This window comes from Planosporangium mesophilum, from assembly GCF_016863255.1.
Taxonomy (GTDB): Bacteria; Actinomycetota; Actinomycetes; order Mycobacteriales; family Micromonosporaceae; genus Planosporangium; species Planosporangium mesophilum.
Genome location: NZ_BOON01000002.1, coordinates 1 through 113018, shown reverse-complemented (window position 1 = coordinate 113018; position 113018 = coordinate 1). Strand labels below are relative to the sequence as shown.

Below are 113018 nucleotides of genomic sequence, written 5' to 3'. Positions count from 1 at the left end.
CCTGCGCGAGCTGCGCGGTAAGAAGGCGAAGATCAAGGAGAAGCGCGAGAAGCAGGCGAGCTGACGCGCCGTCGGCGGCCCCCCACAGTGGCGTCGGCCCTCTAGGGTAGCGGCAGTGATGTATCGGGACTCCGACGACTCCTGGGACTCGTCCGAGCGCGCCGACCCATACCCGTCCGAGCGCCCCTCCCGCGGTGACGACCCGCAGGGCAGGGGCCTCGGCGCGCCCCGGTACGAGGCCTCTTCCCGGCGTGAGGGCGATCCGACCTCGTTGGGCGCACGGGCCCGCCGCACGCGCAAGGACATGCCGCTGTGGCAGGAGCTTCCGCTTCTGCTGATCGTCGCGTTCTGCCTGGCCGTGCTCGTGCGCACGTTCCTGGTACAGGCGTTCTTCATCCCGTCGGGCTCGATGGAGGAGCGGCTCCAGGTCGGCGACCGGGTGCTCGTCAACAAGATCGTCTATGACGTGCGCCAGCCCGAGCGCGGGGAGATCGTGGTCTTCCGGGGTACCGACAACTGGGCTCCGGAGAGCCGGGTCGACGCCAACGCCGGGTTCTTCGCCAAGCTCGGGCACACCGTCGGCGATCTGGTCGGGGTCAGCCAGCCCGGGGAGAAGGACTTCATCAAGCGGGTGGTCGGCCTGCCCGGTGACATCGTGGCGTGCTGTGATGCGGGCGGCCGGGTCACGGTCAACGGGTTCCCGCTGGATGAGCCGTACGTGACCGACAACTCGCCGATCGACGCGCCGCCCAGTCCGAAGGAGTGCCGCTCCCGCAGGTTCGGGCCGATCACGGTCGAGCAGGGCCAGATGTTCGTCATGGGCGACCATCGACTGGTCTCGCAGGACTCGCGCTGCCAGGGGCAGGTTCCGATCGAGAACGTGATCGGGCGGGCGTTTACGATTGTCTGGCCCAGCAGGCACTGGTCCGGTCTCGGTGTACCGGCGACGTTCAGCCAGGTGCCCCGGCCGATCGCCGCGGGGTCGGAACACCCGCCACTCCGGCGGGAGCCGACGGGTGGGGTCGCGGAGCTGGTGGTAACTGTGCCAATCCTCGTATCTTCCACCTTTACGGCGCGTTCCCGACGCATCCGGCGCGGGCGAGGACGTAGGCTCCTCGCGTGATTGACGAACAGACCAACCGGAGAACGAATTCGTTCTGGCGCGAGCTTCCGATTCTTGTCGTTGTCGCGTTCGTCGTCGCGCTCCTCGTCCGGGTGTTCGTGCTCCAGACGTTCTACATCCCGTCGGAGTCGATGGAGCACACCCTCGACATCAACGACCGCGTGCTCGTCAACAAGGTCGTTTACAAGTTCCGGGCACCGCACCGGGGCGAGATCGTCGTCTTCAAGTCGCCCACCTCGTGGCGCAGCGACCCGTCCGAGGAAGACTTCATCAAGCGCGTCATCGCGGTGAGCGGCGACCACGTCGTCTGCTGCGACGCCCAGCACCGGCTGATGGTCAACGGGCGGGCACTGGACGAGCCGTACCTGTACCGCGACTCCAACGGCGCTGCCGACCTGCCCAGCGAGGAGCCGTTCGACGTGACGGTGCCCCGGAACCGGTTATGGGTGATGGGCGACCACCGGTCGCACTCCGGTGACTCCCGCGAGCAGTTCCTGCGCACCCGCGACACGAACGCCGCCACCATCCCCGAGGAGTCGGTGGTCGGCCGCGCCTTCGTGGTCTTCTGGCCGGTCTCGCACGCCAAGTGGCTCACCGTTCCGGGCACCTTCGACCGCGTACCCCTGCCGCCCAAGGCGTGAGCCGCAGGCTGGCCGGTGGCGGCCGCTTCATCGGTCGTAGGCTGGGCTTGCCATGAATCGACCCGACGCGACCCTCCGCCGGGCGGCGCGCGTACTGCTGGTCGACGCCTCCTCGCGGGTTCTGATGCTGCGCGGCCACGACCCGGCCCGTCCGGACCAGCGGTACTGGTTCACCGTCGGCGGCGGCCTGGACGACGGCGAGACCCCGGCCCAGGGTGCGGTACGGGAGCTGTTCGAGGAGACCGGCCTGCGGGTGTCCGCCGAGGCACTCGGCCGGCCGGTGTTCCACGAAGCCGTCGAGTTCCCCTTCGACGGCGCGTGGTACCGGCAGGAGCAGGACTTCTTCCTGCTCCGGATCGACTCGTGGGAGGTCGACTTCGCCGGCCACAAAGCGCTCGAGCGGGCCACGGTGGACGCGTACCGCTGGTGGACCGTGGACGAACTGCGCGGCAGCGAGGAGCGGTACTACCCGGCGGCCCTGCCGGACCTGATCGCCCGGCTGCTGCGGGAGGAGACCCCGTGCTGAACCCACCCCGTACCGTGGTGCACCGCGGTGCCGGCCTGTACGCGCTGGAGCGGGCGCTCCAGCGGCGAGGCTTCGCGTACGTCGCGGGCGCCGATGAGGCCGGCCGGGGAGCCTGCGCCGGCCCGCTCGTCGTCGCGGCCGTGATCCTGCCCGCCGGCCGGCGGGGTGAGATCGACGGGTTGACCGACTCGAAGCTGCTCACCCCGGCCGTCAGGGAGCGGATCTACCAGTCGGTCATCGAGCGGGCGGCGGCGTACTCCGTCGTGGTCACGCCGCCGGGGGAGATCGACAGCCGGGGGCTGCACGTGTGCAACCTGGCCGGCATGCGCCGGGCGCTGGCCCAACTGGCGCAGCGACCGGACTACGTGCTCACCGACGGCTTCCCGGTGGACGGGCTGGAGGTTCCGGGCCTCGCCGTGTGGAAGGGTGACCAGGTGGCGGCGTGTGTGGCGGCGGCAAGCGTGGTCGCGAAGGTGACCCGGGACCGGATCATGGTGGAGCTGGATGAAACCTGGCCGGAGTACGGTTTTGCCGTGCATAAGGGATATGTGACATCCGACCACTCGGCCGCGCTTCGGCGACACGGGCCGTGCCGGGTGCACCGCTTCTCGTACACCAACGTGGCAGCGGTGGCGGATGTGGTGGGGCAGCGGAGTACCGTCGGCGTGGCGTCCGGCGTGACCGCACCGGGAACGGTCGTGGTGGGCGACAATGTCGGCATGGAAGGCGGAGTGCGATGAGCGCCGAAGATCTCGAGAAGTACGAGACCGAGATGGAGCTGCAGCTCTATCGGGAGTACCGCGACATCGTCCGCCAGTTCTCGTACGTGGTGGAGACGGAGCGTCGCTTCTACCTCGCCAACCAGGTCGACCTGCACGTGCGCAACTCCGACGGCGAGGTGTACTTCGAGGTCGAGATGCACGACGCCTGGGTCTGGGACATGTACCGCCCGGCCCGCTTCGTCAAGAACGTGCGGGTGATGACGTTCAAGGACGTCAACGTCGAAGAGCTGGAGAAGCCGGACATCTCGCTGCCGGATGGTGGGTTCGCCGGCTGAGGCCGCGCCTGTCCACAGCCACCCTCGCTGTCCACAGCCGCTGAACCGGGTGTGGTGAGCCGCCGGCCGACGGGTCGAGGCTTTCGGCATGTCCGTGACTCTCGGTCGCCGCGTCGCCGTTCTCCTGGCGTTGACCGGCGCTGTTCTCCTGCCGTTGACCGGTGGTGCTCTCGTGCCGGCGGGCGGCGCCGTGGCTCGGCCGGGACCGATCGCGCCCGACCCGCCCCCGGTCGCCACCGCGCGGTTCGGCTGGCCGCTGGGCGGGCCGCCCCCGGTGGCACGCCGGTTCGAGCCGCCACCGCGACCGTGGCTGCCCGGGCACCGGGGCGTCGACCTCGCCGCCGCCCCTGACGTGCCGGTACGCGCGGCCGGCCCCGGCGTCGTTCGGTTCGCGGGCCGGCTGGCCGGTCGGGGAGTCGTGAGCATCGACCACGCCGATGGCCTGCGCACCACGTACGAGCCGATCACGCCGACCGTGGTCGCCGGCCAGTCGGTGCGCGCCGGAGAGCAGATCGGGGTGCTGGAGGCCGGCCACCCGGGCTGCCCGGTCGTCGCCTGCCTGCACTGGGGCCTGCGGCGCGGCGAGGTCTACCTCGATCCACTGGCGCTCGTGGGCCGGGCCCGGGTCAGGCTCCTGCCGACCTTCCCATGATCACGAAGCTCTTTCCCTGTCAGGACACGGACGAAGCTCCGTGATCATGAGGAGGGGGTCGAGGAGAGGGTCATGACAGGGACGCAAGGAAACCAGGCAGCCGCTCGGCGAGCCGCTCGTAGTCCGACGCCTGGTTGTAGACCTGGGCGGACAGCCGGAGCAGCCCCTGGCCCCGGTACGGGTTGACGGCCACCTCGAAGCCCAGCTCGTCCGCGATGCGTCGGCGCAGCGCCGAGGCGGAGGCGAGGTCGGTCGCGAGCCCCGATGGCAGCGGTACCACCCGCATCGCCAGCCCGGGCGCCCCCGCCGGCGGTTCGACCCCGAGCGCGGCGGCGACCACCCGCTGGCCGTACTCGGCGAGCCGGGCATTGTGCTCGCGTACCGCCTCCACGCCCAGCGTGCGCAGCGTGAACAGCGCGGTCGGCGCGGCCAGCCAGGGCGTGTAGTCGAGCGTGCCCTGCGATTCGACCCGGGCCGGGAACCCCGACTCCTGCTCCCAGGAGACCACCAGCGGGCGGATGCGCTCCCGCCACGCGGGCGCCACGGCGAACAGCGCGGTGCCGCGCGGAGCGTACGCCCACTTGTGCAGGTTCCCGACCCAGAAGTCGGCGCCGAGCTCGGACACGGAGACCGGTAACTGCCCGGGTACGTGCGCCGCGTCGACCAGGACGGGTACGCCGGCGGGGCGGAGCGCGGACGTGATCCGGGCGACCGGGAACAGCCGCGCGGTCGGCGAGGCGATCTGGTCGATGATCACCAGCCGGGTACGCCCGGTGACCGCTCCGGTGACGGCGGCGACGACCTCGTCGTCGGTGGGCGCCGGCGGCAGCGGGACCGTACGGTGCACCGCCCCGCTGCGGGCGCAGAGGGCGTCGACGGCGAGCCGCACCGCTCCGTACCCGTGCTCCGTGGTGACGATCTCGTCACCCGTACGCGCGTCGAGCGATCCGAGGACCAGGGCGGTGCCGATCGTGGTGTTGCCGACCAGGGCGCTGCCGTCGGGGTCTGCGCCGAGAAAGCCGGCGAGGTGGCGGCGGGTGTGGGCGATCCTGTCGACCAACCCGACCGCGTAGAAGCGCGGTGGGTCGGCCTCCATCTCGTCGCGCAGCCGCTGCTGGGCCCGCTGGGCGGGGACCGGCACGGCCCCGGACGAGCCGTGGTTGAGGTGGACGACGGCCGGGTCGAGCGAGAAGCACTGCCGGACGTTTTCCCACTCGACGCTGACGCCTTCGATTACCCGACCTGACACGAGGCAACCTTATAGAGTGATCGCCGGGCACCGTCGGATGCCCGCATGTCCTATCGTGGCCCCGGTCGGTTGCGGGTACGTTCACGGCGATAGCTGCGCAACGATTGGCTGGCAGAGTCGAAACAGTTCGGCATCCGGGGTCCACATCGACACCTTCCCGGTGCAGCAGGTGCTGGCGAAGTTCGGCGCGCCGGCGTCGATTCCACTCCTGTGCCGGAGCCGGCCGGCCGCTGACGTCGGTCAGGCGCGCGGGTGAGCCTGCCGGTACGCCGCCCGCAGCCGCTCCACCGACACATGGGTGTAGATCTGGGTGCTGGACAGCGAAGCGTGCCCGAGGATCTCCTGGACGGCCCGCAGATCGGCGCCGCCCTCGACCAGGTGGGTCGCGGCGGAGTGGCGCAGCCCGTGCGGCGAGAGGCGCGGCAACCCGGCGCCGGTGGCGGCGGCCGCCACGATCCGCCGTACCGCGGTGGCGACGAGCCGGCCCCCGCGCGCGCCGAGCAGGAGCGCCGATCCGCTGCGCGACCCGGCCAGGGCCGGCCGCCCGTGCCGCAGGTACGCGTCGAGAGCCTGCTCGGCCGGGGCGCCGTAGGGCACGGCGCGCTCCTTGGCGCCCTTGCCGAAGACGCGGACGACGCGGCGGCCGCGGTCCACGTCGGCCACGTCGAGCCCGCACAGCTCGCCGACCCGGATCCCGGTGGCGTAGAGCAGTTCGAGGACCAGTCGGTCACGCAGGACGAGAGGAGCATCGTCGGGGTCCCGCGTCGGCGTGGTCACGAGCGCCTCGGCCTGGTCGGCGCGCAGCACCCCGGGCAGTTCCCGGTGCGCCTTGGGGCTCGCGAGGCGCTGGCCGGCGTCGGCCGGTGCGAGCCTCTCCCGGTACGCCCAGGTGCAGAAGGTACGTGCGGCGGCCCCGCGCCGGGCGAGGGTGGTACGCGCCGCGCCGGCCGTCCGCAGCCGGGCCAGCCAGCTACGCAGGACGACGAGGTCCACATCGGCGGGTGAGCTGCCACCCATCCGGGCGGCGTGGTCGAGCAGCGACACCACGTCGGAGACGTACGCCCGGACCGTGTGCGCCGACCGGTTGCGTTCACCCGCCAGGTGCTCGGCGAAACGGTCGACGGCCTCCCGCATCGCCTCGGGCAGCCCGGCGTGCGACTCCTCGGTACCGTGGTGCGCTTTCACGCATTGACCGTGGCCGCAGTGGTACCGGCTCGTCAAGGCGCCGCGCCGGCAACGGCAGCCGGCGCCGGAGGCCGGCGCCGCGTTTCGAAACCTCCAGGTGACAGTGCGGTAACTTCCCTTGCACCTTTCCGTAATGCGGGTTTGGATGTTCGCACGATCGACACCGGTCGCCGTGAACGGCCGTTCAGGCTGGTGCACTCCAGACCAGCGTTCGCCGTGGCGGCGCCGTTCCAGCGGCGCGATGGCGCGCCACAGAGGGGAGCTGTGATGCGAGGACGGCACGGGTTAGCGGGGGTGGTCGCCGGTTTCGGTGCCCTGGCCCTCGTCGTCGGGCTTTCCGCGTGTGGCGAGACGAAGACGACCGATACGGCCAAGCCCGGCGCTCTCGAAGGCAAGGGACCCATCACCCTGGCCACCGGTAAGGACACCTCGGGCTACCTGCAGGGCGCGCTCGACAAGTGGAACAGCTCCCACCCCAACGAGCAGGTACGCCTGATCGAGCTGCCGGAGAGCGCCGACCAGCAGCGGCAGCAGATGATCCAGAACGCGCAGACCAAGTCGGACGCGTACACGGTCCTCAACACCGACGTGGTGTGGACCGCCGAGTTCGCCGCCAACGGCTGGATCGAGCAGCTTCCCGAGGACCAGTTCGCCCTCGACAAGATGCTCAAGGGTGCGGTCGAGACCACGAAGTACTTCAACAAGCTGTACGCAGCGCCCTACCTCACCGACGCCGGGATGCTCTACTACCGCAAGGACCTGCTCGACGCCGCCGGGATCACCGCGCCGCCGAAGACCTGGGACGAGCTGAAGTCGGCCTGCCAGAAGGTCGCCCCGCAGGCCGGCGGCGCCGGCTGCTACGGCGGTCAGTTCGAGAAGTACGAGGGTCTCACGTGCAACTTCAGTGAGGCGGTCGCGTCCGCCGGTGCCAACGTGGTGGACGACCAGGGCAAGCCGGCGCTGTCCGACGCGAAGGCGAAGCAGGGGCTCGACTTCCTCGTCAAGAGCTTCCAGGACGGGACGATCCCGAAGGAAGGCATCACGTACAAGGAGGAGGAGGGCCGCCGCGCCTTCCAGGAGGGCAAGCTGATCTTCCACCGCCAGTGGCCGTACCAGTACGCGAAGGCGAACGCCACGGACGGCTCGAGCAAGGTGGCCGGCAAGTTCGCGGTCGCGCCGCTGCCCGGCCTCACCGGCCCGGGTAAGGCGACCCTCGGCGGCCACAACCTGGCGATCAGCAAGTTCGGGAAGAACAAGGGCACCGCGCTGGAGTTCATCAAGTTCCTCACCAGCGAGGCCGAGGAGAAGGTCCACCTGCAGAAGACGTCGGAGGCGCCGGTCTACGCGGCCCTGTACGACGACCCCGAGCTGGTGAAGCAGTTCCCGTACCTGCCGGTCCTCAAGGACGCGGTCGGCAGCGCCGTGCCGCGCCCGCGGATCGTCAAGTACAACGACGCGACCACCGCTATCCAGGACGAGGCGTACGCGGCGCTGACCGGTACCAAGTCCTCCGAGCAGGCCCTCAAGGACCTGCAGACCAAGCTGACCTCGATCGTCGGCAACAAGTAGCGGGCACCGCCGGGCCGGGGCGGCGACGCCCCGGCCCGCACCCCTTCGCAAGGAGGACCATCAGTGACCGCGACCTCGGTGGATGCGCGTACCGTACCGGCGGGTAAGCCGCGCGGGCACGTCACGAACCGTCGGGCCGGCGTCGGCAGGCTCGCCTTCCTCTTGCTTTCGCCCTCGGTGCTCGTACTCGGGCTGGTGATCGGGTACCCGATCGTCTCCGCCCTGCGGATCTCCTTCGTCAAGACGACCGAGGGCATCGACGCGAATACCGGCCTGATCACCCGTACGACCGGTTTCTCCCTGGACAACTACACGAACATCTTCACGGGCGAGACCGGCCGCCTGTTCTGGAACGCCTTCTGGAACACGACGACCTTCACCGTCACCACGGTCGTCATCGAGACCGTCGTCGGCGTCTGCATGGCTCTGATCATGAACCGGGCGTTCCGGGGTCGGGGCCTGGTACGGGCGAGCATCCTGGTGCCGTGGGCCATCCCCACCGCCATCTCGGGGCTTCTCTGGCGCTGGATCTTCACCTCGCAGGGCATCGCCAACGACGTCCTGAACACGCATGTCCTGTGGACCACCGAGGGAATCCAGTCATGGCTGGCCGTGGTCATCGCCGACACCTGGAAGACCGCGCCGTTCATCGGGCTGCTGGTGCTGGCCGGTCTCCAGATCATCCCGGCCGAGGTGTACGAGGCGGCCAAGATAGACGGTGCCGACGCCTGGCGCACCTTCTGGCGGATCACGCTGCCGCTGGTGCAGCCCGCGCTGGTGGTCGCCGTGCTGTTCCGCATGCTCGACGTGCTCCGCATGTTCGACCTGCCGTTCGTGCTCATCGGCAGGGGCAAGATGTCGACCGACACCCTGTCCATCCTCGCGTACAACGAGATGAGCAACCTGCGCTTCGGTCCCGCGGCCGCGTACGCGACGGTGCTGTTCGTCTACGTCGCGATCGTCGCGTACGTCTTCGTCAGGGTTCTCGGCGCCGACATCGTCGGCCGGGGCGTTGGGAGGTCCAAGTGAGCGCGCCTGTAGCGACCGGACGGCGACGCCGGGGAGCCGGCTGGCTGTACTACGTCGGGATCGCGGCGATCGTGGTGTACTGCCTGGCGCCCTTCTACTGGATGGTCGTCTCGGCGCTGCGGCGGCCGGCGGACCAGTTCTCCAACGCACTGCTGCCCGACCCGCCGTCCCTGGACAACCTCGTGGCCGCGTTCTCGCCGGGCAACGGGTTCGGACGCGCGCTGCTCAACAGCGTCATCGTCGCGAGCATCACCACCGTGCTGACCCTGATCCTCGGCATCTCGGCCGCGTACGCGTTGGCCCGGCTGGAGTTCCGGGGCAAGGGCACGATCCTTTCGATCATCATCGCGACGTCGATGTTCCCGGGCATCGCGGTGGTCGTGCCGCTGCTCCAGCTCTTCGTGGACATCAATTGGATCAACACCTATCAGGCGATGGTCCTGCCGAGCATGAGCTTCGCGCTACCGCTCGCGATCTGGCTGCTCACCGCGTTCTTCCGGCAGATGCCCTTCGAACTGGAGGAGGCGGCGCAGATCGACGGCTGCACGCCGGCCGAGGCGTTCCGCAAAGTGATCATGCCGTTGGCCGCCCCGGGCGTGTTCACCACGGCGATCCTGGTCTTCATCGCGGCGTGGAACGAGTTCATCATCGCGGTCAGCGTGGTCAACAAGAACGAGCTCAAGACGGCCAACGTCATCGTTTCCCAGTTCACCGGGCAGTACCAGTTCGACCAGCCGTTCGGTACCCAGATGGCGGCGGGTGTGGTGGTGACGGTCCCGCTGGTCATCGCCGTGCTGCTGTTCCAGCGCAGGATCGTGGAGGGGCTCACCGCCGGCGGCGTGAAGTAGCCGGCGAGACCCGATTGTCCGGGGCAGGTATCCACCTGCCCCGGATCGTCGTACCGACCGGCTCTCAGGCCGCGGTCGGATACGCCAGCATGAGCGCGCTGCGCAGCTGGCCGGCGTCGCGTACCGCCATCGCGTGCCCACCGGGCAGGCGCAGCTCCAGGCCGAAGCCGAGCTGACCGGCCCGTACGGCTGCGGCAGCCAGGACGGCGACGGCGGAGTTGTCGATGGACGGGACCTCGACGAGGTCGACCACCACGGGTCTGGTACCGGCGTCCAGAAGCTCCTGCAGCACGCGGTACAGCTCGGGAGCGACGGCGCCGTTGAGCGTCCAGTCGGTCCACACGAGTGCGGTGCCGTCGAGGCGGACAACGACGAAGGAGTTCATTACCACTGGCCTCCTCGTGGACTGAGGTGACCGGGCTCTACCCGATGGGGACGAGCTGAAAACGTCCAGGCTCTCATCGTTTCCGGTGAAATCCGCGGTCGAGAGCGTCCACACCCGGCGCGCCACACGTGGACAGTCCTCGGTGGACACCCGCTCGGGCTTGTCAACCAAGGTTGACAAAAGTGAGTTGTCAACGTAGGTTGACACCATGAGCGACGTTACGGAACTGGCCGCGGCCGCCGGCGGCGCCGATGCGCGGGTCGGGCTCCGCGCCGTGCTCGCCCTGCGGCGGTTGGCCGACAGTCTCGAGGTGCTGCAGGTCGACAACGCCAGGCGGCAGGGCTGGTCATGGCAGGAGATCGCCGACGCGCTCGGGGTCAGCAAGCAGGCGGTGCACAAGAAGCATGCCGGCCGTCGGCCGGCCGACGGTCCAGGGGAGGCGTGATGTTCGAACGGTTCACCACGGAGGCGCGGCAGTTGGTCGTGCTGGCCCAGCAGGAGGCCCGGGAGTTGAAGCATCCGTCGATCGGCACCGAGCACCTGTTGCTGGCGCTGCTCGACAGCGGTAGCGGCGGCGCGCACGTGATACTCCGCGAGGCGGGTCTGACCCGCGAGCGGGTGGTCGCCGACATCAATCGGTTGGTCCGCCCCGAATCCGTTCCGCTCGGGGACGGCGACGCCGCCGCGCTGGAGGCGATCGGGATCGACCTGGACGCGGTACGGGAAAAGGTGGAGGAGATCTTCGGGCCGGGCGCCTTGCGGCCGCCCCAGCCCGAGCAGCGGCAGGGGTGGCTGCGCCGCAAGGTCGTCGGCGACCACCGGCCCTTCAGCTTCCGCGCGAAGAAGGTGCTGGAGCTGTCGCTCCGGGAGGCGGTGGTGCTCAAGCACAGATTCATCGGGCCGGAGCACATCCTGCTGGGTCTCCTGCGGGAGGGCAGCGGCCTGGCAGCGAAGATCCTCTCCGAGGAGGGACTCGACTTCACGGTGCTGCGCCGGCAGGCCGTCGCGGCGCTCGACAAGGCGGCGTGAGCCTCGGCGCCGGTCGCCGCGGCGCTCGCGGGAGGCGCCGCGGTGACCGGCTAGGGCGGTGTCGGTGCCAGCCGGTACCCGTTGTCGTGCTCGACGACGAACCCGGCGGCGACCAGCGTGGGTAGGGTCCGGCGGGCGTCCCGGCCGCTCACGCCGGCCGCCGCGGCGACCTCCTCGGCGGTACGCGCCTTGCGCGGCAGTACGGCGTCGAGCAGTTGGGCCGCGAGCGGGTCGAGAGTGTCATGTGGACGTTCGGGCCCGCGGGGCGTCGGCGCCAGGTCGTCGCCGATCCGTCCGACCTCCTCGATGACCTCCCCGTGGTCGTTGACCAACCTCGTGCCCTCCTGGCGCAGCTCGGCGTGGCAGCCGACCGACATGGCGCTGGTCACCGGGCCGGGCACCGCCATCGCCGCCCGGCCCAGTGCGCGGGCCCGCCCGAGCGTCTGCCGGGCGCCGCTGCGGCCGGCGGCCTCGACCACCACGGTGCCGCGGGTGGCCGCCGCGATGACGCGGTTGCGGATGAGGAAGCGCATCCGGTGCGGAGCGGAGCCGAACGGCCACTCGCTGACGAGCAGGCCCGATTCGCCGATCCGGTCGAAGAGGTTGGCATGACCGAGCGGGTACGGGCGGTCGAGGCCCGACGCGAGGATCGCGGCGGTGAGGCCGCCGGCGGCGAGCGCGGCACGGTGCGCCGCCGCGTCGATGCCGTACGCGCCACCGGAGACCACGGTCCAGCCGCGCTCGGCGAGCCCGTGCGCCATCTCGGTCGCCACGTACGTGCCGTAGTTGCTGGCGGCCCGGGCGCCGATGACCGCGACCGACCGGTCGAACGCCTCGTCGAGCGCCACGTCACCGCGTACCCACAGGCAGTGGGGAGGATCCGTGTCGCGCTCGACCGCCCGGCCGTCGGCGGCCCGGCTGAGGCGTACCAGGTCGTCGAGTTGGCGCGGCCACTCGTCGTCCTCCGGGGTGACCACCCGGGCGCCGAGCCGGTCGGCGTCGCCCAGCAGCGACCGGGCCAGGACGCGGGCGTCGGTGGCGTCGGTCAGCCGCAGTCGCGCCGCCTCGGCGAGCCGCTCGGACACCGACCCCCGCACCAGCCGGTCCAGCCCTTCGACCGGGCCGACGCGCCGGACCAGCATGCCCAGCTCCCGATTGCCCGGCTCGGTCAGGCAGCCGAGCGCCACCCGGGCCAGCCGTACCTCGTCGGCGTCGGTCACAACAGCGTCCCCCTCCGCAGTTCGAGAGCCTCGGTCACGTCGCCGACGTCGGGCCGGTCCCGACCGTCGAGGTCGGCCACCGACCAGGCGACCTTGACGACCCGGTCGTGGCCGCGGGCCGACAGGCTGCCCCGGTCCAGGGCATCCGCCAGTGGCCGGGTCGCCGACCGGGGCAGCCGCCACCGGCGGTCGCGCAGCGCGGCGCCCGTCACGTCGGCGTTGCAGGTCGCGCGGGCGCCCTTCCACCGGGCTGCGGCCGCGGCCCGGGCCCGCGCCACCCGGTCGGCCACCACCGCCGAGGACTCCCCGGAGCTACGGTCGGCCAGCAGCGCCGACGAGGCGACGGGCATCAGGGTCACCTGGAGGTCGATGCGGTCGAGCAGCGGACCGGACAGCCGGCCCAGGTACCGCCGGCGTACCTGGCGGCTGCACTCGCACGCCTGGTCGCCCTCGGGACGGGCACACGGGCACGGGTTCGCGGCGAGGACGAGCTGGACCCGGGCCGGGTAGTGGGTCTCCCCGCCGGAGCGGCGCAGCCGCACCTCGCCGTCCTCCAGCGGCTGGCGCAGCGCTTCGAGGACCCGGCGACTGAACTCGGGTGCCTCGTCCAGAAACAGAACGCCACGGTGGGCGAGGCTCAGGGATCCCGGCCGGGCGATCCCGGAACCACCGCCGACCAGGGCGGGCATCGTGGCGGTGTGGTGCGGCGCCTGGAACGGCGGCCGTCGGATCAGCGGGCTGCCGGCCGGCAGTACACCGGCGATGGAGTGGACGGCGGTCACTTCGAGTGCCGCGGAGTCGTCGAGTAGCGGCAGGATCGTCGGCAGGCGCTGCGCGAGCATCGTCTTGCCGGCACCGGGCGGGCCGAAGAGCGCCAGGTGGTGACCGCCCGCGGCGGCCAACTCGATCGCGCGCCGGCCGCGCTCCTGACCGAGGACGTCGGCGAGGTCGGGTCCGGTCGGTGGCGGGGCCGCCTGGGCTGCCGGCGGTGAGCGCAGGGGTACGCCGTCGCGGGCGAAGTCGACCAGTTCGCGCAGCGTGCCGGCGGCCCGGACGGTCACGCCGGGTACCAGGCTCGCCTCGGCGGCGTTGGTGACCGGTACGACCACCTGCTCCAGGCCCGACCGTGCGGCCGCCAGCACCGCGGGCAGCACACCGCGGACCGGCCGGACCGTGCCGTCGAGACCGAGCTCACCGAGCAGAACGGCGCGGTGCAGCAGGTCGACCGGTATGACGCCGGCGCCCGCGAGGACCGCCACCGCGACGGCCAGGTCGAAGCCGGAGCCGTGCTTGGGCAGGTGGGCCGGGAGCAGGTTGACGGTGATGCGCCGCTGCGGCCAGGACTCGCCGGAGTTGACCACCGCCGACCGCACCCGGTCGCGCGACTCGACGAGCGCGGCGTCGGGCAGGCCGGACACGACCATGCCGGGCAGGCCGGTGGCCAGGTGCGCCTCCACGACGACGACCTCGCCGGTGACGCCGACCAGCGCGACGGAGCGGACCTTGGCGTACCCCACTAGAACGCTCCCCGGATGTGTTCGACCCGGGCCGCCCCGGCGGGCTGGGGGAGCACGCTGACGACGTCGAAGCGGACCGTGTGCGGGCGAACCCCGGCCTGCGCCAGCCACTGGGCGGCGAGGCGGCGCAGGCGCCGTACCTTCGCGGTGTCGACCGCCTCGGCGGGCGTGCCGAACCGGTCGCCGCGACGGGTCTTGACCTCGCAGAAGACCAGATCCGAGCCGTCGCGCAGGATCAGGTCGATCTCACCGGCCCGGCAGCGCCAGTTGCGGTCGAGCACGACCATGCCCTGTTCCAGCAGGTGCGCGCACGCCACCCGTTCGCCGTACGCGCCGACCGCGTCTTTCGCTTGCGTCATGGCGCAGAGGCTCGTGCCCGGCCGCGGTCACGGGCAAGCGTTCACGATCAGGATGTGGACGGCGAGGGTGGGCTGTGGACGGGGCAACAGCGAGGAAGACGATCTGCTATGGCGCCCTCAGCCGGCGGACAGTTTCCGCAGCCGGGCGACGGCCTCGTCGAGCACCTCGTCCCGCTTGCAGAAGGCGAACCGGATCAGGTGCCGCCCGGCGTCCACGGAGTCGTAGAAGACCTGGGTCGGCACCGCCACCACCCCGCAGCGCTCGGGCAGGGACCGGCAGAACTCCACCCCGTCGGTACCGCCGAGCGGCGTGATGTCAGCGGTCACGAAGTAGGTCCCCGCCGAGTGCAGCACCTCGAAGCCCGCGTCGGCCAACCCCGCGCACAGCCGGTCTCGCTTGCCCCGGAGTGAATCGCGGAAGCCCTCGTAGTAGGAGCGCGGCAGGCCGAGAGCGACCGCGACCGCCGGCTGCTGCGGGCCGGCGTTGACGTACGTGAGGAACTGCTTGACCCGGGTGACCGCGGAGATCAGCGGCGCCGGGCCGCATGCCCAGCCGACCTTCCAGCCCGTACACGAGAAGGTCTTTCCGGCGGAGGAGATCTGCACGGTGCGGTCCCGCATCCCGGGCAGCCCGGCGACCGGGATGTGCGCGCCGTCGAAGACCAGGTGCTCGTACACCTCGTCGGTGACCGCGACCACGTCGTGCTCCACGCACAGCGAGGCGATCAGGGTCAGCTCGTCGGCCGTGAAGACCTTGCCGGTCGGGTTGTGCGGCGAGTTGAGCAGGACCATCCGGGTACGCGGGCCGAAAGCCGCCCGCAGCTCGTCCGGGTCGAATTCGTAATCGCCGGCCGGGCCGGGCCGCAGCGTCACCGGCCGCCGCACGGCGCCGGCGAGGGCGATCGACGCGGCGTACGAGTCGTAGTACGGCTCGAAGCACACCACCTCGTCGTCCGGCTCGCACAGCGCCAGGACCGCCGCCGCGATCGCCTCGGTCGCTCCGGCGGTGACCAGCACCTCACCGTCCGGGTCGTAGTCAAGGTTCCAGAACTCGCGCTGGTGCGTCGCGATCGCCGCCCGCAGCTCCGGGATGCCCGGACCCGGCGGGTACTGGTTGCGGCCGTCGCGGATCGCGCGTACCGCCGCCTCGAGCATCTCCGGCGGGCCGTCCGTGTCGGGGAAGCCCTGGCCGAGATTGACCGAGCCGGTACGGGTGGCGAGAGCGGACATCTCGGCAAATATCGTCGTACCGAAGGGGCGCATGCGGGCGACGAGCGGGTCCATGAGCATGGATAAGAGCCTAGGACGACCTGTGATGTCCGGGCGGCCACTGGCGGCCGGATGTCACCGTCGCCTACGGTTCGCAGTTGTGGATTCTCATCGGAACTATGCGCCGGACGAGCACGACGGACAGGCGCGCCAGCCGGAACGGGGCTACTCGAACCCCGAGTGGGACCGGACGGGCGGGGATCCCCGCTACGCGCCGGTGTCGCCGGCGCCGGTGTCGGGCGGTATGACGTACGGGCACCAGCGCCCGGCGTCCCCCGAGCCGACCCAGGCCTACGACGATTTCCCGTTGCCGCGGGGCGGGTACCCGCGCGAAACGGGCTCGCCGTTCCCGCCGATCGGCGACGCCGCTGGTCGCGGCCGAGATGACGGTGCCGGATCCGCCATGCTCGCCATGCCGGTGGGCCCGCGCTCGGGGCAGCAGCTACCACCGCTGCCTCCGCGTGAGTCGGTGGCATCCACGTCCGGGCCCGTGATCGCGTCGATGCCGCCCGGGTTCTCGCCCGCCCCCGAACAGGCGCCGTTGGCGCAGTTCCCGCCGTCGCCGTCGCCGTCGGTCGGCCAGGCGGGCCAGGCGGGCCAGGTGGGCCAGGCGCAGGGGGCCGGTGCGGCGCCGCACCCGATGCCTGGCGCGATGCGCCCGGCACCCGGGACGGCCCACTCGACGCCCACCTCCGGCGTGCCGTACCTCACGGCCGAGGACCTGCCGCAGTCGGCCGGGCGGCACCCGCAGGCCGGCGATCCTCACCCGGTGTCGGGCAACCCTCACCCGGTGTCGGGCAACCCGTACCCGGTGTCGGGCAACCCGTACCCGGTGTCCGGCGGCCCTGGCCTCGACGGCCCGGCAGAGGAGACGCAGGTGGTGCACCAGACGGAGGCGATCGACCGCTCCGCGCTGCGCCGGCCGGCGGGCGGTCAGGGGCAGGTCCGCGACGGGGTCTACCGGTCACGCCGACCGGGTACCGCGGCCGTCCTCGTCGTGATCACCGTGCTGTTCGAGTTGATGGCGCTGCGTCTGCTGGCCTCGTCCTTCCTGACCTCCAAGGTCCAGGTGGGCGGCTCGATCGCGAGCTTCTTCCTGGTACTCGGGCTGCCCATGTTCAGCGTCGGCCTGTACGGGCTGCTGACCGGCATCGCCTCCGGGCCGGGTGACCCGGCGCGGACGTGGCTGCGTCAGCCGCTGGTGTACCTGCCGATCGCGCTGGCCCTGTTCGTCGTGGCGGGGCTCGCGGCCGCCTGACCCGCCCCGGGGCCCGCTCACCGGGCCGCGATCAACGCGTCAAAGCGGCTGGATGGACGGGCCGGGGCGGGTGGCGCGGGAGCCGCTCGCGCCTCGGCGTACACTCGACGATTGGCGACCACGACCCGTGGTCGACCTCGCGCGCCCTCCTCACCGTCCGGCCGTCCGTTCGGCCCGATCGGTACGAGGTGGCGGCCGTCCTGGTCCCGATGTCCTCGACATCGGGTGAGTTGCGGCCGGCGACCGGGCGCCAGGACGGCGGACCACCCGGTCCGCCGTGACAACCAGGGCAAACAAGGAGCATCACACATGGCCGTCGTGACCATGCGTCAACTGCTGGAGAGCGGTGTCCACTTCGGGCACCAGACCCGCCGGTGGAACCCGAAGATGAAGCGCTTCATCTTCACCGAGCGCAACGGTATCTACATCATCGACCTGCGCCAGACCCTCGACTACATCGAGAAGGCGTACAGCTTCATCCGCACCACGGTCGCCGACGGGGGCAGCATCCTCTTCGTGGGTACCAAGAAGCAGGCGCAGGAGGCGATCGCCGAGCAGGCGGCGCGGGTCGGCATGCCCTACGTCAACCACCGGTGGCTGGGCGGCATGCTCACCAACTTCCAGACGGTCTACAAGCGGCTGCAGCGCATGAAGGAGCTCGAGTCGATCGAGCAGACCGGCCAGGCGCAGGGCTTCACGAAGAAGGAGACCCTGCAGCTGTCCCGCGAGAAGATCAAGCTGACCCGTACCCTCGGCGGCCTGCGTGACATGCAGAGGCCTCCGGCCGCGGTCTGGATCGTCGACACCAAGAAGGAGCACATCGCCGTCGACGAGGCCCGCAAGCTGGGCATCCCGGTGATCGCCGTGCTCGACACCAACTGCGACCCGGACGAGGTCGACTTCCCGATCCCGGGTAACGACGACGCGATCCGCTCGGCCGCGCTACTGACCCGCGTGGTCGCCGACGCCGTCGCCGACGGCCTGATCGCCCGCTCCGGCAAGGGCCGCCGCGGCGACGAGAAGCCCGAGGGCGGTGCGGTCGGCGTCGACGAGCCGTTGGCCGAGTGGGAGCGCGAGCTGCTGCAGGGCTCCGACGCCGCGCCGACCGAGGCTGCCGGCTCCGCCGCCGCGCCGACCGAGGCTGCCGGCTCCGCCGCCGCCGCGCCGGCCGAGGCTGCCGGCTCCGCCGACGCGGCGCCCGCCACGCCCGCCGAGACCACTCAGGCCTGATCGGCCGCTGTCGCGCATCGCCTCCGGGCGGTGCGCGACAGCACCGGGCCCCGACCGCGGAACCACGTCGCGCGAGCGGGGACCGGTGCAGCCGGAGAACCGTCGCCCACACCCACGTCTGAACCGAGAGAGAGTCATGTCCAACTTCACCGCCGCGGACGTCAAGCGGCTCCGCGACCTCACCGGCGCCGGCATGATGGACAGCAAGAAGGCCCTGCAGGAGGCTGAGGGCGACTTCGACAAGGCCGTCGAGATCCTGCGCGTCAAGGGTGCCAAGGACGTCGGCAAGCGGGCCGGCCGTACGGCCGCGCAGGGCCTGGTGGCCCACGCCGGCAAGGCGCTCCTGGAGCTCAACTGCGAGACCGACTTCGTGGCCAAGAACGCCGACTTCGTCGCGCTGGCCGACCGCATCGTCGGCCACATCGACGCGACCCGGCCGGCCGACGTCGAGGCGCTGCTCAACTCGAAGCTGGGCGACGGCCGTACGGTCGCCGAGACGGTCGAGGCCGAGTCCGCCAAGATCGGTGAGAAGCTCGTGGTCAACCGCTTCGCGGTGATCGACGGCCAGATCGCGGTCTACATGCACCGCAAGAGCCCCGACCTGCCGCCGCAGGTCGGCGTCGCGGTCGAGTTCGCCGGCTCCGGCGGTGCCGCCGACGAGGCCCGTGTCGACGACGCCCGCGCCGTCGCGATGCAGATCGCCGCGATGCGGCCGAAGTACCTCAGCCGTGACGAGGTGCCCGCCGACGTGGTCGAGTCCGAGCGGCGCATCGCCGAGCAGACCGCCCGCGAGGAGGGCAAGCCGGAGCAGGCGCTGCCGAAGATCATCGAGGGTCGGGTCAACGCCTTCTTCAAGGACTTCGTTCTGGTCGAGCAGCCGTCGGTCACCGACCAGAAGAAGACCGTACGTCAGATCCTCGACGAAGCGGGTATCACCGTGACGCGGTTCGTTCGCTTCGAGGTGGGCCAGGCCTGACGGCCCGAGAGCCAACACAGCGAGGGGGTCGCCGGTGTCCGTGCAGGACCGCCGCGGCCCCCTCGTCGTCAACACCGCACCGTCGCGTACGCGCCGGTTGTCCGTGGACCCAGCACAATCAACGACACGGAAGGGCTCCCGATGACGAACACCGCCGAGTTGGCCGCACCCGCATACGCCGGGGGTGAGCAATCGCGCGCCCGCCGGGTGGTGCTCAAGCTGTCCGGCGAGGTCTTCGGTGGCGGCGCGGTGGGGGTCGACCCCAACGTCGTCCAGGCGATCGCCGGTCAGATCGCCACGGTGGTACGCAAGGGTGTCCAGGTCGCGGTCGTGGTCGGCGGTGGCAACTTCTTCCGCGGCGCCGAGCTGCAGCGCCACGGCATGGACCGGGCCCGTGCCGACTACATGGGCATGCTCGGCACGGTGATGAACTGCCTTGCGCTCCAGGACTTCCTGGAGAAGGAGGGCATCGACACCCGGGTGCAGTCGGCGATCCACATGGCGCAGGTCGCGGAGCCGTACATCCCCCGCCGCGCGATCCGCCATCTGGAGAAGGGCCGAGTGGTGATTTTCGGCGCCGGTGCCGGCATGCCGTACTTCTCCACCGATACCGTCGCCGCCCAGCGGGCCCTCGAAATTCACGCCGACGCGGTTCTGATGAGCAAGAACGGCGTCGACGGTGTCTACACGGCCGATCCCCGTACCGACCCGACAGCGATCAAGCTCGACACGGTGACGTTCGACGAGGCGCTGCGTCGGGGGCTGCGGGTGGTGGATGCCGCGGCCTTCAGCTTGTGCATGGACAACCGGTTGCCCATGCTCGTGTTCGGAGCCGAGGGTTCGGACACCATCATTCGTGCCGTCATTGGTGAGAGGATCGGGACGCTCATCACGGCGGCGTGAGGCCGACAGGCCCACCGGCCGGCGAGGCGCCCGCAGACTAAGGGAGGCGACGGAGTACGTGATCGACGAGACACTCTTTGAGGCCGAGGAGAAGATGGACCGGGCGATCGTTTTCGCCAAGGAGGAGTTCGCGACGATCCGGACCGGTCGGGCCACTCCGGCGATGTTCGCCAAGATTATGATCGACTACTACGGTGCGCCGACGCCGCTTCCCCAGATGGCCTCGATCGCCGTGCCGGAGCCCCGCATGGCGATCATCAAGCCGTACGACAACTCGCAGCTGCACGCCATGGAGAAGGCGATCCGCGACTCCGATCTCGGTGTGAACCCCAACAACGAGGGAACCCAGATCCGTATCGTGCTGCCGCAGATGACCGAGGAGCGTCGCCGCGACATGATCAAGGTGGCCCGGCACAAGGGCGAAGAGGCGAAGGTCGCCATCCGCAACGTCCGGCGTAAGGCCAAGGAAGAGCTCGAGCGCCTGATGAAGGACGGCGAGACGGGCGAGGACGAGGTGCGCCGGGCGGAGAAGGAGCTCGACGACCTCACCCACAAGTACGTGGCGAACGTCGACGAGGTCGTCAAACACAAGGAAGCCGAGCTACTCGAGGTCTGATGGCTCACCTCGACTCCCCGGGCTGGCCGGATCCGTCCGATCGCGGCCCAGACGATTCTCACCCGGGTCAGCAGCGGGCGCGGCACCTCGATGCCGCGCCCGACGCGTACCCGGGAACGGGGTCGTACGGCGACCGCGGCGCGGAGCCGGACTTCGACCTCGACCTCGGCTTCAACCGTCGGGGTCGGGAGCGCGGCCGGCGCGTCGCCGCCGACGAGCCGTGGTCACGACCGCGTCAGGACCCGCCCGGCTGGTTCGATCGGGACCGCGCCGGGAGCGCGGCGCCGACCGCCGATGACGAGCGGGTGGAGCCGGCCACGGCCGAGGTCCCGCTGGTGGCCGGTGCCAGCGGCGAGTGGGACACCGCTACCGGCGAGTGGGACGCCACCGCCGAATGGGACGCCAACCCACGCGCCGCCGGCGATCGGGACGCCGCCACGTCCACCCCGACGGAGGCGGCCGACCTCGCCGAGGCGTCGCCGGCCCCGCAGCCGACGAAGTCGAACGGCCGGGCCGGCCGTAACCTGCCCGCCGCGATCGGCGTGGGCGTCACGCTCGGCGCGGTCGTCCTCGCGTCGCTGTTCCTGTGGCCACCGGCCTTCCTCGGCGTGGTCGTCGTCGCGATCGTCGTCGGCACCTGGGAGATGGTCCGGGCGGTCCGGTCGGCCGGAGTCCGGCCGCCGATGGCGCCGTTGATCGCCGGTGGTGCGGCGATGGCCGGGCTCGCCTGGTACGGCGGGGCCGAGGCCCTCACCCTCGGGCTGGTCGCGACGACCGTCGCCGCGCTCGTGTGGCGGCTGGCGGACGGCCCGGTCGGCTATCGGCGCGACGTGGTGGCTGCCCTGCTCGTCGCGGTGTACGTGCCGTTCCTCGGCGGCTTCGCCGTGCTCCTGGCCCGTGCTGACAGCGGCGACCTGCGGGTACTCGCGGCCCTCGCCGGCGTGGTGCTGTCTGATACCGGCGGATATGTCGCCGGAGTATTTTTCGGCAAGCGTCCCATGGCCCCTTCGGTCAGCCCGAAGAAGTCCTGGGAGGGCGCGGCCGGCTCGCTGCTCGCCGCGGCGATCGGTGGGGCCGTCATGCTGTCCCTCATGTTCGACGTGGTCTGGTGGTACGGGGCTCTCTTCGGCGTGGCCGTCGCCGCCGCGAGCGTGCTCGGCGACCTCGCCGAGTCGCTCATCAAGCGCGACCTCGGAATCAAGGACATGAGCGGGCTCCTGCCCGGTCACGGTGGCCTGATGGACCGGCTTGACTCGATCCTGTTCGCCGCGCCGACAGCGGTGGCCGTGCTGGCGCTCGTGGCGCCGGTCACCACGTGAGCGCCGGGGAGTTCGGCCGACCGGACAATCCCGTCCCGGTCGGCTCGCGACAGCGCCGTTACCGGCCGCGGCATGAAACACTGGTGACGCCATGACTGCACTTCCCATCATTGACAGCCCGTCCCCGCAGGCCAACACGGCCTCGGGGCGTCGGGCCGCCATGCCGCCACGCCATCTCGCCGATCTGGATCCGGCCGGTCGCCGGGCCGCCGTAGCCGAGCTGGGGGAGCGGGAGTTCCGCGCCGGCCAGCTGTCGGCCCACTACTTCGGGCGGCTCGTCCGCGACCCGGCCGCCATGACCGACCTGCCCGCGTCCAGCCGGGACCGGCTCGCCGCCGCCATGCTGCCACCGCTGTTGACGCCCGTACGCGAGCTGGCCTGCGACGACGGTGCCACCCGGAAGGCGCTGTGGCGGCTGCACGACGGTTCGCTCGTCGAGAGCGTTCTGATGGGCTACCCGGATCGGGTGACCGTCTGCATTTCCAGCCAGGCCGGGTGCGGCATGGCCTGCCCGTTCTGCGCCACCGGCCAGGCCGGGCTGACCCGTAACCTGTCCACCGCCGAGATCGTCGACCAGGTCGTCTCGCTCGCCGCCGTCGCCGCGAGCGGCGCGATCCCGGGTTCGCCTCCGCGCCTGTCCCACGTGGTCTTCATGGGTATGGGTGAGCCGCTGGCCAACTACCCGCGCGTGATCAGCGCGGTGCGCCGCCTCACCGACCCCGCTCCGGACGGGCTCGGCCTGTCCCAGCGCCACATCACCGTCTCCACCGTCGGTCTGGTGCCCGCGATCCGCCGGCTGACCGCCGAGGAGCTGTCGGTGACGCTCGCGCTTTCCCTGCATGCGCCCGATGATGAGCTGCGGGACGAGCTCGTACCGGTCAACCAGCGGTGGAAGGTCGCCGAGGTGCTCGACGCCGCGTGGGCGTACGCGGAGCAGACGGGGCGGCGCGTGTCGATTGAGTACGCAATGATCAGAGATGTGAACGATCAGCCTTGGCGAGCGGATCTTCTCGGAGAGCTCTTGTCGGGCCGGCTCGCTCATGTCAATCTCATTCCGCTCAACCCCACTCCGGGAAGCCGGTGGGACGCGAGTCCGAAGCCGGTCGAACGCGAGTTCGTCCGGCGGCTTCGCGCGGCGGGAGTTCCGACCACGGTCCGGGACACCCGCGGCCGCGAAATCGACGGAGCCTGCGGGCAGCTCGCCGCCTCGCAGGTGGCAGAGTGAGCGCGAAAGCCAGCAGTCGGGAACATGGTGCTGGAGTGAGCAGCGTGGGACAGCTCAACGCAGCTATCGAGGAGACACGGTGACGAGTCACGGTCAACGCTTCCGGCGTCGGGCGCTGCGTCGCGGATACAAGGTCGACGAGGTCGACGCGTTCCTCGACCGGGTCGAGGCGACGCTCGCCGGTACCCCGGGGGACGCCCCCATCGCTGCCCAGGAGGTGCACGACGTCGTCTTCCGCGTGCGCTTCGGCGGGTACGACGAGTGGCAGGTCGACCTGCACCTCGACCGGGTCGAGCGGCAGCTCTCCGAGTTGGAGGAGCGCACCTCGCCGTACGGGCGTGAGCAGCGGGTCCCGCAGGCCCCCGACCGGATGGCGCCGCCGGACCGGATGGGTCCGCCTCCGGTGCGCGACGACCGGATGATGGCTCCGCCGGTCCCGCCGCCGTCGATGATGCCGCCCATGCAGCCGCCGCCGATGGCGCCGCGGCCGATCTCGCCGGTGCCCGGCCCGCCGCCGGGTGGCGGGTTCGAGCGGTACGACGAGCCGACCTCCACCTTTGGCGGCGGCTTCGACCAGGGGTTCGAGCCCGGGCGCCACGGCAAGAGCGACATGACCACCGAGATCCGGATGCCCGACCGCGGGTTCGACCAGGGCTACCCGCCGCCGGCCGGCCCGCCCGCCCCCGGCATGCCGCCGGAGGTCGCCCGCATCGACCAGCTGCGGCGCACGTTCCAGCTGCGCCGCTTCGGCAGTGGGTACGACCGGGTGCAGGTCGACCGCCTCTTCGAGACCGTCGTCGACGCGCTGTCCGGCCGTACCGGAGTCCCTCTCAGCGAGGCCGAGCTGGATTCCGCGCAGTTCAGCCTGGTCCCAGGCGGCTACTTCGAGGCCGAGGTCGACGCGGCGCTCAAGGAGGTACGCGACATCCTGCTCCGCCGCCGCTGACTGCTCGCGGCGGCGTTCCAGCCGCGGCTGCGCGCCGGGCGGCGGCGCAAGCAGGGGAAGCGGTGCAGGCAGGGGACGTGGCGTCAGCGGACCGCACACCGATGGCGGCGCACTCGATGCTGCCGCACCACCGGCCGCACGCCCCTCGGTACGACGCGATCATCTGCGCCGGCACGGAGCAGACGTGCCGCGACAACGTGCCGAGGGGCTGGCAGATGCGGATCTACGGCCAGATCGGGTGGGTACTGCCCCCGAGCGGGTACCGCCCGGGGGATCCTGACTAGTCGCGCAGACCGTTGCGGCGCAGCACCCAGTCGCCGACGAGCAGGAGCGCGATGAGGCCGGCCATGCCGTACATGAAGTAGTTCTCGGTGTTGCCCTTGTGGTTGCCGATCGTCATGAGCAACAGGATCACGATCGCGCCGACCGCGCCGATCCGGGCCTTGCGCGGGTTGATCGGCCTGCGCTGATCAGGAGAGAGAACCGGCTCGTTACCAGCCACTTCTGGTCCTTCCACTCGGGTGTACGCCGATTAGTGTGGCACGCCCCGGTTGCTGCCCGGCGCGGGGTGTACGGGCGGGTAACCCGGAGTCGGTTGGCGCTCCGCTTCTCGGGTAGCGTCGGGGCCGACACGCCACAGTGACGAGCAGGAGGGACGCGCGGTGCGACTGACCGGCACAGGCCACGCGAGCATGCGGATCGACACCCCGGCCGGGAGCATCCTGTGCGACCCTTGGGTCAACCCGGCGTACTTCGCCTCCTGGTTCCCGTTCCCGGACAACTCCCAGCTCGACTGGGAGGCGTTGGGCGACGTCGACTACCTGTACGTGTCGCACCTGCACCGCGACCACTTCGACGCGGAGCACCTGAAGCGCTTCATCAACAAGCGGGCGACCGTCCTGCTGCCGGAGTACCCGACCAGCCAGCTCGAGGACGAGCTGCGGGAGCTGGGCTTCACGAGCTTCATCCGGACACGCAGCAACGAGGTACACACCCTCGACGGCGGCCTGAACGTGATGATCCAGGCCCTGATCTCGCCGACCGACGGCCCGATCGGTGATTCGTCGCTGTGGGTGGAGTACGACGGGGTCCGCGTGCTCAACCAGAACGACGCCCGCCCCTCCGACCTGTCGGTCTTCGCCGAGCTGGGGCACGTACACGCGCACATGCTGCAGTTTTCCGGCGCGATCTGGTACCCGATGGTCTACGAGCTGCCGGAGGCCGCCAAGCGCGCGTTCGGCAAGCAGAAGCGCGACCGCCAGCTCGACCGCACGATCCGCTACATCGACGACCTGAAGGCGTCGTACGTGTTCCCGATCGCCGGGCCGCCGTGCTTCCTCGACGACGAGCTGTGGCAGTTCAATGACATCTTCGGCGACGAGGGCAACATCTTCCCCGACCAGCAGTGGTTCTCCGACCGCTACCGTGAGCTGGGCCGCGACAACGAGGTGATCCTGCTGCCCGGCACGGTGGCCGAGGTGACCGCCGACGACTGCAAGGTCAGCCACCCGGTGCCGGACGTACGCGAGTTCTTCGCGAACAAGAAGCCGTACCTGGAGGCCATGCGCGAACGCAAGCGGCCGATCATCGAGGCGGAGAAGGCGTCCTGGCGGCACCCGGAGATCGACGTCCTGGCGGAGATGAAGCGGCGCATCGAGCCGCTGCTGGAAGAGTCGATCTACATGGCCAAGGGTGTGGGCGGCCCGGTCCGCTTCGACCTCGTGAGCTACGACGGCGAGTCGGTCGAGTCGATCGTGGTGGACTTCCTGGGCAAGGAGGTCCGCCCGTACACCGACGAGAAGGTCCGGTACCGGTTCCGCACCCAGCGGGAGCTGGTCGAGCACCTCATCTACCTGGACGAGGGTGACTGGGTCAACTCGCTGTTCCTGTCCTGCCGGTTCTCCGCGGCGCGGATCGGCCAGTACAACGAGTTCATCTACGCCTTCTTCAAGTGCCTGTCCGAGGAGCGCCTCCAGTACGCCGAGGGCTGGTACGACGAGCACGAGAAGACCACCGACGCCGAGGACATCACGCTGGGCGACTGGGTGGTGCAGCGGCGCTGCCCGCACCTCAAGGCCGATCTGACCCGCTTCGGCAAGGTCGAGGATGGGGTGCTCACCTGCCAGCTGCACGGCTGGAAGTTCGATTTGGACAGCGGGAAGTGCCTGACCAGCGTCGGCCACGCGGTACGCGCCCGCCCGGCCGACCAGCCGGCGGCCGACGCGTAAGACATTCGAGACGATGCGGTCGCACCGCGTGTGGCGGGTCACGCCTCCGCGGTGCGACCGTTTTGACCCACGCCCGTACGGGCTGTGCTAGCGTGACCAGCGTTGCGATTGTGGTTCCCAGAGACTTTGTAAGCGCCTGTGGAGTTGTGGCACAGGCGCTTTTTGGTTTACCCGGGTTTTCTCCGGATCGGGTGCGCATGACAACGAAACGGGGTCCGCGAGGTGTGGACCCCGCGAACAGCCCGTGAAGGAGTAAGACATGGCTGTCGGTACCGTCAAATGGTTCAACGCGGACAAGGGCTTCGGCTTCATCACCCCGGATGACGGCGGTGCGGACGTCTTCGCGCACTTCTCGGCCATCGCGGCCAGCGGCTTCCGTAGCCTCGAGGAGAACCAGCGCGTCGAGTTCGAGGTGGGCCAGGGCCGCAAGGGTCCGCAGGCGGAGAACATCCGCCCCATCTGACCTGGATCATGGACACCTGGCGGGGCGACAGCGCCGCCAGGTGTCCAAGATCTCCAGAGATTTTCCCAGGGCGTCGGGTAGCGTCTAGCCATGCCGGAACTCGTGTACCCGCCGGTCATCGTCGCGGCCAAGACGATGTTCCGCCTGCTCGACCTGCGCATCCGGGTCGAGGGCGCCGAGAACGTGCCCCGTACCGGTGGCGCCGTCCTGGCCAGTAACCACATCGGATACCTCGACTTCATCTTCGCCGGCCTGGGTGCGCACCCGTCCCGGCGGCTGGTCCGGTTCATGGCCAAGGAGTCGGTCTTCCGGAACCGGATCTCCGGCCCGCTCATGCGCGGCATGAAGCACATCCCGGTCGACCGGGAGGCCGGGCTGGCGTCGTACCGGCAGGCCCTCGCCGCGCTCAAGGGCGGTGAGGTCGTCGGCGTCTTCCCGGAGGCCACGATCAGCCGCTCGTTCGTGCTCAAGGAGATGAAGAGCGGCGCCGCCCGGATGGCCGCCGCCGCGCGGGTGCCGCTCATCCCGACGGTGGTCTGGGGGACGCAGCGGCTGTGGACCAAGGGCCGTCCCCGTGATCTCACCCGCCGGCACACCCCGATCTCGATCCTGGTCGGCGAGCCGCTGGCGCCGGGCCCGCGCGACGACGCCAACGAGGTCATGGCCGAGCTGAAGAGCCGCATGGCCGTACTGCTCGACCGGGCGCAGCGGGAGTATCCGGACAAGCCCGACGGCCCCGAGGACGCCTGGTGGCAGCCGGCGCATCTGGGCGGGACGGCGCCGACGCTGGAGGAGGCGACGGCCCTCGACGCCCGTCCCGGGCGGGGGGAGACGGACCGGGAGCCCGCGTGAGCGTGATCTACCGCACCGAGCGGCTCGACGTACGACCGTGGACCGACGACCCGGCCGACGTCGACCGGGTGTTCGCGATCTACTCCCGGTGGGAGGTCGCCCGCTGGCTCGGCGCGCAGCCCCGGGCCATGGCCGACCGGGCCGAGGCGGAGCTGGTCGTGAAGCGGTGGGCCGAGTTCGGCGCCCGTGACGAGCGGTACGGCTGCTGGGCCGTGCAGGACCGCGACCGCGGCCAGGTAGCGGGTTCGGTGCTGTTCAAGCCGCTGCCGAACGGCGACGGCGAGGTGGAGGTCGGCTGGCACCTGCACCCGGACTCCTGGGGCCACGGGTACGCGACCGAGGCCGCCCGCGGCGCGGTCGACCGGGGCTTCGCCTCCGGGCTGCCCGAGGTGTACGCCGTGGTGCGGCCGGACAACGAGCCGTCGATGGCGGTGTGCCGGCGGCTCGGCATGACGCCGTTGGGCCGGACGACCCGCTGGTACGACGTCGAGGTGGAGGCGTTCCGATTGGTGGCCCCGCGTCAGGGAGAATGAGCGCGTGACCCCTCGCGACATCGTGCTGCTCGGCTCGACGGGCTCCATCGGTACCCAGGCCATCGACATCGTGCGGCGCAACCCGGACCGGTTCCGGGTGGTGGGCCTCGGCGCCGGCGGCGGTAACGTCGCCGCGCTCGCGGCGCAGGCGCTGGAGCTGGGCGTCGACGTTGTCGGGGTGGCCAAGGCGAGCGCCGTCCAGGACCTGCAGCTGGCGTTCTACGCCGAGGCGAGCAGGCGGGGGTACGCGACCGGCGACTTCCGCATCCCCAAGATCCTCGGCGGGCCGGACGCCATGACCGAGCTCGCCGAGTGGCCGTGTGACGTGGTGCTCAACGGCGTCGTCGGCTCGCTCGGCCTCGCGCCGACCCTGGCCGCGCTGCGCGCCGGCCGTACCCTCGCGCTGGCGAACAAGGAGTCCCTGGTCGCGGGTGGCCCACTGGTGCGGAAAGTGGCGGAACCGGGGCAGATCGTCCCGGTCGACTCCGAGCACTCCGCCCTCGCCCAGTGCCTGCGCGGTGGCCGCGCCGACGAGGTGGCCCGGCTGGTCCTGACCGCCAGCGGCGGCCCGTTCCGAGGGCGCCGGCGCGAGGAGCTGGTCGGGGTGGTGCCCGAGCAGGCCCTGGCGCACCCCACCTGGAACATGGGCCCGGTCGTGACGATCAACAGCGCGACGATGGTCAACAAGGCGCTCGAGGTGATCGAGGCGCATGAGCTGTTCGACGTCGGGTACGACCGGATCGAGGTCATGGTGCACCCCCAGTCGGTGATCCACTCGATGGTCGAGTTCACCGACGGGTCGACCCTGGCCCAGTGCAGCCCGCCGGACATGCGGCTGCCGATCGCGCTCGCCCTCGGCTGGCCGGAGCGGGTCGCGGGGGCGACGCCGGCCGTGGACTGGACCCGGGCGCACACCTGGGAGCTGTCGCCCCTGGACGACGAGGCCTTCCCGGCGGTGGCGCTGGCGAAGGCCGCCGGCCGGGCCGGGCGGTGCCGCCCGGCGATCTACAACGCGGCCAACGAGGAGTGCGTGGCCGCCTTCGTGGAGCACCGGCTGCCGTTCCTCGCGATCGTGGAGACGATCGCGCGGGTTCTCGATGATTCTCCGGATTTGGCGGAACCAGGTACCGTCGAGGACGTGCTCGCGGCGGAGTCGTGGGCGCGTTCTCGTGCCCGCGACATCATCGCGGCGGTGGAAGGAGCCTGATGGCGCTGGTATTCGGGATCGTCGTCTTCGCTCTCGGAATCCTGGTCTCGGTGTGCCTGCACGAGGCTGGCCATATGGGCACGGCCAAGGCCTTCGGCATGAAGGTCACCCGGTACTTCGTCGGCTTCGGGCCGACGTTGTTTTCGTTCCGCCGCGGCGAGACCGAGTACGGGGTGAAGGCGATTCCCCTGGGCGGCTTCGTCAAGATCGTCGGGATGACGCCGCAGGACGACGACGTCGAGCCCGGCGACGAGAAGCGGGCGATGTGGCGCTTCCCGGTGTGGAAGCGCACGATCGTGATGAGCGCGGGCTCGATCAGCCACTTCATCCTGGCGTTCGTCGCGCTGTGGGTGCTCTTCGCGTTTGTCGGGGTGCCCGACGATTCAAAGATCAATTCAGCTCCGGCGACCGTCGGCGCCGTCCTGCCCTGCGTCAGTGATTTCAAGGTCGACCCCGCGACCAAGCAGGCGGTGGCGTGCAAGTCCGGCAGCGACCCGGCCAGTCCCGCGTCCAAGGCCGGGCTGCGGACCGGCGACGTGATCACGAAGATCAACGACCAGCGGATCTCCAACTTCGCCGAGATGCGCACGACCGTGCAGGCGCTGGCGAACCAGAACGTGACGCTCACGTACACCCACGACGGCAAGACGCAGACCAGGTCCGTGTTCATCCCGGTCGTCCAGCGGCCCAAGGCCACCGTCAACCCGAACACCCCGGTCACCAGCATCAAGCCCGCGGACCTGGAGCCCACCGGCATGATCGGCATCTCGCCGAAGGCTCCGCTGGTCACGTTCGGTCCGGTGGAGAGCATCGGGCTCACCGGCAAGCAGATCGGCCGGACCGTCGTCCTGACGTTCTCCTCGCTCAAGCAGATCCCGGAGAAGATCCCGGCCCTCGTCAAGGCGATCTTCGGTGCCGAGCGCGACCCCAACACGCCCGTCAGCGTGGTCGGCGCCAGCCACATCGGCGGCCAGTTGATCTCGATCGGCGACTGGACCAGCGTGCTGAGCCTGTTCGCCGTCCTGAACCTCTTCTTCGGCATCTTCAACCTGATGCCGCTGCTGCCGATGGACGGCGGCCACATCGCCATCGCCTGGTTCGAGCGGGTGCGTTCCTGGATCGCCGCGCGCCGGGGCCGCCCGGACCCCGGTCGCGTCGACTACATGAAGCTGACGCCGATAACCTTGGCAGTGATCTCGGTCCTCGGCGTCTTCGTGCTCCTGACCGCAACGGCCGACGTCGTCAACCCCATCACCCTTCCCAAGTGAGAGCCCAGTGACCGCGATTAATCTCGGTATTCCTTCGGCGCCTGCCCAGCCGCTCGCCCCGCGCCGGCACAGTCGGCAGATCATGGTCGGCTCGGTCCCGGTCGGCGGCGGTGCGCCGGTCAGCGTCCAGTCGATGACCACGACGCTGACCGCCGACGTCAACGCCACGCTGCAGCAGATCGCCGAACTGACCGCGTCGGGCTGCCAGATCGTACGGGTGGCGGTGCCGAGTCAGGACGACGTCGAGGCGCTGCCCGCGATCGCGAAGAAGTCGAAGATCCCGGTCATCGCCGACATCCACTTCCAGCCGAAGTACGTCTTCGCCGCGATCGACGCCGGCTGCGCCGCGGTCCGGGTCAACCCGGGCAACATCCGGCAGTTCGACGACAAGGTGAAGGAGATCGCGAAGGCCGCGTCCGACGCCGGCGTGCCGATCCGCATCGGCGTCAACGCCGGTTCGCTGGACAAGCGACTGCTGGCCAAGTACGGCAAGGCGACCCCGGAGGCGCTCGTCGAGAGCGCGCTGTGGGAGTGCTCGCTCTTCGAGGAGCACGGCTTCCGCGACATCAAGATCTCGGTCAAGCACAACGACCCGGTGGTCATGATCAAGGCGTACCGGCAGCTGGCCGAGCAGTGCGACTACCCGCTCCACCTCGGGGTGACCGAGGCCGGCCCGGCCTTCCAGGGCACCATCAAGTCGGCGGTCGCGTTCGGCGCGCTGCTGGCCGAGGGGATCGGCGACACCATCCGGGTCTCGCTGTCCGCGCCTCCGGTCGAGGAGGTCAAGGTCGGCAACCAGATCCTGGAGTCGCTCGGGCTCAAGGAGCGCGGCTTGGAGATCGTCTCCTGCCCGTCGTGCGGCCGGGCGCAGGTCGACGTGTACTCCCTCGCTGAGGAGGTCACCGCCGGCCTCGAAGGGCTGCCGGTGCCGCTGCGGGTCGCCGTCATGGGGTGCGTCGTCAACGGCCCCGGTGAGGCCCGGGAGGCCGACCTCGGCGTGGCGTCCGGCAACGGCAAGGGCCAGATCTTCGTCAAGGGCCAGGTCATCAAGACCGTGCCGGAGGGCCAGATCGTGGAGACCCTCATCGAGGAGGCGCTGCGGCTGGCCGAGGAGATGGGCGCCGAGCTGCCCGAGGAGTTGCGCGGCCTCGCCCCGCAGGTGACCGTGCACTGAGCTGACCCGCGACGGCACGTTTGACCGCGGCGCTGTGATTCCGCGACGGTGCCCCCTCCACGCCTGATGGGAGGGGGCACCTCGCTTTTTTCGCTACGTCGCTGGTGGTGTGGCTACGCCACGAGCGGTGTGGCCGTGATGTAGCGCATGCCCCGAGCGCCGGGGGACGGGGGCCTCAGGGCTTCACGTAGGTGGGCACGTTGGCCGCGATCACGTGCTGGTGGAACGTGAAGACGCTCGGGTCACGCGGGTCGACCGTCGCACTCACCCAGTGGTTCTGATCGCTGCCGAACGTCTGTACCCGCGTGACGTTCTGGATCGTCGCGCCGGCCGCGTCCGTCAACGGCTTGTCGATGTTCAGGAAGTGGCTGTCCCCGTTGACGATCACGACCTGGCCGGGGAAGTCGATCGCCTGTCGGGCCAGCTCCCGCCTGGTGTCGGCGAAGTGCACGGTCGGGTCGTCGGCCGCCCACATGTTGGCCTGCATCACGATCATGACCGCCGCCGAGTGGGCCGCCTTGGCCTGGGCGAACGACTCGGACAGCCATGCGAGGTTCGCGGCGTTGCGGCCCGTGTACTCCGCCGCGTCACCGTCGATCTGCTTGCCGGCCGCGTCGAACTGCGGCGCGTTGTTGTCGCTGCCGGTCACGTTGACCCCGACGTACGTCACGCCGCCGACCGCCCACCGGACGTTCTCCGGGAAGTCGGGCGACTGCCGCTGCAAGGGGATCTTCCGCTGGCCGAGCGACGTGGGCGTGGCGGCGAACATCTTCCGTACCAGCGCCAGTCGCTCGCTCGGGTTGTAGCTGCCGTTGCTGGGCCGGTCGCAGTCCGTCCACTCGTTGTCGCCCGGCACGTACACCAGCGGGTCGCGGAACGAGGCGTAGTCGCGGGCCGCGTTGTCGTACTGGTACTGGTCGCAGCGCTCCTTGCCGTTCTTGAGGTCGCCGTCGAAGGCGCTGAACGCCAGCCGGTGCCGGTTGATGTCGGCGATGACGGCCGGGAACTGCGACCGACCGGTGTCCCCGTACGGCATGTCGCCGAGGAGCCCGATCTCGTAGCTCGACGCGCGTTGGTCGGCCGCGCGGGCCTGCGAGACGCCGGTACCCACGCCGACCACCGAAGCGGCCAGCGCCAACAGTCCGAACGCTGTCGTGATGATCCGTTTGCTCATGCCGGTCAGCCCACCCGTCGCCGGTGGCGGTAAGGGGACGCCCAGGTGAAGCGCCGCCGAACATCGCATCAGCCGCGGTCGGCGAGGATGCCGTACAGCCGGCGCCGGGCCTGTTCGAGTACCTCGTTGGCCTGTTCCCGCTGCCCGTCGGTGCCGACCCGCACGACCTCGCCCATGGCCTGCACGATGCCGTTGATCGCGGCCCTGGAGTTGAGGACGGACTCGCCGTACTCCTCGCTGAACCGTTCCCACGGTGCCCGCGCCGCCTCGTCGCCGGACTGCGCCGCCCGGCCGAACTCGGTGAGGTCGTAGCGCTTGCGCCCGCCCTCGGTGGCCCCGGCGACGATCAGCCCCTCGTCCTCGAGCAGTTGCAGCGTCGGGTAGACCGAGCCGGGGCTCGGGCGCCAGGTGCCGCGGCTGCGCCGCTCGATCTCCTGGATCATCTCGTACCCGTGCATCGGCCGCTCGGTCAGCAGCGTCAGGATCGCTTCCCGTACGTTGGCCCGCCGCCGCCCACCCCGGTGCCGGCCCCGCTGACCCTGTTCGAGCGGCGGCCGCCAAGGCGGCCCGAACGCGAACAGCCGTTCCTGCGGGTGGTGAGCCGAGTATCCGGGTTCCCGCGGTCCCATGTCCCGCTCCCTTCGCCTAGACAGGGCCCTACCCGAAATCCCGCCGGTGGTCTCCTGCCCGGCGAACCGATCTGGCACCCTGGACACATGCTCACGGTGCCGGTCCGGCTGCTCGCAGACATCGACCGTGCCACTGTCGAACGGCTGCTCGACCTGGAGCCCTATGCCGGTGCCCAGGTGGCCGAGCGGGTCGAGGCGGGCGGACTGTCCCGGCGTCGGCAGGAGGCGCGCGTGTTCGGCTACGGCACCCGGCGGCAACTGGAGGCGCTGTGCTGGCTGGGCGCAAACCTCATCCCGGTACGCGCCGGCCCCGCCGCGACCGCGGCCTTCGCCGACCTGATCGCGTCGGAGGTCCGTACCTGCTCGTCCATTGTGGGCGATGCTGACGCGGTCATGCGGCTGTGGGACCGGCTGCGCCCGGAGTGGGGCGACGCGAGGGACGTACGCGACTGCCAGCCGCTGCTCGCAGCGGACACCGAACCGGCGGTCGCCGCCGACCCGCAGGTACGGCTGGTACAGGCGAGCGAGGTCGATCTGCTCTTCCCGGCCTCGGTGGCGATGTACACCGAGGAGGTGGGCGTCTCGCCGGTCGTCGACGGCGACACCGGGTACCGCGACCGGGTGCGCGACCTCGTCTGCGGCGGTCGGGCGTACGCCCGGTTCATCGACGGCCGGGTGGCGTTCAAGGCGGAGCTGGCGGTGATAACCCGGCACACCGCGCAGGTACAGGGCGTGTGGACGGCCCCGGAGTACCGCGGACAGGGCCTGGCCACGGCCGGCATGGCGGCGGTCGTCCGCGACGCGCTGCGCCGGGTGGCGCCGTCCGTGAGCCTCTACGTGAACGACTTCAACTCCACCGCCCGCCGGGTCTACGACCGCTGCGGCTTCCGGCGGGTGGGCACCTTCGCCACCGTTCTGTTCTGAGGTCGTACCCGTAAAGGTCTGATCCGGATCCACTTTCCGGCTGAGATCCATTGACACCGCATCGGCACCGGCGAATCATCGGGCGCACAGTGACGCGCGCCACTGTCTTCACCTCGACGAGGAGACACCGATGAGCGCCACCACGCCCGAGCCGGTCGTCGCGCCGGCCCCCGACGACGCCGACGAGGCCCTGCTCGCCCAACTGGGCTACAAGCAGGAACTGCGGCGCCGGCTGTCCACCTTCTCCAACTTCGCCGTCTCGTTCTCCATCATTTCGATCCTCGCCGGCGCGATCACGTCGTACGGCATCGCCATGAACGCCGGTGGTCCGGTCTCGATCACCCTCGGCTGGCTCTTCGTCGGCGGCATGGTCACCCTGGTCGCGCTGGCCATGGCCGAGGTCTGCTCGGCCTACCCGACCGCCGGCGCGCTGTACTGGTGGGCGGCTGCCCTGGCCCGGCGCAACCGGGCGGCCTGGGCCTGGTTCGTCGGCTGGTTCAACTTCCTCGGCGAGGTCGCCGTGACCGCCGCCATCGACTTCGGTGCCGCCACCACGACCATGGCGTTCCTGAGCCTGACCACCGGCGTCGAGGTCACCAAGTGGAGCGTGTTCAGCGCGTTCGTCGTGATCATCGTCGTGCACGGGCTGCTGAACACGTTCGGCGTCAACCTGGTCAAGATCCTGTCCGACGTGAGCGCCTGGTGGCACCTGGTCGGCGTCGCCGTCATCGTGGCGGTGCTCGCGATCGTGCCCGACCAGCACAAGCCGATCTCCGAGGTGTTCTTCGAGGTCCGCAACGCCACCGGGTTCGGCTTCGCCGGGGCGGCGGTGTACGCGGTCCTGATCGGGCTGCTGATGGCGCAGTACACGTACACCGGCTACGACGCCAGCGCGCACGTGGCGGAGGAGACCCACGACGCGGCCCGCAACGCGCCGCGCGGCATCGTGCTGTCGGTGGTCGTGTCGGTGATCGCCGGGTTCTTCCTGCTGTTCGCGATCACGTGGTCCATCCAGGACTACGACGCCGAGGCCGCGACCGATCTCGGGCTGCCGCCGGCCCAGATCTTCATCGACGCCGCCGGCTCCGGCCTCGGCAAGTTCCTGCTGTTCATCTGCGTGGTGGCGCAACTCTTCTGCGGTATGGCGTCGGTGACGGCCAACTCCCGGATGTCGTACGCGTTCGCCCGCGACGGCGCACTGCCCGGCTCCCGGCTGTGGAAGAAGGTCAACCCCCGCACCGGTACCCCCACCAACTCGATCTGGCTCTGCGTGGTGTGCTCCACGGTGCTGGTGCTGCCGTCCCTGGTGAACACGACCGCCTACCTGGCCGTCACGTCGATCGCGGTGATCGGGCTGTACATCGCCTACGTCGTCCCGGTCTACCTGCGGCTGCGCAACCCCGACTTCCGGCCCGGCCCCTGGAACCTGGGCCGCTGGAGCGGGCCGGTGGGGTGGACCGCGATCGTCTGGGTCGCGTTCATCTGCGTCCTGTTCGTGCTCCCGACCGCGAGCCCGATCGAGCTGTCCAACTTCAACTACACGATCGTGGCCGTCGGGGTCGTCGGCGGAGCCGCCTGGCTGTGGTGGATCGTGAGTGCCCGCAAGTGGTTCACCGGGCCACCGCGCGTGGCCCACTCGCCGGAGGAGACCGTGGTCTCCTCACCGGAGGAGAGCTGACGGGAGGGGCGCGCCCATGCCGGCCGACAGCCACGAGGCAGCCGGGGTACCGATGTGGCGGCCGGTGCGCGGCGGCAACGCCTTCGAGATCACGGTGGCCCGGCTGGCACAGGCGATCAAGCTGGGCCTGGTCGCGCCGGGGGAGCGGCTGCCGCCGGAGCGGGAGCTGGCCGAGAAGCTGCGGGTGAGCCGGGTGACGCTGCGCCAGGCGATCGGCGCCCTGCGCGAGGCGGGCTACCTGGAGTCACGCCGGGGCCGGTCGGGGGGCACGTTCGTGGTGCACCCCGGCCCGGCCGCCGACCGCCCGGACGCCGCCACGCTGGCCCGCGAGATGGGGGAGACGCTTCCCGACGCGCTGGACTTCCGGCGGGTACTCGAACCGGGCGCGGCGGCGTTGGCGGCGAGCCGGACGCTGTCGGCCGCCGAGCGGTCCCGGCTGGTCTCCTACCTGACCGCGTCGCGGGAGCGGGACCCCGCGGTACGCCGTACCGGCGACTCCCGGCTGCACCTGGCGATCGCCGTGGCCGGCGGATCGCCGTCGCTGGCGCAGGCGATCGCAGACGTGCAGCTACGCCTCGACCAGCTGCTCGCGGCGATCCCGGTACTGCGCCGCAACCTGGACCACTCCGACGACCAGCACACCCGGATCGTCTCCGCGATCCTGTCCGGCGACCCGGTCGCCGCCCGTACCGCGATGGAGGAGCACTGCGACGCGACCGCGGAGCTATTGCGCGGCCTGCTCGGTTAATGGTTCGCTATTAGTCCTTTGATAGGGGTGAGGCCCGGATGCTCACACTGGAGCAGCTACGCGTTGCCGTCGCCGAGGGCGAGATCGACACGGTCGTGCTCGCGGTCGCCGACATGCAGGGCCGGCTGCAGGGTAAGCGGTTCCACGCCCAGCACTTCCTCGACGAGGTGCTGCGCGGCGGCAGTGAAGGCTGCAACTATCTCCTGGCCGTCGACGTCGACATGAACACCGTCGACGGGTACACGATGTCGAGCTGGGCGGCCGGCTACGGCGACTTCGCGATGGTGCCCGACCTGACCACGCTGCGGCGTACCCCCTGGCAGCCGGGGACCGCCCTGCTCCTGGCAGACCTCGCCTGGTTCGACGGCGCGCCGGTCGTCGCCTCGCCCCGGCAGATCCTGCGCCGCCAGTTGGAGCGGCTGCGCGCGCAGGGGCTCGTCGGGTACGCCGGCACCGAACTGGAGTTCGTGGTCTACCGCAACTCGTACGAGGACGCGTGGCGGCACGGGTACCGCGACCTGACCCCCGCCAACCTCTACAACGTCGACTACTCCCTGCTCGGCACCGCGCGGGTCGAGCCGCTGCTGCGCCGCATCCGCCGCGAGATGGCCGGCGCCGGGCTGTCCCCGGAGAGCGCCAAGGGCGAGTGCAACCTCGGCCAGCACGAGATCGCGTTCCGCTACGCCGACGCGCTGGCCTGCGCCGACAACCACGCCATCTACAAGAACGGGGCGAAGGAGATCGCCGCCCAGGAGGGCATGGCGCTGACCTTCATGGCCAAGCCGAACCAGCGCGAGGGCAACTCCTGCCACATTCACTTCTCGCTGCGCTCGGTGGACGGCGAGCCGGTGTCGGGGGACGGGCACGACATGTCGACGCTGATGAAGCGGGCACTCGCCGGGGTGCTCGCCACTATGGGCGAGTTCACCCTCATGTACGCGCCGAACGTCAACTCGTACAAGCGGTTCCAGCCCGGCTCGTTCGCACCGACCGCGGTGCGCTGGGGCTACGACAACCGGACCTGTGCGCTGCGTGTGGTGGGGCATTCGGCGGACGCGCTGCGCTTCGAGAACCGGGTACCGGGCGGTGACGTCAACCCGTACCTGGCGATCGCCGCGATCGCCGCCGGGGTACTGCACGGGATCGACAACGAGCTCGAGCTCGAGGAGGCGTTCACCGGCAACGCGTACGAGGACGCGACCGCGTCACGGGTACCGCGAACCCTGCGCGACGCGGCCGAGCTGTGGGAGGCGAGCGAGGTCGCCAAGCAGGCGTTCGGTGACGAGGTGGTCGGGCACTACGCCAACAACGCCCGGGTCGAGCTGGCCGCGTTCGACGCCGCCGTCACCGACTGGGAGCTGTACCGGGGCTTCGAAAGGCTGTAGCGATGAAGGTGATCAACCCGGCGACCGAGGAGGTCGTCGCGACCGTCGAGGCGACCTCCGCGGAGGAGGCCGACGCCGCGATCGAGCGCGCCGCGCGGGCGTTCGCGTCGTGGCGGGCGGTGGCGCCGGGCGACCGGGCGCGGCTGCTGCGCCGCTTCGCGTCGCTGGTGGACTCGCACCTCGACGAGCTCGCCGACCTGGAGGTACGCAACTCCGGCCACACCATCGGCAACGCCCGCTGGGAGGCCGGCAACGTACGCGACGTGCTCGACTACTACGCCGGCGCGCCGGAACGGCTGACCGGCCGGCAGATCCCGGTACCCGGTGGTCTGGACGTCACGTTCCACGAGCCGCTCGGCGTGGTCGGGGTGATCGTGCCGTGGAACTTCCCGATGCCGATCGCCGGCTGGGGCTTCGCCCCGGCCCTCGCCGCCGGCAACACGGTCGTGCTCAAGCCCGCCGAGCTGACCCCGCTGACCGCGCTGCGGCTGGCAACGCTTGCGTTGGAGGCCGGCATCCCGGAGGGCGTCTTCACGGTCCTGCCCGGCAAGGGCTCGGTCGTCGGCCAGCGGTTCGTCACCCATCCGGCGGTCCGCAAGGTCTGCTTCACCGGCTCCACCGAGGTCGGCAAGCAGATCATGGCCGGCTGTGCGGACCAGGTGAAGCGGGTGACCCTGGAGCTCGGCGGCAAGAGCGCCAACGTCGTCTTCGCCGACGCGGACCTTGAGAGCGCGGCGGCGGCCGCACCCGGGGGCGTCTTCGACAACGCCGGGCAGGACTGCTGCGCGCGGTCGCGCATCCTGGTCGAGGCGAGCGTGTACGACCGGTTCCTGGAACTGCTGGAGCCGGCCGTCAAGGCGTTCCGGGTGACCGACCCGGCCGACGACTCGGCGCAGATGGGTCCGCTGATCTCGGCCCGGCAGCGGGAGGTTGTCACCTCTTATGTGGACGGTGCCGAGGTGGCGTTCCGGGGCTCGTGCCCGAACGGCGCGGGCTACTGGTACCCGCCGACGGTCCTGCTGGCCCGGGACGCCGAGGAGCCGCACTGGCGGGAGGAGATCTTCGGGCCGGTCGTGTCGGTGCTGCCGTTCTCATCGGAGTCCGAGGCGGTCGCGCTGGCCAACGACACCGAGTACGGCCTGTCCGGCTCGATCTGGACGCGCGACGTCGGCCGGGCGATCCGGATGGCACGCGCGGTGGAGGCGGGCAACCTCAGCGTCAACTCGCACTCGTCGGTGCGCTACTGGACGCCGTTCGGCGGGATGAAGCAGTCCGGCCTCGGCCGCGAACTCGGCCCCGACGCCCTGAGCGCCTTCACCGACGTCAAGAACGTCTTTTTGTCGAACGATTCATGATCCTGACGGGTTCTCCGTGTCCCGGCACGGAAAACCCGTCACGACCATGAGGAGAAGGGGAGAGCAGAGTGGATCGGTTACGGGATCGGGTGGCCGTGGTCACCGGCGGCGGCAGCGGTATCGGGCTCGCCACGGCCCAGCGGCTGGCCGCCGAGGGGGCGAAGGTCATCGTGGTCGACATCGACGCCGACGCGGGCGAGGCGGTCGCCAAGGAGGTGGGCGGCGAGTTCGTACCGTGCGACGTGTCGATCGAGGAGTCCGTGGCCGAACTCTTCGACGGCGTGGTCGACCGCCACGGCCGGGTGGACATCGCGTTCAACAACGCCGGCATCTCGCCGCCCGACGACGACTCGATCCTGACCACCGCGCTGGACGCCTGGGAACGGGTCCACCGCGTCAACCTCACCAGCGTGTACCTGTGCTGCAGGTACGTCATCCCGCACATGCAGCGGCAGGGCAAGGGTTCGATCATCAACACCGCCAGCTTCGTCGCGCTGATGGGCGCGGCGACCTCCCAGATCGCGTACACGGCGAGCAAGGGCGGGGTGCTGGCGATGACGCGCGAGCTGGGGGTGCAGTTCGCCCGGGAGGGGATCCGGGTCAACGCGCTCTGCCCCGGCCCGGTCTCCACGCCGCTGCTCCAGGAGCTGTTCGCCTCCGACCCGGAGCGGGCGGCCCGCCGGCTGGTACACATACCGATGGGGCGGTTCGCCGAGCCGTCGGAGATCGCGGCCGCGGTCGCGTTCCTGGCCAGCGACGACTCGTCGTTCATGACCGCGTCCAGCTTCGTGGTGGACGGCGGCATCACCGGCGCTTACGTCACGCCGCTGTAGAAGGTGGGAACCGTGGCGCGACGCCCTGTGATCGGTCTCACGACGTACGCGGAGCAGGCCCGGTTCGGGCGCAACGACACGGTAGCCGCGGTCCTACCGCTGTCGTACGTGCGTGCCGTCCACGCCAGCGGCGGCCGGGCGGTGCTGATCACCCCCGACGCCCCCGATGTCGACGCGCTCGACGGCCTCGACGCGGTCATCTTCACCGGCGGCTCCGATGTCGATCCGACGCTGTACGGGGAGCAGCCCCACCCGACGAGCTACGTCAAGCCCGAGCGGGACGCCGCCGAGGTACTGCTGATGCGCGCGGCGATCGAGGCCGACCTGCCGCTGCTGGGCATCTGTCGGGGGATGCAGTTGCTGACCGTCGTGTCCGGCGGCCGGCTGCACCAGCACCTGCCCGAGGTGCTCGGCCACGACAACCACCGGCCGGTCAGCGGCCCCACGTACGGCGAGCACCCGGTACGGCTGTCGCCGGGCAGCGTCTGCCACCGGATCCTGGGGGAGTCGGCGGAGGTCAACTCCTTCCACCACCAGGGCGTCCAGGACGCGGGGCGGCTGCGGCCGACCGGGTGGTGCCCGGAGGACGCGTTGATCGAGACGGTCGAGGACCCGGACCGGACGTTCGTGGTCGGGGTGCAGTGGCATCCGGAGGAGACCGGGGATCTCCGGCTCTTCGCGGCCCTGGTGGCCGCGGCCGCCGCCCGCCGGGAAGCCGCGGCCGCCGCCCGCCGGGAAGCCGCGGTGGGCGGCGGCCCCGAGGCGATGGTGCGGGTCGATGGGCCGGCCGGCAGATAGTCTGGGTGCATGACCGTCCGTGCCCCACTGACTCCCGGTAAGTTGTCCCCTTGGCGCCAGGTGCCGTCGAACATCGCGCGCCCCGAGTACGTGGGACGCAAGGCCCCGAAGCCGCATCGGGGATCCGACGTCCAGACTCCGGAGACGATCGAGAAGATGCGGATCGCCAGCCGTCTCGCGGCCCAGGCGACCCAGCTCGCCGGTGAGCACTGCAAGCCCGGGGTCACCACGGACGAGATCGACCGGGTCGTCCACGAGTTCCTCTGCGATCACGGCGCGTACCCCTCGACGCTCGGGTACAAGGGTTTCCCGAAGTCGTGCTGCACCTCGCTCAACGAGGTCATCTGCCACGGCATCCCGGACACGACGGTGATCGAGGACGGCGACATCATCAACGTCGACGTGACCGCGTTCATCAACGGGGTCCACGGTGACACCGACGCGACGTTCTGCGTCGGAAACGTCTCCGAGGAGGTGCGACTGCTGGTCGAGCGCACCCACGAGGCGATGATGCGCGGGATCAAGGCCGTCGCTCCCGGCCGGCCGATCAACGTGATCGGCCGCGTCATCGAGGCGTACGCCAAGCGTTTCGGCTACGGCGTGGTGCGGGACTTCACCGGCCACGGGATCGGCGAGTCCTTCCATTCGGGTCTTTATGTGCCCCATTACGACAATCCGTCGCTGACCACCATCATGCAGCCCGGGATGACCTTTACCATCGAGCCGATGATCACCCTCGGTACGCACGAGTACGAGATGTGGCGCGACGGCTGGACCATCGTGACCAGGGACCGCAAGTGGACCGCCCAGTTCGAGCACACGCTGGTCGTGACCGAGGATGGCAGCGAGATCCTGACGCTTCCGTAGGAGCAGGTACGTGACAGACATCGGTGGCGAACCGGCGGAGAGAGTGAGCATCGCTCCCGGCGCGGTTCCCGGGACCGCGCCGCGCCCGCTCGGCGCGGCTGACTTAGCGATTGACTCAGACGCCAAGCCGGCGGCGCACGACGAGCACCACCACGCCGACGTCTCCGGCGGCTGGCTGCGCCCGGCGGTCTTCGGCGCCATGGACGGCCTGGTCACCAACATCGCGCTGATCGCCGGTGTCGGCGGCGGCGGGGTCAGCCCGCGCAGCATCGTGCTCACCGGCGTCGCCGGCCTGGTCGCCGGTGCGATCTCGATGGGCCTGGGCGAGTACACCAGCGTGCAGACCCAGAACGAGCAGGTCGAGCACGAGGTGGCCAAGGAGCGCCGCGAACTGGAGCGCAACCCCGCCGCCGAGGCCCGGGAACTGGCCGAGATGTGGATCAAGCGTGGCCTGCCGCCGGAGCTGGCCCACGAGGTGGCGACCACCGTCGGGCGCGACATCGACCAGGCGGTACGGGTACACGCGCAGGAGGAGCTGGGCATCGATCCGCACGAGACGCCCAGCCCCTGGGTCGCGGCGGCCTCGTCGTTCGTGTGCTTCTCCGTGGGTGCGCTGGTGCCGCTGCTGCCGTACCTGCTCGGGGCGACTGCCCTGTGGCTGGCGCTGCTGGCCGGCGGTATCGGACTCTTCGTCGCCGGTGCGCTGACCGCCCGGTTCACCCACCGCACCTGGTGGAACAGCGGCCTGCGTCAGCTCGTCCTGGGAATCGCGGCGGCGGTGGTCACATTCGGCATCGGCAAGGCGGTCGGCGCCGGCATCGGCTGAGGACGCCCCGTGGTGACCGAGGCGCGGTGGCCGGGACCACCGGCCCCGGTCACCGCGCGGACGTCAGACCACCCCCGCCCGCGACGGCGACCTCACCCCGGGTTCGACGTGCAGGGAGATCCCGGGGTCGGGTGCTACCGGCCGGGGAACGGCACGGTCGCCGGCTTCACGCCGGCGAGGGTACGGGCCTTCGTCGCCCGTACCGCGCAGTCGACCAGAGCGTCCACGGCCAGCCGGCGGTCGTCCCCGGTGACCGTCGGCAGTGCCTGCCGCCAGATCGCCGCGCACCGCTCCTCGACCGTGATCATGAGCTGCAGCGCGGCGGCCCGGTCCGCGACCGGTGCCGGCAGCGCGTACGCGGGCTCGGCCGGTGGCGCCGATGCCTGGAGCGCGTTCAGGCGCAGGATCAGCGCGTCCCGCCGGGCCCGGTGGGCCGCCTCGGCCACCTCGGCCACCGCTACCGTCGCGCCGTCGAGCCGGGCGCCGAGCGTCCCGTACGCGAAGATCGCCGCGTGCTCGGCCCGCAGGGCGTCCGTCAGCCCGGAGGTCGTGCTCATGACAGGGCCTCCACATGGCTGGCCCGGGCCGCGGCGATGGAGCCCAGCAGCGCGGCCCGGTACGACGGGGCGGTGAGGCAGGTCTCCCGGGCCGCCGCCGAGGCCTCCTTCTCGGCGGCCAGCAGGGCGGCGAGCGCGGCCGTCTGGTCGGCGGGAGCGGTTTCCGAAGGAGTGGCCGACGGCTGGTTCAGGCCCGGACCCATCTCCCGGACCAGCGCCTGCGCGTGGGCGTGGTGGGCGTCGCGCAGCGGTCCGAGCCGTTCGGCCAGGCCCGGCACCGCGGTGATCGTGGCGTCGTAGCGGCGGGCCAGGGCCAGGGTGTCGAGGTAGAACGGGTTCAGCGGGTCGGGGGCCGGCCGCTCGCGCGGCGCCTGCCGCAGGCTGTCGCAGCCGGCAAGGGGGACGGCGCCGACGACTGCCAGCACCGCGCCCAACACCGTCCGGCGACTGTGCCCGCCGCGATCCCCGCCCATCCGCACGGGCACAGTCAACACCATCGGTTCAAGTCGGACGGTTGAGTCCCACTTCGGTGTTCCCAAAGTCCCCTATCGGAGCGGCAGCAGTACGCGCCGCACGGGCACGCGTTACGCTCAGGCCTCGGACCACCCGCGTGGATGACGCGGGTGGAGGCTCAGCTGTCTGAAGACGTCCGGGCCGATGACCGCGGGAGGTGCGGGGCACATGCCACAGCAGCGGCGCCGCCATGCCGGCGAGCGGGCCGGGGCTCGACCGCCGCGGCCGCCGGCGGCGACCCAGGATCTCGCCGCTGCGCGCAGCAGGGTGGAGGCGGTCGTGGAGCCGATCGTGACAGCGGCAGGCTACGACCTGGAGGCGCTGTCGCTCAAGAGGGTGGGCCGTCGCTACCAGCTCCGGGTGCTGGTCGACAGTGATGAGGGTGTCAACCTCGACCGGGTAGCCATCCTCTCCCGTGACATCTCGACGGCCCTGGACGAGGCCGAGGAGTCCGGCGGCGAACTGGTCGCCGGCGAGTACGAGTTGGAGGTCAGCTCGCCCGGCACCGACCGGCCGTTGACGCTGCCGCGGCACTGGCGGCGCAACGTCGGACGCCTGGTGAAGGTGACCGTCGAGGACCGTTCCGTGGTGGGCCGGGTCACGTCCGCCGACGAGACCGGGGTAGAGCTTGACGTGGAGGGTCAGCCACGCCGACTGGCCTACTCGGACCTGGGCCCCGGCCGGGTGCAGATCGAGTTCAACCGGCTCACCGAGCTGACCGACGAGGAGCTCGGTGAGATCGAAGACGAGGAAGAAGGCGACGAGGAGTGAACATCGACCTCGCGGCTCTCCGCGCCCTGGAGCGCGAGCGGGAGATTCCGTTCGACACGATCCTCGCCGCGATCGAGACCGCGCTACTGACCGCGTACCGCCACACCGACGGGTCCAACCCGCACGCGCGGGTGGAGATCGACCGCAAGACGGGCGCCGCGACCGTGTACGCGCAGGAGACCGATCCGGACGGGACCCTGGTCAAGGAGTACGACGACACCCCGCACGACTTCGGCCGGATCGCCGCGATGACAGCCAAGCAGGTCATCCTGCAGCGCCTGCGGGAGGCCACCGACGAGGCGCACTTCGGTGAGTACGCGGGCCGCGACGGCGACCTGGTCACCGGCGTGATCCAGGCGCACCAGTCGCTCGCGGAAAAGGGCATCGTGACCGTCGACCTGGGCAAGCTGGAGGCGAACCTGCCCCCCGCCGAGCAGGTGCCGGGGGAGGTGTACGAGCACGGACAGCGGATCCGGTGCGTGGTCGTACACGTCGCCAAGGGCTTCCGCGGGCCGCAGATCACCCTGTCGCGCTCGCACCCGGCCCTGGTCAAGAAGATGTTCGCGCTGGAGGTGCCGGAGATCGCCGACGGCACCGTGGAGATCGCGGCCATCGCTCGGGAGTCCGGGCACCGGACCAAGATCGCGGTACGCGCGGCGGTGCCGGGCGTCAACGCCAAGGGCGCCTGCATCGGGCCGATGGGAAGCCGGGTCCGGGCGGTGATGAGCGAACTGCACGGTGAGAAGATCGACATCATCGACTGGTCGGAGGATCCCGCCACCTTCGTCGGTAACGCGCTCTCCCCGGCCAAGGCGCTGCGGGTGGAGGTCGTCGACCCGGTCAACCGGGCGGCTAGAGTGACCGTGCCGGACTTCCAGCTCTCGCTCGCGATCGGCAGGGAGGGGCAGAACGCCCGGCTGGCGGCCAGGCTGACCGGCTGGCGGATCGACATCAGGCCGGACACCGAAACTTCGGTGCCGCAGACGGTGTCCGAGCGAGCCGGTGAGGCGGGCTGACCATCGGAATAGCGCACAGGGTAGACTTGTTAAGTGGTACGTCGCGCACTTCCGGCGGCGGCCGAGTTTCCTCGGCCGGTGCGCACCTGTGTGGGTTGCCGGAAGCGCGTGCCAGCCTCCGAGTTACTGCGGGTAGTTGCGATCGAGCACGGTGCTGACCAGTTCAGCCTTGCGCCCGATCCGGCACGCAGGCGGCCGGGCCGGGGCGCACATGTGCATCCTGACCCGGCGTGTCTCGCGCTGGCGGAACGTCGCCGCGCCTTCGGGCGCGCGCTTCGTGTCTCCGGTGTCATCGACACCGGGCCGCTTGCTGAGGCAGTCGGCGGACACCCCGATCCGCTCGGAACCACCGATGGTGGAGGCGTCCCGCCCCACCCGGACCAGCAAGGTAGGACGACCAACATGAGCACACGATGAAGTCACTGACATGATCAGGCTTCTAGTGCACGAGTGAGGTCGGCGCGGGTTCGCCGCTGCCGGCCTCGGAGTGAGGAGTGCAGTGGCAGGCAAGGCCCGCGTACACGAGCTTGCGAAAGAGCTCGGGGTCGAAAGTAAGAACGTACTCGCCAAGCTCAAGGAGATGGGCGAGTTTGTGAAGTCCGCGTCCAGCACGGTGGAGGCGCCCGTCGCCCGCCGTCTGCGTGCGGCCTTCGAAGCGGGGTCGGCGGCGCCGTCCGCTCCGGCCGCCCCCGCCGCGCCGTCGGCGGCGGCTCCGGTAGCACCCGTCGGTGGCGAGTCCAAGGTGTCGGCGCGGCCGGCACCCCCCAAGCGCGCGCCGCAGCCGGCTTCGCCGGTGAAGCGTGGGCCGGTTCCCGGTCCGCCGCGCCCGCAGGCCCCCGTGGTCCAGCAGGCCAGCGCGCACGACATTGAGGTGGCGGCAGCCGAGGTTCGGGCCGCTGCGCTCAAGGCCGAGCAGGAGGCCCAGGTCAAGGCCGCCCAGCAGGCCGCCAAGCAGCGCGAGACCGTTCGCCGGGAGCCCCCGGCCGGCGGCGCACCGACTCCGGGTCCTCGCCCGGGTCCCCGTCCCGCGGCTCCGCAGCCCGCGGCGGCTCCCCGCCCCGGCCCGGCGCCGCGGCCCGGTGGCCGTCCGCCGGCTCGTAGCGGCGGTAACAACCCCTTCGGGATCAACCCGGCAGGCGGCGGCCAGCGGCCGACCCCGGCCGGTATGCCCCGACCCAACCCGGCTTCCATGCCTCCGCGGCCGAACCCGGCTTCCATGCCACCTCGGCCCAACCCGTCGCAGATGCCCAGCCAGCGCCCGGCCCGTCCGGGTGGCGGTCCGGGTGGCGGTGGCGCCGGTCGTCCCGGTGGCGGTGGCTTCCGTCCCGGTGGTGCCGGTGGCGCCGGTCGTCCCGGTGGTGGCGGCGGCGGCTTCCGCGGCGGTCCCGGTGGCGGCGGCGGTGGCGGCGGTGGCGGCTTCCGTCCCGGTGGTGGCGGTGGCGGTGGCTTCCGTCCCGGTGGTGGCGGTGGCGCTCCCGGCGCTGGTGCCGGCGTAGCGGGTCGTCCCGGTGGTGGCGGCGGTCGTGGCCGCGGTGGCGGTACGGCGGGTGCCTTCGGGCGTCCCGGTGGCCGTCCGACGCGTGGTCGCAAGTCGAAGAAGCAGCGCAGACAAGAGTTCGACAACCTGTCTGCTCCGCAGATGAGCTCGGGCGCCCCGCGTGGTCAGGGCCAGGCGGTCCGGCTGTCGCGCGGTGCGTCGCTGTCCGACTTCGCCGACAAGATCAACGCGAACCCCGGCTCGCTGGTCCAGGAGATGTTCAACCTGGGCGAGATGGTGACGGCGACGCAGTCGTGCTCCGACGACACGCTGCTGCTGCTCGGCGAGCACCTGGGCTTCGACGTGCAGATCGTGAGCCCGGAGGACGAGGACCGCGAACTGCTCGCGCAGTTCAACATCGACCTCGACGCCGATGTCGCCGAGGAGCGGCTGGTCATCCGGCCGCCGGTGGTCACCGTCATGGGCCACGTCGACCACGGTAAGACCAAGCTGCTGGACGCGATCCGGCACGCGAACGTGGTCGAGGGCGAGGCCGGTGGCATCACCCAGCACATTGGTGCGTACCAGGTGCGGGTGGACCACGACGGCAACGACCGGGCGCTGACGTTCATCGACACCCCGGGTCACGAGGCGTTCACCGCCATGCGTGCCCGTGGTGCGCAGGTGACCGACATCGTCGTGCTGGTCGTCGCGGCCGACGACGGTGTCATGCCGCAGACGATCGAGGCGCTCAACCACGCCAAGGCGGCCGAGGTGCCGATCGTGGTGGCGGTCAACAAGGTCGACAAGCCGGAGGCCAACCCGGACAAGGTGCGCCAGCAGCTCACCGAGTACGGCCTGGTCGCCGAGGAGTACGGCGGCGACACGATGTTCGTCAACGTCGCGGCGAAGCCGGGCATCGGTATCGAGCAGCTGCTCGAGGCCGTTCTGCTCACCGCGGACGCCTCGCTGGAGCTGCGGGCGCCGATCGACGGGCACGCCCAGGGTGTCGCGATCGAGGCTCACCTCGACCGCGGTCGGGGCCCCGTCGCCACGGTGCTCGTCCAGAAGGGCACGCTGAACGTCGGTGACTCGATCGTGGCCGGTAACGCGTACGGCCGCGTCCGGGCCATGCTCGACGAGAACATGCAGCCGGTGGCCGAGGCGGGCCCGTCCCGTCCGGTGCTGGTGCTCGGTCTGACCGCCGTGCCGGGAGCTGGCGACAACTTCCTGGCCGCCGACGAAGACCGGACGGTCCGCCAGATCGCCGAGCAGCGGCAGGCTCGCCGCCGTGCGGCGCAGATGGCGAACTCGCGCGGTCGGGCGACGCTGGAGACGCTGTTCGAGCAGATGAAGGAGGGCGAGAAGACCTCGCTGGCCCTCATCATCAAGGGCGACGTGTCCGGTTCGGTGGAGGCTCTCGAGGACGCCCTCGTCAAGATCGACGTATCGGACGAGGTGCAGCTCAAGATCATCCACCGCGGTGTCGGTGCGATCACCCAGGACGACGTCAACCTGGCGAGCGCGTCGGACGCGATCATCATCGGGTTCAACGTGCGTCACGCCGAGCGGGTCCGCGAGCTGGCCGAGCGCGAGGGTGTGGAGATGCGGTACTACTCCGTCATCTACCAGGCCATCGAGGAGATCGAGGCCGCCCTCAAGGGTCTGCTCAAGCCCGAGTACGAGGAGGCGCAGCTCGGTACCGCCGAGGTGCGCGAGGTGTTCCGCTCCTCGAAGGTCGGCATCATCGCCGGCTGCATCGTCCGGTCGGGTCTCATCCGGCGTAACGCCAAGGCCCGGGTCATCCGCGACGGTGCCGTGGTTGCCGAGAACGCGACGGTCGCGTCGCTGCGTCGGTTCAAGGACGACGCCACCGAGGTCCGCGAGGGCTTCGAGTGCGGTATCACGCTCGGTGGCTTCAACAACATCCAGGTCGGGGACGTCATCGAGACGTTCGAGATGCGCGAGAAGCCGCGTAGCTGATCGACCTGGTGATACGACGAACGGCCCCGGGGCAGCGCCCCGGGGCCGTTCGCGTCGGTAACAGTTCGCCGCCGGCGGCTTCAAGATCTAGAATTCTTTCGTGTACAGCGGAACCGCGGTCTTCGACATGCTCCTGCCCGGCGACTCCCGGTCTCTGAAGGCCAAGCGGTCGTACGTACGCCCGGTCATCGCGGCCCTGCGCAAGTTCGAGGTGTCGGTCGCCGAGGTCGGCGCCCTGGACCTGCACGGGCGGGCCGAGGTCGGTGTCGGGGTGGTCGCGGCCGAGGCGAGTCACGTCGGTAAGGTTCTCGACTCGTGCGAGAAGGCGGTCGTTCAGCGTCCGGAGATCGAGCTGTTGTCGGTTCGCCGACGGCTGTACGGCGACGACGACTAGGCTGACGTGCCGGACGCGCGCCTCGACCGGTCAGGGCGGCGTGGCCGGGTGTGTGACCCGCCGTGTAGTGGCGACGCGGGTAGTGTCGAGGCGTTGGTGAACACGCGGAGGTGAGCGACATGACGGACCCGGCCCGGGTGCGCCGGCACGCCGAACGAGTGCGGGAGCTGGTCGCGTCGGTGGTACGTACGCAGATCAAGGATCCGCGGCTCGGCATGATCACGATCACCGACGCGCGGATCACCCCCGACCTGCGCGAGGCCACCGTCTTCTACACCGTGTTGGGTGACGCCGCCGCCGAGGCGGGCACCGCGGCCGCCCTGGAGAGCGCCAAGGGCCTGCTGCGCAGCACGGTGGGCAAGGCGCTCGGTCTGCGCCACTCGCCGTCACTGGCGTTCGTCCTCGACAACGTGCAGGACCAGGCCAAGCATCTGGAGGAACTGCTGGCCGCGGCGCGCGATGCCGACGCCGAGGTGCAGCGGATCGCCGCCGGTGCCAAGCACGCCGGTGACCCGCAGCCGTACCGCGTGGACGACGAGGACGACGAGGACGAGGACGAGGAGATCCCCGCCGGCCGCGACAAGGCATGAACGACAAGGGCTCAACGTCAAGCCTGAACTTCAGGGATAACTAGGGGAGCCGATCCCTTACGGCGCGCTCTGCGTGCCGGTGACAATGCGGGGATGGATCAGTCCTCGCACATCACTGCCGAGATCTCGGGCGCCCGGGCGCGACCGCTGGTGCTGGTGCCGGTCTTCGCGCTGATCTCCCTCGCGGGTGCCCTCTTCCCGTCGTTCTCCCTCGGTGCTGAGGTGCTCGTCGTGGCGGTCGGCGGCACGCTCTTCTGGCTGGGCCTGTCGGACCGGACGCCCCGCCGGAGCTCACCGGACCGGCTGTCGGCGCGGGCCCGTTGGTGGCTGGTGCCCGGTCTGACCCTCGGCGTCGTCGAGGCGATCAACTTCTTCGCCGGCTCCACCCTCGAGCATCCGACCCTGTCGAACCTCGCCGATCCGATCCTGGAGGGCTACCTCGCCCGGGCGGCGGCGTACTTCGGCTGGCTCACCGCCTACTGGGGCCTGGTGCGCCGGTGATCGTCGTGCGGGAGTTGGCCATCGCGGGTTTCCTCGGCGCCTTCGGCGCGGCGCTCGGACTGGAGTGGGCCGCGCGGCGGCCGGGCTCCCGGATCCCGTCCCTCGCCGCCATCTGCGGCGTCGCCATGCGGTACCGGATCGGCCGGCTACCCGTCGGCCGGATCGTGATGCTGGGCTTCTGCTGGTGGCTGGGCTGGCATTTCCTGGCCCGCTGAGCCTTCTTCCCTGATCCGCGAGGAGCCCGCCGAGGTCGTCACACCCGGCGGGCTCCGCGCCGATCAGGGGAGTAGGCATCCCGGAATCCGGGAAGTGCGCGCACATCTTGGAACTTAACGTTAACTTAGACAGAGTGGCGCGTTGATGCGTTCCCCGCCGCCACACCACCGCTTTCGGTTCATGAGGGTCGACCCACCCCGTCGACTCGGCTCCCGCCGGGCAGCGCCCCGGACCGGCGACCCCGGTCAGGCGAACGTCCGACGAAACAGCCGTGACAACGACGTTCGAGGAGACCCGTCATGCCTGACCACAAGAAGCCGCAGCCCAAGCCGCAGTCGAGCGCCAAGGACAGTCGGGAGCAGGCTCGCGCGGCGCTGCAGATGTCGATGGATCGGCGTGGCTGACCGAACTCGTGGTGACGCCGCGGTGCGTCGGTGACCGCGGCGTCATCGCCGTCCGGGTAGCGGCTCCGCTGCCGTCGGATAGCGGCTCCGCCGCGATCCTGTAAGTAACGCGAAGGCTTGTCAGCCTTACCAAGCCGTGTCAGTATCCGGGGCGATGACCACCCCCACCAGTGCCGCGCCCACCCTCCGTCGGGTCGCCGGCCTCGCCCTGCCGGCCCTCGTCGTCCTCGCCGCCGAGCCGCTGTACGTCCTGGTGGACACGGCGGTGGTCGGGCATCTCGGTCGTACGCCCCTGGCCTCGGTGGCCATCGGCGGCCAGGTGCTGACGGTCGCCGCCTGGCTCGGCACCGTCCTCGCCTACGGCACCACCGGCCGGTCCGCGCGCCGCTACGGCGCCGGCGACCGGGCCGGCGCCGTAGCCGAAGGGGTACAGGCGTCGTGGCTCGCGCTCGCCGCGGGTCTGCTGATCGCCGTCGGCGCCCAGGTGTTCGCCGACCCGCTGGCCCGTACCCTCGCCGGGAACAACCCCGACGTGGCCGCCGCGGCGGCACACTGGCTGCGCGTCGCGGCGCTCGGCGCCCCCGGCCTGCTGCTGGCCACGGCCGGCAATGGGTGGATGCGCGGGGTGCAGGACACCCGGCGGCCGATGTACTACGTCCTGGGCGCCAACCTGCTGTCGGCGGCGGCCTGCCCGACCCTCGTGTACGGCCTCCACCTGGGCCTGATCGGGTCGGCGATCGCGAACGCCGGCGCACAGACGCTGTCGGGCGCCCTGTTCGTACGCGCCCTGGTGGCCGAGCGGGTGTCGCTGCGGCCGCACCCGGCGGTACTGCGCCGCCAACTCGTCCTCGGCCGCGACCTGCTCCTGCGCGGTGCGGCGTTCCAGGCGTCCTTCCTGTCCGCGGCGGCCGTGGCAGCGCGCTTCGGCGCCGCGGCCCTGGCCGCCCATCAGATCGCGCTACAACTGTGGTTCTTCTGCGCCCTCGTCCTCGACGCGGTCGCGATCGCCGCGCAGTCGCTCGTCGGCGCCGCCCTGGGCGCCGGCGAGGACGAGCAGGCCAAGGCCCTGGCCCGCCGCATCACCGTGATCGGGCTCGTGTCGGGCGCCGTGTTCGCGGCCGTGATCGGTGCCGGGGCCGGGGTACTGCCGAAGCTGTTCACCTCAGACCCGCAGGTCTTCGCGCAGGCGATGCGGGCGTGGCCCTGGTTCGCCGGCATGCTGCCCCTCGCCGGGGTGGTGTTCGCGCTCGACGGGGTGCTGATCGGCGCCGGCGACGTCCGGTACATGCGCAACCTGACCGTCGTCGCCACCCTCGGCGGTTTCCTGCCCGCGATCTGGCTGGCGTACTGGCTGCACCTGGGACTGGCCGGGGTGTGGGCCGGGCTGACCCTGTTCATCGTCATCCGCCTGGTGGGGCTGCTGGCCCGGATGCGCTCCGGTCGGTGGGCGGTCGTCGGCGCGACCCGTTGAGGGTCCAGAAAGCATGGCCCACTGAGCGATCTGGAAGGCTGGACCCCCGTGAGCAAGCAACCTCCGGGGCCGGGCGGCCTCGTCGTCGTCGACAAGCCGGGCGGCATGACCTCCCATGACGTGGTCGCGCGGGTACGGCGGCTGGCCCGTACCCGGCGGGTCGGGCACGGCGGCACGCTCGACCCGATGGCGACCGGGGTACTGGTGGTCGGCGTGGAGCGGGCGACCCGGCTGCTCACGTACGTCATCGGCAGCACGAAGCGCTACAGCGCCACCATCCGGCTGGGCGAGTCGACCGTGACCGACGACGCCGAGGGCGAGGTCACCGCGCGCGCCTCGGCCGACGGGATCACCGAAGAACGGGTACGCGCGGAGCTGGCCACCCTGACCGGCGACATCCAGCAGGTCCCCAGCGCGGTCAGTGCGATCAAGATCGACGGGAAGCGGGCGTACAAGCGGGTCCGCGAGGGCGAGGAGGTGGCGCTCGCGCCCCGCCCGGTGACCGTGTCCCGGCTCGTCCTCGGCGACCTGCGCCCGGCCGACGGCGACCGGCTGGACCTGGACGTCGACGTGGAGTGCTCGTCGGGTACCTACATCCGGGCGATCGCCCGGGACCTCGGCGCCGCCCTCGGCGTCGGCGGGCACCTGACGGCGCTGCGGCGTACCGCGGTGGGGGCGTTCACCCTCGCCGAGGCTGAGACGTTGGAGTCGCTGGCCGAACGCGACCATCCGGTCACCCTGCCGCTGCCGGACGCCGCCGCCCGGTTCTTCCCGCGCCGGGACGCCGACGCCGACGAGGCCCGGGTCCTGAGCCACGGCGGCCCGCTGGAGCCGATCGGGATCGCCGGCCCGTACGCCGTGTTCGGACCCGACGGCGAGGTGATCGCGGTCGTGCGCGAGCGCGAGGGGCGGGCCAAGGCCGAGATCGTGCTCTCGCCGGCCGGATAGTCTTTCCGCATGCAGCGCTGGAGGGGGTACGACGCGGCGCCCCGCGGCTGGGGCCGTTCGGTCGTCACGATCGGGGTCTTCGACGGGGTCCACCGCGGGCACCAGGAGATCATCGGGCACACCGTGAAGCGGGCCCGTGAGCTGGGCGTGCAGTCGGTGGTGATGACGTTCGACCCGCACCCGTCGGAGGTCGTCCGGCCCGGGTCGCACCCGCCCGTGCTGACCGAGCCGGCCCACAAGGCCGAGCTGATCGAGCAGCTCGGGGTCGACGCGCTGTGCGTACAGCCGTTCACGCCGGACTTCTCCCGGGTGCCGGCCGAGGAGTTCGTCTACGACGTCCTCGTCTCCCACCTGCACGCCTCGCTGGTCGTGGTGGGGGAGAACTTCCGCTTCGGCCACCGCGCGGCCGGCGACATCGCCATGCTGGAGCGGCTGGGGCGCAGCTTCGGCTTCGGTACCGAGGCCGCACCGCTGCTCGCCGACGACTCCACCGTCTTCTCGTCCACGTACATCCGCGCCTGTGTCGACGCGGGTGACGTGACGGCGGCGGCCCGCGCGCTGGGCCGCCCGCACCGCGTCGAGGGTGTCGTCGTCCGCGGCGACCGGCGCGGTCGCGAGCTGGGCTTCCCCACGGCCAACCTGCTCACCAGCTCGTACGCGGCGGTGCCCGCCGAGGGCGTGTACGCGGCGTGGCTGGTGCGGGGGCACGGCGAGCGGCTGCCCGCCGCGGTGTCGATCGGCACCAACCCCACCTTCTCCGGCCAGGAGCGCCGGGTGGAGGCGTTCGTACTGGACTTTAGCGGCGACCTGTACGGCGAGCGGCTGTCGCTCGACTTCGTCGCGCACCTGCGCGAGCAGCGCACCTACAGCGGAATCGAGCCGCTGGTGGCACAGATCAACGAGGACGTGGCGCAGACCCGAGAAGTCCTGGCCGGATGAGGCCGGGGCCGGGCTGGTTGACCCGACCGCTGCCGGCTCGCGTCCGACCGCTGCCGGCTGGTGTCCGGTTGCTGCCGGCCCGGGCCGGCGTGACGGCCGGCTACGTCGTCGCTTTCATCGCCACGACCCTGTCCGTGCGTACCCTCCCGACCCCCGCGCGTACCGCCTGGCTGGAGTGGACCAGCACCAACCTGGTCAACCTGCGCGACCACCCGCTGCCGGCGCTGGTGCTGTCCGGGCTGTTCACCGAGGGCAGCCTGACCGGCTGGCTGCTGACCGCGCTGATCGGGCTCGGCGTCACCAACCGGGCGCTGGGCAACTGGCGGACCGCGACGCTGATCGTGTGCGCGCACGTCGGGGGCACGCTGATCAGCCAGGGGATCGTCGCGTACCGGATCGCGCACGGCCAGGTGCCGGCGGGGGACCGCTTCATGATCGACGTCGGCCCGTCGTACGTGGTGGCGTGCGCGCTCGCCGCCGGCGCCCTGTACGGGCGGGGCCTCCAGCGGCTGCCGGCCCTCGCCGGCTTCGCGCTCTTCGCCGTGGACGCGTTCGCAGGGCTGTCCACGTTCGAGGTCGCCGCGGTCGGGCATCTGTGCTCGGTCGTCATCGCGGGCGTGGCGGGGTGGCCGCTGTGGCGCTCGGCGCGCTCCCGGACGGACCGTGGCGCGGCCCTTCCGGTGGCTCCGCCGGACGCCGCTCGGGTGTGACGGCGCGCCCACTCACGGCTCCTCGTAGTTAGGTTTGTTAGGCTGGGGGCCGCGCCAGGTGACTGGCGTGGGTCCGCGTGCCTGCACGACGCCGTGGGTGCGGACGTTTCCAGCCCGACCGTAAGGGAGATCATGGCGCTCGAAGCCGCTGTGAAGCAGCAGATCATGAAGGACCACGCGACCGCCGAGGGTGACACCGGGTCGCCCGAGGTGCAGGTCGCGATGCTCACCAAGCGCATCTCGGACCTCACCGAGCACCTGAAGCTGCACAAGCACGACCACCACAGCCGGCGCGGCCTGCTGCTGCTGGTCGGCCGTCGCCGTCGGCTGCTCAACTACCTGCAGAAGACCGACATCAGCCGGTACCGCGCGCTCATCGAGCGCCTCGGCCTGCGTCGGTAGTACTTCGTGAGGGGAGCGACCCGTCGACATACAGGTCGCTCCCCTCACGCGTAATGTCAGACTGGTACGAAAGCCGCAGGAGCGCGTCGGCGCACCGGTCCTCGGTAGTGGCTTTCGGGGGACGAGCTCAACCCACCCGAGAGCTTCGATCGAAGACCGGCCGCGGGACAGCCTCCGTGCGGGTGTACCACGACCCGTGAGGAGTGAAAACTCACCATGACCGAAGCTAGTAGCCTCGGAAACCAGACCAGCCGGGCCGTCATAGACAACGGCAACTTCGGCACCCGCGAAATCGTCTTCTCCACCGGCCGGCTGGCGCGTCAGGCGGCGGGCTCGGCGACCGCTCAGCTCGGCGACACCGTGGTGCTGTCCGCCACGACCGCCGGCAAGCAGCCGAAGGAACAGTTCGACTTCTTCCCGCTGACCGTCGACGTCGAAGAGCGGATGTACGCCGCCGGCCGCATCCCCGGCTCGTTCTTCCGTCGCGAGGGGCGCCCCAGCGAGGACGCGATCCTCACCTGCCGCCTGATCGACCGTCCGCTGCGCCCGAGCTTCGTCAAGGGGCTGCGCAACGAGGTCCAGGTGGTCGAGACGGTGCTCGCGCTCGACCCGTCGCACCCGTACGACGTGGTGGCGATCAACGCCGCGTCCCTGTCGACCAAGCTGTCCGGCCTGCCGTTCAGCGGTCCGATCGGCGCGACCCGGATGGCCCACATCGACGGGCAGTGGGTGGCCTTCCCGACCAACGAGGAGCTGGAGCGGGCCACCTTCGACATGGTCGTCGCCGGGCGCACGCTGCCCGACGGTGACGTAGCGATCATGATGGTCGAGGCCGAGGCGACGGAGCACACCGTCAACCTCGTCGCGGGCGGTGCCCAGGCCCCCACGGAGGAGGTCGTCGCGAGCGGTCTCGAGGCCGCCAAGCCGGCGATCCGCGAGCTGTGCCGGGCCCAGGACGAGTTGGCCGCCGTGGCCGCCAAGCCGACGGCCGAGTTCCCGGTCTTCCTGGAGTACCAGGACGACGTCTTCCAGGCGGTCGCCGACGCGGTGCGCGACGACGTCGCCGAGGCCCTGCGGATCGCCGGCAAGGCCGCGCGTGAGGACGCCCTCGACCGGGTCAAGGAGAAGGCGCTCGAGGCCCTCGCGCCCCGCTTCGAGGGGCGTGAGAAGGAGATCGGGGCAGCGCTGCGCGCGCTGACCAAGCAGGAGGTCCGTAGCCGCGTGCTGCGCGACCAGGTCCGCATCGACGGCCGCGGCCCGCGCGACCTGCGGGTGCTGACCGCCGAGATCGGGGTCCTGCCCCGGGTGCACGGCTCCGCGATCTTCGAGCGGGGCGAGACCCAGATCCTGGGCGTGACCACCCTCAACATGCTGCGCCTGGAGCAGACCCTGGACACGCTGGGCCTGGCCAAGACCAAGCGCTACATGCACAACTACAACTTCCCGCCGTACTCGGTCGGTGAGACCGGCCGGGTCGGTGCGCCGAAGCGGCGCGAGATCGGCCACGGGGCGCTCGCCGAGCGCGCCCTCATCCCGGTGCTGCCCTCGCGGGAGGAGTTCCCGTACGCGATCCGTCAGGTCTCCGAGGCCCTCGGCTCCAACGGCTCCACCTCGATGGGCTCGGTCTGCGCCTCGTCCATGGCGCTGCTGTCGGCCGGTGTGCCGCTGAAGGCACAGGTCGGCGGCGTCGCGATGGGTCTGATCTCCGACGAGGTCGACGGCAAGACCCAGTACGTGACCCTGACCGACATCCTGGGCGCCGAGGACGCGTACGGCGACATGGACTTCAAGGTCGCCGGTACCCGGGAGTTCGTCACCGCGCTGCAGTTGGACACCAAGCTCAACGGCATCCCGTCGGACGTGCTGGCCGGTGCCCTTCAGCAGGCGCACGACGCCCGGCACACGATCCTCGACGTGATGGACGCCGCGATCGCCTCGCCGGCCGGCATGTCGGAGTACGCGCCGCGGGTCACCACGATCAAGATCCCGGTCGACAAGATCGGTGCGGTCATCGGCCCGAAGGGGCAGATGATCAACGCGATCCAGGACGAGACCGGTGCCGACATCACCATCGAGGACGACGGCACGATCTACGTCGGCGCGACCAACGGCCCGGCCGCCGAGGCCGCGGTCGAGCGGATCAACGCGATCGCCAACCCGACGCTGCCCAAGGTGGGCGACCGGTTCCTCGGTACCGTCGTGAAGACCGCGCCGTTCGGCGCGTTCGTGTCGCTGCTGCCCGGCCGCGACGGCCTGCTGCACATCTCCAAGGTCGGCGACGGCAAGCGGGTGGACAAGGTCGAGGACTTCCTCAACGTCGGCGACAAGGTCGAGGTCCAGATCGCCGACATCGACCAGCGGGGCAAGATCTACCTGGACAAGGTGCGCCCCGAGGGCGAGGAGGCGCCGGCCGCCGCCGGTGGTGAGGGCGCGGAGCGTCCGGCCGGCCGTGACCGGGGCGACCGGGGTCCGCGCGAGCGTGGTGAGCGCGCCGAGCGTGGCCCGGGCCGCGAGCGGGGCGACCGCCCGGAGCGCGAGGACGCTGCCGCCGGTGAGCAGTCGGGCGAGGCCGGCGAGGGTGACCGCGAGCCGCGTCGTCGGCGCCAGCGGCACAGCTGACCCCGGGCGATATGGCGCATACCCCTTCGGCTGACGCGCTGGGCGGCACGGTACGACGTACCGTGCTGCCCAGCGGTCTGCGCGTACTCACCGAGGCCATCCCCGCGATGCGCAGCGTCTCGTTCGGGATCTGGGTCTCCATCGGCTCCCGCGACGAGACCCCGGAGCTCTCCGGCGCCTCGCACTTCCTGGAGCACCTGCTCTTCAAGGGCACCAACCGGCGCAGCGCACTGGACATCTCCGCCGAGATCGAGGCCGTCGGCGGCGAGACCAACGCGTTCACCGCCAAGGAGTACACCTGCTACTACGCGCGGGTGCTCGACGCCGACCTGCCGCTCGCCATCGACGTGATGTGTGACCTCGTCGCGGACTCGGTCCTGACCGAGCCCGACGTCGAGACCGAGCGGGGGGTGATCCTCGAAGAGATCGCGATGGTCGACGACGAGCCCGGCGACGAGGTGCACGACCTGTTCGCCGACGCGGTCTACGGCGACGGGCCGCTGGGCCGGCGGATCTCGGGAACGGTCGAGACGATCTCGGCGCTGACCCGCGACCAGATCCACACGTTCTACCGGAGCCGGTATGCGGCGCCGACGGTCGTCGTCACCGCAGCCGGCAGCCTCGACCACGCCGAGGTGGTGGAGCAGGTCACAGCCGCGTTCGCACGGAGCCGGTACTTCGACTCCACGGGCGTACCCGCGGCGAAGCGGCCCCGCGGCCCGATCGTGCCGGTCGCCGGGCGGCGCGTGAAGGTGCAGAGCAAGGACACCGAGCAGGCGCACGTCGTGCTCGGCTGCGCCGGCCTGGCCCGCGACGACGAGCGGCGGTTCGCGCTCGGCGCGCTCAACAACGTGCTCGGCGGCGGCATGTCCAGCCGGCTGTTCCAACAGATCCGGGAGCGCCGCGGTCTCGCGTACTCGGTCTACTCGTACACGTCGCAGTACGCCGACTCGGGGCTGTTCGCCGTCTACGCCGGCTGCGCGCCGGGCAAGGTCGACGAGGTACTGGCGCTGACCCGCGACGAGCTGGCCACGGTGGCGGCCGAGGGCGTCACCGACGCCGAGGTCGCCCGCGGCAAGGGCATGCTCAAGGGCTCGCTGGTCCTGGGCCTGGAGGACACCGGTTCGCGGATGAGCCGGCTGGGCAAGGGCGAACTGCTCTACCGCGACATGCTCTCGGTGGACGACCTGCTCGCCCGCATCGACGCGGTGACACCGGACGATGTCCGCGCGGTCGCCGCCGACGTGCTCGTCAACCCGGCGTCGCTGGCGGTGATCGGGCCCTTCGACGATCACGACTTCTCCGGAATCGTCGAATAGGTCCCGGACGGCACCGTGCATTAAGTTGGGCACCGTGGACGACGAGCGTGAGCCCATCCGAGTCGGCGTACTCGGTGCACGGGGCCGTATGGGTACCGAGGTCTGCAAGGCGGTCGACGCCGCCGAGGACATGGAACTCGTGGCGATGGTGGACGACGGTGACTGGCTGTTCAACGTCTCCGACGCCGGCGCCGACGTGGTGGTCGACTTCACCACGCCCGATGTCGTGATGGACAACCTCCACTGGTGCGTCGACCAGGGCATCAACGTGGTCGTCGGTACCTCCGGCTTCAGCGAGTCGCGGCTCGCGCGGGTCCGCACGTGGCTGGCGCACAAGCCCGACCTGGGGGTCGTCGTGGCGCCGAACTTCGCCATCGGCGCGGTGCTCATGATGGACTTCGCCGCCCGCGCGGCGCGGTACTTCGAGTCGGCGGAGATCGTCGAGATGCACCACCCGAAGAAGATCGACGCGCCCAGCGGCACGGCCGTGCGCACCGCCGAGATGATCGCCCAGGCGCGGGCCGGCATGCCGCCCATGCCGGACGCGACCAAGGAGGAGATGTCCGGCGCCCGCGGCAGCCTGGTCGAGGGCGTACGGGTGCACTCGGTACGCGCCACCGGCCTGGTCGCCCACCAGGAGGTGCTGCTGGGTACCGAGGGCGAGACGCTGACGATCCGCCACGACTCCTTCGACCGCAAGTCGTTCATGCCCGGAGTCCTGCTCGCGGTGCGCAAGGTGATCGAGCGTCCGGGCCTGACCGTCGGCCTCGGCCCGCTGCTCGATTAGCCGGCCTGCGGCTCCGCCGTCAGGTCCACGTGCAGGCGCAACTGGGGTACCAGCAGGTCGTCCACGTCGAGAGCCCGGCGTGCGCCGTCGGGCTCCCAACCGGCCGAGGCGAGGAAGCCGCGGGTGGCCGGGTCGCGCTCGTACGCCCAGCCCACCGCGGTACGGAAGCCGTCCTCCCGCCACAGGTCCACGCCCGCCGACAGCAGCCGGCTGCCGTGGCCACGCCGGCCCCAGCGGGGCTCGACGAGCAGGTCGGTGATGGCAGCCACGTCCGCCGGCAGCGGCTCCTCGCCGGGGGCCAGCGCCGCCTCGTCCGCCGGACCGGTGGCGATGAAGCCGACGGGGTGCGCGGGCGCCTCGCTCCCGCTCTCGGCCTGTTCTATCGCGATCAGCACCCGGTGGCGGGGGGACGGTGGCGCGCTGATCGCCTCGCGCCACCGCTCGGTGAGCCAGCCGGGGTCCAGTTCGTCCAGCACCTGCCGCGGGATCAGCCGCCGGTAGGCGGTCCGCCAGGTGCTGAGCTGGATGCGCGCGATGTCGCCGGCCTCGTCCGGGCGCGCCGGACGGACGTACCCGAGTGCCACGGTTGGACAGCGTACGGAGGGATCGGCGCGCGAGGTCAGGCGGGTTGGAACGTGAAGCGGAGCGCGGGCACCAGGAGGCCGTCGCCGGCGTGGACGAAGCCGAGGTCGGGGAGATGGGCGGCCGACGATTTTCGTCGCACCCGCGCGCTACCCTCGGCGCCGATGACCGTCGAATCGATCTCAGCGGCGCAGGCGCGCCGGATCGCGCTGGCCGCCCAGGGCTTCGCCGACCGGCAGCCGGGCGGCGCGGTGGACCTGCGCCACCTGCGCCGGGTGCTGCGCCGCATCGGCCTGCTGCAGATGGACTCCGTCAACGTCCTGATGCGCGCCCACTACATGCCGCTCTACAGCCGGCTCGGGCCCTACTCGCCGACCCTGCTCGACCGCGTGGCCTACCGCGCGCCGCGTGAGCTGTTCGAGTACTGGGGGCACGAGGCCTCGCTGCTGCCGGTGACCCTGCACCCGATGCTGCGCTGGCGGATGGCGGGGGGCCACGAGTGGGGCGGCGTCGCCCGGATCAACCGCGAACGGCCGGACCTGGTGCGCTGGGTCCTCGACGAGGTACGGGCCAAGGGACCGCTGACCGCCGCTGAGATCTCCGACGACGTACCGGTCCGACGCGAGCACTGGGGCTGGAACTGGACGGACGTGAAAACGGCGCTGGAGTGGCTGTTCTGGCGCGGTGAGGTGCTGGCGGCCCGCCGGAACGGCTCCTGGGCCCGCGTCTACGACGTGCCGGAGCGGGTGCTGCCCCGCGCCGTGCTGGAGGCGCCCACCCCGGCTCCGGCGGAGGCTCACCGTGAGCTGGTTCGGGTGGCCGCCCGGGCACTGGGTGTCGCGGTGGAGCGGGACCTGCGCGACTACTTCCGGCTGCCGGCGGCGGCCACCCGTTCGGCCGTCGCCGGCCTCGTGGAGGCCGGTGAGCTGATCCCGGTCACCGTCGAGGGCTGGGGCCAGCCGGCCTACCTGCACCCCGAGGCCCGGATGCCCCGCCGGGTCTCCGCGGCGACGCTGGTCAGCCCGTTCGACCCGCTGGTGTGGGAGCGGGCGCGGACCGAGCGGCTGTTCGGCTTCCGCTACCGCATCGAGATCTACGTGCCGGCAGCCCAGCGGGTCCACGGCTACTACGTGCTGCCGTTCCTGCTCGGCGACCGGCTCGTCGCCCGGCTCGACCTCAAGGCCGACCGCCAGGCCGGCGTCCTGCGGGTGCCGGCCGCCTGGATCGAGCCGGCGCCTGCCGGCCGGGCCGGCCGCGGTCACCCCGCCCCGGGTGAGGTGGCCGAGGCGCTGGCCGCGGAGCTGCGCCGGCTGGCGGGATGGCTGGGGCTGGAGGGCGTGGCGCCGCCGGAGGGCGGTGACTTCGCGGAGCCGCTGACCGGGGCCCTGCGGGCGCCGGTGACGCCGGCCGGACCGGCCGCGGTCACGATGCCGGCCGACCCGGTCGGGGAGGCCGCCGGTGTACCGTGAAAACGATCGACCGCACTCCCAGATACCCGAGGTAGCGATGACCCCGATCGGTGAGCAAGCGGTGACATACCCGGCCCCGCCGCCCTACGTGGTGCCCGAGCCGAGCCGGTTCAGCCGGTTCGTCCTCCGGGTCGTGGAGCGTTCGCCGGCGTGGGCCGCGCCGGCCGCCATCGCCACCTGTTTCGCCGGCGCGGTGGGGTACGTGATGATCTCCGACCCCACCACCTCCGGCGCGTACTCCGCACCGACCTGCCTGCTCAAGCTCACCACCGGGTTCGACTGTCCGGGCTGCGGCGGCACCCGCGCGTTCTGGTACCTGCTGCACGGCAACCTGCCGCAGGCCGCCCGCAACCACGCGCTGTTCGTGTTCGCGGTGCCGTTCCTGGTGTACATGTACGTGGCCTGGTCGGCCAAGCTGGTGGCCAAGCGGGAGGTGCTGCCGGCGTTCCGGCTGTCGCCGACGACGCTGGCGGTGTTCCTCGCCGTCTGGTTCGTCTTCTCGGTGCTGCGGAACCTGCCCTGGGCCCCGTTCACCTGGCTCTACGTCTGAGGTCCACCCTCTCCCACGGTCATGGGAGGTCCGCTCACGCGGCGGCGTGCAGCTCCACGCGGTGCACGTCGATGTCGCCGCTGACGGTGCGTACCTCGAGGCTCAGCGCGGCCGCCGACTGGTCGCCCTGGCCGGTGGGCATGGCGAGGTCGGTACGGGTGTCGCCGGAGATCGAGGTGAGGTCGAGCCACACCCCGATGCCGGCCGCCACCCCGATGCTGACGTCGCCGGAGGCGGAGTTCACCCGTACCGTGCCGGTCGTCGCGGTACCCACGCTGATGTCACCGGAGGCCGTCGTGGCCCGCACCGACCCGCCCGCCTGGTTGACCACGACGTCGCCGCTGGCGGACTTGGCGTTGACGTCGACGCCGACGTACCCGACCGCGATGTCGCCGGAGGCGCCGTTGACCCGCAGCCGGCCGTCGACCCGGCCCAGCCGGACGTCGCCGCTCGCCGCGTTGGCCGACGCGTCACCGGTGACGTGCTCGACGGCCAGGTCGCCGGAGGCGCTGACGATGCTGGCGGAGCGGTAACGACCGGCCGCCCGTACGTCGGCGGAGGCGACCTTGACGGCGAGGTCGCCGTCCTGGGGCAGCCGCACCCTCACTCGTACCCGTTGGCCGCGCCGGAACAGCCAGCCGGTCACCTCCGGCGCCTCCACCACGAGGGTGCCGTCGTGCAGCTCCACCCGGGTACGGGCGGCGGCGTCGCGGGAGGCGTCGCTGCTGTCGAAGGGCGCGACCTCCACCGTCGCGTCCCGACGGTCCTCGGCGACGATCTCGGCGTCCCCGCCGGCGATGCGCAGGGACAGGCTGACCGGCTCGGGGCAGTCGAACTCGTACATCGTGATCTCCTCGAAGGGCTGGCGGGGACAGGGGGTCAGGCGGGGACAGGGGTCAGGACTGTGCGAAGCCGGTGATGCGGCGGCCGCGACCCGGTCGGGGCGGCCGCGGCGGGCCGGGCGGCGTCGGCGGCATCCCGGGTCCGGAGTAGAGCGCCCCGCCGATCGCGCGGACCAGCCAGGCGTTCACCGAGATGCCCTCGACGCTGGCGGCCCGCTCCACCTGGCTCTTGAGGTGCTCGGGCAGCCGGAGGGTGACCCGGGCCAGGTCGGCCGCGTCTCCCGCCGGCGGTGGTGGCGGGGTCGGGGCGGTGAACTCCGGCACGTCCGTGACGACGAGGTCGGCCTCGCGGCCACGCAGCCGCACCTCGACGCTGGCCGAATGCAGTCGCGTCGTGATCTCCGCGGTGGCGTCGGACAGCGCCTCGAGCAGACACAGCCGGGCCGAGGCCTCCAGCGAACCGGTGAGCAGTTCGGCGGCGCGGGTCACGTCGGGACCGCCGGGCGCGGCGGCTGCCGCGAGATCGCGGCGGAGCGCTTCAAGGTACGGGCTGAGGTCCATGGCTTCACTATGACGTCATTCATGACGTCAGTCAAGCGGCAGAGCGGCGTCATGTGGCCGCCACCCGGTCGGCGGCTAGCCTGGGTTGAGTCGTCCCGGGAAGGAGACAGTCGTGGCCGAGGTCGTGTCGCCGCAGGTGCGGATGGTCGGCTGGACACACTTCGAGGCGCCCGACGACGTGCCCTGGTCCACGGACGCCGAGGGCGGGCAGGCGCTCGCCGAGTTCGCCGGCCGGTCCTGCTACCAGTCCTGGTCCAAGCCGGTATCGGCGACCGCCACGAACGCCGGGTACCTGCGGCACCTCATCGAGGTGGGCCACCTGTCGGTGTTCGAGCACGGCGTCGCCACGTTCTACCTCACGGGCGTCTCCCGCGCCCTGGCCCACCAGCTGGTGCGGCACCGGCACCTGTCGTACTCGGAGCTGTCGCCCCGGTACGTGGCCGAGCCCGAGGCCGAGATCGTGGAGCCGGACGTCATCGCCGACGATCCCGACCTGCACAAGAAGTTCGTGGCGGCGGCGGAGGCGGGTGTACGCGCCTACCATGAGATCCTGGAGGGGTTGGAGCGGAAGTTCGCCGACGGGCAGGGAGCCACCCTACGACGCAAGCAGGCCCGGCAGGCGGCGCGGGCGCTGCTTCCCGGCGCCATCGAAACCCGCCTCGTGGTGACCGGGAACTACCGGGCCTGGCGGCATTTCGTCGCCGTCCGCGCCACCGAGCACGCCGACGTGGAGATGCGGCAGGTCGCGGTGGCATGCCTGCGGGAGCTGCAGCGGGTGGCGCCCAACGTGTTCGGGGACTTCACCATCTCCGCGCTCGCCGACGGTACGGAGATCGCGGCGAGTCCATACGCGTGGGAGGCGTGATCCAAGTGTGGATCTTTAGGTCGAAGATCGACGGTGACGGTGGCACGCTAGGTTGTGGGCTATGACCCGGAGTGCCCCCGACCCGCGCCGGCCGTTCGGCCGCCTCGTCACCGCCATGGTGACGCCGTTCCACCCCGACGGCTCCCTCGACCTCGACGGAGCCGCGCGGCTGGCCACCTACCTCGTCGACGAGCAGGACAACGACGGTCTCGTGGTGAACGGCACGACGGGTGAGTCGGCCACGACGACCGACGCGGAGAAGGACGCGCTGCTGCGGGCCGTCCTGGAGGCCGTCGGAGACCGGGCCCAGATCATCGCCGGCGTCGGTACCAACGACACCCGCCACACCGTCGAGCTGGCCCGCGCGGCCGAGAAGGCGGGGGCGCACGCCGCTCTCGTGGTCACGCCGTACTACAACAAGCCGCCGCAGAGCGGCCTGATCTACCACTTCACCACGGTTGCCGACCAGTGCGGCCTGCCGATCATGGTGTACGACATCCCGGGCCGTACCGGCGTCCCGATCGAGACCGAGACGATGGTGCGGCTGGCCGAGCACGAGCGCATCGTGGCCGTCAAGGACGCCAAGGGCGACATCGTGCAGACCGCCTGGGTGACCAGGCGGACCGACCTGGCCGTCTACTCCGGCGACGACAAGCTGACGCTGCCCCTGCTGGCGGTGGGCGCGGTCGGCGTGGTCGGTGTGCCGACCCACCTCTTCGGTCGCCGTACCAAGGAGATGATCACCGCGTACGAGGCGGGCGAGGTCGCCCGAGCCCTGGAACTGCACCACGAACTGCTGCCGGTGTTCGAGGGCTTCTTCCGTACCCAGGGCGTCATCCTCACGAAGGCGGCGCTCATGCTGCAGGACCTGCCGGCCGGGCCGGTCCGCCCGCCGCTGTGCGAGGTGGGCCCAGCCGAGATCGCCCGCCTGCGGGAGGACTGCGCCGCCGCCGGTCTCACGCTCGGCGATGCCGTACGCGCGGCCGCCATCGAGGCCCACGCGCTGACCACGCACAATCTGGGAGTCGACCAGTGACCCTGGCACATCAGGACCTGGCCCCACCACCGCCACTGGCGAAGGGCGCGCTGCGCGTCACCCCGCTCGGCGGCCTCGGGGCGATCGGGCGCAACATGACCCTCTTCGAGTACGACGGCAAGCTACTGGTCGTCGACTGCGGGGTGCTCTTCCCCGACGTCGACCAGCCCGGCGTCGACCTGATCCTGCCCGACTTCTCGTCGATCCTCGACCGGCTCGGCGACGTCCAGGCGATCGTGCTGACCCACGGCCACGAGGACCACATCGGCGCCGTGCCGTACCTGCTGGCGCACAAGAAGGACATCCCGCTCGTCGGCTCGCAGTTCACGCTCGCGCTGGTCGAGGCGAAGCTGGCCGAGCGGCGTATCCAGCCGTACACGTTGACCGTGCGTGAAGGGCAGAAGGAGCGGCTGGGCCCGTTCGACCTCGAGTTCTTCGCGGTCAACCACTCGATCCCGGACGCGCTCGCGGTCGCCATCACCACGCCGGCCGGCACCGTGCTGCACACCGGTGACTTCAAGATGGACCAGTTGCCGCTCGACGGGCGCCTGACCGACCTGCCCGGCCTTGCCCGGCTCGGCGCCGAGGGCGTCGACCTGCTGCTGTCGGACTCGACCAACGCCGAGGTCCCCGGCTTCGTCACGCCCGAGCGCGAGATCGGCCCGGTGATCGACCGGATCTTCGACCAGGCCCGCGGGCGGATCATCGTCGCGTCGTTCGCCTCCCACGTCCACCGGGTGCAGCAGATCTTCGACGCCGCCGCCGCGCACGGCCGGAAGGTCGCGCTCATCGGCCGGTCCATGGTCCGCAACATGGGCATCGCCCGCGACCTCGGTCTGCTGCGCATCGAGCCCGGCCTCATCGTCGGGCTGGACGAGGCGACCGCCCTTCCGCACGACGAGATCGTGTTGATGTCGACCGGTTCGCAGGGCGAGCCGATGAGCGCCCTCGGCCGGATGTCGACCGGCGACCACCGGCACATCACCATCGAGTCCGGCGACACGATCGTACTGGCCTCCTCGCTGGTCCCCGGCAACGAGACCGCGGTGTACCGGGTGATCAACCAGCTGTCCCGGGCCGGCGCGACCGTGATCCACAAGGACGTCGCCAAGGTGCACGTATCCGGCCACTCCGCAGCCGGTGAGCTGCTGCTCCTGCTCAACGTGCTCAAGCCGCGCAACTTCATGCCCGTACACGGGGAGTGGCGGCACCTGCGCGCCCACGCCCGGCTGGCGATCGAGTCCGGCGTGCCCGCCGACCGCGTGGTGCTGTGCGAGGACGGCGACGTGGTCGACCTCGTCGACGGCAAGGTGAGCATCACCGGCCACATCAAGGCCCGGTACGTGTACGTCGACGGCCTGGCGGTCGGCGACGTCGGCGAGTCGCTGCTGACCGAGCGGCGGATCCTCGGCGACGGCGGCTTCATCGCCGCGACCGTCGTGGTCGACTCGGTGAACGGCAAGGTCGTGGGCGGCCCGACGGTGTCCGCGAAGGGCTTCTCGGAGGACCCGGCCGTCTTCGACGCGGTGCTGCCCATCGTCACCGAGGCGCTCGACCGGGCCGCGCAGGACGGGATCAGCGACCCGCACCAGCTCCAGCAGATCGTCCGTCGCACCGTGGGGCGCTGGGTCAACGAAAAGTACCGCCGCCGGCCGATGATCGTACCGACGGTCGTCGAGGTCTGAGGTTTTTCTGTCGCACGGCGGCTGACGGCGTAGCTACACCGTCAGCCGCCGTGCGGTGGAGACCGGGACCGGGGTCCGCTCCGGGTGACCGTCGGATTGAGGTCGGGACCGGCGTCCGACCAGCGCGGCCGGGTCCAGCGTGAGGGTCAGCAGCTCCCGGCGGCCGACCATGAGTGGTAGCGCGGCCGGCTCACCGGCCGGGTGCAGCGTGGTACGCCAGTTGCCGTCCTCGCCCAGCATCCGCACCACGATCGCCGGCACCGGGCACAGGTGCTCCCACCAGGGCCGCAGCTCCACCCGCCAGTAGCACGGGATGCCGGCGGCGGTGTACAGCCACTTCTTGGTGACCCGACCGGCGGTGGTCGACGGCGGCGACACCACCTCGACGACCGTGTGGACCAGCCCCGCCGGGATGCCGCGCGGCGCGGCGTCGGGATCGGCCGTCGTGACGAGCAGGTCCGGGATGGGGCCGTCGCCGTTGGGCAGCCGCAGCGCGCTGTTGCGGATCACCTCGACGTCCGGGGGCAGTGCGGCCGCGACGAGGGTACGCAGGCGGTCGGCGGCCAGGTTGCGCCGTGGCTCTGCGGCGGCGGACACGACCAGGTCACCCTCCAGTACCTCGTACCGCAGATCGTTGTCGGGCAGCGCGAACAGAGTGTCCACGGTGAACGGTGGCCGCAGCCGTTCGGAGTGCGCTCCCGGTACCGCCAACGCCGTTCACCTCCCCACCGGGGAGTATGCACCGAGCCGGGTGGATCCGCCCGGCCCGGCCCCGGCGTGGCGCCATCTGTCGATGGATTCGCCGACGGTGCGAGCCCTACGCTGGGCGTATGCCCTACCGGCTGCTGGTCACCGCGATCCTCGTCGCGCATGCCGCGTTCGTGGCGTACGTGGTGCTGGGCGGCCTGCCCGCGATCCGGTGGCCGAAGCTGTTCTGGCCGCATCTCGTCGCGGCCGGCTGGGGCCTGCTCGTCGTCGCCGTCCCGCTCACCTGCCCGCTGACCCGGGCCGAGAACTGGGCCCGGGTACGGGCCGGGGAGGCGGTGTCGAGCAAGGGCTTCATCGACCGGTACATCGAGGGCGTGCTCTACCCGGCGCGGTTCACCGAGGCGCTGCACGCACTGATCGCGGTGGTCGTGCTCGGCTCCTGGCTGCTCGCGTACCGGCGGTGGCGGTCCGGGCGAGGGTGACGACCCGCATACCCGGCGACGGCGCGCCTACGGTCCTCCATGGACCGGCGCCGCTACGGTGACAGCGTGGCGAGCCGTACCCCTCAGACGAACCGCCGCGCGAGTACCCCCGCGCGTGCCGGCGCGTCCAAGCGTGCCACCCCGAAGAAGACCACCACCGCGACCAGGGGCGCCGCGACCAGGGGCACCGCGGCCCGGGGCGGTACCGCGGCGCAGGCCCGCAAGACCGCGCGGCAGCGGGAGACCCTGGCCCGCCAGCGCGCCGCCGCGGTGCGCCGCCGCCAGTTCTACGCCAGCGGGCTCGGCCTGATCGCCTCGGCGTTCGTCGCCATCTGGATGGGCCTGGCGCACGCGCTCGGCTGGGTCGCGCGCGGGCTGGGCCGGCAGGCGGCCACCGCCAAGGAGTTGGATCCGGAGCACCGCCGCGACGGCGGCGGGCTGGCGATGATCGGGCTCGCGCTGGTCCTGGGCATCGCGATCTGGGGGAACTCCGGCGGCCCGGTGGGGCAGTGGCTGTCGGGCGTCACCCGTACGCTCTTCGGCTCGATCTCGCTCGCGCTGCCGTTCCTGCTGATCGTGGGCGCGGTCCGGTTGATGCGGATGCCGGACGAGGAGGAGACCGGCCGGGGCCGGGTCATCGTCGGCTGGACGGCGCTGTTCCTCGGCTCCGCCGGCCTGTTCCACCTCGGGTTCGGCCGGCCGAGCGCGCCGGCGCAGATGGACAAGGCCGGTGGCCTGCTCGGCAGCGCCAGCGGCGGGCTGCTCGCGGCCGCGGTGAGCCCGTGGGCGGCGGTCCCGCTGTTGATCATGCTGAGCGTGTTCGGCCTGCTCGTGATCACCGCGACGCCGGTCAACCAGATCCCGTACCGGCTGCGGCAGTTGCGGGACCTGGCGATGGGCGTACCGCCGGCCGAGGACGTGCTCGACGAGGACGTCAGCGCTGACGAGGAGGCAGCCGGGGGCGGGCTCCGACGCCGCCCGTCGCGCCGCCGCAAGGTCGACGACCCGGTCCTCGCCGAGGCGGCGCTGGACGCGGCGCTCACCGACGACGCCGAACGCCGGGAGACCGGGGACAGCCTCGCGGCGTACGAGACGGTCGCCCTGAACCGGGTCGACAAGCCCAAGGAGAAGCAGCCCAAGCCGCCGCCGGAGCACTCGCCGCCGCCCACCCGGGCCGAGCAGTTGGCGCTCACCGACGCCGACTACAAGCTGCCGCCGCCCAACCTGCTCACCAAGGGCGACGCCCCGAAGGCCCGTACCCGGGCCAACGACGAGGTGATCCACTCCCTGCAGGGGGTGTTCGAGCAGTTCAACGTGGACGCGGCGGTCACCGGCTTCACCCGCGGCCCGACGGTCACGCGGTACGAGGTCGAGGTCGGCCACGGCGTGAAGGTCGAGCGGATCACCCAGCTGACCAAGAACATCGCGTACGCGGTGAAGTCGCCAGACGTGCGGATCATGAGCCCGATCCCCGGCAAGAGCGCGGTCGGCGTCGAGATCCCCAACCTCGACCGGGAGAACGTGACGCTCGGCGACGTGCTGCGGTCCCGCGAGGCGACCTCCGACCACCACCCGCTGGTGGTCGGCCTCGGCAAGGACATCGAGGGCGGGTACGTCACGGCCAACCTGGCCAAGATGCCGCACATCCTCATCGCGGGCGCCACCGGTGCCGGTAAGTCCTCCTGCCTCAACTCGCTGCTGGTGTCGCTGCTGACCCGGGCCACCCCGGACGAGGTGCGGCTGCTGCTGATCGACCCGAAGCGGGTCGAGATGACCTCGTACGAGGGGATCCCGCACCTGGTCACGCCGATCGTGACGAACCCGAAGAAGGCCGCCGACGCCCTCGACTGGGTCGTACGCGAGATGGACATGCGCTACGACGACCTCGCCGCGGCCGGCGTGCGCCACGTCGACGACTACAACAAGAAGGTACGGGCCGGGAAGATCACCGCCCCGCCCGGCAGCGAGCGCGTGATCCGCCCGTACCCGTACCTGATCGTGATCGTCGACGAGCTCGCGGACCTGATGATGGTGGCGCCGCGCGACGTCGAGGACTCGGTGGTACGCATCACCCAGCTCGCCCGCGCCGCCGGCATCCACCTGGTCCTGGCGACCCAGCGGCCCAGCGTCGACGTGGTCACCGGCCTGATCAAGGCGAACGTGCCGTCCCGGCTGGCGTTCGCCACTTCGTCGCTCGCGGACTCCCGGGTCATCCTCGACCAGCCCGGCGCGGAGAAGCTGATCGGCCGCGGCGACGCGCTGTATCTGCCGATGGGCGCCTCCAAGCCGATCCGGGTGCAGGGCGCGTGGGTCGACGAGCGGGAGATCAACGCGGTCGTCAAGTTCTGCAAGGACCAGCGGGAGCCGGAGTTCCGGGAGGACGTCACCGCCGCGCCGGAGAGCGAGAAGAAGAAGGTCGACGAGGAGATCGGCGACGACCTCGACGTGTTGCTCCAGGCGATCGAGCTGGTGGTGACCTCGCAGTTCGGCTCCACCTCGATGCTCCAGCGCAAGCTGCGCGTCGGCTTCGCCAAGGCGGGCCGGCTGATGGACCTCATGGAGACGCGGGGCGTCGTCGGCCCGTCGGAGGGCTCGAAGGCCCGCGACGTCCTGGTGAAGCCGGATGAGCTGGCGGAGATCCTGGCCAACCTGCGCGGCGAGGACTCCTGAAGACTTCTCCGTGCCCGGACACGGAAGAATTTCATGATCATGGAGACAGCGGGTGCGGGCGTTGCGTGGCGACCTCGGTACCCTCGGAGCATGTCGAAAACTCCCACCGGCGACCGTCGCGTAGCCCTGCTCACCCTGGGCTGCGCCCGTAACGAGGTCGACTCGGAGGAGTTGGCCGCCCGGCTGGCCGCCGGTGGCTGGCGGGTGAGCACCGACGGTGCCGACGCCGACGTCGTCCTCGTCAACACCTGCGGCTTCGTGGCCTCCGCCAAGCAGGACTCGATCGACACCCTGCTGGCCGCCGCCGACACCGGTGCCAAGGTGGTCGCGACCGGCTGCATGGCCGAGCGGTACGGCAAGGAGCTGGCCGACAGCCTCCCCGAGGCCGATGCCGTGCTGGGCTTCGACCACTACCCCGACATCGCGGACCGGCTGTCGGAGGTGCTCGAGGGGCAGAAGATCGAGTCCCACGTGCCCCGCGACCGGCGTACCCTGCTGCCGCTGACCCCGGTCGAGCGGCGCGGTACCGATGTGGTGGTGCCCGGCCACCTGGCCGTCGACGAGCACACCCCGGCGCACCTGCGGGGGGTCCTGCGCCGGCGCCTCGACGGCGGACCGGTCGCCTCGCTCAAGCTCGCCTCCGGCTGCGACCGCCGCTGCGCGTTCTGCGCGATCCCGAGCTTCCGTGGCGCCTTCGTCTCCCGTACCCCCGACGAGATCCTGGCCGAGGCGGAGTGGCTGGCCGGCTCCGGCGTCCGCGAGCTGGTCCTGGTCAGCGAGAACTCCACCTCGTACGGCAAGGACCTGGGCGACCCGAGGCTGCTGGAGAAGCTGCTGCCCCAGCTCGCCGCGGTCGACGGCATCGTGCGGGTACGCGCCTCGTACCTCCAGCCGGCGGAGACCCGCCCCGGCCTGGTCGAGGTCATCGCCACCACGCCCGGCGTCGCGCCGTACTTCGACCTGTCGTTCCAGCACGCCAGCGAGCCGGTCCTGCGCCGGATGCGCCGGTTCGGCTCGACCGAGCGGTTCCTGGACCTGCTCGCGTCGGCCCGGGCACTCGACTCCGAGATCGGTGCCCGGTCCAACTTCATCGTGGGCTTCCCCGGCGAGACCCGCGACGACGTCGAGGAGCTGGTGCGCTTCCTGGAGGCCGCGCGGCTGGACGCCGTCGGCGTGTTCGCCTACAGCGACGAGGACGGCACCGAGGCTGCCGGCCTGCCGGGCAAGGTCCGCGCCGACACCATCCGGCGGCGGTACCAGAAGGTCACCGACCTCGTCGAGCAGGTGTGCGCGCAGCGGGCCGACGAGCGGGTGGACTCGATCGTGGAGGTGCTGGTGGACACCGTCGAGGGAGACGACGTGGAGGGCCGGGCGGCGCACCAGGCGCCCGAGGTCGACGGTTCGACCACGCTGGTGGCCGGCGGGCTGGAGCTGTCGACCCTGCGCCCCGGCGACCTGGTCGCGGCCCGGGTCACCGCCGCCAGCGGCGTCGACCTCGTGGCCGTACCCGAGAAGGTGTTGTCGCCGGCGGGTCGACCGTGACGGTCGAGCCGTCATCGGCGCGGGCCCGTCAGGTACCGCTGCTCAACGTCGCCAACGCCCTGACGGCTCTGCGGATGGCACTGGTACCGGTCTTCCTGGCGGTCACGGTCACCTCCGGGATGACCCGGCCGGGCTGGCGGATCGTCGCGTGCGTGACGTTCAGCGTGGCGTCGCTGACCGACTTCGTCGACGGCTGGATCGCGCGTACCTGGGACCTGGTGACCTCGTTCGGCAAGGTCGCGGACCCGATCGCGGACAAGGCCCTCACCGGCACGGCGCTGGTGCTGCTCTCGGCGTACGGCCAGCTGAGCTGGTGGGCGACCTCGATCATCCTGGTCCGCGAGCTCGGGGTGACCGCCCTGCGGTTCTGGGTGATCCGCCACGGCGTGATCCCGGCGAGCCGCGGCGGCAAGGTCAAGACGGCACTGCAGATCCTCGCCATCGCCTGGTACCTGCTGCCGCTGTCCGGGCCGGCGGCGCAGGCGGGCCAAGGGGTGATGTGGTTGGCGGTCGTGGTTACGGTGATCACCGGGATCGACTACGTCGCCCGCGCGCTGCGGCTGCGGCGCGCGGCGTCAACGTGAGTGGAGTGGGATGACGGAGCTGGCGCGACCGGTACTGCGGCTGCTGCTCGAGCGGCGGGAGACCCTGGCGGTGGCGGAGTCCCTGACCGGGGGCCTGCTGTCGGCCACGATCGTGGACATCGCGGGCGCGAGCACGGTGTTCCGTGGCGGGCTGGTGGTGTACGCGACCGACCTCAAGCGCGAGCTGGCGGGCGTACCCGCTGACCTGCTCGACGAGCGCGGCCCGGTCGACCCGGACGTGGCGCTGGCGCTGGCCGACGGCGCGAGGCGGGCCTGCGGCGCCGACTGGGGCCTGGCGACCACCGGCGTGGCCGGACCGGAGCCGCAGGCGGGCGTGCCCGTAGGCACGATCTACCTGGCCTGCCGGGGACCGGCCGGGGGAGAGGTGCGGGGCATGACGCTCGACGGCAACCGCGCCGAGATCCGGGCCGGCGCCGTGGCGGCCGCCCTGGACCTGCTCGCGGAGACGCTCGCCGGCACCGGCTGAACCGTCGTACTCCCGGCCGACGAGGGTCCGCTTTTCGGGGGAGAGGGTCGGCAAGGGAGGGTGTCGTCGGAGCATAAACCGGGTACCGTTGCATGACTGGGTACGCCCCGTACACGGGGAGTTCTGAATAGGGGGGTGTGCGATGGTCCTGCTCCGTCGGGTGATTGGCGATGCGCTCCGGGCGCGGCGCCAGTCCCAGCAGCGCACCCTCCGGGAAGTTTCGACCGCGGCCAACGTCAGTCTGGGCTACCTCTCCGAGATCGAGCGCGGTCAGAAGGAAGCCTCCAGCGAGCTGCTCTCCTCGATCTGCGACGCGCTCGGTGCCCAGCTCTCTGAGGTGCTACGCGAGGTCAGCGACACCATGGCGCTCGCCGAGCAGATGGCGGGCGTGCTCGTGCCGGTCGACCAGCGTGCCGCGGAGAGCGCTGCCGCGCCGCGTGCCCGTGCGTCCAAGGCCAAGGTCACCGATGGCCGCGTCTCTGTGGCGGTGAGCCACGACGGTCCGCTCAAGACCACGCTGCGCGCCACCCGCGCGGGTCGGCAGTCGTCTGACCGCGACGTTGTCTGTGCCGCCTGACGATCCACATCCTCGCCTCCACCTGCCACACTGAGGGTTCCTTCGGCCGGTGTGGACCGGTCGGCTCCTTCGGAGGCGACACTGGTGGTGTTAGAGACCTCGCCGCGGCGGCGCAGCCCGCTGCCGCTCGTCATGGCCGTCGTGATCGGCCTGGCTGCGATCATCGGGATCTACCTGGTGCTCAAGCCGGGCGGTAAGAGCGGTGGCGGAGCGGGCGCGAGCCGTGGCGACTGCGTCGCGCTCACCGTCGCCGCCTCCAGTGAGAAGTCCGCCCTGCTGACCGAGCTGGCCACCGGCTACAACTCCAGCGACCGGACGTTCGGCGGCCGGTGCGCCGACGTGAAGATCGTCAGCAAGGCCTCCGGTGCGGCGATGGAGGCCCTCGCGGCGGGTTGGGACCCGGCACGGGACGGCGGGCCCCCACCGCAGGTGTGGACCCCGGCCGCCTCGTCCTGGGTGTCGCTGCTGCGCCAGCGCGCCGCCAGCGGTGACCGTGCCACCCTGGTCGGCGACGCCAAGCCGGCGTCGATCGCGCAGACCCCGCTGGTACTTGCGATGCCCAAGCCGATGGCCGAGGCGCTCGGCTGGCCGGGCAAGCCGCTCGGCTGGTCGGACGTGCTGGGCCTCACCAACGACCCGAAGGGCTGGGGCGCGGTGGGCCACCCCGAGTGGGGCAGCTTCCGGCTGGGCAAGACCAACCCGCACTACTCCACCTCGGGGCTCAACGCGACCGTCGGCTCCTACTTCGCCGCCACCGGGCGCTCCAGCGACCTCACCGCGGCCGACCTGGCCGACCCCAAGGTCGGGGACTTCGTCAAGGGGGTGGAGGCGGGCGTCGTCCACTACGGCGACACGACGCTGACGTTCCTGAGCAACCTGGCCGCCGCCGACGCGCGCGGCCAGGGGATGAACTACATCAGCGCGGTGGCGGTCGAGGAGAAGTCGGTCTACGACTACAACCAGGGCAACCCCACCGGCGACCCCAAGCTCGCCGGCAAGGGACAGAAGCCACGGGTACCGCTCGTCGCGGTCTACCCGAAGGAGGGCACCCTCGTCTCGGACAACCCGTACGTGGTGCTCGCCACCGCCAGCGACGAGCAGAAGGCCGCCGCCGAGGACTTCCTGAAGTACCTGCAGTCACCCGAGCGGCAGCGGCGCTTCACCGACGCGGCGTTCCGTAGCTTCGACGGCAAGCCGGGCAGCGTCCTGTCGCAGGCCAACGGGCTGCTGCCCGGCCAGGAGCTGAACGCGCTGGACGTGCCCGCCTCGGCGGTGCTGGACAAGGCCCTCCAGACCTGGGACAGCCAGCGCAAGCGGGCCCGGGTGCTGCTCGTCCTCGACGTGTCCGGCTCCATGGGCGACCTGACCTCCAACGGCAAGTCGAAGCTCGAGGTGGCCAAGCAGGCGGGGCTGCGGGCGGTCGACCTGTTCGCCCCGGACGACGAGGTCGGACTGTGGACCTTCTCCAGCGAGGTGCGCGGGGCGAGCACCCCGTACACCGAGCAGGTGCCGATCGGTCCGGTCGCCGCCAACTCGGGCCGGCTCAAGCAGACGATCAACTCCATGGCCGCGGACGGCGGCACCGCGCTGTACGCGACGACCCGCGCGGCGCAGCAGAAGCTGCTCTCCGCCGCCACACCGGACCGCATCAACGCGGTAGTGCTGCTCACCGACGGCAAGAACGAGTACAACAAGGACAGCGACCTGAACGGTCTGCTGCGTGATCTCGACGCCTCGAACCTGGAGAACTCGGTCCGGGTCTTCACGATCGCGTACGGGGACAAGGCCGACCTGGACACGCTCAAGCGGATCTCGTCGTCCTCACGGGCGGCGGCGTACGACGCGCGCAACCCGATCAGCATCGACAGCGTTCTCGTCAACGTGATCAGCAACTTCTGACGGGTCGACGGATGGCTGTGAGGCAACATCTGACCGAGCCCTGGGGCATCGTCGCCGCGGGGCTGCTCGGTGGGCTGGGCGCGGCCGTCACCGGTGCGCTGGCCCCGGCCGGGCTGCTGGTCGGCGTACCGGTCGGGCTCGGCGTCGCGGGCGTGGTCTACGCGGTGCGGGTGGGGCTCGGCGTGCTCACCGACTCCGGCACACGACCGTCGCCCGCGTCCGAGTCCGATCCCCGGCTGCCCGTACCGCCGCGGGGCAGCGACGCCGAGCGGTGGCTGCGCCGGGCCGAGCGGGCGGTCGACACGCTGCGCCGGCAGACGGAGTCGCCGCGCGACCAGACGCTGCGCGGCCAGATCGGCGACGTCGACGACCAGGCGGCCGGGGTGCTGGCCGACCTGCGGCGGTTCGCCGGCGAGGTGACGCTGCTCGAGCAGACGATCGCCACCATCCCTGGAGAGCGGCTGCGCCACGACCACACCGCGATCCAGCGTGGGCTACCCGGGCTGCCGGCCGGCCCGCTGCGTGAGGAGCGGGAGCGGGCCCTGCGGGCCGTCGCCGACCAGTTGGAGGTGGCGCGCCGGCTCGCCGACGCCCGGGAGACGCTCCTGGCCCGGATGCAATCGGCAGCCCTCGGGCTGGAGGGCCTGGTGACCCGGGTGGCAGAGCTGCTCGCGCTGCACGCCACCACGGGCGGCGGGATGCTGACCACGACCCGGCTCGCCGAGCTGACCGGCGACCTGGAGGGAATGCGGGCCGGCCTGGCCGAGGTCGAGCGGCTGTCCCGGACGGCGCTCGGCTACGACGTGGGCGGGCTGCCGCCCACGTCGTAGCCGTCTTCCCCGCAATCCTGGAGAGTTTGGCACCACTATCGGTGCGAAAGTCTCCAAGATCCGTGCCGGATCCGCGGTAGGGCCCGTGACGCTCTGGCGCGTACCTGCGACGATGGAGGCACGTTCACACGAGAATTGCCGGCGCCGCGTCAGGACGGTCGATCCGACCGCCCGGGTCACGGCGGTCGTGGCCGACCGCGATCCACCACGGCGAGACATAGCCGCAGAGAGGAACCTTGAGACATGGCGAATCCGTTCGCTAAGGGCTGGCGATACCTCATGGCGCTGTTCGGCGCCAAGATCGACGAGTACGCCGATCCGAAGGTGCAGATCCAGCAGGCGATCGAGGATGCGCAGCGCCAGCACCAGGCCCTCGTCCAGCAGGCCGCTGCCGTCATCGGCAACCAGCGCCAGCTGGAGATGAAGCTGTCCCGCCAGATGGCCGAGGTGGAGAAGCTGCAGGGCTCGGCCCGCCAGGCGCTGGTGCTGGCAGACAAGGCGCGCGCCGAGGGCAACGAGCAGGAGGCGACGCGCTACGAGAACACGGCGCAGACGTTCGCCACCCAGCTGGTCGCCGGCGAGCAGTCGATGGAGGACCTCAAGACCCTCCACGACCAGGCGCTGAACGCCGCCACCCAGGCGCGCCAGGCGGTCGAGAACAACTCGATGATCCTCCAGCAGAAGATCGCCGAGCGCACCCGGCTGCTCAGCCAGCTCGAGCAGGCCAAGATGCAGGAGACCGTCGCCCGCTCGCTGGAGTCGATGAGCTCGCTCGCCGCGCCCGGCAACACCCCCTCGCTCGAGGAGGTACGGGAGAAGATCGAGCGGCGCTACGCCAACGCGATGGGCCGCGCCGAGCTGGCCTCCAACTCCGTCGAGGGGCGCATGCTGGAGGTGCAGAAGTCGAGCCTGGACATGGCGGGCGCGTCCCGGCTGGATCAGATCCGCGCCAGCATGGCCGGCGAGCAGCTCGCCGGGCCCTCCCCCCAGCAGGCCGTCGGGCCGGGTGCGGCCAAGGACACCCCCGGTGTCGCCCGGCTGGACGAGATCCGGGCCAACATGGCCAAGGACAAGCCGACCGGCGACGCCGCCTCGACGGGCTGAGCGGGACGGCGGACGCGGGACGGCGCAAGACGAGGGAGGCAGCTGGTGGATCCGCGGACGAAGCACTTCAAGCGGCTGCACCGACTGCGCCGCTCCGCACGCGGCTGGACGGTCCGCGCCGGCCTCTTCACCGGCGCGGCCGCCGTACTCCTGCCGTACCACGGGCTCGGCCTGCCCGACGCGCTCTGGGCCGCCGCGGCCGGCGGCTCGATCGCCCTGGCCGGCCTGCGCTGGACCGAGGCCCGCGCGTTCGCCGCGCTGCCCGCCCCGCCCCCGCCGGACCCGGCGCTCGCGGCCGAGCGCAGCCGGCAGCGGCTGGAGTCGTTCGTGCGCCGGCTGCCAGCCGGCGACGGCGTCCTCGACGAGGTGCGCCGTCAGCGCGACCGGGTACGGCTGCGTGGCACCTCGGTCCTCTCCTCCTGGCACCGGCTGGACCGGGCGGCCGCGACGCTGTCCGCGCTGGCGGGCCGGCTGGGTGGCCCGGCCGAGCCGGCGGTCGCGGAGGCGGTGGCCGCCGAGCGCGCGCTGCGGGACCTGGCCGAGCGGACGGCCGGCGTCGAGCGGGCGGTACGGCTGACATCCGACGAGCCGCTCGCCCGCGCCCACGCCGAGCTGCTGAGCCAGCTCGACGACGGTGTCACCGCGTACGAGCAGCTCGTCGCCGCGGCGGCCGGCTACGTAGCCGAGGACGGCCGGTCGGCCGCCGGCAACGGCGCCGTCAACCGGCTGCGCGAGGCGACCGATCTGCTGCGGGGCGTCGCGGCCGGCCTGTCGGAGCTGCGGACGGCCGGACCGACGCTCTCTCCGTGATCATGGAGCGGGTGACGGAGGCGCAGGACCGGGCTGGCAGCTCGGGCACCAGTACGTGATCCGCTCGTAGTCGCCGGCGTTCGACCGGCGGATGGTCGTACCGCAGCGCCGGCACGGTGACCCGGCCCGCTCGAACACCCACTGCTTCTCGCCCCGCCGCAGCGAGCCGGTGGTCGCCTGGTCCCAGCGTCCGAGGTTCGCCGTCAGCAGCCGCCGCGCCAGCTCGACCAGGCCCTCCAGGTCGTACACGGAGGAGACCGGCGTCCAGGGGGACAGGCCGCGCAGGAACAGCGTCTCCGCCTTGTACAGGTTCCCGATGCCCGCCAGGACCCGCTGGTCGAGCAGCGCGTCCGCGATCGCGCGATCCGGCCGGGCCCGCAGGCGGCGTACCGCCTCGCCCGGATCCCAGTCGTCGCCCAGCAGGTCAGGGCCGAGGTGTCCGATCAGCCGGTGCTCCTCGGCGGTGGGTACCAGCGCCAGTTCGTGCAGGTGGAACCCGACGGCGACACCGGCGGGCGTGTGCAGGACGACCCGGATCGTGTGCGGTCGCCCGCCGCGCCACCGCTCCCCGGGCGCGTACACCCGCCAGGCGCCGTCCATCCTCAGGTGCGAGTGCAGGGTGTACCGCGCGTCGTCGGGCGTGGCGAGCCGCAGCAGCAGGTGCTTTCCCCGGCTGGCCGACTCCACCACGGTCCAGCCGCCGACGTCCGCGCCGGCCAGCCGGGGTACGCGGAAGTCGCCGCGCTGGATCAACTGCCCGGTCAGCGCGCGACCGAGGAGCTCGGCAGTGTTCCGGACGGTGTCACCCTCGGGCACAGCTGTCGACTCTACGATCGTCCTCATGGGCGTGACGATCCGCACCGCCGGTAGGCGGGACCTCGACGTCGTCGTGGAGCTGTCAGCCGCACTGTTCGCCGAGGACGCGGGGCAGCGGGACCCGTACACCGACCTGGACTGGCCGCGACGCGAGGGCCACGAGTACTTCGGCGGCCTGCTCACCGGGCCGACCACCCGCTGCTGGCTGGCGGAGGTCGACGGGGTGATCGCGGGCTGCCTGGTGGGCCGGATCAACCGGGAGTCCACGGTACGGCCGGTGCGCACCGCCGAGCTGGAGAGCATGTACGTGCGACCGGAGTACCGCGGTACCGGCGTGGGCGACGCGCTGGTCGCCCAGTTCTTCGAGTGGGCGCGGGGCCGGCGCGCGAAGCGGGCGTCGGTGACCGCGTACGCCAGCAACGATCGGGCGATCGCCTTCTACGAGCGCAACGGCTTCACGTCGAAGAGCGTTCAGCTGGAGCTGGGTCTGTAGGGCGCTCGACCGGCGCCCGCTGGCGGACGATCCGCGGGGCCGGCGCGGGCTCAGCCTGCGGCACCAGCGCCGGCGCCTGACCCGGCTCGCGGCGCAACGACGCCAGGACGACCGTGAGCCACCGCTTCAACCGCGGTGCCAGCGGCCGCTCGACGAACCGGTGCACCAGCCAGGACAGGACCAGCATCCCGGTCACCACGGCGAGCAGGAGCACCTCGTGCGGCAGGGCCTGCTGGAAGCGCTTGATCAGGGTCCAGCCGATGTACTCGTGCAGCAGGTACAGGGGGTAGGTCAGCGCGCCCGCGGTGGTCAGCCAGCCCCAGTTCGCCCAGGCGAATCCGCCGAACGCCACCCCGAGGATCAGCAGGTAGAAGGTGAGGAGAAGGCCGCCGACCACCCACGGGGACCCGTGCGCGCCGGTCGCCTCGGTCATGTCGGCCAGCTTGTTGCTCAGCCGCAGGTGCCCGAGTAGGTAGCAGCCCGCCAGGACGGCCCAGAGCAGCGCGGTGGGGCGGAAGCGGTACATCAGATAGATGGTCACGCCGCCGATGAAGAAGCTCAGGTTCTCCGGCTGGACCATCATCCGCACCACCGGGTTGTCCGTGCCCCTGGCCACGGCCGCGGCGACGGTACCCAGTACGCAGAAGAGCACGGTCCGTCGATACGTGAGGCCGCGCCAGACGACCAGTGAGAACAGCAGGTAGAACCGGATTTCGGCCCAGAGCGTCCAGTAGACCGAGTCGATGTGGCGTACGCCGAGGGGCTCCTGCAGCATCGTCAGGTTGACCAGGATCCGCCCGGGCTTCGGCACCTCGGTCACCAGGGGCAGAGCGGTGATCACGGCGGCCGTGATCAGGACACCGGCGATGTAGGCCGGGTACAGCCGGACCACCCGTGACACGACGAAGTCGCCCAGCGAGCGGCCCCAGCCGCTCATGCAGATGACGAAGCCGCTGATGATGAAGAAGAGCTGCACACCGGTCCAGCCGTACGACACGATCGGATGGGCGTTGGGGAACAGGTACGAGGTGTGCCCGCCCCAGGCTCGGGTGCCCTGTCCGATGTAGTGGTAGAAGACCACTGTCAGGGCCGCCACCAGTCGTAGGCCATCGAGCGGGGCGAGTCGCCTGGACCGCTTCGTGACGACGGTCGGATTCGTCACACCAGTCTCCGTCTGTCCGGTTATCGGGCGTCCGGCGAGGATAACGCGGCAGGCGCGGGGCGACTGCGGAGGAGAGTGCGGATCTCGACCGGCTTCGTTGTATGTCATTCCCCACGAGCCCCGCCGAGTCACGGTAAGTTCGCTCACTCGCTTATTGCAAAATCTTTGCAGCAAAGTAGGCTCTGCGATAACGCAGCCGGCGAGGGGAGTGCTCGATGCACATTCCAGATGGTTATCTGAGCCCGCAGACCTGCGCCGCCGCGTACGTCGTGGCGGTACCGGCCTGGGCGATCGCCACCAACCGCGTCACCCGGGTGGTCAAGACCCGTAACGTGCCGACGCTCGCCGTCCTCGCCGCCCTCAGCTTCCTCGTCATGATGTTCAACATCCCGATCCCGGACGGCACCACCGCGCACGCCGTCGGGGCGGTGATCATCGCGATAGCGTTGGGGCCGTGGGCGGCGGTCATCGCCGTATCCGTGGCCCTGCTGTTCCAGGCGCTGCTCTTCGGCGACGGTGGGGTGCTCGCCTTCGGCGCCAACGCGGTCAACCTGGCGATCCTGATGCCGTTCGTCGGGTACGGGGTCTACCGGCTCATCGCCGGCCGCGCCCCGCTGACCTCCAGGCGCCGGATCGCGGCGGCCGCGATCGGCGGCTACGTCGGCATCAACGCCGCAGCCCTGGCCACCGCGGTCGAGTTCGGCATCCAGCCCGAGCTGTTCCACACCGCGTCCGGCGCCCCGCTGTACTCGCCGTACGGACTGTCCCAGGCGATCCCGGCGATGCTGCTGCCGCACCTGACCATCGCCGGCGCCGCCGAGGCGATCCTCACCGGAGGCGTGCTCGCCTACCTGGCCCGTACCGACCCGGCCCGGCTGGCGGCGACCCACCGCGACGTCCCGGCGACCGCCGGCGAGCCGGCCCCGGCCGGCGGCCGGCGACTCACCCCGGCGCGGGTGTCGCTGGGCTTCGTCGCCGTGATGGTGCTGCTCACCCCGCTCGGCCTGCTCGCCCCGGGTGGGGCGTTCGGTGAGGGCGCCCCACACGAGCTCAACCTGGGCCAGCTCGGTCTGCACGCGGTACCGGCCGGCCTGGCGGAGTACAACGGATTCTGGAGCCACACCCTGCTCAGCGGCTACGGCTTCCACGACGGTCAGCACGCCAACCTCGCCTACATCCTCTCCGCCGTGATCGGCATCGCCGTGGTGGCCGCCGTGATCTTCGGGGTCGGGACGCTGGTCGAGCGGGTGGCCCGCCGGCGCCGCGGTACCGACCCCGTCGCGGAGCCGGAGACGGCGTGAGCACCGCCGTGCAGACGGGAGGCGGCGTGGGCGGCACCGTCCAGGCCTCGCGCACGCCCGACTGGCTGCTGCGTGGCGAGCCGGGCCTGTGCCGCTGCGGCCCGGCGGGGATCCGCCGGAAGGGCTCCTTCGTGGAGAAGACCCTGACCGGCGGCGCGGACCTGCTGCGCCAGGTGATGTTCAGCGAGGAGATCGCCGGCCGGCCGGGGCTGCTCCAGCGGCTCGATCCCCGGCTCAAGGCGGTCTCGCTGGTCGTCCTGCTGGTCGCGGTCGGCCTGGTACACCACGTCGGCACGCTGGTCGCCTGCTACGCCCTCACGCTGCTGCTCGCGACGGCGTCGAGGCTGCCGCTGGCGTTCTTCATCAAGCGGGTGTGGCTGTTCATACCGATCTTCAGTGGCATCGTCGTGCTGCCCGCGACGCTCTCGATCGTGACGCCGGGCGAGGTCGTACTGCCGCTGTGGCACTGGCACGGGGCGCCGCAGGGGTTCACCGCGCAGGGGCTGACCTCCGCCGCGCTCGTCATCAGCCGGGTCGCCACGTCGGTGTCGCTGGTCGTCCTGCTGACCCTGACCACGCCCTGGACCAGGCTGCTCGCGGCGCTGCGCGCGCTGGGCGTACCCCGGATCTTCATCCTGATCATCGGGATGGCCTACCGGTACGTGTTCCTGCTGCTCGGCGTCGTGACGGAGATGTACGAGGCCCGCAAGGCGCGTACCGTGCGCGCCCGCCGGAACGACCGGGCGGCGCGCGGCTTCGTGGCGGCCTCGGCCGGTGCGCTGTTCGGACGGGCCGGCCACCTCTCCGAGGAGGTCCATCTGGCGATGGTGGCGCGCGGGTACCGGGGCAGCCCCCGTACGCTGCACGCGTTCCGGCTGCGCGCGGCGGACGCCGTCGCGGCGGTCGTCGTGCTCGCCGCCGCGGTGACGATCTACGGAGGAGATGTCCTCGTTGGACGGTAGCGAACCGGGCGCTGACGACCTCGTCTTCTCCTGCCGCGACCTGCGGTACGCCTACCTCGGCCGGTTCCCGGCGCTGGACGGCGTCTCGCTGGACGTCCACAAGGGCGAGAAGGTGGCGCTGCTCGGCCCGAACGGCTGCGGCAAGTCGACCCTACTCAAGATCCTCGACGGGCTGATCTTCCCCGACGGCGGTACCTTCACCGCCTTCGGCCAGCCGGTCACCGAGGACAACCTCGAGGACGAGCAGTTCTCGGCCGGCTTCCGGTCCCGCGTCGGCTTCGTGTTCCAGAACTCCGACGCCCAGGTCTTCTCCCCGACGGTACGTGAGGAGATCGCCTTCGGTTGCCTGCAACTCGGCCTGCCGACCGGCGAGACGGCCGCCCGCGTCGACGACGTGCTCGCGATGCTCGGCATCGCCGACCTCGCCGAGCGGGCGCCGTTCCAGCTGTCGGGTGGGCAGAAGAAGCGGGTCGCCATCGCGTCGGTGCTGGTGATGAACCCGGAGGTGCTGCTGTTCGACGAGCCGACGGCGGCCCTCGACCCGCGTACCCAGGCCTGGCTCATCGAACTGATCGCCGACCTGAGCGCCGCCGGGAAGACGATCGTGCTGGCCACCCACGACCTGGACGCGCTGGACGTGATCGCCGACCGCTGTGTGGTGTTCGCGGAGGACCACACGGTCAGCCGGGTCGGCACGCCGCAGCAGGTCCTCACCGACCGTGAACTGCTGCTGCGGGCCAACCTGATCCACGAGCGGAGCCGGGTGGCGCTGTAGAGCGCCAACGGGCCGGCCGCACCGGATCTCAGCGTGCCAGCCGCACGTACCCCTTGCGCCCGATCGCCTCGATGTCCCACCGGGTACCGAACGCCTTGAGCCCCTTGAACGCGACGCGTCCGACCTCCTCGGGCAGGTCGGGAGACATGGTCAGCTCGCCCGCCCTGGGTTCCAGACAGAGCATCGACCGCAGGAACAGCAGCGGCGCACCGGTCGCCCAGGCCTGCGGGCTGCACGCGGTCGGGTACGGGATGGGGAAGTTGCCGTAGCCGCGGTTGTACCCGGAGAACGCCTCCGGCAGCCGGTGGTCCGAGAAGGTCGCCGCGTCGATCAGCGCCATCGACAGGCGGTTGGCGTCGTCGCGGTAGCCGTACCGGGTCATGCCCATCACGATGATGGAGTTGTCGTGCGGCCAGACCGTGCCGCGGTGGTACCCGATCGGGAAGTACGCCGGGTCCGACGAGGCCATGGTGCGGATGCCCCAGCCGGAGAAGAGCTGGTCGGACATGAGCTGCTGGACGAGGGTACCGGCGCGGTCGTCGGGCACGATGCCCGACCACAGCAGGTGCCCCATGTCCGAGGTCATGGAGTCGATGGGGCGCTTGTCGCCGTCGAGGCCGAGTGCGTAGTAGCCGCCGCGCCGGTCGATCCAGAAGTCCTCGTTGAAGCGGACGCGTAGCTGCTCGGCCTCGTCGCGCAGCGTCCGGGCGAGGGTCGGGTCGGCCAGCGGCCCGTCGGCGAGCTCGGCGACGCGCATCTTCGCGTCGTAGACGTAGCCCTGGATCTCGCAGGTGGCGATCGGGAGCGGCGGCATCTTGCCGTCGGAGTACAGCACCCCGTCCCAGGAGTCGCGCCAGCACTGGTTGCCCAGCCCCTGCGGCGAGCGGGTCTGGTACTCGACGTACCCGTCACCGTCGCGGTCACCGTACAGGTCGATCCAGTCCAGGGCGGCCGACACGTTGTCCCGCATCGATTCGACCAGCCGGTCGTCGCCGGTCCACCGCCAGTACTCCGACAGCAGGATCAGCCACAGCGGGGTGGCGTCGGCGGTGCCGTAGTACGGGTTGTGCGGCCTCAGGCCCAGCTGGGTCAGCTCGCCGGTGCGCACCTCGTGCAGGATCTTGCCCGGCTCCTCGTCCTTGAAGTCGTTGCACTCGGTGCCCTGGAACGCGGCCAGCTCAACCAGGGTGCCCCTGGCCAGGGACGGGCCGATGGTGAGGGTCTGGTACGCGGTGATGATGGTGTCCCGCCCGAACAGCGTCAGGAACCACGGCAGCCCCGCGGCGGGCAGGATCGCCTTCTCGTCGCCGGCCCGGGTCGGGATGCGCAGGGCGGCCAGGTCCTTCCTGGTCACGCCGTAGATCGACTCGATCGCGTGGGAGTCGCTCTCGAGGCGGGCCATCTGCTCCCGCCATTCGGTGACCGGGTCGCCCGACCGGCTGATGAAGGTGGTGAAGTCGTGGCGCGGCGGGGCGATCTCGCCGGTGTCGAAGTCCTGGGAGAACGGGATGTCCAGGTCGCACGACCACGACGCGCCCACCGGCAGCTCCACGTCCCACACCAGGTCGTCGCCCTCGATCCGGGTGGCCGACGGGTTCGCGAACACGTCCGTGCGCGCGATGAAGCTGTCGTTGCGGTACACCAGGGACAGCCGCGAGCCGTCCGCCGCGTGATCGTGCGCGATCTGGTCGGTGCGGTCCCGGACGTACTCCTTGATCTCGAACAGGTCGGCGAAGTCGCTGGCGATGGCCACCCGGACCTCCAGCCGGACCGGGTGGTCGGCGAAGCTGTGCATCTCGATCCGCTCGCGCATGCCGCCGCCCATGACGCGCTGCCGCCGCACGCCGATGGTGTTCGTGGGCAGGTCGGGCATGTCCGGGTTGGTCAGGAAGAACGCCGCGTGGTAGTGCTCGACGACCCCGGACCGCAGGTTGAGCAGGGCCTGGCCGTTGACGGTCAGCTGCCACTTGTCGAGCAGCCGGGTGTCGGCGCTGACCAGGCCGCCGATCGAGCCCGCCGGTACGTCGCCGACCGGATCGGAGTACATGAAGCTGCGGCCGTCCAGCACGGCGAGCGCGTCGTGGCCGAGCTCGGGTGGGATCTGGCGAAGCTCCTCGTCCAGGTAGCTGAAGTCGGGGCCGGCGCCGGGCATCGGGTCGGCCGGTGTGGCGCGACGTTCGCGTACGTCCTGAGCGGTTGCCTGAGCGGTTGCGTGAGCGGTCATGACGGTCCCTCCGGGTCTGGACCCCCGTGTTCTGGTCACCCGCGTGTCGAACCGTGCCAGACGGTCTCGGGAGGCGCCCTCACCCGGTACGGGTGGTCTCGACGCTCCGGTCAGGCCGTGGTGATGCGCACGATGTCACCCGGTGTCACACCGAGCGCGACCACCGCGCGGCCACCATTGATCGCGATCGCCACCCGGTCGGCGGAGTCGACGTACACCAGCAGCGCCCCCGGCGCGGCCTCGCCGAACGTGCCGGCCCGCCGGGCCACCATGCCGCCGACGCGCAGCGGGTCACCGAGGCGTTCGAGCGCCTCGCCGGGCGCCGCCAGTTGCACGTTGCCGAAGCGGTCGACCATCGCCACCTCGGCCTCCAACCAGCCGTCGCCGACCGCGACGACCGGCTCCGGCAGGCGTGCCAGGGTGGCGGGGTCGACCTCGCTGCCCGCCCCGGCCGGGTCGGCGCCGGCAGCCAGGCGCGCGGCGACCGGCGCGAAGATGTCGCGGCCGTGGAAGGTGGGGGAGACGACGTCGGCGAACCACCCCGGGTTGTCCAGGACCATCACCCGCCGGACGCCGCCGAGCGCGTCCGCGGCCGGCGGCAGCAGGCCGTTGTCCGGGCCGACGAGCAGCCCGTGCGCCGCCTCGACGGCGACGCCCCGGCGCGCGGTGCCCACCCCGGGGTCCACCACGGCGACGTGGACGGCGGCCGGCAGGTGCGGCACGGTCTGGGCGAGCACGGCGGCACCCCGGGCCACGTCGGCGGGCGGGATCTGATGGGTCACGTCGATGACCCGTACCGCCGGGGTGATCCGGGCGATCACACCGTGGCAGGCCGCCACGAACCCGTCCGACAGCCCGTAGTCGGTGGTGAAGCTGATCCAGTCGTACCCCGGCATGGATCTGAGACTATCCGCTGGGCAGGTCGGGCCGGTGCCTTCTCCAACCGGTCCGGTGCCGCCGGAAGAACCCAACCTGGGAACACCCTCCGAATCCTCTGGGAGGTGCCCGACAGTCTTGGTCCCCAAGGCGAGTGGACCTCGGATGGCGGTAGCGGCGGCTCGTGTTCGGGTACTGGATCTTCAAGGTCAGCACCGCGCTGTTCCAGGCGCTGGTGTTCGGACTGTTGCTGGCCTGCGCGGCCCTGCCCGCCGCCCTGGGCGCCGGGCTGATGCTGCAGGCGTCGATGAGCTCGTACGACAAGTTGCCGCAGAACCTGCGCACCCCGCCGCCGGCGCAGACGTCGTACCTGTACGCCAATGACGGCAAGACGCTGATCACCGCGTTCTACGAGGAGTACCGCACCGAGGTGAAGTTGCAGGACATCGCACCGGTCATGCAGCAGGCGATCATCGCGGCCGAGGACAGCCGCTTCTACCACCACGGTGGCGTCGACGTGAAGGGTGTCGTGCGGGCCCTGGTCGCCAACCGGGACAGCGGCCGGGTCACCCAGGGCGCGTCCACCTTGACCATGCAGTACGTGCGCAACGTGCTGAAGACCGATGTGACCCTGACCGACGAGCAGCGGCGGCTGGCCACCGTGGAGAGCCCGGACCGCAAGGTGCAGGAGATCCGGTATGCCCTCCAACTGGAGCGCAAACTGTCCAAGAAGGAGATTCTCAACCGGTACCTGAACATCGCGTACTTCGGCTCCGGCGCCTACGGCATCGAGACGGCCAGCCGGATGTACTTCTCCAAGTCCGCGGCGCAACTCACGCTGCCCGAGGCGGCGATGCTCGCGGGGCTCGTGCAGTCACCGGAGGTCGACAACCCGATCAACGGCAACCGGAAGGCCGCGCTGGAGCGCCGCGCGTACGTCCTGGACTCGATGGCGAGGAACAAGCTCATCAGCGACGAGGAGGCCCACCGGGCGAAGTCGCAGCCGCTGGAGGTCCGGCAGAGTACGCCGCCGCCCAACAAGTGCGTCAGCGTCGCGCCGGAGCACGGCGACTGGGGCTTCTTCTGCGACTACTTCCACCAGTGGTGGAACTCCCAGCAGGCGTTCGGCGCGACCAGGGCGCTGCGCGATCGCAACCTCAAGCGGGGCGGGTACCGGATCGTCTCATCGTTGGACCCCAAGATCCAGGCCACCGCCTTGCGGGAGTCGCTGGCGGTGTATCCGTACGGCAACGCCCGCGCGCTACCGCTGGCCATGGTCCAGCCCGGCACCGGTCGGGTGCTGGCGATGGCGATCAACCGGTACTACAGCCTCGCCCAGAACCCGAACAACGCCCCCTACCCGAACACGGTCAACCAGCTCGTGGCGGGCGACGACAACCTGGCCGGCTACCAGGCCGGGTCGACGTTCAAGATGTTCACGATGCTCACGGCGCTCGACGGCGGGAGACCGTTGTCCACCCTGTTCAATGCGCCCAGCCCGCTGGTGACCCACTGGCCCGGTGGCGGTGGCGCCGTCTGCGGCGGCCGCTACTGCCCGCCCAACGCGAACCCGGCGTGGATGAACGGGCCGCGCATGATGTGGGACGGGTTCGGGCGTTCGGTCAACACGTACTGGGTGTGGCTGGAGGAGCAGGTCGGGGCGGACAAGGTGGTCGCGATGGCCAAGAAGTTGGGCATCCAGTTCCGCTCCTCGCTCGACGCGGACCTGGCCGGTCCGCGGGTGTCCGAGTGGGGTGCGTTCACGCTCGGCGTGTCCCAGACCACCCCGCTGGACGTGGCCAACGCGTACGCGACGGTGGCCGCCGAGGGCATGTACTGCCCGCCGCTGCCCGTCCTGTCGATCACCGACCGAGACGGCCGGGCACTGCCCCAGGGTTCGCCGTCGTGCCAGCGCGTGGTCAGTGAGGACGTCGCCCGGGCGGCCACGGACGCGGCCCGGTGCCCGGTGGGCCAGCAGTCGTTCTACGGCAAGTGCAACGGCGGTACCGATGACGCCATCGGCAGCCTCCTCGGCCGGCCCGTCGCGGGTAAGACCGGTACCTCCGACGGCGAGAGCACCGAGAGTTTCGCCGCCTTCACCCCGCAGATCGCCGGCGCCGCCACCGCCGTCAACCCGGACAACCCGATGGACGCTGTGGGCGGCGGCGTGTCCACCGCGGTCGACCGGGCGGTCGCGAACACGATGGTGGACGCGCTGAAGGGCCAGCCGGTCAGAAACTTCCAGCCCCCGAGCGCGGCCATCGCCGGTCTCACCGCGCCGCCGGGCTGACCTCGTGATCGGTGGACGCGTGGCGGTGCCGTGAGGGCCGCCACGCGTTCCGTCCGCCGAAGAGTTCAGGCCAGTTGCGGGCCGATCTCCGAGGCGATCACGTCGAGGTGGTCGAGGTCGTGCATGTCGAGGACCTGCAGGAAGATCCGGACGGCGCCGACCTCGGCGAACCGCCCGATCTGGTCGACCACCTGGTCGGGCGTGCCGTGCAGCGGCGGGGTCCGTCCGATGGCCTCGGCCCGCTTGCGCGCCTCCGCGTCGGTACGGCCGACTGCGATGGTCTGGGCGGCGGAGAAGATCGGTAGCTGGTCGCGCCCCTCCTGCTCGCACGCCTGGGCGACCCGCTCGTACATCTGCGCGGTCTTCTCCACCGAGGCGAACGGCACGTTGAACTCGTGGGCGTACCGGGCCGCGAGCGCCGGGGTCCGCTTGGCGCCCAGACCCCCGATGATCACCGGCGGCCCCGGGTCCTGCACCGGCTTCGGTAGCGCCGGCGAGTCCTCGATCTGGTAGTACTCGCCCTGGAAGTCGAAGCGTTCGCCCACCGGCGTGGTCCACAGCCCGGTGATGATGGCGAGCTGCTCCTCCAACCGGTCGAAGCGCTCGGTGACCGGCGGGAACGGGATGCCGTACGCCTTGTGCTCGGGCTCGTACCAGCCGGCGCCCAGGCCCAGCTCGACCCGGCCGCCGCTCATCTGGTCGACCTGCGCGACGCTGATGGCCAGCGGCCCGGGGTACCGGAACGTGGCCGACGTGACCAGCGTGCCCAGCTTGATCCGTGAGGTCTGTACCGCCAGCGCGCCGAGCGTCACCCAGGAGTCTGTCGGGCCGGGCAGCCCGTCGCCCTCGCCCATCACCAGGTAGTGGTCGGAGCGGAAGAAGGCATCGAACTCCAGCTCCTCGGTGTGGCGGGCGATCCGGAGCTGATCGTCGTATGAGGCCCCCTGCTGGGGCTCGGTGAAGATAACCAGTCGCATTGCTCCACCCTATGAGGCGGAGGGGAGGTCTGGCTCCGCTGACGTGGGCAGGGGGCCTAGCGGCGCAGGCGCAGGCCGCGCGGGGTGGCCCGGAAGCCGGCCGCGGCCAGGGCGTCGGCCAGCGGGGAGGAGTGGATCGCCTCGCCGTCGGCCCGCTCCACCGACATCGCGCCGAGCGCCCCGGCGTGGACCGCCTCGGCCAGTGCCTTCGCCGCCGCGGCCAGTGAGTCCGGACTGTCCACGAAGGACAGCAGGGTACGCCCGCCGCGCTCCACGTAGAGCGCGAGGTCGCCGTCGACGAGGACGGCCAGCGCGCCGGCCTTGCGCCCGGGCCGATGGCCGGTGCTCTCGCCGTCGCCGGCGTCCACCACCCGCTCCGGCCACGGCAGCGCGGCCCCGTACGGGTTGGCCGGGTCGGTCGCGGCCAGGACGAGCGCGGCTGTGTCGCCACCGTCTCCAGTGGACCGCAGCCGGTCGACCGCGCCGGGCAGTGCGAACTGCGCGGCCCCGAGCCCCTCCACGAAGTACCCGCGCCGCGCCGCGCCGCGCTCCTCCAGGGCGGCGAGCACCGGGTAGACGCCGGCGAACCCGCCGGGCACCCCTTCGGCGCCGACCACGCCGCGGGTCACCACGCCGTGCCGTTCCAGCAGCGCGTCGGCGGTCGCGGCGGCGCGCCGGGTGGGGTCGGCGTCCCGCTCGGGCAGCCGGTACCACCGGCCGGCGGCGGTCGGCGGCCCGGAGCGCAGTACGGCGAGCGAGGACAGCGACGGCCGGCCGGGCCGCCGGTACCGCGAGCGGGGCGCGGTTGGGCGGGACCGGTGGGCCCCGCCGCTGCTCAATCGGGCCCGCAGCGGCGCGAGGGTGTCGTTGCCGAGCTGCCCGGCCCAGACCAGGTCCCACACGGCGGCGAGCAGGTCCTCGTCCGACCCGCCGACGCGTTCCGCCAGCGACCGGAAGAACAGCGCCTGACCGTCACTCAGCGCGTCGAGCACCGCCTGGTGCAGCGGCGACGTGGCGGCGTCCGGGTCGGGCGGGGCGAGCAGCAGCGGCGCGGTGTCGGCGAACGCCAAGCTGACCCAGCCGTCGCCGCCCGGGATCGACCCGGCGCCCGCCCACACGACCTCGCCGGCCGCGCACAGCTCGTCGAGGTACGCGGGGGAGTAGTCGCGCACCCGCGCCGGCAGCACCAGCCGCTCCAGCGCCGACGCCGGCACCGCGACGCCCTGCAACTGCTCGATCGCGGCGGCGACCGCGTCGACGCCCCGCCCGTTGCCGCCGATCTGCTGCCAGCTCGGCAGGAACCGGGCCAGCGCCCGTGGTGGCACCGGCTCGATCTCGCGGCGCAGCGCCGCCAGCGAGCGCCGGCGCAGCAGGCGCAGCACCTCGGCGTCGCACCATTCCGAGCCGGCCCCGGCCGGCGAGAACTCGCCGGAGACCACGCGCCCGGCGGCCGCCAGGCGTTTGAGTGCCTGCTCCACCACGAACACGCCGAGCCCGTACCGCGACGCGCACGCCGCCGCGGTGAACGGGCCGTGGGTGTGCGCGTACCGCGCGACGAGGTCACCCAGCGGGTCGGCCACCGGTTCGAGGTAGGCCAGCGGCAGCCCGACCGGCAGGGCGACGCCGAGCGCGTCGCGTACCCGTCCGGCGTCCTCGACGGCCAGCCAGCGCTCCTCGCCGGCGATCCGTACCCGGATCGCGCGCCGCGCCGTCTCCAGTTCGGTGAGCCACTCGGCGTGCGCGCCCCGCTGATGCGCCTCCGCGGTCGACAGGTCGCCCAGCAGGCGCAGTAGCTCCGCGGTGTCCTCGGCGTCGCGAGGCACCCGCTCGCCGGACAGCCACTGCAGCCGGCGGGTGGTCTCGACGACGACCTCGGGGTCGAGCAGGTCGCGCAGCTCGACCCGGCCCAGCAACTCGCCGAGCAGGGTGGTGTCCAAGGCGAGGGCGGCCGCCCGGCGCTCGGCCAGGGGGGCGTCGCCCTCGTACAGGAACGCCCCGACGTACCCGAACAGCAGCGACCGCGCGAACGGCGACGGACGCGGCGTCTCCACCTCGACCATGCGGACCTTGCGGGAGCCGACCTGGCTCATCACCTCGACCAGACCCGGCACGTCGAAGACGTCCTGCAGGCACTCCCGCGCCGCTTCGAGGGTGATCGGGAAGTCCGCGTACTCGCGGGCGACGTCGAGCAGCTGCGCGGAGCGCTGCCGCTGCTGCCACAGCGGCTGGCGGCGGCGCGGGTCGCGGCGGGGCAGTAGCAGCGCGCGGGCGGCGCACTCACGGAACCGGGCCGCGAACATCGCCGACGTGCCGACCGTCTCCTCGACGATCTGCGCGATCTCCTCGGGGTCGAAGGCCACCAGGTCGGCGCCGGGGGGTTCGTCGACGATGTCCGGCAGCCGCACCACGATGCCGTCGTCGCTGGGCAGCACCTGCCCGTCGACGCCGTACCGCTCGACCAGCCGCCGGCCGATGGCCAGCGCCCACGGCGCGTTGACCCGAGCCCCCAGCACGCAGTGGACGGCCAGCCGCCAGTCGCCCAGCTCGTCGCGGAACCGCTCCACGATCACGGTGCGGTCGTCGGGCAGGTGTCGGGTCGCCTCCCGCTGCTCGGCCAGGTAGGCCAGCAGGTTGCCGGCGGCCCACTCGTCGAGCCCGCCCTCGGCCAGCCGCGTCCGGGCGCCGTCGTCACCCAATCGGGTGAACTCCCGAAGTCGGGCGCCGATCGCCCGGCCCAGCTCGATCGGCCGGCCCGGCGAGTCTCCCTTCCAGAACGGCATCCGGGCAGCGGCTCCGGGCGCGGGCGAGACCAGCACCCGGTCGGGCGTGATGTCCTCGATCCGCCAGGAGGTCGAGCCGAGCAGGAAGACGTCGCCGACGCGCGACTCGTACACCATCTCCTCGTCGAGCTCGCCGACGCGCTTGCCGGACTCCGCCCCGGCCAGGAACACCCCGAACAGTCCCCGGTCGGGGATGGTGCCGCCGCTGGTCACCGCGAGCCGCTGCGCCCCGGGGCGGCCGGTGAGCAGGTCGGTGGTGCGGTCCCAGACCAGGCGGGGGCGCAGCTCGGCGAAGGCGGTGGACGGGTACCGCCCGGAGAGCATGTCGAGCACACCGGTGTAGGCCGACTCGGGCAGGTCCGCGAAGGGCGCGGCGCGGCGCACCACCGCGGCCAGCTCGCCGACCGACCACGGATCCATCGCGACCATCGCGACGACCTGCTGGGCGAGCACGTCGAGCGGATTGCGCGGGTACCGCAGCTCCTCGATGGCGCCCTCGGTCATCCGCTCCCCGACCACGGCGCAGGAGACCAGGTCGCCGCGGTGCTTGGGGAAGACCACGCCCCGGGACACCGCGCCCACCTGGTGCCCGGCCCGGCCGATGCGCTGCAGGCCGGCGGCGACGCTGGGTGGCGACTCGATCTGCACCACCAGATCCACCGCGCCCATGTCGATGCCCAGCTCGAGGCTGGAGGTGGCCACGACGGCGGGCAACTGGCCGGACTTGAGTGCCTCCTCGATCTGGCGGCGCTCCTCCCGGGAGACGCTGCCGTGGTGGGCCCGGGCGATGACCGGCGGCGCGCCGGTGGCGAGGCCGGACTGGGCCATGACCTCCGCCGGCATCCGGCCCACCGGCAGCGGAGCCGGCGGCTGCGTCACCGCGGCGCCAGGTGGCGCTGAACCGGCGTGCTGGGCGGCCAGTTCGTTGAGGCGGGCACAGAGCCGCTCCGCGCCCCGGCGCGAGTTGGTGAACACGATCGTGGAGCGGTGCGCCCGGATCAGGTCGAAGACGCGCTCCTCCACCGCCGGCCAGATCGACGCCCGTCGGGGGCCGTCGGGGTCGGCGTCGTCGACCACCTCGTCGAGGCGGGTCATGTCCTCGACCGGGACCTGGACGCTCACCTCGATCGCCTTCGCGGTCCGGGGCTGGACGATCTCCACCGGGGCGGAGCCGCCGAGGAAACGGGCGGTCTCGGAGATCGGGCGGACCGTGGCGGACAGCCCGATCCGCTGCGCCGGCCGCTCCAGCAGCGCGTCGAGCCGCTCCAGCGAGAGCGCCAGGTGTGCGCCGCGCTTGGTCGAGCACACGGCGTGCACCTCGTCGATGATCACCGTCTCGACCCCGCGCAGCGCGTCCCGAGCGGCCGAGGTGAGCAGCAGGAACAGCGACTCGGGGGTGGTGATCAGGATGTCCGGGGGCCGCCTGCTGAAGGCGCGCCGCTCGTCGGCGGGGGTGTCGCCGGTACGCATGCCGACCGTGAGGTCGGGCGGGTCGAGCCCCAGCCGCGACGCGGCCTGGCGGATGCCGGCCAGCGGAGTCCGCAGGTTGCGCTCGACGTCGACCGCGAGCGCCTTGAGCGGGCTGACGTAGAGCACCCGGCAGCGGCGGCTCGGATCGGCCTGCGGGGCGGCGGCCAACCGGTCGAGCGACCACAGGAACGCGGCCAGGGTCTTGCCGGAGCCGGTGGGCGCGACGACCAGGGCGTGCCGGCCGGCCGAGATCGCCTCCCACGCGCCGGCCTGGGCGGGCGTCGGCGCGGCGAAGGCGGTTTCGAACCAGGCCCGGGTGGCTGTCCCGAACCTCTCCAGCACGGTCATGGACACAATCGTGCCTCGCGGGTACGACAGCAACGCGGTACCGGCGCGGGTACTCCCGGATTTCCGGCGGTCGAGGTGGCGCCGTCCGACCGCGGGACGGCAGCCGGCTCGGCGAGCACTGAAACAGGTGCGGGCGTACCCGTGCCGGCAGGGCTTCGAGGCCGAGTCGGCATGGGTACGCCCGGCTATTCACCAGTGGCGCATTCGCCCAGCGGCGTGGAGCGGGTCAGCGCGCCGCCGGGGACTCAAACGTGATCGTGGAGGGTTATCGCACTGACACGTCGCTACCAGATCGCCTCTGCGCTCAGATTCGAGCAGAGGGTGCATTTGATGGTACTGGGGACATCCTCGTACGTTCCCGGCGTGGCGCGTGCGTTGGCTCACGTCCGGCCGGCCCAGGTGCCGGGCGAGCCGCGTACCGCACCGTACAGACCGGACCGGACCGCGCCGGACCGCGGCCGACCGTGGCGAAGTTATCAATAAACAATCATTGAGCAGGCCGCCGTATACTCCGTCCGGCCCGTATGCCAAGGTTCCCTGCCATGGAGATGGACTCGTTCTGGGACCTCATCGAGCGGTCGTGGCGGCACACCGCCGATCCGGAGGAACGGGTGGAGTGGCTCACCGGACAGCTCACGCGGCTGCCATCGGACGAGATCGTGGCGTTCCAGGTGTGGCTCGAGCGGCTGCACCAGTGGGCCGACAGTTGGCGGATGTGGGGCGCCGCGTACCAGATCTGTGACGGTATGTGCTCCGAGGACGGCTTCTGGGGTTTTCAGTCCTGGTTGATCGGTCTCGGCCGGGACGCGTTCGAGCGGGTGGTCGCGCACCCCGACGCGCTGGCCGACGTGCCGCAGGTGCGTCGCCTCGCCGGGCGTGGCGCCGACGGCTGGGCCGAGCACGAGTGGCCGGAGTGGGAGTCGCTCGACTACGTCGCCAGGAGGGCGTACGCCCAGGTGACCGGCGAGGAGGACGGCTTCGAGGAGGCGCTCGAGGCCCGCGGCCACGACAGTTCGCTCTCCCCGGAGCCGGCCGGCGAGCGGTGGGACTTCGAGGACACCGCCGAGGTGGCGCGGCGTTTCCCCCGGCTTGCCCGGATGTTCCCGCTCAGTCCCCGGGTCGACGACCGGGACGAGACCGACGGCGGCTGCTACCGGCAGTTGGCCAGCGAGCGGTAGGCCCGGTACCTCAGGTCAGCCGACTGGCCAGCCGCTCCCGCGCCGCCGGCCAGTCGTCGGCGGTCATCGCGTACAGGGCCGTGTCGCGCCACGAGCCGTCCGGGCGCTGCCGGTGCCGGCGCAGGATGCCCTCCCGGGACGCGCCGAGCCGTTCGATCGCCCGCTGCGACCGCTCGTTGCGGATGTCGGTGTGCCACTCGACACGCTCCGCCCCGAGGGTGTCGAAGGCCCGGCTCAGCAGCAGCAGCTTGGACTCGGTGTTGACGCCGCTGCGCCACCACGGCCGGCCGATGAAGGTGTGTCCGATCGCCACCGACCGGTTGACCAGGTCGAAGGCGTAGAACGAGGTCGTACCGATGACCTCGCCGGTCGTCGAGTCCCGCTGGACCCACGGCACCCGGGTGCCGGCGTGCCACGCCTCCAGCGCGCCGCCGACGATCGCGGCCATGCCGTCGCGGTCGGCGGGGCGGCGGTGGGACAGCCAGCTCCACAGCTCGTCGTCGGCGGTGGCGGCGAACAGGCCGTCCACATGGGACAGATCGAGCGGTTCGAGCGTGACGTGGCGGCCCGGCATGGTGGCCGGCTCCAGCCACGGCGAGCGGACGGGTCGCAGGTACGGCGGCAGCGGTGCGGTCACGCCGGCGTCCGGTTGCGGCACGCCGGGGGTCAGTCGCAGCGGTAGGACCCCCGCCCAGTACGGCAGGGTGTAGTCCTCCGGCTCGTCGATCACGCCGCCGGTGCGTACCTTCGCCGACACCTCGCGCAGCGGCAGTGCCAGCAGCGCCGTCTGTGCCAGTTCCTTCTCGGTGGGCGGCCGGCTGTCGGCGGCCCGGCCGGCGCCGACCTTGTCGACGAGGGCGGTGAGGACCCGCAGCTTGTCGGCCTCGTCGGTGACCGGCCGCGCGGCGCCGTGCGCCACCACCGACCGGTAGTTCGCGGAATGCTCGAACTGCGAGCGGGCGTACACCAGCCCGTCGAGCAGGGTCACCGTGACGCAGACCGGCAGGCCCTCGGGGCCCCGGGCGGCCAGCAGCGGGCGGCTGCCGGTCGAGCCGTGCACATAGAGCGTGTCACCGATCCGTACGTGCAGCGTGGGCAGCACGCGGGGCTCGCCGTCGACGACGAAGCCGAGGTGGCAGACGTGCGCCTCGTCGAGGATCGGATGTACGACGTCGGCGTCGTAGGCGATGCGGTCACGGGCGCGCAGGGCGGTCGTCCGAGGGGTCTTCAGGTACATTGCGTACATCCCTATGTACTAGTACAATCTTGTAGCTGTGCCAGTACAGTATCAGGTCACCGGTCGCACGGCCGTCGAGATCTCGGCCAGTGTCGAGTCGGGCGTACGGAGCGGAGCGCTGGCCGCCGGCGCCGCGCTGCCACCCGTGCGCGGCCTCGCCACGACCCTCGGCGTGAGCCCGGCCACCGTCGCCGCGGCGTACCGGATGCTGCGCGACCGGGGCGTGGTGGAGACCGCCGGCCGGGCCGGCACCAGGGTCCGCCCGCGGCCGGCGCTGCTGCTGCCGCGCCAGGCGCGCCGGCTGCCCGTACCGTCCGGCGCGCTCGATCTGTCCACCGGTGACCCCGACCGCCGCCTGCTGCCGTCGTTGCGCGCCGCCCTGGGCCGGCTCGACGGCGACCCGGTCGGGTACGCGGGCTCCGGCCCGCTCCCGGAGCTGCTGGAGGCGGCCCGGGAGCGGCTCGCGCCGGTCAAGGCCCCCGCGCTGACCCTCACCGGCGGAGCGCTCGACGCCATCGAACGGGTCCTCGCCGCTCACCTGCGGCCGGGGGACCGGGTCGCGGTCGAGGACCCGGGCTGGGCCAACCTGCTCGACCTGGTCGCCGCGCTCGGGCTGATGGCGGTACCGGTACCGGTGGACGACGACGGCCCGGCCGAGGCGGGGCTCGCCGCGGCGCTGGCCGGCGGCGTCCGCGCCGCCGTCGTCACCGCCCGGGCGCAGAACCCGACGGGCGCGGCGATCGGCCGGACCCGCGCCGCCGCGCTCCGCGCGCTGCTGCGGCGGCATCGGGACGTCCTGGTGGTGGAGGACGACCACGCCGCCGAGCTGTCCCCGGTACCGCTGAACCCGCTCGCCGGGGCGACCGACTCGTGGGCCTTCGTCCGCTCGGTGTCCAAACCGTACGGACCGGACCTGCGGCTCGCCGTCGTGGCCGGTGACGAGGCGACCATCGCGCGGGTGGAGGGGCGGATGCGGGTCGGGGCCGGCTGGGTGTCGACCCTGCTCCAGCGCCTGGTGCTCGACCTGTGGCGGGATCCGTCGGTACCGGCGCTGGTGCACGACGCGGCCGCCAGCTACACGGCCAGGCGCGAGGCGCTGCTCGCCGCGCTGCACGCCCGTGGCCTCGACGGGGTCGGCCGGACCGGCATCAACGTCTGGGTACCGGTGGCCGACGAGACCGGCGCGGTGGCCCGGCTGCGCGACGAGGGGTACGTGGTGGCGCCCGGCTCGCTGTTCCGCATCGACGCGCCGTCGGGGCTGCGGATCACCGTCAGCCCGCTCGACCCGGAGGGGATCGAGCCGCTCGCGGACGCGGTCGTACGGGCGGTACGCCCAGCGCCGGGTACCCGATCGGCATAGCCGTCGCGGCCCGTGGGTACAGCGCAATCATGGCCGACACCGTCCCGACCGCCGCGCCGTTCGTGCCGGAGACGGACGATCTCGACAAGCTGCGGGAGGCCGCGCAGTGCTGCCGGGGCTGCGACCTGTACAAGGAAGCGACCCGGACGGTCTTCGGCGAGGGCCCACCGGACGCCGGGACGGTGCTGGTGGGGGAGCAGCCCGGAGACATCGAGGACCGGCAGGGCCGGCCGTTCGTCGGGCCCGCCGGCAAGCTGCTCGACCGGGCCGTAGCCGACGCCGGGCTGGACCGCTCCGGTACCTATGTGACCAACGCGGTGAAGCACTTCAAGCACAAGCCGGCCGCGCCGGGCAAGCGGCGCATCCACGAAAGTCCCAACCAGACCGAGATCATGGCCTGCCGGCCCTGGCTGGTGGCCGAGTTCAGCCTGCTGCACCCGCGCGCCGTGGTCGCCCTCGGCGCGGTCGCGGCCAAGGGCCTGCTCGGCCCGTCGTTCCGGGTGACCAAGCAGCGGGGGATCCCGATGCCGTGGCCGGAGTCGGCCCACCACCCGGAGGACTTCGCCGGGGAGGCGCACGACGATGCGTTCGTCCTCGCGACGATCCACCCGTCGGCGGTACTGCGCGCCGACGACCGGGACGCCGCGTACCGGGGGCTCGTGGACGACCTGCGGGTTGTCGCGGAGCAGTTGGCTTCCCGGCGGTAACATGCGATTCCCGCGATGACTCGGGGAGGACTCGACGCCGGGTGGCTGTTCACTATGGATAGTTCCCCGCGGTTGAAGGGGAACGCATGGATCAGCACCTGTACGAAGCCGACCACGAAGAGTTCCGGAACCTGTGCCGGCAGTTCCTGGCCCGCGAGGCGACGCCGTACCACGACGAGTGGGAGCAGGCCGGCATCGTCGACCGGGAGGTCTGGCGCAAGGCCGGGGCCGCCGGGCTGCTCGGCATGGACGTCGACACCGAGTACGGCGGGGGCGGCCAGCGCGACTTCCGGTACAACGCGGTGCTGGACGAGGAGATCATCGCGGCCGGCCTCTCCGGCCTGGGGTTCGGCCTGCACAACGACGTCGTCGCGCCGTACCTCACCGAACTGACCACACCGGAGCAGCGCAAGCGCTGGCTGCCCGGCTTCTGCTCGGGTGAGCTGATCACGGCGATCGCGATGACCGAGCCGGGGGCCGGCTCCGACCTCGCCGGCGTGCGTACCACGGCGGTGCGCGACGGCGACGAGTACGTGATCAACGGCCAGAAGACCTTCATCACCAACGGCGAGCACGCCGACCTGGTCATCGTCGTCGCGAAGACCGACCCGGCGCGCGGCGCGCACGGCGTGAGCCTCATCGCGGTCGAGCGCGGCACGCCCGGCTTCACCCGCGGCCGCCGGCTGGACAAGGTGGGGTTGAAGGGCAACGACACCGCCGAACTGTTCTTCGACGACTGCCGGGTGCCGGCCGACAACCTCCTCGGCACCGAGAACAGCGGCTTCTACCACCTGATGGCCAACCTGCCCCGCGAGCGCCTGAGCATCGCGGTCGCGGCGGTGGCGGCGTCCGAGCGGATGCTGGCGATGACGCTGGAGTACGTACGCGAGCGGCAGGCGTTCGGCCGTCCGATCGGTACGTTCCAGCACAACCGGTTCGTCGTGGCCGAACTGGACACCGAGGTGACCATCGCGCGCACGTTCGTCAACCACTGCGTGGCGGAGCACAACGCCGGCCGGCTGAGCGTGGCCGACGCGGCCAAGGCCAAGTGGTGGACCACGGAGCTGCAGAACAAGGTCGCCGACCGCGGTGTGCAGCTGCACGGCGGGTACGGCTTCATGCGCGAGTACCCGATCGCCAAGGCGTGGATGGACAGCCGGGTCCAGACGATCTACGGCGGTACCACCGAGATCATGAAGGAGATCATCGGACGGTCGTTGGGTCTGTGAGTCCGTTGGACGTCTCAAGGGTCCAACGGCGCACGCTGTCGTTGCTGTTCATGACCCAGGTCGTGGGCGGCAGCGGGGTGGCGATGGGTATCGCGGTCGGTGCGCTGCTCGCCGCGGCGATGGGCGGCGCCGGGGTGTCCGGCCTGGCCGCGAGTGCCAGTGTCGTCGGTGGCGCGCTGCTCGCGGTGCCCGCGACCCGGCTCATCCGCAGCCGGGGCCGCCGGCCTGGCCTGGTCTTCGCGTACGCCTGTGGTGTCTGCGGCGCCCTGGTCGTGGTGACGGCCGCCGCGATCGGCTCGGTGGCGCTGCTGTTCGTCGGCATGGCCCTGTTCGGCGGCGGTAGCGCGGCCAACCTGCAGGCCCGGTATGCCGCCGCGGACCTCTCCGGGCCCGACCGGCGCGCGCGGCACCTGTCGTTGATCGTGTGGGCCACCACCCTCGGCTCGGTGGCCGGGCCGAACCTCGCCCCGCTCGCCGACCGGTACGCCCACCGGTCCGGCCTGCCCACGTACACCGGGCCGTTCGTGATCAGCGCCGTCGCGTTCACGGTCGTCGCCCTCGTGATCGCCGCCGCGCTGCGGCCGGACCCGCTGCTCGTGGCGCGTGAGGTGGGCCGTGACGCCGTGCCGGCCGGGTCGGCGGCGGGCCCCGACGCCGGGCCGGTGGCGGGCCCTGACGCCGCGCCGGCGGCGGGGCTGCGGGAGGCGGCGCGCGCGGTCCGGGCGGTACCGGCGGCGCGGCTCGGCGTCTCGGCCGTGGCGGTCGGGCACCTGGTCATGGTCGGCGTGATGTCGATGACCCCGGTGCACATCGGCGGCTACGTGCACGGCGACGTGCTCCGCGTGGTCGGCGTCGTGCTGAGCCTGCACATCGGAGGCATGTACGCGCTGTCGCCCCTGGTGGGCTGGCTGACCGACCGGCTCGGTCGGCGCCAGGTGATCCTCGGCGGCCTCGCCACCCTGCTCGTGGCGTGTGCGGTGGCCGGGACGGCCGGACATCACACGCCCCGCCTCGGGCTGGGGCTGGGGCTGCTCGGCGTCGGCTGGTCGGGCACCATGATCGCGGGTTCGACGTTACTTTCGGAGTCGGTGGGTACCGTGGTCCGACCGGCCGTGCAGGGCCTGTCCGACCTGGTGATGGGCCTGTCCGGGGCCTTCGCCGGCGCGATGTCCGGGCTTGTCGTGTCCTGGTCGGGCTATCCGACCCTGACCCTGCTGGCGGCGATCGCCACGGTGCCGCTGATCGCTCTGGCGCTGCGGTCCGTACCGGCGCTGGCGATATCCGAAGGGAGCAGAGAGTGCGGCTGACCGACTTCTGGGAGCGTCTCGAGCAGGTCTTCGGGCCCGGGTACGCGCACAGCGTCGCCCACGACCAGGTCCTCTCGCAGTTGGGCGGCCGGACGATCGAGCAGGCGCTGGCGGCCGGTGAGGCGACCAACCGGGTCTGGCGGGCCGTCGTCGCCGCCTATCCCGACCGGATTCCGCCCAAGCTCCGCTGAAGGTTTAGTCGTTTTCCTCCGTATAAGACCGAATGATCACCAAGATCATCAAAGTACGGGCGGAGTGTCACCCTTGTCTCGAACACTTGTACGGGTATTGTCCACAGCGGTACGGACGGGTGCTGCTTCCACACCCACGGCCTGCCGGCGCGTTTTTGTCGGACCCAGGGCCTAGCGTGTCTCCCGTGACGAAGCGACCCACCACATCCGCGAAGACGGCCAATACAGGGGTGACAAACATGGCAGGCATGCCAGACCGTGAAAAGGCGCTGGGCCTCGCCCTCGCGCAGATCGACAAGCAATTCGGTAAGGGCTCGGTGATGCGGCTGGGCGAGCGGCCGGTCACCCAGATGCAGGTGATCCCCACCGGCTCGATCGCCCTCGACGTGGCGCTGGGCATCGGCGGGTTGCCGCGGGGCCGCGTCATCGAGATCTACGGTCCGGAGTCCAGCGGTAAGACCACCGTTGCACTGCACGCGATCGCCAGCGCGCAGCGCGAGGGCGGCATCGCGGCGTTCATCGACGCCGAGCACGCGCTCGACCCCGACTACGCCAAGGCGCTCGGCGTCGACACCGACGCGATGCTGGTCTCCCAGCCCGACACCGGCGAGCAGGCCCTGGAGATCACCGACATGCTGGTGCGCTCCGGCGCGCTGGACATCATCGTCATCGACTCGGTCGCTGCGCTGGTGCCGCGCGCCGAGATCGAGGGCGAGATGGGCGACAGCCACGTCGGTCTGCAGGCCCGACTGATGAGCCAGGCGCTGCGGAAGATCACCGGTGCGCTCAACAACTCCGGCACCACGGCGATCTTCATCAACCAGCTGCGTGAGAAGATCGGCGTCATGTTCGGCAGCCCGGAGACCACGACCGGTGGCCGGGCGCTGAAGTTCTACGCCTCGGTGCGGCTGGACGTGCGCCGGATCGAGAGCCTCAAGGACGGCACCGACGTCGTGGGTAACCGCACCCGCGTCAAGGTCGTGAAGAACAAGGTGGCCTCGCCGTTCAAGCAGGCCGAGTTCGACATCATGTACGGCAAGGGCATCTCCCGCGAGGGATCGCTCATCGACGTCGGCGTCGAGCAGAACATCATCCGCAAGTCCGGCGCCTGGTACACGTACGAGGGCGACCAGCTCGGGCAGGGCAAGGAGAACGCCCGTAACTTCCTGAAGGAGAACCCGGACGTCGCGGCCGAGATCGAGAAGAAGATCCTGGAGAAGCTCGGCGTCGGCACGGGTGCGGGCGACGCGGCCGGCGGCCCGGTCGACGTCGCGACGGTGGACTTCTGAGTCTCATCTGATCGTGGCAGGACGTCGCTATCGACACGGAAGGGGTCCCGCTGACCCGTCTCAGCGGGACGCCCCGGCCGCCGGGTCCGCCCGCGGCCGGGGCGGCACCCCGGCTGGCCAGCCCGACCGCGACCCGGCCGAGCTGGCGCGGGAGATCTGCCTGCGGCAGCTCGCCGTCCGCCCGCGTACCCGCGCGGAGCTGGCCACCGCGATGCGCAAGCGCGGCATCGACGACGAGATCGTTGACTCGGTGCTCGACCGCTACGACGAGGTCGGCATCATCAACGACGAGGCGTTCGCCCGGGCCTGGGTGACCAGTCGTCACCACGGCAAGGGATTGGCCCGGCGGGCCCTTGCCGGGGAGCTTCGCCGCAAGGGCGTCGACCCGGACGCGGTCGGCGAGGCCCTCGACGAGCTCGACCCGCAGACCGAGGAGGAGACCGCCAAGGCTCTGGTGGCTCGACGGATGCGGATCGAGCGGAGCGCCCCGCCGGACGCGGCGTTCCGGCGGCTGGTCGGGATGCTGGCCCGCAAGGGCTATCCGGCAGGGCTCGCGATCCGGGTGGTCAAGGACGCCCTCGCCGCCGAGGCGGAGACGGCCGAGTTCGCCGATGGCCTCGACCCTGACGCCCTTGCCGAGGCCGCCGAGCCGGCCGGCGAGTAGGCCCACACCTCCTCATCGCCGATGATGGACGCCGCCGCGGCGCCTGAACGTCCCGGTTGCCGGGCCTGAGCAGGGCACTTGGTGGTCGGGGCGGCCTCGTACCGTACGTCCCGCTCCGAGACTGATCATGAGTCCTTGACCGAAGCGCCCTCTACGACCTAGCCTTCGCCTTACTGGAGGAGAGCGCCCAACCACCGCGGGTACAAACCGCACAACATAGATCACATTACAGATCAGCAACAGTTCGGTTATCGATGCCGATAGCTCCGGCAATTCCGACGAGGCCGTAGCGCCGCCTGCCGCGCTCCTGCCGCCGCTCGTGGTCGTCGGCGGAAACCGGGGCTCATCCTGCATCGACCCCATCGCGGATCCGGGCACCTCCGAAACCGGTACACGGCGCGCCGGTCTGCTCGGCGCCGATGGGGAGGGGGTGGGCCATGCCAGTAGCAGAGATCGCGCTCGTGTCCGTGATCGCGGTCGTAGCCGTCCTCCTGGTGATCGTCCTCGTCGTCGGCCTGCGGGTCATGCGGCGGCTGCCGGGCGGGCCGGCGGCGGCCGGGGGCGGCGAGACCGATACCGCCTACCTGGCCGAGAAGGACCGGTACGAGGACTCCCTCGCCTCGCTGCGGAGCGCAGCGGAAGAGGCGACCGTCGCGGTCGAAGATGCGCGGGCCGCGGCCGCCGCCGCCCGTACCGAGGCCGCGGCGGCGAAGGCCGAGGCGAGCGCCGCCCGGGCAGAGGCCCGGCGGATCATCGACGCCGCCCGGGCGGAGTCCGAGGCGGTGCTGGAACGGGCGCACCGGCAGGCCGAGCACGACGCCGAGCAGGCGCGGGCCGCGGCGCGGCGCTCCGGCGAGCGCGAAATCGCCCAGCTCACCGCCGCCGCCAAGGAGCAGACGCAGGACGCCGAGCGGCGCCAGCGGCGCCTCGACGAGCGGGAGCGGCTGCTCGCGGAGGAGGCCGAGCGGCTTGCCGAGCGGGACCGGCGGATCACCACCGCCGAAGCCGAGCTGTCGGGCCGGGAGACGGCGCTCGTCAGGCGGGAGACGGCCCTGACCGAGGCCGAGGAGAACCAGCGCCGCGAGCTGGAGCGCATCGCCGGACTGACCGTCGACGCCGCCAGGACCGAACTGGTCGAGTCCATCGAAGGGCAGGCGAAGCGCGAGGCAGCGCTGCTCGTACGCGACATCGAGCACGACGCCCGGGCAACGGCGGAGCAGCGGGCCCGCCACATCGTCGTGGACGCCATCCAGCGGGTCGCGAGCGAGCAGACGGCGGAGAGCGTGGTCAGCGTGCTCCACCTGCCGAGTGACGAGATGAAGGGCCGCATCATCGGCCGCGAGGGCCGCAACATCCGCGCGTTCGAGTCGGTGACCGGGGTGAACCTGATCATCGACGACACGCCCGAAGCCGTGCTGCTGTCGTGCTTCGACCCGGTACGCCGGGAGATCGGCCGGTTGACCCTGGAGAAGCTGGTCCTCGATGGCCGGATCCACCCGCACCGCATCGAGGAGGTGTTCGACCTCGCCAAGCACGAGGTCGAGCGGCTGTGCCAGCGGGCCGCCGAGGACGCGCTCGTCGAGGTCGGCATCACCGACCTTCACCCGGAACTGGTGACCCTGCTCGGGCGGCTGCGCTACCGCACCAGCTATGGCCAGAACGTGCTCAAGCACCTGGTCGAGACCGCGCACATCGCCGGCATCATGGCCTCCGAACTCCGGCTGGAGCCGGCCCTGATCAAGCGGTGCGCGTTCCTGCACGACATCGGCAAGGCGCTGACCCACGAGGTCGAGGGCAGCCACGCGCTGATCGGCGCCGACCTGGCCCGCAAGTACGGCGAGTCCGACGACGTGGTGCACGCGATCGAGGCGCACCACAACGAGGTACTGCCACAGACCATCGAGGCGGTCCTGACCCAGGCCTCGGACGCCTGCTCGGGCGGGCGGCCGGGCGCCCGACGCGAGAGCCTCGAGGCGTACGTGAAGCGCCTGGAGCGCATCGAGGAGATCGCCGGCGGCAAGGCCGGCGTGGAGAAGGTCTTCGCGATGCAGGCCGGGCGTGAGATCAGGGTGATGGTGCGCCCGGACGACGTGGACGACATCGGCGCCGCGGTACTGGCCCGGGACGTGGCCAAGCAGATCGAGGAGGAGCTGACCTACCCCGGTCAGATCCGGGTCACGGTGGTACGCGAGTCCCGCGTCACCGAGATCGCCCGCTGAGCCCGCCCGGAAACACCACGATCCTGGAGCATCTTCCGTGTCACGGCACGGAGGATGCTCCAGGATCGTGAAAAGCAGCGGCTAGGCCCCGACGCCGCCGACACCGCCGGCCTCGGCGGCGGCCGCCTGGTCGATCGGGACCGGCCGGGCAGCGGTACGCCGGCTGCGACTCATCCGCTTCTGCAGCCAGTACGCGAACGCCGACAGCGCGCTGCAGATGCCGATGTAGATCGCGGCAACGATCAGGTACGACACCACGTACGGGAAGTCGAAGGAGCCCCGGCTACCGATCTGCTTCGCGGCGTAGAGCAGCTCCGGGTACGTGATGATGAAGCCCAGCGCGGTGTCCTTCAGGAGCACGACCAGCTGGCTCACGATCGCCGGGAGCATGGCCCGTACCGCCTGCGGCAGCAGTACCGACACCATCACCTGGGTCTTGCGCAGCCCGATGGCGTACGCCGCCTCGGACTGGCCGCGGGGTACCGCGAGGATGCCGGCCCGGAAGATCTCGGCGAGCACCGAGCCGTTGTACAGGGTGAGGCCGAGGACCAGCGCCCACAGCGTGTCGATGTGCAGCTTGTACTGCAGCGGCACGTAGTAGAAGAAGAAGATCAGGATCAGCAGCGGGATCGCCCGGAACAGCTCGACGACCCAGGTGGCCGGTACCCGGATCAGCGCGTGGTCGCTCAGCCGTGCCGCCGCGAAGACCGCCCCGAAGACCAGCGCCAGCGCGGTGGCGATGACGGCGGCCTTCAGCGTGGCGAGCAGCCCGTTCAGCAGCTCCTGCTGTACCGCCGTGTACTGGAACTGCGTCAGCCGCAGCTCGCTGAACTGGTCGGTCGCGATCAGGCGGTAGGCGACGTAGGCGGCGACGGCCACCACGCCGACGGTCGTCAGCACGGCGATGACGAGGTTGCGGGCCCGCGCCCGGGGCCCCGGCAGGTCGTACAGCACGTCGGTCATCGCGCCACCCCCCACTTGCGCTCGAGCGTGCGCTGCAGCGTCACCAGCGGGGCGATCAGCAGCAGGAAGCCGATGACGATCCAGATCAGGGTCGCGAACTGGTTCTCGCCCCGCTCGGACATGTACTGCGGGATCGCGCCCGCCTCGACCACCGAGAAGCCGGCGGCGATCGTCGTGTTCTTGAGCATCGCGATCAGCACGCTCATCAGGGGCGGCACGATCGAGCGGAACGCCTGCGGCAACACGATCTGGCCCGTCACCTGGGGGAAGGTCATGCCCAGCGCGCGGGCCGCCTCGGCCTGGCCGGGTGACACCGTGTTGACACCGGCGCGCACGACCTCGCAGATGAAGGCCGAGGTGTAGGCGATCAGCGCGACGCAGGCGCTGGGGAAGTACTCCAGGCCGATGTCGAGCTTGGGGCCGGCGAAGACCAGGAATGCGAAGATCAGCGTCAGCGGGGTGTTGCGAAGGACCTGGACGTAGGTCATGCCGACGGCCCGCAGGATCGGCACCGGCGAGACCCGGGCGGCCGCCAGCAGCGTACCCAGCACCAGGCTGCCGATGGCGGAGATCAGGAAGAGCTCGATCGTGGTTTTGAAACCACGCCAGAAGAGTTCACCGTTGTCGGTGAGCGTGTGCAGAAAGGTGTTCATGCGATCCTCACGTCACGCGAAACCCGGTGGCCGCTGCCAGCGGCCACCGGGGTGCGCATCGACCGATCAGTACCGCTCGAGCGGCGGCACGGTCGCCGACGAGCCGGACTTGCCCAGGGTGCCGTCGTAGATCTTCTGCCAGACCCCGTCCTTCTCGGCGGCGGCCAGCGCGTCGTTGACGAAGTCGCGCAGCGCCTTGTCGTCGTGGGCCAGGCCGATGCCGTACTTCTCCTCGCTGAACGGCTTGCCGACCACCTTGAGCTTGCTCGGGTTCTGCGCCGCGTAGCCCTTGAGGATCGCGTCGTCGGTGGTCACCGCGTCAACGCGCTTGTCGAGCAGCTGCGACACGCACTCCGAGTAGGTCTTGAACTCCGAGATGTTGGCGTCCTCGGTCAGCTTCTTGTCACGTACCCGCTGCAGCGGGGTCGAGCCGCTGGCCGAGCAGACCTTCTTGCCCTTCAGCGAGTCCGGGCCGGTGATGGACGAGTCGTCCTTGCGCACCAGCAGGTCCTGACCGGCGATGAAGTACGGGCCGGCGAAGGCGACGTCCGCCTTGCGCTTGTCGGTGATCGAGTAGGTACCGACGTAGTAGTCGATCTCGCCGCCCTTGATCGCGGTCTCGCGGTTGGCGGACGGGATCTCCTTGTACTCGATCTTGTCCTTGGCGACACCGAGCTTGGCGGCGACGAGCTGCGCGATCTCGATGTCGAAGCCGCAGCGGTTGCCGCTGGCGTCCTTGTAGCCGAGGTTCGGCTGGTCGGCCTTCACCCCGACGACCACCTTGCCGCCGGACTTGACCTTGTCGTACGTGGGGCTGCCGGTGAGCGACACGTTGCCCGCCGGGGTGAGGTTGGCGCCCGAGGAGACGCACTGGTCGCCGGTGCCGGCCGCGCCGCTGCTCGCGCCGTTTCCGGGCGTGGCCGTCGGCGTGCCGGACTTGCCGCACGCCGCGAGGCCGAAGCCCAGAGTGGCGATCGCCGCGACCGCCGCCAAACGCTGAACTCGCATTCGTTGTCCTTTCAGTGGGTCAAAACCTTCGAGAGAAAGTCCCGGGCGCGCTCGGTGCGCGGGTTGGCGAAGAACTCCGCGGGGGGCGCCTGCTCCACCAGCTGACCATCGGCCATGAAGATGACCCGGTTGGCGGCGTGCCGGGCGAAGCCCATCTCGTGGGTCACCACGATCATCGTCATGCCGTCGGCGGCCAGCCCTGTCATGACGTCGAGCACCTCGCCGACCATCTCGGGGTCCAGTGCGCTGGTCGGCTCGTCGAACAGCATCGCCTTCGGCTGCATCGCCAGCGCCCGGGCGATCGCGGCCCGCTGCTGCTGGCCGCCGGAGAGCTGTGCCGGTAGCTTGTCGGCCTGGTTGGCGATGCCCACCCGCTCCAGCAGGTCCATCGCCCGCTCGCGGACGACGGCCGTCTTCTCCTTGCGGACCTTGACCGGGCCGAGCGTCACGTTCTCGAGCACGGTCTTGTGGGCGAACAGGTTGAACGACTGGAACACCATGCCGACCTCGCTGCGCAGCCGGGCGAGCGCCCGGCCCTCGGCGGGTAGCGGCGTGCCGTCGAACCGGATCTCGCCGGAGTCGATCGGCTCCAGGCGGTTGATCGAGCGGCACAGCGTCGACTTGCCCGAGCCGGACGGGCCGATCACCACGACCACCTCGCCGCGGTCGACGTTCAGATCCACGTCACGGAGCACGTGCAGGGGGCCGAAGTGCTTGTTGACCTGATCCATGGCGATCAGCGGTCCACCGGTTGACGTCGTCATCTACCCCGCCTTCGTACTGGTCTCGTCGATCGTCATGCCTTGAGGTCACATACGGGTAACACCCTGTATGTCAAGTTCGTTGAGCAGCGTACGGGTTGTCTTGGCGATCTCTGCGACCGCCGCCTCGAACGCCGCCGTGTTGCGGGCCGATGGCTTGCGGAAACCCGAGACCTTGCGGACGTACTGGAGCGCCGCCGCCTCGATGTCGGCCTGGCTCACGTCAGGGGTGAACGGCGGGCGGAGCGTCTTGATACTGCGGCACATTGTTCGTCTCCCGGCCGGGGCGGGTACGCGTGACAACCGTAATGAGTACCAGGCCCGCGCCAGTCGCCTCGGCCGTACGGCGAGATCAGGCGCACAAAACGGCCTTTCAGCCGGTGCCGGCCGGCAAGCGACCCGATCGGACAGCGGCCCGGCCGGGGAAGGGTCTCCCGGAGGATTACCCTTGGTGGTCGATCGGAAGGATGCCAAGAGGGTGCCCAAGAGCTTCAAGGTCGTGACCTACGGCTGCCAGATGAACGCGCACGACTCGGAGCGCATCTCGGGGCTGCTCGAGAGCGCCGGGTACGTGCCCGTCGTCGACGACGAGCAGCCCGACGTCGTCGTGTTCAACACCTGTGCGGTACGGGAGAACGCCGACAACCGCCTGTACGGCAACCTCGGCCACCTGCACCCGGTGAAGAAGGCGCACCCCGGCATGCAGATCGCCGTCGGGGGCTGCCTGGCGCAGAAGGACCGCGGCGAGATCGTCAAGCGGGCGCCGTGGGTGGACGTGGTGTTCGGTACCCACAACATCGGCTCGCTGCCGACGCTGCTGGAGCGGGCCCGGCACAACGCCGCCGCCGAGGTGGAGATCCTCGAGGCGCTCGAGGTGTTCCCGTCCACGCTGCCGACCCGCCGCGAGTCCACGTACGCGGGCTGGGTGTCGATCTCGGTGGGCTGCAACAACACCTGCACCTTCTGCATCGTCCCGGCGCTGCGCGGCAAGGAGAAGGACCGCCGGCCCGGCGAGATCCTTGCCGAGGTCGAGGCGCTGGTGGCCGAGGGCGTCCTGGAGGTCACCCTGCTCGGCCAGAACGTCAACACGTACGGCGTGGAGTTCGGCGACCGGCTCGCCTTCGGCAAGCTGCTGCGCGCCTGCGGCAGCGTCGAGGGCCTGGAGCGGGTGCGCTTCACCTCGCCGCACCCGGCCGCCTTCACCGACGACGTGATCGCGGCGATGGCCGAGACCCCCAACGTCTGCCACCAACTGCACATGCCGCTGCAGTCCGGCTCGGACCGGGTGCTGAAGGCGATGCGCCGGTCCTACCGCACCGATCGGTACCTGGGCATCATCGACCGGGTCCGGGCGGCGATGCCCGACGCGGCGATCACCACCGACATCATCGTCGGGTTCCCGGGGGAGACCGAGGAGGACTTCCAGGGCACCCTGGACGTGGTCCGGGCCGCCCGGTTCGCCAGCGCGTTCACGTTCCAGTACTCCAAGCGCCCCGGCACCCCCGCGGCGACCATGGACGAGCAGGTGCCCAAGGAGGTCGTCCGGGACCGGTACGACCGGCTGGTGGCCTGCCTGGAGGAGATCACCTGGGCGGAGAACTCCAAGCTCGTCGGGCAGACCGTCGAGGTGCTGGTCGCCACCGGCGAGGGGCGTAAGGACGGCGCGACCGGCCGGATGTCCGGACGGGCCCGCGACGGCCGGCTCGTGCACTTCGCCGCGCCAGCGGCGAACGACGGGCCCGGCGCCGCGCCAGCGGCGAACGACGGGCCCGGCGCCGCGCCGGCGGCGAACGACGGGCCCGGCC

General features: G+C 71.3%; 109 protein-coding genes and 3 pseudogenes (1 of these 112 running past the window's edge). 84 read left to right on the top strand and 28 right to left on the bottom strand.

Annotated features, from left to right (window positions below; all coding sequences use genetic code 11):
- From rplS to Pme01_RS01235, 7 genes are all read left to right on the top strand, one after another.
- Window positions 1-64, top strand: the final stretch of a protein-coding gene (gene rplS, locus Pme01_RS01265; protein WP_168113074.1) for a 50S ribosomal protein L19. It extends 293 nt beyond the left edge of the window; only the last 64 of its 357 coding nucleotides appear in the window; the start codon falls outside the window, past its left edge; its stop codon occupies window positions 62-64.
- Window positions 65-304: 240 nt separating this feature from the next.
- Complete coding sequence (gene lepB, locus Pme01_RS01260) at window positions 305-1123, top strand: signal peptidase I (protein ID WP_239087963.1); 819 nt, start codon at window positions 305-307, stop codon at window positions 1121-1123.
- Window positions 1120-1764 carry a signal peptidase I gene (gene lepB / locus Pme01_RS01255; RefSeq protein ID WP_168113075.1) on the top strand — a complete coding sequence of 215 codons (645 nt, stop codon included), beginning with the start codon at window positions 1120-1122 and terminating at the stop codon, window positions 1762-1764. The genes lepB (Pme01_RS01260) and lepB (Pme01_RS01255) overlap by 4 nt, the downstream gene beginning before the upstream one ends.
- 52 nt (window positions 1765-1816) lie before the next feature.
- A complete protein-coding gene (locus Pme01_RS01250) occupies window positions 1817-2290 on the top strand; it encodes an NUDIX hydrolase (protein WP_168113076.1) in 474 nt (157 codons plus the stop codon).
- Window positions 2284-3030, top strand: coding sequence for a ribonuclease HII (locus Pme01_RS01245; protein WP_168113077.1), 747 nt, complete (start codon window positions 2284-2286; stop codon window positions 3028-3030). Before Pme01_RS01250 ends, Pme01_RS01245 begins: the two co-directional genes overlap by 7 nt.
- A complete protein-coding gene (locus tag Pme01_RS01240) occupies window positions 3027-3347 on the top strand; it encodes a DUF2469 domain-containing protein (RefSeq protein WP_168113078.1) in 321 nt (106 codons plus the stop codon). The genes Pme01_RS01245 and Pme01_RS01240 overlap by 4 nt, the downstream gene beginning before the upstream one ends.
- A gap of 88 nt (window positions 3348-3435) precedes the next feature.
- Window positions 3436-3999, top strand: a complete 564-nt coding sequence (locus Pme01_RS01235; protein WP_168113079.1) for a murein hydrolase activator EnvC family protein — start codon at window positions 3436-3438, stop codon at window positions 3997-3999.
- 70 nt (window positions 4000-4069) lie between these two features.
- Here the strand turns inward: Pme01_RS01235 and Pme01_RS01230 are convergent, their stop codons facing one another.
- A complete protein-coding gene (locus tag Pme01_RS01230; RefSeq protein WP_239087951.1) occupies window positions 4070-5248 on the bottom strand; it encodes an aminotransferase class V-fold PLP-dependent enzyme in 1179 nt (392 codons plus the stop codon).
- A 240-nt stretch (window positions 5249-5488) separates the two neighbouring features.
- Window positions 5489-6433 (bottom strand): tyrosine recombinase XerC, encoded by a 945-nt coding sequence (locus Pme01_RS01225; RefSeq protein WP_373315428.1) that lies wholly within the window; start codon window positions 6431-6433, stop codon window positions 5489-5491.
- A 267-nt stretch (window positions 6434-6700) separates the two neighbouring features.
- Here Pme01_RS01225 and Pme01_RS01220 point away from each other — a divergent pair, with 267 nt between their 5' ends.
- The 3 genes from Pme01_RS01220 to Pme01_RS01210 all read left to right on the top strand — a co-directional run bounded on the left by Pme01_RS01220 (window position 6701) and on the right by Pme01_RS01210 (window position 9879).
- Window positions 6701-8002 (top strand): ABC transporter substrate-binding protein, encoded by a 1302-nt coding sequence (locus tag Pme01_RS01220; RefSeq protein WP_168113080.1) that lies wholly within the window; start codon window positions 6701-6703, stop codon window positions 8000-8002.
- A gap of 63 nt (window positions 8003-8065) precedes the next feature.
- Window positions 8066-9031: a carbohydrate ABC transporter permease gene (locus Pme01_RS01215; RefSeq protein WP_203935372.1), complete on the top strand. Its 966-nt coding sequence runs from the start codon at window positions 8066-8068 to the stop codon at window positions 9029-9031.
- Window positions 9028-9879 carry a carbohydrate ABC transporter permease gene (locus Pme01_RS01210; RefSeq protein WP_203935371.1) on the top strand — a complete coding sequence of 284 codons (852 nt, stop codon included), beginning with the start codon at window positions 9028-9030 and terminating at the stop codon, window positions 9877-9879. Before Pme01_RS01215 ends, Pme01_RS01210 begins: the two co-directional genes overlap by 4 nt.
- Before the next feature lie 64 nt (window positions 9880-9943).
- Here the strand turns inward: Pme01_RS01210 and Pme01_RS01205 are convergent, their stop codons facing one another.
- The gene (locus tag Pme01_RS01205; protein ID WP_168113081.1) at window positions 9944-10264 is read right to left on the bottom strand and encodes an STAS domain-containing protein; all 321 of its coding nucleotides are present in this window, start codon (window positions 10262-10264) and stop codon (window positions 9944-9946) included.
- A gap of 208 nt (window positions 10265-10472) precedes the next feature.
- Between Pme01_RS01205 and Pme01_RS01200 the strand changes: the two genes are divergently transcribed.
- The 3 genes and pseudogenes from Pme01_RS01200 (at window position 10473) to Pme01_RS31925 (ending at window position 11293) form a co-directional block, all read left to right on the top strand.
- The gene (locus tag Pme01_RS01200) at window positions 10473-10709 is read left to right on the top strand and encodes a helix-turn-helix domain-containing protein (protein ID WP_168113082.1); all 237 of its coding nucleotides are present in this window, start codon (window positions 10473-10475) and stop codon (window positions 10707-10709) included.
- A pseudogene (locus tag Pme01_RS31930) lies at window positions 10709-11029 on the top strand (Clp protease N-terminal domain-containing protein); the annotation flags it as partial. The gene Pme01_RS01200 and the pseudogene Pme01_RS31930, both read left to right, overlap by 1 nt.
- 81 nt (window positions 11030-11110) lie before the next feature.
- A complete protein-coding gene (locus Pme01_RS31925; RefSeq protein WP_444544216.1) occupies window positions 11111-11293 on the top strand; it encodes a Clp protease N-terminal domain-containing protein in 183 nt (60 codons plus the stop codon).
- Window positions 11294-11343: 50 nt separating this feature from the next.
- Here Pme01_RS31925 and dprA read toward each other — a convergent pair whose 3' ends face one another.
- The 4 genes from dprA to Pme01_RS01175 form a co-directional block, all read right to left on the bottom strand.
- Window positions 11344-12513 (bottom strand): DNA-processing protein DprA, encoded by a 1170-nt coding sequence (gene dprA / locus Pme01_RS01190; RefSeq protein WP_239087950.1) that lies wholly within the window; start codon window positions 12511-12513, stop codon window positions 11344-11346.
- Entirely contained in the window at window positions 12510-14030 is a 1521-nt protein-coding gene (locus tag Pme01_RS01185) for a YifB family Mg chelatase-like AAA ATPase (RefSeq protein WP_168113084.1), read from the bottom strand. Before Pme01_RS01185 ends, dprA begins: the two co-directional genes overlap by 4 nt.
- Entirely contained in the window at window positions 14030-14389 is a 360-nt protein-coding gene (locus tag Pme01_RS01180; RefSeq protein ID WP_168113085.1) for a YraN family protein, read from the bottom strand. The genes Pme01_RS01185 and Pme01_RS01180 overlap by 1 nt, the downstream gene beginning before the upstream one ends.
- Window positions 14390-14506: 117 nt before the next feature.
- Window positions 14507-15679 carry a pyridoxal phosphate-dependent aminotransferase gene (locus Pme01_RS01175; protein WP_168113086.1) on the bottom strand — a complete coding sequence of 391 codons (1173 nt, stop codon included), beginning with the start codon at window positions 15677-15679 and terminating at the stop codon, window positions 14507-14509.
- Between the two features lie 79 nt (window positions 15680-15758).
- Between Pme01_RS01175 and Pme01_RS01170 the strand changes: the two genes are divergently transcribed.
- The 9 genes from Pme01_RS01170 (at window position 15759) to Pme01_RS01130 (ending at window position 24415) form a co-directional block, all read left to right on the top strand.
- Complete coding sequence (locus tag Pme01_RS01170) at window positions 15759-16916, top strand: hypothetical protein (RefSeq protein WP_168113087.1); 1158 nt, start codon at window positions 15759-15761, stop codon at window positions 16914-16916.
- A 309-nt stretch (window positions 16917-17225) separates the two neighbouring features.
- Window positions 17226-18146 carry a 30S ribosomal protein S2 gene (gene rpsB, locus Pme01_RS01165; protein ID WP_168113088.1) on the top strand — a complete coding sequence of 307 codons (921 nt, stop codon included), beginning with the start codon at window positions 17226-17228 and terminating at the stop codon, window positions 18144-18146.
- A gap of 136 nt (window positions 18147-18282) precedes the next feature.
- Window positions 18283-19122: a translation elongation factor Ts gene (gene tsf / locus Pme01_RS01160; RefSeq protein WP_168113089.1), complete on the top strand. Its 840-nt coding sequence runs from the start codon at window positions 18283-18285 to the stop codon at window positions 19120-19122.
- Window positions 19123-19329: 207 nt separating this feature from the next.
- A complete protein-coding gene (pyrH, locus tag Pme01_RS01155) occupies window positions 19330-20025 on the top strand; it encodes a UMP kinase (RefSeq protein ID WP_239087962.1) in 696 nt (231 codons plus the stop codon).
- A 58-nt stretch (window positions 20026-20083) separates the two neighbouring features.
- Window positions 20084-20641 (top strand): ribosome recycling factor, encoded by a 558-nt coding sequence (frr, locus tag Pme01_RS01150; protein ID WP_168113091.1) that lies wholly within the window; start codon window positions 20084-20086, stop codon window positions 20639-20641.
- Window positions 20641-21960: a phosphatidate cytidylyltransferase gene (locus Pme01_RS31720; RefSeq protein ID WP_239087949.1), complete on the top strand. Its 1320-nt coding sequence runs from the start codon at window positions 20641-20643 to the stop codon at window positions 21958-21960. The genes frr and Pme01_RS31720 overlap by 1 nt, the downstream gene beginning before the upstream one ends.
- A gap of 91 nt (window positions 21961-22051) precedes the next feature.
- Complete coding sequence (gene rlmN, locus Pme01_RS01140) at window positions 22052-23185, top strand: dual-specificity RNA methyltransferase RlmN (RefSeq protein ID WP_168113092.1); 1134 nt, start codon at window positions 22052-22054, stop codon at window positions 23183-23185.
- A 79-nt stretch (window positions 23186-23264) separates the two neighbouring features.
- A complete protein-coding gene (locus Pme01_RS01135; RefSeq protein ID WP_168113093.1) occupies window positions 23265-24131 on the top strand; it encodes a DivIVA domain-containing protein in 867 nt (288 codons plus the stop codon).
- 77 nt (window positions 24132-24208) lie between these two features.
- Entirely contained in the window at window positions 24209-24415 is a 207-nt protein-coding gene (locus Pme01_RS01130; RefSeq protein WP_168113094.1) for a hypothetical protein, read from the top strand.
- Here Pme01_RS01130 and Pme01_RS01125 read toward each other — a convergent pair.
- Window positions 24412-24633, bottom strand: a complete 222-nt coding sequence (locus Pme01_RS01125) for a DUF2631 domain-containing protein (RefSeq protein WP_168113095.1) — start codon at window positions 24631-24633, stop codon at window positions 24412-24414. The two genes, Pme01_RS01130 and Pme01_RS01125, sit on opposite strands and share 4 nt — an antisense overlap.
- Before the next feature lie 166 nt (window positions 24634-24799).
- On the opposite strand from Pme01_RS01125, the gene Pme01_RS01120 reads away from it, so the two are divergent.
- The 7 genes from Pme01_RS01120 (at window position 24800) to ispG (ending at window position 31856) form a co-directional block, all read left to right on the top strand.
- Window positions 24800-26359, top strand: coding sequence for a Rieske 2Fe-2S domain-containing protein (locus Pme01_RS01120; protein ID WP_168113432.1), 1560 nt, complete (start codon window positions 24800-24802; stop codon window positions 26357-26359).
- 259 nt (window positions 26360-26618) lie between these two features.
- Window positions 26619-26822: a cold-shock protein gene (locus Pme01_RS01115; RefSeq protein ID WP_168113096.1), complete on the top strand. Its 204-nt coding sequence runs from the start codon at window positions 26619-26621 to the stop codon at window positions 26820-26822.
- Between the two features lie 90 nt (window positions 26823-26912).
- Window positions 26913-27674, top strand: a complete 762-nt coding sequence (locus Pme01_RS01110) for a lysophospholipid acyltransferase family protein (protein WP_168113097.1) — start codon at window positions 26913-26915, stop codon at window positions 27672-27674.
- Entirely contained in the window at window positions 27671-28207 is a 537-nt protein-coding gene (locus tag Pme01_RS01105) for a GNAT family N-acetyltransferase (protein ID WP_168113098.1), read from the top strand. The genes Pme01_RS01110 and Pme01_RS01105 overlap by 4 nt, the downstream gene beginning before the upstream one ends.
- A gap of 22 nt (window positions 28208-28229) precedes the next feature.
- On the top strand, window positions 28230-29414 hold the full coding sequence (gene dxr / locus Pme01_RS01100; RefSeq protein WP_239087961.1) for a 1-deoxy-D-xylulose-5-phosphate reductoisomerase: 1185 nt from the start codon (window positions 28230-28232) through the stop codon (window positions 29412-29414).
- On the top strand, window positions 29414-30682 hold the full coding sequence (locus Pme01_RS01095) for a M50 family metallopeptidase (protein ID WP_168113099.1): 1269 nt from the start codon (window positions 29414-29416) through the stop codon (window positions 30680-30682). Before dxr ends, Pme01_RS01095 begins: the two co-directional genes overlap by 1 nt.
- Window positions 30683-30689: 7 nt before the next feature.
- On the top strand, window positions 30690-31856 hold the full coding sequence (gene ispG, locus Pme01_RS01090) for a flavodoxin-dependent (E)-4-hydroxy-3-methylbut-2-enyl-diphosphate synthase (RefSeq protein ID WP_168113100.1): 1167 nt from the start codon (window positions 30690-30692) through the stop codon (window positions 31854-31856).
- 175 nt (window positions 31857-32031) lie between these two features.
- Here ispG and Pme01_RS01085 read toward each other — a convergent pair whose 3' ends face one another.
- On the bottom strand, window positions 32032-33030 hold the full coding sequence (locus tag Pme01_RS01085; RefSeq protein ID WP_168113101.1) for a hypothetical protein: 999 nt from the start codon (window positions 33028-33030) through the stop codon (window positions 32032-32034).
- Window positions 33031-33098: 68 nt separating this feature from the next.
- Entirely contained in the window at window positions 33099-33659 is a 561-nt protein-coding gene (locus Pme01_RS01080; RefSeq protein ID WP_168113102.1) for a PadR family transcriptional regulator, read from the bottom strand.
- An 87-nt stretch (window positions 33660-33746) separates the two neighbouring features.
- On the opposite strand from Pme01_RS01080, the gene Pme01_RS01075 reads away from it, so the two are divergent.
- The 9 genes from Pme01_RS01075 to Pme01_RS01035 all read left to right on the top strand — a co-directional run bounded on the left by Pme01_RS01075 (window position 33747) and on the right by Pme01_RS01035 (window position 43073).
- Window positions 33747-34583 carry a GNAT family N-acetyltransferase gene (locus Pme01_RS01075; RefSeq protein ID WP_168113103.1) on the top strand — a complete coding sequence of 279 codons (837 nt, stop codon included), beginning with the start codon at window positions 33747-33749 and terminating at the stop codon, window positions 34581-34583.
- A gap of 130 nt (window positions 34584-34713) precedes the next feature.
- Window positions 34714-36261 carry an amino acid permease gene (locus tag Pme01_RS01070; protein ID WP_168113104.1) on the top strand — a complete coding sequence of 516 codons (1548 nt, stop codon included), beginning with the start codon at window positions 34714-34716 and terminating at the stop codon, window positions 36259-36261.
- A gap of 16 nt (window positions 36262-36277) precedes the next feature.
- The gene (locus Pme01_RS01065) at window positions 36278-37009 is read left to right on the top strand and encodes a FadR/GntR family transcriptional regulator (RefSeq protein ID WP_168113105.1); all 732 of its coding nucleotides are present in this window, start codon (window positions 36278-36280) and stop codon (window positions 37007-37009) included.
- 38 nt (window positions 37010-37047) lie between these two features.
- Complete coding sequence (locus Pme01_RS01060) at window positions 37048-38394, top strand: glutamine synthetase family protein (protein WP_168113106.1); 1347 nt, start codon at window positions 37048-37050, stop codon at window positions 38392-38394.
- 2 nt (window positions 38395-38396) lie between these two features.
- A complete protein-coding gene (locus tag Pme01_RS01055; protein ID WP_168113107.1) occupies window positions 38397-39749 on the top strand; it encodes an aldehyde dehydrogenase family protein in 1353 nt (450 codons plus the stop codon).
- A gap of 68 nt (window positions 39750-39817) precedes the next feature.
- On the top strand, window positions 39818-40582 hold the full coding sequence (locus Pme01_RS01050) for a 3-oxoacyl-ACP reductase (protein WP_168113108.1): 765 nt from the start codon (window positions 39818-39820) through the stop codon (window positions 40580-40582).
- Window positions 40583-40594: 12 nt separating this feature from the next.
- Entirely contained in the window at window positions 40595-41380 is a 786-nt protein-coding gene (locus Pme01_RS01045; RefSeq protein WP_239087948.1) for a gamma-glutamyl-gamma-aminobutyrate hydrolase family protein, read from the top strand.
- A 9-nt stretch (window positions 41381-41389) separates the two neighbouring features.
- Window positions 41390-42247, top strand: a complete 858-nt coding sequence (gene map / locus Pme01_RS01040) for a type I methionyl aminopeptidase (protein ID WP_168113110.1) — start codon at window positions 41390-41392, stop codon at window positions 42245-42247.
- A gap of 109 nt (window positions 42248-42356) precedes the next feature.
- Complete coding sequence (locus Pme01_RS01035) at window positions 42357-43073, top strand: VIT1/CCC1 transporter family protein (protein ID WP_275408483.1); 717 nt, start codon at window positions 42357-42359, stop codon at window positions 43071-43073.
- A gap of 134 nt (window positions 43074-43207) precedes the next feature.
- On the opposite strand, the gene Pme01_RS01030 is transcribed toward Pme01_RS01035, so the two are convergent.
- Together Pme01_RS01030 and Pme01_RS01025 are read right to left on the bottom strand one after the other, a co-directional pair.
- Complete coding sequence (locus tag Pme01_RS01030; protein ID WP_168113111.1) at window positions 43208-43630, bottom strand: ferritin-like domain-containing protein; 423 nt, start codon at window positions 43628-43630, stop codon at window positions 43208-43210.
- Window positions 43627-44055: a hypothetical protein gene (locus tag Pme01_RS01025; RefSeq protein WP_308441007.1), complete on the bottom strand. Its 429-nt coding sequence runs from the start codon at window positions 44053-44055 to the stop codon at window positions 43627-43629. The genes Pme01_RS01030 and Pme01_RS01025 overlap by 4 nt, the downstream gene beginning before the upstream one ends.
- 256 nt (window positions 44056-44311) lie before the next feature.
- Between Pme01_RS01025 and rimP the strand changes: the two genes are divergently transcribed.
- The 16 genes from rimP to dapB all read left to right on the top strand — a co-directional run bounded on the left by rimP (window position 44312) and on the right by dapB (window position 60690).
- Window positions 44312-44914, top strand: a complete 603-nt coding sequence (gene rimP, locus Pme01_RS01020) for a ribosome maturation factor RimP (protein ID WP_203935370.1) — start codon at window positions 44312-44314, stop codon at window positions 44912-44914.
- Window positions 44911-45930, top strand: coding sequence for a transcription termination factor NusA (gene nusA / locus Pme01_RS01015; protein WP_168113113.1), 1020 nt, complete (start codon window positions 44911-44913; stop codon window positions 45928-45930). The genes rimP and nusA overlap by 4 nt, the downstream gene beginning before the upstream one ends.
- A gap of 33 nt (window positions 45931-45963) precedes the next feature.
- Window positions 45964-46347, top strand: a complete 384-nt coding sequence (locus tag Pme01_RS01010; RefSeq protein ID WP_168113114.1) for a YlxR family protein — start codon at window positions 45964-45966, stop codon at window positions 46345-46347.
- A gap of 82 nt (window positions 46348-46429) precedes the next feature.
- Window positions 46430-49390: a translation initiation factor IF-2 gene (gene infB / locus Pme01_RS01005; protein ID WP_168113115.1), complete on the top strand. Its 2961-nt coding sequence runs from the start codon at window positions 46430-46432 to the stop codon at window positions 49388-49390.
- A 100-nt stretch (window positions 49391-49490) separates the two neighbouring features.
- Window positions 49491-49784 (top strand): DUF503 domain-containing protein, encoded by a 294-nt coding sequence (locus Pme01_RS01000; RefSeq protein ID WP_168113116.1) that lies wholly within the window; start codon window positions 49491-49493, stop codon window positions 49782-49784.
- Window positions 49785-49903: 119 nt separating this feature from the next.
- Window positions 49904-50374, top strand: coding sequence for a 30S ribosome-binding factor RbfA (gene rbfA / locus Pme01_RS00995; RefSeq protein WP_168113117.1), 471 nt, complete (start codon window positions 49904-49906; stop codon window positions 50372-50374).
- Between the two features lie 93 nt (window positions 50375-50467).
- Complete coding sequence (locus tag Pme01_RS00990; protein WP_168113118.1) at window positions 50468-50875, top strand: hypothetical protein; 408 nt, start codon at window positions 50468-50470, stop codon at window positions 50873-50875.
- Between the two features lie 5 nt (window positions 50876-50880).
- Window positions 50881-51090 carry a DUF6186 family protein gene (locus tag Pme01_RS00985; RefSeq protein ID WP_168113436.1) on the top strand — a complete coding sequence of 70 codons (210 nt, stop codon included), beginning with the start codon at window positions 50881-50883 and terminating at the stop codon, window positions 51088-51090.
- Between the two features lie 559 nt (window positions 51091-51649).
- Entirely contained in the window at window positions 51650-52966 is a 1317-nt protein-coding gene (locus Pme01_RS00980) for an MATE family efflux transporter (protein ID WP_168113119.1), read from the top strand.
- Between the two features lie 48 nt (window positions 52967-53014).
- Window positions 53015-53914, top strand: a complete 900-nt coding sequence (gene truB / locus Pme01_RS00975; RefSeq protein WP_275408475.1) for a tRNA pseudouridine(55) synthase TruB — start codon at window positions 53015-53017, stop codon at window positions 53912-53914.
- 9 nt (window positions 53915-53923) lie between these two features.
- Window positions 53924-54853 (top strand): bifunctional riboflavin kinase/FAD synthetase, encoded by a 930-nt coding sequence (locus Pme01_RS00970; protein ID WP_168113120.1) that lies wholly within the window; start codon window positions 53924-53926, stop codon window positions 54851-54853.
- Entirely contained in the window at window positions 54850-55563 is a 714-nt protein-coding gene (locus Pme01_RS00965) for a rhomboid-like protein (protein ID WP_168113121.1), read from the top strand. The genes Pme01_RS00970 and Pme01_RS00965 overlap by 4 nt, the downstream gene beginning before the upstream one ends.
- A gap of 132 nt (window positions 55564-55695) precedes the next feature.
- Window positions 55696-55965, top strand: a complete 270-nt coding sequence (rpsO, locus tag Pme01_RS00960; RefSeq protein WP_168113122.1) for a 30S ribosomal protein S15 — start codon at window positions 55696-55698, stop codon at window positions 55963-55965.
- Window positions 55966-56181: 216 nt separating this feature from the next.
- Window positions 56182-58584 (top strand): polyribonucleotide nucleotidyltransferase, encoded by a 2403-nt coding sequence (locus Pme01_RS00955; RefSeq protein WP_168113123.1) that lies wholly within the window; start codon window positions 56182-56184, stop codon window positions 58582-58584.
- A gap of 11 nt (window positions 58585-58595) precedes the next feature.
- Window positions 58596-59903 (top strand): M16 family metallopeptidase, encoded by a 1308-nt coding sequence (locus Pme01_RS00950; RefSeq protein ID WP_168113124.1) that lies wholly within the window; start codon window positions 58596-58598, stop codon window positions 59901-59903.
- Window positions 59904-59928: 25 nt separating this feature from the next.
- Window positions 59929-60690: a 4-hydroxy-tetrahydrodipicolinate reductase gene (dapB, locus tag Pme01_RS00945; RefSeq protein WP_275941414.1), complete on the top strand. Its 762-nt coding sequence runs from the start codon at window positions 59929-59931 to the stop codon at window positions 60688-60690.
- Here dapB and Pme01_RS00940 read toward each other — a convergent pair.
- On the bottom strand, window positions 60687-61274 hold the full coding sequence (locus Pme01_RS00940) for a GNAT family N-acetyltransferase (RefSeq protein WP_168113126.1): 588 nt from the start codon (window positions 61272-61274) through the stop codon (window positions 60687-60689). The two genes, dapB and Pme01_RS00940, sit on opposite strands and share 4 nt — an antisense overlap.
- A 162-nt stretch (window positions 61275-61436) precedes the next feature.
- Here Pme01_RS00940 and Pme01_RS00935 point away from each other — a divergent pair.
- Both Pme01_RS00935 and Pme01_RS00930 read left to right on the top strand, forming a co-directional pair.
- A pseudogene (locus tag Pme01_RS00935) lies at window positions 61437-62672 on the top strand (winged helix-turn-helix domain-containing protein); the annotation flags it as partial.
- A gap of 130 nt (window positions 62673-62802) precedes the next feature.
- A complete protein-coding gene (locus Pme01_RS00930) occupies window positions 62803-63291 on the top strand; it encodes a DUF2752 domain-containing protein (protein WP_239087946.1) in 489 nt (162 codons plus the stop codon).
- A 34-nt stretch (window positions 63292-63325) separates the two neighbouring features.
- On the opposite strand, the gene Pme01_RS00925 is transcribed toward Pme01_RS00930, so the two are convergent.
- Window positions 63326-64135, bottom strand: coding sequence for a DUF4097 family beta strand repeat-containing protein (locus Pme01_RS00925; RefSeq protein ID WP_168113129.1), 810 nt, complete (start codon window positions 64133-64135; stop codon window positions 63326-63328).
- Between the two features lie 52 nt (window positions 64136-64187).
- The gene (locus Pme01_RS00920; protein ID WP_168113130.1) at window positions 64188-64694 is read right to left on the bottom strand and encodes a hypothetical protein; all 507 of its coding nucleotides are present in this window, start codon (window positions 64692-64694) and stop codon (window positions 64188-64190) included.
- A 142-nt stretch (window positions 64695-64836) separates the two neighbouring features.
- Here Pme01_RS00920 and thyX point away from each other — a divergent pair, with 142 nt between their 5' ends.
- From thyX to Pme01_RS00905, 3 genes and pseudogenes are all read left to right on the top strand, one after another.
- Window positions 64837-65559 (top strand): FAD-dependent thymidylate synthase, encoded by a 723-nt coding sequence (gene thyX, locus Pme01_RS00915; RefSeq protein WP_205863747.1) that lies wholly within the window; start codon window positions 64837-64839, stop codon window positions 65557-65559.
- Window positions 65560-65620: 61 nt separating this feature from the next.
- A pseudogene (gene dapA / locus Pme01_RS00910) lies at window positions 65621-66523 on the top strand (4-hydroxy-tetrahydrodipicolinate synthase); the annotation flags it as partial.
- A gap of 68 nt (window positions 66524-66591) precedes the next feature.
- Window positions 66592-68280, top strand: a complete 1689-nt coding sequence (locus Pme01_RS00905; protein ID WP_168113133.1) for a ribonuclease J — start codon at window positions 66592-66594, stop codon at window positions 68278-68280.
- 33 nt (window positions 68281-68313) lie between these two features.
- On the opposite strand, the gene Pme01_RS00900 is transcribed toward Pme01_RS00905, so the two are convergent.
- A complete protein-coding gene (locus tag Pme01_RS00900; RefSeq protein WP_168113134.1) occupies window positions 68314-68991 on the bottom strand; it encodes a Uma2 family endonuclease in 678 nt (225 codons plus the stop codon).
- 119 nt (window positions 68992-69110) lie between these two features.
- Between Pme01_RS00900 and Pme01_RS00895 the strand changes: the two genes are divergently transcribed.
- The 10 genes from Pme01_RS00895 (at window position 69111) to pspM (ending at window position 79973) form a co-directional block, all read left to right on the top strand.
- On the top strand, window positions 69111-69470 hold the full coding sequence (locus Pme01_RS00895; RefSeq protein WP_168113135.1) for a DUF2784 domain-containing protein: 360 nt from the start codon (window positions 69111-69113) through the stop codon (window positions 69468-69470).
- Between the two features lie 336 nt (window positions 69471-69806).
- Window positions 69807-72140 (top strand): FtsK/SpoIIIE family DNA translocase, encoded by a 2334-nt coding sequence (locus Pme01_RS00890; protein ID WP_239087960.1) that lies wholly within the window; start codon window positions 69807-69809, stop codon window positions 72138-72140.
- 90 nt (window positions 72141-72230) lie between these two features.
- Window positions 72231-73682 (top strand): 30S ribosomal protein S12 methylthiotransferase RimO, encoded by a 1452-nt coding sequence (gene rimO, locus Pme01_RS00885; protein ID WP_168113137.1) that lies wholly within the window; start codon window positions 72231-72233, stop codon window positions 73680-73682.
- Window positions 73679-74266 (top strand): CDP-diacylglycerol--glycerol-3-phosphate 3-phosphatidyltransferase, encoded by a 588-nt coding sequence (pgsA, locus tag Pme01_RS00880; protein WP_168112428.1) that lies wholly within the window; start codon window positions 73679-73681, stop codon window positions 74264-74266. Before rimO ends, pgsA begins: the two co-directional genes overlap by 4 nt.
- Before the next feature lie 10 nt (window positions 74267-74276).
- A complete protein-coding gene (locus tag Pme01_RS00875) occupies window positions 74277-74753 on the top strand; it encodes a CinA family protein (protein ID WP_168113138.1) in 477 nt (158 codons plus the stop codon).
- Between the two features lie 142 nt (window positions 74754-74895).
- Window positions 74896-75330, top strand: a complete 435-nt coding sequence (locus tag Pme01_RS00870) for a helix-turn-helix domain-containing protein (RefSeq protein ID WP_168113139.1) — start codon at window positions 74896-74898, stop codon at window positions 75328-75330.
- 84 nt (window positions 75331-75414) lie between these two features.
- Window positions 75415-77229: a substrate-binding and vWA domain-containing protein gene (locus Pme01_RS00865; RefSeq protein WP_203935369.1), complete on the top strand. Its 1815-nt coding sequence runs from the start codon at window positions 75415-75417 to the stop codon at window positions 77227-77229.
- A 17-nt stretch (window positions 77230-77246) separates the two neighbouring features.
- Entirely contained in the window at window positions 77247-78059 is an 813-nt protein-coding gene (locus Pme01_RS00860) for a hypothetical protein (protein ID WP_168113140.1), read from the top strand.
- Window positions 78060-78302: 243 nt separating this feature from the next.
- Entirely contained in the window at window positions 78303-79163 is an 861-nt protein-coding gene (locus Pme01_RS00855; RefSeq protein WP_168113141.1) for a PspA/IM30 family protein, read from the top strand.
- Between the two features lie 42 nt (window positions 79164-79205).
- Complete coding sequence (gene pspM, locus Pme01_RS00850; RefSeq protein ID WP_168113439.1) at window positions 79206-79973, top strand: phage shock envelope stress response protein PspM; 768 nt, start codon at window positions 79206-79208, stop codon at window positions 79971-79973.
- On the opposite strand, the gene Pme01_RS00845 is transcribed toward pspM, so the two are convergent.
- Window positions 79974-80789, bottom strand: coding sequence for an Fpg/Nei family DNA glycosylase (locus tag Pme01_RS00845; RefSeq protein WP_168113441.1), 816 nt, complete (start codon window positions 80787-80789; stop codon window positions 79974-79976).
- 25 nt (window positions 80790-80814) lie between these two features.
- Between Pme01_RS00845 and Pme01_RS00840 the strand changes: the two genes are divergently transcribed.
- A complete protein-coding gene (locus Pme01_RS00840; RefSeq protein WP_203935368.1) occupies window positions 80815-81282 on the top strand; it encodes a GNAT family N-acetyltransferase in 468 nt (155 codons plus the stop codon).
- On the opposite strand, the gene Pme01_RS00835 is transcribed toward Pme01_RS00840, so the two are convergent.
- The gene (locus Pme01_RS00835) at window positions 81245-82444 is read right to left on the bottom strand and encodes an acyltransferase family protein (RefSeq protein ID WP_203935367.1); all 1200 of its coding nucleotides are present in this window, start codon (window positions 82442-82444) and stop codon (window positions 81245-81247) included. The two genes, Pme01_RS00840 and Pme01_RS00835, sit on opposite strands and share 38 nt — an antisense overlap.
- Window positions 82445-82659: 215 nt before the next feature.
- Between Pme01_RS00835 and cbiM the strand changes: the two genes are divergently transcribed.
- Genes cbiM through Pme01_RS00820 form a run of 3 tightly spaced genes read left to right on the top strand, consistent with a single transcriptional unit; the run spans window position 82660 to window position 85482 of the window.
- On the top strand, window positions 82660-83745 hold the full coding sequence (cbiM, locus tag Pme01_RS00830; protein ID WP_168113143.1) for a cobalt transporter CbiM: 1086 nt from the start codon (window positions 82660-82662) through the stop codon (window positions 83743-83745).
- Window positions 83742-84707, top strand: coding sequence for a cobalt ECF transporter T component CbiQ (cbiQ, locus tag Pme01_RS00825; RefSeq protein WP_203935366.1), 966 nt, complete (start codon window positions 83742-83744; stop codon window positions 84705-84707). The genes cbiM and cbiQ overlap by 4 nt, the downstream gene beginning before the upstream one ends.
- A complete protein-coding gene (locus tag Pme01_RS00820; protein WP_203935365.1) occupies window positions 84697-85482 on the top strand; it encodes an energy-coupling factor ABC transporter ATP-binding protein in 786 nt (261 codons plus the stop codon). Before cbiQ ends, Pme01_RS00820 begins: the two co-directional genes overlap by 11 nt.
- A 28-nt stretch (window positions 85483-85510) precedes the next feature.
- Here Pme01_RS00820 and Pme01_RS00815 read toward each other — a convergent pair whose 3' ends face one another.
- Together Pme01_RS00815 and Pme01_RS00810 are read right to left on the bottom strand one after the other, a co-directional pair.
- Complete coding sequence (locus Pme01_RS00815; protein ID WP_239087945.1) at window positions 85511-87706, bottom strand: amylo-alpha-1,6-glucosidase; 2196 nt, start codon at window positions 87704-87706, stop codon at window positions 85511-85513.
- A gap of 110 nt (window positions 87707-87816) precedes the next feature.
- Window positions 87817-88602: an SAM hydrolase/SAM-dependent halogenase family protein gene (locus Pme01_RS00810; RefSeq protein WP_168113145.1), complete on the bottom strand. Its 786-nt coding sequence runs from the start codon at window positions 88600-88602 to the stop codon at window positions 87817-87819.
- A gap of 164 nt (window positions 88603-88766) precedes the next feature.
- On the opposite strand from Pme01_RS00810, the gene Pme01_RS00805 reads away from it, so the two are divergent.
- Window positions 88767-90872, top strand: coding sequence for a transglycosylase domain-containing protein (locus tag Pme01_RS00805; RefSeq protein WP_239087943.1), 2106 nt, complete (start codon window positions 88767-88769; stop codon window positions 90870-90872).
- Window positions 90873-90937: 65 nt separating this feature from the next.
- On the opposite strand, the gene Pme01_RS00800 is transcribed toward Pme01_RS00805, so the two are convergent.
- Complete coding sequence (locus Pme01_RS00800) at window positions 90938-91849, bottom strand: LLM class F420-dependent oxidoreductase (RefSeq protein WP_168113146.1); 912 nt, start codon at window positions 91847-91849, stop codon at window positions 90938-90940.
- Window positions 91850-91905: 56 nt separating this feature from the next.
- Entirely contained in the window at window positions 91906-96447 is a 4542-nt protein-coding gene (locus tag Pme01_RS00795) for an ATP-dependent helicase (RefSeq protein WP_168113147.1), read from the bottom strand.
- Between the two features lie 524 nt (window positions 96448-96971).
- Between Pme01_RS00795 and Pme01_RS00790 the strand changes: the two genes are divergently transcribed.
- A complete protein-coding gene (locus Pme01_RS00790) occupies window positions 96972-97625 on the top strand; it encodes a DUF4240 domain-containing protein (protein WP_168113148.1) in 654 nt (217 codons plus the stop codon).
- 10 nt (window positions 97626-97635) lie between these two features.
- On the opposite strand, the gene Pme01_RS00785 is transcribed toward Pme01_RS00790, so the two are convergent.
- Entirely contained in the window at window positions 97636-98862 is a 1227-nt protein-coding gene (locus tag Pme01_RS00785) for a bifunctional pyridoxamine 5'-phosphate oxidase family protein/GNAT family N-acetyltransferase (protein WP_168113149.1), read from the bottom strand.
- Window positions 98863-98899: 37 nt separating this feature from the next.
- Between Pme01_RS00785 and Pme01_RS00780 the strand changes: the two genes are divergently transcribed.
- From Pme01_RS00780 to rny, 8 genes are all read left to right on the top strand, one after another.
- Window positions 98900-100222: an aminotransferase class I/II-fold pyridoxal phosphate-dependent enzyme gene (locus tag Pme01_RS00780; protein WP_168113150.1), complete on the top strand. Its 1323-nt coding sequence runs from the start codon at window positions 98900-98902 to the stop codon at window positions 100220-100222.
- A 29-nt stretch (window positions 100223-100251) separates the two neighbouring features.
- Entirely contained in the window at window positions 100252-100929 is a 678-nt protein-coding gene (locus tag Pme01_RS00775) for a UdgX family uracil-DNA binding protein (protein ID WP_168113151.1), read from the top strand.
- Between the two features lie 86 nt (window positions 100930-101015).
- Entirely contained in the window at window positions 101016-102158 is a 1143-nt protein-coding gene (locus tag Pme01_RS00770) for an acyl-CoA dehydrogenase family protein (RefSeq protein WP_168113152.1), read from the top strand.
- Window positions 102155-103465 carry an MFS transporter gene (locus Pme01_RS00765; protein WP_239087942.1) on the top strand — a complete coding sequence of 437 codons (1311 nt, stop codon included), beginning with the start codon at window positions 102155-102157 and terminating at the stop codon, window positions 103463-103465. Before Pme01_RS00770 ends, Pme01_RS00765 begins: the two co-directional genes overlap by 4 nt.
- Entirely contained in the window at window positions 103456-103656 is a 201-nt protein-coding gene (locus Pme01_RS00760; RefSeq protein WP_168113154.1) for a DUF3046 domain-containing protein, read from the top strand. The genes Pme01_RS00765 and Pme01_RS00760 overlap by 10 nt, the downstream gene beginning before the upstream one ends.
- Before the next feature lie 239 nt (window positions 103657-103895).
- A complete protein-coding gene (recA, locus tag Pme01_RS00755; RefSeq protein WP_168113155.1) occupies window positions 103896-104945 on the top strand; it encodes a recombinase RecA in 1050 nt (349 codons plus the stop codon).
- Window positions 104946-104958: 13 nt separating this feature from the next.
- Window positions 104959-105609 (top strand): regulatory protein RecX, encoded by a 651-nt coding sequence (locus tag Pme01_RS00750; RefSeq protein ID WP_239087941.1) that lies wholly within the window; start codon window positions 104959-104961, stop codon window positions 105607-105609.
- 437 nt (window positions 105610-106046) lie between these two features.
- On the top strand, window positions 106047-107828 hold the full coding sequence (rny, locus tag Pme01_RS00745) for a ribonuclease Y (protein WP_168113156.1): 1782 nt from the start codon (window positions 106047-106049) through the stop codon (window positions 107826-107828).
- A gap of 81 nt (window positions 107829-107909) precedes the next feature.
- Here the strand turns inward: rny and Pme01_RS00740 are convergent, their stop codons facing one another.
- The 5 genes from Pme01_RS00740 to Pme01_RS00720 all read right to left on the bottom strand — a co-directional run bounded on the left by Pme01_RS00740 (window position 107910) and on the right by Pme01_RS00720 (window position 111480).
- On the bottom strand, window positions 107910-108791 hold the full coding sequence (locus Pme01_RS00740) for an amino acid ABC transporter permease (protein WP_168113157.1): 882 nt from the start codon (window positions 108789-108791) through the stop codon (window positions 107910-107912).
- On the bottom strand, window positions 108788-109444 hold the full coding sequence (locus Pme01_RS00735) for an amino acid ABC transporter permease (protein WP_203935363.1): 657 nt from the start codon (window positions 109442-109444) through the stop codon (window positions 108788-108790). The genes Pme01_RS00740 and Pme01_RS00735 overlap by 4 nt, the downstream gene beginning before the upstream one ends.
- A 66-nt stretch (window positions 109445-109510) precedes the next feature.
- A complete protein-coding gene (locus Pme01_RS00730; protein ID WP_168113158.1) occupies window positions 109511-110452 on the bottom strand; it encodes a glutamate ABC transporter substrate-binding protein in 942 nt (313 codons plus the stop codon).
- A gap of 11 nt (window positions 110453-110463) precedes the next feature.
- Window positions 110464-111216 carry an amino acid ABC transporter ATP-binding protein gene (locus Pme01_RS00725; RefSeq protein WP_168113159.1) on the bottom strand — a complete coding sequence of 251 codons (753 nt, stop codon included), beginning with the start codon at window positions 111214-111216 and terminating at the stop codon, window positions 110464-110466.
- Window positions 111217-111261: 45 nt separating this feature from the next.
- Window positions 111262-111480, bottom strand: coding sequence for a DUF2277 domain-containing protein (locus Pme01_RS00720; RefSeq protein ID WP_168113160.1), 219 nt, complete (start codon window positions 111478-111480; stop codon window positions 111262-111264).
- A gap of 250 nt (window positions 111481-111730) precedes the next feature.
- Between Pme01_RS00720 and miaB the strand changes: the two genes are divergently transcribed.
- Window positions 111731-113018, top strand: a 1288-nt coding sequence (gene miaB, locus Pme01_RS00715; RefSeq protein ID WP_239087958.1) for a tRNA (N6-isopentenyl adenosine(37)-C2)-methylthiotransferase MiaB, incomplete at its 3' end; no start/stop codon positions are given.

What these genes read in the sequence shown, in the direction of transcription:
- lepB (WP_239087963.1), top strand. Translation starts at nt 305, where the DNA reads ATGCCGCTGTGGCAGGAGCTTCCGCTTCTGCTGATCGTCGCGTTCTGC.
- Pme01_RS01250 (WP_168113076.1), top strand. Translation starts at nt 1,817, where the DNA reads ATGAATCGACCCGACGCGACCCTCCGCCGGGCGGCGCGCGTACTGCTG.
- Pme01_RS01240 (WP_168113078.1), top strand. Translation starts at nt 3,027, where the DNA reads ATGAGCGCCGAAGATCTCGAGAAGTACGAGACCGAGATGGAGCTGCAG.
- Pme01_RS01235 (WP_168113079.1), top strand. Translation starts at nt 3,436, where the DNA reads ATGTCCGTGACTCTCGGTCGCCGCGTCGCCGTTCTCCTGGCGTTGACC.
- Pme01_RS01220 (WP_168113080.1), top strand. Translation starts at nt 6,701, where the DNA reads ATGCGAGGACGGCACGGGTTAGCGGGGGTGGTCGCCGGTTTCGGTGCC.
- Pme01_RS01205 (WP_168113081.1), bottom strand. Translation starts at nt 10,264, where the DNA reads ATGAACTCCTTCGTCGTTGTCCGCCTCGACGGCACCGCACTCGTGTGG.
- Pme01_RS01200 (WP_168113082.1), top strand. Translation starts at nt 10,473, where the DNA reads ATGAGCGACGTTACGGAACTGGCCGCGGCCGCCGGCGGCGCCGATGCG.
- Pme01_RS01180 (WP_168113085.1), bottom strand. Translation starts at nt 14,389, where the DNA reads ATGACGCAAGCGAAAGACGCGGTCGGCGCGTACGGCGAACGGGTGGCG.
- Pme01_RS01175 (WP_168113086.1), bottom strand. Translation starts at nt 15,679, where the DNA reads ATGCTCATGGACCCGCTCGTCGCCCGCATGCGCCCCTTCGGTACGACG.
- rpsB (WP_168113088.1), top strand. Translation starts at nt 17,226, where the DNA reads ATGGCCGTCGTGACCATGCGTCAACTGCTGGAGAGCGGTGTCCACTTC.
- tsf (WP_168113089.1), top strand. Translation starts at nt 18,283, where the DNA reads ATGTCCAACTTCACCGCCGCGGACGTCAAGCGGCTCCGCGACCTCACC.
- Pme01_RS31720 (WP_239087949.1), top strand. Translation starts at nt 20,641, where the DNA reads ATGGCTCACCTCGACTCCCCGGGCTGGCCGGATCCGTCCGATCGCGGC.
- rlmN (WP_168113092.1), top strand. Translation starts at nt 22,052, where the DNA reads ATGACTGCACTTCCCATCATTGACAGCCCGTCCCCGCAGGCCAACACG.
- Pme01_RS01115 (WP_168113096.1), top strand. Translation starts at nt 26,619, where the DNA reads ATGGCTGTCGGTACCGTCAAATGGTTCAACGCGGACAAGGGCTTCGGC.
- Pme01_RS01110 (WP_168113097.1), top strand. Translation starts at nt 26,913, where the DNA reads ATGCCGGAACTCGTGTACCCGCCGGTCATCGTCGCGGCCAAGACGATG.
- Pme01_RS01095 (WP_168113099.1), top strand. Translation starts at nt 29,414, where the DNA reads ATGGCGCTGGTATTCGGGATCGTCGTCTTCGCTCTCGGAATCCTGGTC.
- Pme01_RS01085 (WP_168113101.1), bottom strand. Translation starts at nt 33,030, where the DNA reads ATGAGCAAACGGATCATCACGACAGCGTTCGGACTGTTGGCGCTGGCC.
- Pme01_RS01080 (WP_168113102.1), bottom strand. Translation starts at nt 33,659, where the DNA reads ATGGGACCGCGGGAACCCGGATACTCGGCTCACCACCCGCAGGAACGG.
- Pme01_RS01075 (WP_168113103.1), top strand. Translation starts at nt 33,747, where the DNA reads ATGCTCACGGTGCCGGTCCGGCTGCTCGCAGACATCGACCGTGCCACT.
- Pme01_RS01070 (WP_168113104.1), top strand. Translation starts at nt 34,714, where the DNA reads ATGAGCGCCACCACGCCCGAGCCGGTCGTCGCGCCGGCCCCCGACGAC.
- Pme01_RS01065 (WP_168113105.1), top strand. Translation starts at nt 36,278, where the DNA reads ATGCCGGCCGACAGCCACGAGGCAGCCGGGGTACCGATGTGGCGGCCG.
- Pme01_RS01060 (WP_168113106.1), top strand. Translation starts at nt 37,048, where the DNA reads ATGCTCACACTGGAGCAGCTACGCGTTGCCGTCGCCGAGGGCGAGATC.
- Pme01_RS01055 (WP_168113107.1), top strand. Translation starts at nt 38,397, where the DNA reads ATGAAGGTGATCAACCCGGCGACCGAGGAGGTCGTCGCGACCGTCGAG.
- map (WP_168113110.1), top strand. Translation starts at nt 41,390, where the DNA reads ATGACCGTCCGTGCCCCACTGACTCCCGGTAAGTTGTCCCCTTGGCGC.
- Pme01_RS01030 (WP_168113111.1), bottom strand. Translation starts at nt 43,630, where the DNA reads ATGAGCACGACCTCCGGGCTGACGGACGCCCTGCGGGCCGAGCACGCG.
- rimP (WP_203935370.1), top strand. Translation starts at nt 44,312, where the DNA reads ATGCCACAGCAGCGGCGCCGCCATGCCGGCGAGCGGGCCGGGGCTCGA.
- rbfA (WP_168113117.1), top strand. Translation starts at nt 49,904, where the DNA reads ATGACGGACCCGGCCCGGGTGCGCCGGCACGCCGAACGAGTGCGGGAG.
- Pme01_RS00990 (WP_168113118.1), top strand. Translation starts at nt 50,468, where the DNA reads ATGGATCAGTCCTCGCACATCACTGCCGAGATCTCGGGCGCCCGGGCG.
- Pme01_RS00980 (WP_168113119.1), top strand. Translation starts at nt 51,650, where the DNA reads ATGACCACCCCCACCAGTGCCGCGCCCACCCTCCGTCGGGTCGCCGGC.
- Pme01_RS00970 (WP_168113120.1), top strand. Translation starts at nt 53,924, where the DNA reads ATGCAGCGCTGGAGGGGGTACGACGCGGCGCCCCGCGGCTGGGGCCGT.
- Pme01_RS00965 (WP_168113121.1), top strand. Translation starts at nt 54,850, where the DNA reads ATGAGGCCGGGGCCGGGCTGGTTGACCCGACCGCTGCCGGCTCGCGTC.
- rpsO (WP_168113122.1), top strand. Translation starts at nt 55,696, where the DNA reads ATGGCGCTCGAAGCCGCTGTGAAGCAGCAGATCATGAAGGACCACGCG.
- Pme01_RS00955 (WP_168113123.1), top strand. Translation starts at nt 56,182, where the DNA reads ATGACCGAAGCTAGTAGCCTCGGAAACCAGACCAGCCGGGCCGTCATA.
- Pme01_RS00950 (WP_168113124.1), top strand. Translation starts at nt 58,596, where the DNA reads ATGGCGCATACCCCTTCGGCTGACGCGCTGGGCGGCACGGTACGACGT.
- Pme01_RS00925 (WP_168113129.1), bottom strand. Translation starts at nt 64,135, where the DNA reads ATGTACGAGTTCGACTGCCCCGAGCCGGTCAGCCTGTCCCTGCGCATC.
- Pme01_RS00920 (WP_168113130.1), bottom strand. Translation starts at nt 64,694, where the DNA reads ATGGACCTCAGCCCGTACCTTGAAGCGCTCCGCCGCGATCTCGCGGCA.
- thyX (WP_205863747.1), top strand. Translation starts at nt 64,837, where the DNA reads ATGGTCGGCTGGACACACTTCGAGGCGCCCGACGACGTGCCCTGGTCC.
- Pme01_RS00895 (WP_168113135.1), top strand. Translation starts at nt 69,111, where the DNA reads ATGCCCTACCGGCTGCTGGTCACCGCGATCCTCGTCGCGCATGCCGCG.
- Pme01_RS00890 (WP_239087960.1), top strand. Translation starts at nt 69,807, where the DNA reads ATGGGCCTGGCGCACGCGCTCGGCTGGGTCGCGCGCGGGCTGGGCCGG.
- rimO (WP_168113137.1), top strand. Translation starts at nt 72,231, where the DNA reads ATGTCGAAAACTCCCACCGGCGACCGTCGCGTAGCCCTGCTCACCCTG.
- Pme01_RS00875 (WP_168113138.1), top strand. Translation starts at nt 74,277, where the DNA reads ATGACGGAGCTGGCGCGACCGGTACTGCGGCTGCTGCTCGAGCGGCGG.
- Pme01_RS00870 (WP_168113139.1), top strand. Translation starts at nt 74,896, where the DNA reads ATGGTCCTGCTCCGTCGGGTGATTGGCGATGCGCTCCGGGCGCGGCGC.
- Pme01_RS00855 (WP_168113141.1), top strand. Translation starts at nt 78,303, where the DNA reads ATGGCGAATCCGTTCGCTAAGGGCTGGCGATACCTCATGGCGCTGTTC.
- Pme01_RS00840 (WP_203935368.1), top strand. Translation starts at nt 80,815, where the DNA reads ATGGGCGTGACGATCCGCACCGCCGGTAGGCGGGACCTCGACGTCGTC.
- cbiM (WP_168113143.1), top strand. Translation starts at nt 82,660, where the DNA reads ATGCACATTCCAGATGGTTATCTGAGCCCGCAGACCTGCGCCGCCGCG.
- Pme01_RS00815 (WP_239087945.1), bottom strand. Translation starts at nt 87,706, where the DNA reads ATGACCGCTCACGCAACCGCTCAGGCAACCGCTCAGGACGTACGCGAA.
- Pme01_RS00810 (WP_168113145.1), bottom strand. Translation starts at nt 88,602, where the DNA reads ATGCCGGGGTACGACTGGATCAGCTTCACCACCGACTACGGGCTGTCG.
- Pme01_RS00800 (WP_168113146.1), bottom strand. Translation starts at nt 91,849, where the DNA reads ATGCGACTGGTTATCTTCACCGAGCCCCAGCAGGGGGCCTCATACGAC.
- Pme01_RS00795 (WP_168113147.1), bottom strand. Translation starts at nt 96,447, where the DNA reads ATGACCGTGCTGGAGAGGTTCGGGACAGCCACCCGGGCCTGGTTCGAA.
- Pme01_RS00790 (WP_168113148.1), top strand. Translation starts at nt 96,972, where the DNA reads ATGCCAAGGTTCCCTGCCATGGAGATGGACTCGTTCTGGGACCTCATC.
- Pme01_RS00785 (WP_168113149.1), bottom strand. Translation starts at nt 98,862, where the DNA reads ATGTACCTGAAGACCCCTCGGACGACCGCCCTGCGCGCCCGTGACCGC.
- Pme01_RS00775 (WP_168113151.1), top strand. Translation starts at nt 100,252, where the DNA reads ATGGCCGACACCGTCCCGACCGCCGCGCCGTTCGTGCCGGAGACGGAC.
- Pme01_RS00770 (WP_168113152.1), top strand. Translation starts at nt 101,016, where the DNA reads ATGGATCAGCACCTGTACGAAGCCGACCACGAAGAGTTCCGGAACCTG.
- recA (WP_168113155.1), top strand. Translation starts at nt 103,896, where the DNA reads ATGGCAGGCATGCCAGACCGTGAAAAGGCGCTGGGCCTCGCCCTCGCG.
- rny (WP_168113156.1), top strand. Translation starts at nt 106,047, where the DNA reads ATGCCAGTAGCAGAGATCGCGCTCGTGTCCGTGATCGCGGTCGTAGCC.
- Pme01_RS00740 (WP_168113157.1), bottom strand. Translation starts at nt 108,791, where the DNA reads ATGACCGACGTGCTGTACGACCTGCCGGGGCCCCGGGCGCGGGCCCGC.
- Pme01_RS00735 (WP_203935363.1), bottom strand. Translation starts at nt 109,444, where the DNA reads ATGAACACCTTTCTGCACACGCTCACCGACAACGGTGAACTCTTCTGG.
- Pme01_RS00730 (WP_168113158.1), bottom strand. Translation starts at nt 110,452, where the DNA reads ATGCGAGTTCAGCGTTTGGCGGCGGTCGCGGCGATCGCCACTCTGGGC.
- Pme01_RS00725 (WP_168113159.1), bottom strand. Translation starts at nt 111,216, where the DNA reads ATGACGACGTCAACCGGTGGACCGCTGATCGCCATGGATCAGGTCAAC.
- Pme01_RS00720 (WP_168113160.1), bottom strand. Translation starts at nt 111,480, where the DNA reads ATGTGCCGCAGTATCAAGACGCTCCGCCCGCCGTTCACCCCTGACGTG.